Source organism: Variovorax atrisoli 110B, assembly GCF_000382045.1.
GTDB lineage: Bacteria > Pseudomonadota > Gammaproteobacteria > Burkholderiales > Burkholderiaceae_C > Variovorax > Variovorax atrisoli.
On record NZ_KB907451.1, the window covers coordinates 335055 to 448047 of the forward strand.

Here is a 112993-nt window from a genome sequence, read left to right on the forward strand (position 1 = left end):
GGTTGTCGAGCGCGTGGAGCCGCTCGAGCGGCTGCGGATGTGGCGGCAGTGGAGTGTGTGCGTTGTTCATGAGGCCACTGTCGGGCCTCACGCAACGTCAGGGTCAAGCGCTGCGCGGGGCCGTCGCAGGGTTCATCGCACGCAGCAGGTAGTCACGCACCGCAGGCGTGGTGACGGCGGTGGCCTGCAGCACCGGCTCGGCGGCCATCGCCTGCATCAGCCGGGCGCCGATGCCGGGGTCGTGGTCGGTGAAGGCGTCGAACAGGCGCACCCATTCGCGCGCGATGGCCTGCACGGCTTCGTCTTCGGGCGGAACGCCGCGCGCCTGCAGGGCAGCGAGTTCGGCCGCGAGCCTGCGCCATTCGTCCTCGGGCGGCGGGCCCAGCCGCGCGAAGTCGTCGGTGCGCATGTGGCGCAAGAGCGCGGCCATGCGGATGCTGATGGCCTCGCCGATGTAGTCGACCAGCTCGGCGGACGGCCCGTCGTCGCGGCGCGCCACGGGTTCGCGGCGGTACATCTCGCCCCAGCGCGTGACGAGGTCGTAGTTGCCGTCCATCCACTGGCCCATCAGCGTCATCCAGCGCGCGGCCAGCGGCTGCACCTCCAGCGAATCGGCCGGCACGCCCCGCGCCATGAGCGCGGCCACCTCGGCCACCAGCGGCGGCCAGCGGTCGGCCACCTGCTTCCAGTTGGCCATGAGCGACCTGATCTCGGCGGGGCTGAAGTAGCGGCCGTAGGTGGTCATCTGCTCGAGCGTGGCGAGCCAGTCCTTCATGTCGGGCTGGGCGCCTTCGGCCAGGCGCTGCTCGAGCAGGCCGAGCCGCTCGCGCAGCGCGGTGGCCTGCGCGATCTGCTGGTCGAGCGATTCGATCTGCCGCGCGATGATCGCGGGCATCGCGCCGCCTTCCGCGTCGAGCACCGCGCCGATCTCGGCCAGCGGCAGGCCCAGCAGCCGCAGCGCCTGGATGGCGTGCAGGCGGGCGATGTCAGCCGCGTCGTAGAGGCGGTAGCCGGCCTCGGAGCGCGCCGAGGGCGCCAGCAGGCCGATGGCGTCGTAGTGGTGCAGCGTGCGCACCGTGAGGCCGGTGTGCCGGGCGAGTTCTCCGACCTTGAGCAGCACGGGTTGTCGCTCCTGCGGGGACTCAGCCGGCTTCGGAACCGGGCTCGGGCTCGGGCAGTTCCGGATCCTCCCAGCCGAGCAGTTCGGCCAGCCGCCGCACCACCCACGTGGCCTCGGCCGGCGACACGCCCGATTCGGGCGCGGCCAGTCCGGCGTGGATGCGGCGCAGGATCTCGCTTTCGACCGGCACCTCGGTGTGGTGCTGGATCTGCGCGTGGCCCACGAGATGGCTGGCGAGGTCCTCGCAGATCTCGTAGCGCTCGCGCACCACGCCGATGGGCTCGCTCAGGCGCTGGCGCGCGTCGGTGTAGACGGCGAAGAACGAGGGCGGGATGAGGATCTGGTTGTCTTCGGACATCGCGGGCCTGGGGAAAGTCTGGTGGCAGCGGCGGCCCCAATGACAAAACGCGCCCTGGGGCGCGTTCGTCGTGGCTCCTTCGGTGCTCTTTCAGGAAGCGTGGGGAGCCGGCGGGGGCAGAAGCCGGATCAGCCGCCCTTCTTGGCGCGCTTGCCGGGGTTCTTCTTGCTGCGCGTGGCGGTGCCGCGTTCGAGGCTGACCTTCTGGCCGCCACCGGAGCGCGGCGCGGTGTAGCCGGGCAGCGGCGTCGGCTTCGGGGTGGCAACGCGTTCGGCTTCGGTACGGAATGTCTTGGGCATGAAAAGCTCGGGTAAAAGTGAATGTTCGAACCTGCAATTAGGCCACATCGGGAATTTCACATGCCAATAACCGCAACGGCGGGTGGTGTCGGGCGCGCGCGTTTCGTTTCGGGCTCGCTGATGCGCCACGTCTGCGTGATGGCCGGCACGGGCGCCATCGGGCTGATCGCGGTGTTCGCGGTCGACCTCATCAACCTGTTCTACATCTCGCTGCTGGGCGAGAAGGAGATCGCCGCGGCGATCGGCTTCGCGGGCGTGGTGGGCTTCTTCCATGCGTCGCTTTGCATCGGGCTGACGATCGGCATCGCGGCGGTGGTGTCGCGGACCGTGGGCGCAGGGCGCGCCGAGGATGCGCGCCGCATCGCCACGTCGAGCCTCGTGCTGATGACGGCGCTGGCCGTGGTGGCGGGCACGGGCACCGCGTTCTTCCTGCATCCGGCGCTGCACGCGCTCGGCGCACAGGGCGAGACGGCGCGGCTCGCGCACCGCTATCTATCGGTGACGGTGCACACGCTGCCGCTGCTGGGCATCGGCATGGCGACCTCGGCGCTGCTGCGCTCCATCGGCGATGCGCGCCGCTCGATGACGGTGACGCTCGGCGGTGCCTTCGTGACGGCTGTGCTCGACCCGATCCTGATCTTCGGCTTCGGCCTGGGGCTCGACGGCGCGGCAATCAGCGCGGTGGTCTCGCGCATCGTGCTCGCGGCCATCGGCCTGCACGGCGTGATCGTGCGGCACCGCATGCTCGGGCGCTTCGAGCCGCACAAGCTCGCCGACGATGCGCGCGCGCTCGGCACGGTGGCGGCTCCGGCGGTGCTGACGAATCTTGCGACGCCGGTAGGCGCGGCCTTCGTCACGCATTCGGTCGCGCAGTTCGGGCCCTCGGCGGTCGCGGGCGCCGCCACCATCGACCGGCTGACGCCTGTGGCCTTCGGGCTGGTCTATGCGCTCAGCGGCGCGGTCGGGCCGATCCTTGCGCAGAACCTGGGTGCGGGGCAGTTCCGCCGCGTGCAGGAGGGGCTGCGCGACAGCCTGCTCTTCATGGTGGTGTCGGTGGCCGTGGCGTGGCTGGTGCTGGGGCTCGGGCAGGGCGCGATCATCCGGGCGTTCTCGGCCGACGGGCAGGCGGCGCAGCTGATCTCGCTCTTCTGCAGCTGGCTGGCCGCGAGCTTCTTCTTCGCGGGCGGGCTGTTCGTGGCGAACGCCTCGTTCAACAACCTCGGGCATCCGCTGCTGTCGACGGCGTTCAACTGGGGGCGCGCCACGCTGGGCACGATTCCGTTCGCCTGGTGGGGCTCGCACTACGGCGCGACCGGCGTGCTGATAGGCCAGGCGGTCGGCTCGTCGATCTTCGGCCTGCTGGCGGTGATCGTCGCGTTCCGGCTGGCCGCGAAGCTGGCGCGCCAGGAGCTGCCGGCGCCGGACGCCGTACCGGCCCCGGTGCTCGACGCGCCGGTGGCACCGACCTCGGCGCATGCGGAGGCCGCAGCTTTGAGCACGCCGCAATCGGTTCCGAAGGGCGCCGCATCTTCGTGAGGGCCGCCGCGCACGGCCGCCCGAAGCGGCCGGCCCGCCCCCGGTAGGGGGTGGAGAAGCGACACGAAGTGCGCGAAGCCTGGGGGCGAGTCCTAGATGAGCCGCACCTTGACCGACTTGCCCTTCACGCGCCCGGCGGAGAGCTTGCGCGCCGCCTCGGCCGCGATCGCACGGTCCACCGCCACATAGGTCGAGAACTCGTTGACGTTGATCTTGCCGACCTGCTCCTTCGCATAGCCGCATTCGCCGGTCAGCGCGCCCAGCACGTCGCCGGCGCGGATCTTCTCCTTGCGCCCGCCCACGATCTGCAGGGTGGCCATCGGCGGCTGCAGCGGCGCGCCCTTGCCCGGCGTGAGTTCGGCCAGCGGGTGCCATTCGGATTCGCGGCCCTGCAGCTGCTCGATCTTCCCGACGCTGCCCATCTCGTCCATGCTGGCCAGGTTCAGCGCCAGCCCTTCCGATGCGCCCTGCTGTCCCACGCGGCCGGTGCGGCCGACGCGGTGGATGTGCACTTCGGCATCGGGCGTCACGTCGACGTTGATCACCGCTTCGAGCTGCGCGATGTCGAGCCCGCGCGCCGCCACGTCGGTGGCCACCAGCACCGAGCAGCTGCGGTTGGCGAACTGCACCAGCACCTGGTCGCGCTCGCGCTGCTCCAGCTCGCCGAAGAGCGCCAGCGCGCTGAAGCCCTGCGCGCGCAGCACGTCGACCAGGTCGCGGCACTGCTGCTTGGTGTTGCAGAAGGCCAGCGTGCTGACGGGGCGGAAGTGGTCGAGCAGCAGGCTCACGGCGTGCAGGCGCTCGTGGTCTTCCACTTCGTACCAGCGCTGGCGGATCTTGCTGCCCTCGTGCTGCGATTGCACCGCGATCTGCTCGGGGCTCTTCATGAACTGCTCGGCGAGCTTCGCGATGCCTTCGGGATACGTGGCCGAGAACAGCAGCGTCTGGCGCTCCTTCGGGCACTGGCGCGCCACCTTCACGATGTCGTCGAAGAACCCCATGTCGAGCATGCGGTCGGCCTCGTCGAGCACCAGGGTGTTGAGCGCTTCCAGGTCCAGGTTCCCGCGCTCGAGGTGGTCCATGATGCGCCCCGGCGTGCCCACCACGATGTGCGCACCGTGCTCCAGGCTCGCGACCTGCCCGCGCAGCGCGACGCCGCCGCAGAGCGTGACCACCTTGATGTTCTCCTCGGCGCGCGCGAGGCGGCGGATCTCGAGCGTGACCTGGTCGGCCAGCTCGCGCGTCGGGCACAGCACCAGCGACTGCACCGCGAAGCGGCGCGGATTGAGGTTGGCCAGCAGCGCCAGGGCGAAGGCGGCGGTCTTGCCGCTGCCGGTCTTGGCCTGCGCGATCAGGTCCTTGCCGAGCAGCGCGCTCGGCAGCGAGGCTGCCTGGATCGGCGTCATCTGCGTGTAGCCGAGCTGCGTGAGGTTGGCCAGCATCCGGGGCGAGAGCGCCAGCGTGGAGAAGCCGTTGTTGCCGGCCGTGGAATCAGGGGTGGTCATGGTTCTAAGGCCGACAGACGCGCGAATGACAAAGGCCTTGCGGCGCCCCTGGGGAGCGTCGCAAGGCCTTGGGTCGGTGGCGTATCAGCGGCGGGGTGAGTTGTTGCCGGAACCGCCGGAGCCGGAGTTCGTCGGCGGGGGGCCGCGGCGCTCCAGGTGGCGGAAGGTGATGCGGCCCTTGGTCAGGTCGTAGGGCGAGAGCTCGAGCGAGACCTTGTCGCCGGCCAGGATGCGGATGTGGTGCTTGCGCATCTTGCCGCCGCTGTAGGCGATCAGCTGATGGCCGTTGTCCAGCGTGACGCGGTAGCGCGAGTCCGGCAGGACTTCGGTCACCGCGCCGTTCATTTCGATCAGTTCTTCCTTTGGCATCTGTGCTTACCTCTGAATCGTTCGTTCGATGTGTGTTGGAGATTGAATTGGTGTGATTGTTTCAGCCCGCGAACGGGAGCGCGAGACGGACGCGCGATTCGCTTCAACAGGAACGACGGCAGTGGTGGCCATCATGGGCGCCGGTCGGGCACTCCAACACACTGTGAACGCCGGCGTGCCGAGCGGGAGGCCGGAGAATCCGGAAAGCAGCGCAGCTCGCAGGCGGGATTGACGAAATTCTTCGTCGTGGTATCGAAACGAACCCGACATTATAGCTTGCGGGGCATGACAGTTGCTTGTCTTGAAGCAACGCTCCAAAGAAAAAGGCCCCGAAGGGCCGTGGTGCAAGCTCCATTTGCTATCAAAAACATAGCTTAGCCGAAGCGGAGCCGGGCACGCGCGCCCGGCGTGCGGCACGCAGCAGCAGCATCAGGCCGGCGAGCTGGCAGGCCGCCCCCACCCAGCCCACCGTGGCGACGCCGAACAGGTCGATCGCCATTCCGCCCAGTCCCGAGCCCGCAGCGATGCCCAGGTAGATCGCCGAGGCGTTGAGCGACAGCGTCATCGGCGCGCGCTCCGGCGCGAGCCGGATCAGCCGCACCGCCTGCGCCGGCCCGAAACCCCAGCCCGCGAAGCCCCAGAGCGCCGACAGCACCACGATCGCCGGCAGCGCCAGCCCGTGCGGCAGCATCTGTGCGGCGAACGACAGCCCGCCCAGGATCAGCACCAGCATCAGCGCGAAGCCCTGCGCCATGCGGTCGGCGCCGAAGCGGTCGGTGGCCCAGCCGCCGGCCGCGGTGCCGATGGCCGCCGCCACGCCGATGGCGAAGAACACCGCGCCCGTGCCTTCAGTGCCGAAGCCCAGCGTGTGCGAGAGGAAGAGCGCGATGTAGGTGTAGAAGCTGAAGCCGCCCGTGGCCCACAGCAGGCTGACCAGCAGCCCCGGCAGCACGCCCGGCTCGCGGGCCACGGCGAAGGCCGGCGTGCGCTTTTCCGCGGCAGGCGCCTGCGACAGATCGCGCGGCAGCCCCAGCGCGAGGCCCCAGGTCGCGAGCGCCGCCACCGCCGCGATCAGCAGGTAGGCCGTGCGCCAGCCGCCCCAGCCGGCGATCCATGCGCCCAGCGGCACGCCGAGTGCCACCGCCACCGTGCCGCCGCCGGTCACGATCGCCAGCGCACGGCCGCGCAGCGCGGGCGACACCATCACCGCCGCCACCGCGCTCGCCGTCGGCAGGAACACGCCGGCCACCAGCCCCAGTGCGACGCGCGCCAGCGCCAGCTGCACGAACCCGTGCGCCATCGATGCGGCCAGCGTCAGCCCCGAGAAGGCCGCGAGGCTCACCACCAGCAGCCGCCGGCGCCCGAAGCGCGCCAGCAGCGCCGCCATCAGCGGCGAGCCGATCGCATAGCTCAGCGCGAACAGCAGCACCAGCTGCCCGGCGCGCGCGGCGCTGATCCGCAGGTCCGCCGCCAGCACCGGCAGCAGGCCTGCGACCATGAAGCTCTCGGTGCCGATGGCGAATGCGCCCAGCGCGAGCCAGCCCAGGCTCAGCGGCAGGCGTTCGGCCGGCTGCGGCGAGGAGGAGGGGGAAGAAGAAAGAGCCGGGTTGTTCATGACGATGGACTCCGTGGCGAGTGTGTTCAGTGCCTCCAGAATAGGTTTGCAACTGGCTCTTCAAAAGAACCACAATTGGCGAAGTTCATGGAGCCACTTTTCGAACTCGCCATCCGCCTGCCGCCCGCCGGCTCGCGCGACCTGCTGCGCGAACTGCACCGCCAGTTGCGCGCAGCCATCGTCGATGGCCGCCTGCAGCCCGGCTCCCGGCTGCCCGCCACGCGAGTGCTGGCGCAGCGGCTGGGCGTTTCGCGCAACACCATGCTGGCGGCCTACGACCTACTGCTGGGCGAGGGCTACCTGCTCGCGCGGCCGGGCGCCGGCACCTACGTGGCCGACACGCTGCCGGTGTCCCGACGGCGCCTCGTCCCCAGGAGAGCCCAGGCCTCCGGCCGCGACCCCCGCCTCGTGCCCGCGAGCGTTCCCGGCGCCGATCTCGCCCCCACCCTGCAGCCGCCGCCCGCGCGTGACGACTTCCGCGTCGGCCTGCCCGACGTGAGCCTCTTTCCCTTCGACATCTGGCGCCGCCTGAGCGACCGCGCCCTGCGCCGCATCGCGCGCCAGACCGCCGACTACGCCGACCCGCAGGGCCAGCCCGCGCTGCGCGAGGCGATCGCCGGGCATGTGTCGTTCACCCGCGCGGTCGGTTGCACCGCCGACGACATCGTGGTCACGGCCGGCGCCCAGCAGGCCTTCGGGCTGCTCGCGCGCATCCTGGTGGTGCCGGGGCGCACGGTGGTCGCGGTGGAGCAGCTTTTCTACCCCTCCCTGCGCGAGGCCATGCTGGCGGCGGGCGCGAAGGTGGTGACCGTTCCCACCGACGCCGAGGGCCTGTGCGTGGACCGCATCCCGCCCGAGGCGCGCGTGGTCTGCGTGACGCCCTCGCACCAGTTCCCGACCGGCGTCGCGATGTCGCCGCAGCGCCGTGCGGCGCTGCTGGCCTTCGCGCGCGAGCGCAACGCCGTCGTCGTCGAGGACGACTACGACAGCGAATTCCGCTTCGCCGGCCGCCCGCTCGACGCCCTGCAGACGCTGGACCGTGCCGAGTCGGTCTTCTACGTCGGCACCTTCTCGAAGAGCCTCTTTCCCGCACTGCGGCTGGGCTTCGTGGTGGCGCCGCCCTGGGCCCGCGCGGCGCTGGTGCGATCGCGCGAACTGGCCGACTGGCACGGCCCGGTGCTCGGGCAGGAGGCGCTGGCGGCCTTCATTGCCGAAGGCCACCTCGCGCGCCACATCCGCAAGATGCGCAAGCTCTACGGCGCGCGGCGCAACGCCCTGCTCGACGCGCTGGCGCGCCACGGCGCGGGCCGGCTGGAAGTGATTCCCTCCAGCGCGGGCCTGCACCTGTCCGCCTGGCTGCATGGCGGAACGCGTGCCGACTCGGTGGTCGAGCGCGCCGCGGCGGCCGGCATCACGCTGCCGCCGCTGTCGCGCTTCGCGCTCGATCCGCTGGCGCCCGGCACGCCCAACGGGCTGGCCTTCGGCTACGGGCTGATCGGCGAAGCGCAGATCGACGGGGCGATCCGGCGGCTGGCCGGGCTGCTGTAGCTAGGGCCTGTTCACACTATGTCCGCGGCCCCGGAAATAGTGTGAACAGGCCCCTAGGCCCGGTCCAGCGGCAGCTGCGTGGTGAACTTGGTGGTCGACAGCACCACGTCGCTCGAATAGTTCTCCAGCTCCAGCGCGTCGCCCAGCTGCTCCTGCGCGAAGGCCTGGTACTCGGGCAGCGAGCGCGCGCAGATCACCAGCACGAAGTCGGTGTCGCCCGCCACGCAGTGGCACTGCAGCACCTGCGGCAGCGCGTGCACCTTGCGCTCGAAGGCCTGTATCGCCTCGCGCGTGGTGCTGCGCAGCGACACGCGCGAGATCACCAGCACCGGAAAGCCCACGCGCGCCGCGTCGAGGATCGCCACTTCCTCGCGGATCACGCCCGAGCGCCGCAGCCGCTGCACGCGCTTGAGGCAGGCCGAGGGCGAGAGGTTCACCCGCTCGGCCAGCGTCTGGTTCTGCAGGCCGGCGTCGGCCTGCAGCTCGGCGAGGATGCTCTGGTCGATGCGATCGAGATCGAGGGTGCCGGTCTTCATGGTGCCGCCAGTGTGGCGCAACGCCCGTGCAATCGGATGCGCTTTGGGGCCTGAACAACGACACCGGATTCTCCCGCCGCTGGCTACGCTGCCCGCATCCCCACGAAAAGGAGCATCCGATGGCAGAAGGCGCAACCTACGACCCGGCGGCCGCCAGGCACCTCGTGCGCTACGGCATGGGCCTGAGCCCGCACGTGATCGTCAAGGCGCGCGGCGCCACGCTGTGGGACCAGCACGGCCGCGAGATCCTCGACTTCACCTCCGGCCAGATGTGCGCCACCATCGGCCACAACCATCCGCGCATCGTCGCGGCCATCGAGAAGGCCTGCGAAGGCGCGCTGCACCTCTACAGCGGCTTCGTCGGCCCGGCCGTGCCCGCACTGGCGGGGCGGCTGGCGTCGATGCTGCCGCCGTCGCTGTCGAAGTCGCTCTTCCTTTCCACCGGCGGCGAGGCCAACGAGGCGGCGGTGCGCATGGCGCGGCTGACCACCGGCCGCTACGAGATCGTGGGCCTCAACGGCGGCTGGCACGGCGTGACCGGCGGCATCGCCTCGCTCACCTTCGCCGGCCGTCACCACGTCGACTACGGGCCGCGCAAGCCCGGCACCATGTCGATTCCGGCGCCCAACTGCTACCGCTGCCCGGTGCGCCACTGCCGCGACGCCTGCGACACCACCTGCCTCGACGTCGGATTCGACATGGTCGACGCGCAATCCAGCGGCTCGCTCGCGGCCTTCATCGCCGAGCCGGTGCTCAGCTCGGGCGGCGTGATCGTGCCGCCCAGGGGCTACTTCCCCAAGCTCAAGGAGAAGTGCCGCGAGCGCGGCATGCTGCTGATCCTCGACGAGGCGCAGACCGCCTTCGGCCGCATGGGCGCCAACTTCGCCTTCGAGCAGGCCGATGTGGTGCCCGACATCCTCACCGTGTCGAAGACGCTGGGCGGCGGCGTGGCCATCGGCGCGACGATCACCGGCGAGGCCATCGAGCAGGACTGCCACGACAAGGGCTTCGTGCACGTCACCTCGCACGTGTCCGACCCGCTGCCGGCCGAGGTCGCGCTGGCCGTGCTCGACGTGCTGGAGGAGGAAGGCCTCGCCCGCCGCGCCGCCGAGATGGGCAGGCGGCTGCGCGAGGGCCTGCAGACGCTGAAGGCCCGGCACGAGGTGATCGGCGACGTGCGCGGCCACGGCCTGCTGCAGGGCGTCGAACTCGTGAAGGACCGCGAGACCCGCGAGCCCGACGCCGAGCGCGGCCGCGCCATCACCGACGCCTGCATGGCGCGCGGCCTCAGCATGAACATCGTGTCCGTCGGCGGCATGGCGGCGGTGTGGCGCATCGCGCCGCCGCTGAACGTGAGCGAGGCCGAGATCGACCGCGGCCTCGAGATCCTCGACGACGCGATCCGGTCTACGTCCTAGTCTCTAGCCGATCCCCAGCATCCGCTTGTTCGCCGCCACGTCGGCCCCGCCTGCCGCGAAGTCGTCGAAGGCGCGGTCGGCCACGCGGATGATGTGGTCGGCGATGAACTTCGCGCCCTCGCGCGCGCCGTCTTCGGGGTGCTTGATGCAGCACTCCCACTCCAGCACCGCCCAGCCCGGGAAGTCGTACTGCGCCATCTTCGAGAAGATGGCCCTGAAGTCCACCTGCCCGTCGCCCAGCGAGCGGAAGCGCCCTGCCCGGTTGATCCAGCTCTGGAAGCCGCCGTACACGCCCTGCTTGCCGGTCGGGTTGAACTCGGCGTCCTTGACGTGGAAGATCTTGATGCGCTCGTGGTAGTGGTCGATGTAGGCCAGGTAGTCGAGCTGCTGCAGCATGAAGTGGCTCGGGTCGTACAGCAGGCAGGCGCGCGGATGGTTGTTGACGCGCTCCAGGAACATCTCGTAGCTCACGCCGTCGTGCAGGTCCTCGCCGGGGTGTATCTCGTAGCCCACGTCGACGCCGGCCGCGTCGAAGGCGTCGAGGATGGGCCGCCAGCGGCGCGCGAGTTCGTCGAAGGCCTCCTCGATGAGGCCCGGCGGGCGCGGCGGCCATGAGTAGAGATAGGGCCAGGCCAGCGCACCCGAGAAGGTCGCGTGCGCCGCGAGCCCGAGGTTGGCCGAGGCCTTCGCCGCGAGGTGCAGCTGCTCGACGGCCCACTGCTGGCGCCGCACCGGGTTGCCGCGCACCTCGGGCGCCGCGAAGCCGTCGAAGCCCGCGTCGTAGGCCGGGTGCACCGCCACCAGCTGGCCCTGCAGGTGGGTCGAGAGCTCCGTGATCTGCAGGCCGTGGCTCGCCAGCGTGCCCTTCACCTCCTCGCAGTAGGTCTTGCTCTCGGCTGCGCGCCGAAGGTCGAAGAGGCGGGCGTCCCAGCTCGGTATCTGCACGCCCTTGTAGCCCAGGCCGGCGGCCCAGCCGGCGATGCCGTCGAGCGTGTCGAAGGGGGCGGTGTCTCCCGCGAACTGGGCCAGGAATATGGCTGGGCCCTTGATGGTTTTCATCGGCTTGTCTTCCTTGTACGTTGGGGCAGCGTTGAAAGCATACTTGGCGTGTCGTCCGACCCCGTGCGAGAGGCCAACGAGCCAAAATGGACTTTCCTTTCCGCATCCCCCGTCCGGTTCGCACTGGCGACAGTCCTGCGATGACACAACCTGTTTCCGCCCGGCTCAAGATCGGCCTGTCGGCCTGCTTCTCGCATGCCGACCCGGCGCGTTCGCTCTTCACCAACAAGACGCTGCAGTACGTCGAGCAGTCGATCGCGCACTGGCTCATGTCCGCCGGCGCCATGGTCGTGATGGTGCCCTGCCCCACCGGCGAGACCGCGCGCGGCGACACCAAGCTGTCGCACTACGCCGAGTGGCTCGACGGCGTGGTGATGCACGGCGGGGCCGACGTCTGGCCCGGCAGCTACGGCGAGGTGCCGCTGAAGGACGCCTGGATCGGCGACCGCATCCGCGACCTCTACGACCTCGCGCTGGTCGAGGCCTTCGAGCAGGCCGGCAAGCCCATCTTCGGCGTCTGCCGGGGCCTGCAGCTCATCAACGTGGCCTTCGGCGGCACGCTCTACCAGGACATCGAGGAGCAGCACGGCCATCCCCAGACGCTGAAGCATCGCGACCCGGTGACCTACGACCAGAACTTCCACGACATCGAGATCGTCGAGGGCACGCGGCTTTCCAAGCTCTATCCGAAGATTCGCTCGGCGCGCGTCAACAGCATCCACCACCAGGGCATCAAGGGGCTCGCGCCGGGCTTCGAGATCGAGGCCTGGAGCCTGCCCGACCGCGTGCCCGAGGCCATCCGCCGGCTGCCCGACCGCGGCCGCAGCTACATCGCCGCGACCCAGTGGCACCCCGAGTTCCACAAGTACGGCAGCACCGAGACGGTGGACGACACGCCCATCCTGCACGACTTCCTCTGGGCCTGCGCCACCGCCAAGGTCGCGCCCAGGACCTCGCCGCGCTCCGGCCCCGGCAAGATCCGCGACCGCGCCGCGCGCGTGCTGCGGCAGGCGCTGCTGAGAAGGCGGGGCTAGGCGGACGCGAGCCTCGCCCAGGCGCCCAGGCGCTCAGCGCCAGGCGGCGCGCAGCAGCGCTGCCGGATCGGAAGTGCCGGCACTGATGCCCGTCACCGGCCCCCAGTCGGGATCGAAGCGGCTCGACAGGAAGGCGGCCGACTCCTCGGCGCTCGCATGCTCCAGCATCAGGCAGGCCTGCGCGGCCAGCACCAGGCGCTGGGTGAAGCGGCGGGCCTGCGGCTCCAGCTCCTGCGGCGGCAGCTGCGTCATGCGGCGCACGGACTGCAGCGCGTCGAGCACGCGGGGCTCGCCGGTGGCGACCTCCTGCAGCTGGTCGAGCACGAGATGCGCGTCGTCGGGATTGCGCGAGACGGCGCGCAGCACGTCGAGGCACATCACGTTGCCCGAGCCTTCCCAGATCGAGTTGACCGGCGCCTCGCGGAACAGCCGGCCCATCGGGCTCTCCTCGACGTAGCCGTTGCCGCCGAACACCTCCATCGCCTCGCCGGTGAAGGCCACCGCGCGCTTGCAGTTCCAGAACTTGGCCGCGGGCGTGAGCAGGCGGCGCCAGGCCGTGTCCAGCGGTGCCGCCGAGCCGAAGCGCGAGGCCAGCCCCATCGCCAGCAGCGTGGCGGCCTGCGATTCGAGCGCCATGTCGGCCAGCAGCGCGGTCATCACCGGCTGGTCGGCCAGCGCCTTGCCGAAGGCGTGGCGGTTGCGCGCGTAGTGCAGCGCCTGCGCGAAGCCCTGGCGCATGAAGCCGGCGCTGGCCAGCGCGCAGTCCAGCCGCGTCACGGTCGCCATCTCGATGATGGTCGGGATGCCCCGGCCCTCCTCGCCCACGAGCACGCCCCAGGCCTCCTTGAACTCGACCTCGCTGCTCGAGTTGGAGCGGTTGCCCACCTTGTCCTTCAGCCGCTGGATGTGCACCGCGTTCCTGCTTCCATCGGGCCGCCAGCGCGGCACGAAGAAGCACGAGGAGCCGTGCTCTTCGGTCTTGGCCAGCACCAGGTGGCCGTCGCACATCGGCGCCGAGAAGAACCACTTGTGGCCGGTGAGGAGGAATTCGCTTCCCCATGGACCACTCCCCGCCGGCACGGCGCGCGTGGTGTTGGTGCGCACGTCGCTGCCGCCCTGCTTCTCGGTCATGCCCATGCCGACGGTGATCGAGGTCTTGCCCTCGAGCGGAATGTCGCGCAGATCGTGCTCGTTCGACGCGAGCTTGTCGCGCAGCACGGCATGCAGCGCCGCGTTGCGGCGCACGACAGGGATGCAGGCCTTGGTCATGGTGGTCGGGCAGGTGGAGCCCGACTCGATCTGGCTGTGCATGTACAGCGACGCGCCGTAGCCCACCCAGGCCGAGGGCCGTTCGTCGAAGAACGGCAGGTTGGCGATGCCGTTGCGCCGGGCGATGGCCATCATCGTGTGCCAGGCCGGATGGAAGCGCACCTGGTCGATGCGCTCGCCCGTACGCGAGTGGGTGTGCAGCTCGGGCTCGTGGCGGTTGGCGTCCTCCGCGGCGCGCAGCGTGGCCTCGGCGCCGTACTCCGCGCCCTGGCGCACCAGTTCCTCGTCGCGCCAGGCCGCGCCGCCGCGTTCCACTGCGCCGCGCAGCGCGGGGTCGCTGGTGTAGACGTTGTAGTCCTTGAGTTCGGGGACCTGGTTGTCGGGATGGATGCCGGTGGTGGTCATGCGCGTCTGTCTCCTGAGTGTTCGTTCGGGTGCCGATGGATCAGGCGCCGGGGCTGCGTTCGCGCAGCACCAGCGTCTGGGTGGCGATGCCGATCGGGCCCTGCTCGTCGAAGAGGTGGGACACGACCAGGCCCGCGCCGCCGCCGTGCACCTCCGAGGCCGAGCGCAGGCCGATCCACTCTCCCTGCGGCACGCGGAAGAGGTTCATGCTCAGGTCGGCATTGGTGAACAGGTAGCGGTCGACCGGCAGCACCCAGCTCAGCCCGTTGCCGAAGTCGGCCGCCGCCGCGGCGCGCATCGCAGGCGAGGTGGTTGCGCCGTGCAGCAGAGGCACCGCGAGGCGGAACCATGCGGAACACGGACCGGGCCGGGTCGAGTCGCCCTCGGCGACGCGCGTTTCCATGGCCGTGCTGTAGAACGACTCGCCCTCGGGCAGGCCCGGGATGCGCACGTGCTGTGTGCAGTCGCGCGGCAGCGGCCGCAGCGGCTCCTGCGGCCAGCCCGGCAGGCCGGGCGGAAGCGCCAGCGACTGGCTTGCCAGCAGCAGCGCGTGCGCCCGTGCCACCAGCACCTCGCCCGCCAGCAGATCGATGCCCACGCGCACCGTGGAGCGCGCGGACTGCACCTGCGTGCGCGTGACGAGCGGTGCCAGCGGCACCGGCTTGACCAGTTCGAGCGTGAGCCGCGCCAGCTGCCAGCCAGGCCCCGGCGCAGCGCGCTCGGCCACGTGAACCAGCAGCGCGGCCGGTGCGCCGCCGTGCTGCGCACGCGGGTCCCAGGGGCCGCGCGACGACGGGCCGGGCAGCCATGCATCGTCGCCCTGTGCGGTGTAGACAGCTGGATGCGATTCGTCCCGGGTGCTCTCGTCTTGTGCCATTGCAGAATGCCGTTCGATGGGTCAGAAAATTCTAGGAACAACCCGCCCGCGAGGTGTTCGGGTTCGGCTGCGCTGATGGCGACCGCTCGCGCCCCGGCCGCCGCCCCCAGGCGCAAGCCGCGCCAGTCCCGTGCGCGCCACACCTCGCAGGCCCTGCAGGAGGCCTTTGTTCGGCTTTTGGTCGAGAAGGGCTACGCCGCCATCACCATCCGCGAGATCGTGTCGGTGGCCGGCACGGGGCTCGGCAGCTTCTACGAATACTTCGCGAGCAAGGAAGACCTGGCGCGCGTGTGCCTGCACCTGCGATCCAAGGCACTGCTGCTGGACATGCGCGCCGCCGTCGCCGCGCATGCGGGCCGGCCGCTAGCGGAAATCGTGGATGCGGTGATCGACGCGCAGCTGGAGGCGCATCGCGCGCAGCCCCTGGCCTGGGGCGCGCACTACCTGCTGGAGCGGCATCTCTCGGGCCCCGAGGCCTATCGCAAGATGTACGACCGCTTCGTGGCCGAATGGGTGGGCGTGCTCGACGCGGCCATCGACCTGTCGCCGGACTGCCAGAAGAAGGAAGTCGCCCGCGTGTGCCAGACCATCATCTACGGCCTGTTCGCGCACCTGCACATCGGCACGGGCGGGCGGCCCGACCTTCAGGCGCTGTCACGGCAGCTGCGTGCCGCACTGCACGGCTACCTGAAGGGCGTGGCCTGATCCGGGTCAGCGCGGGCTGCTGCTGTTCTTGTAGCCGCTGACGCTGGCGTCGATGGTGCCGAACACCGTGACGCCGCTGCCGCTGCTCGGCGTTGCGGCGGAGGAGCCAGCGTTGCCTGCGGAACCCGTGCCGGCGCAACCCGTGGCCAGCACGCCCATGGCGATCGCGAATGCGGCGGCGATGAAAGACGACTTCAACGGAATCTCCTGGGTGGTTGGATCGGAACCACTATAGGCCGGCCGCGCAAAGCGGCCTGTAACAGCACACCCGGCGCCGTCAGGGTTGTTGGCGCGGGTCGGTGGCCAGCAGCATCTCGACCATCGAGCGCAGGTGCCCCTGCAGCCGCGCCGCGCCGGCCTCGTCGAGCGCCAGCGTGGCCTCGTCCATGTAGAGCCTGCGGTTGATCTCGACCTGGATGCTGTGCCGGTTCGCGTCGGGCCTGCCCTGCCGGCGCACCAGTTCCACGCCCTTGTAGGGATGGTTGTAGTCCACGCTGTAGCCGAAGCCGCGGAGGTGTTCGCAGATCCTGCGCGACAGCGCCGGATTGGCCGTGCTGCCGTCGCGGTCGCCGATCACGAAGTCGGCATGCACCAGGCCCGGAAAGTCGGTCGCATGGCTGGCCGCGACGGCCGGCATCGAGTGGCAGTTGATGTGGATGCTGTAGCCGTGGCGCGCATGCGCCTCGTCCACCGCCTGCGCCACGGCGGCGTGGTACGGCCGCCAGCAGCTGTCGATGCGCTGGCGCACCTCTTCCACCGGAAGCAGTCGGTCGTAGATCGGCAGCCCGTCGTCGGTGAGCTTCCAGATCAGGCCCTTGCCCAGGCGCACCTTCGACAGCACGCGCGGGTCGGTGGAGACCGGGTCGGTCCACGTGCCTTCGAGCATGCTGGTGTCGATCTCGGTCGTGTCGCGGTTGGCGTCGAGGTAGCTGCGTGGAAAGTGCGCCTCGATCCATGCCGCGCCCAGTTCGGGCGCGAAGGCATAGAGCTTCTCGACGTGCGTGTCCTCGGCCCGGCGCAGCGTGGCCAGGTCGCGCACCGTGCGGAAGTCCTCGGGGTAGACGGTGCCGCTGTGCGGGGAGTCCAGCACCAGCGGCGTGTGCCCGGCGACGCTTGTCACCTGGGCGCGGGTTTGAATCAGTTTCAGGACAGGATGCATAGGCAGGCCGGGCTCAGTCCAATCGCACGCGTGCGAATTCGGCCACCTTCTTCATCTTGTCGATCTCGCTGGCGATCTGCCTGGTGAACTGCGCCGGCGTGGTGCCCGAGGCGTACAGGCCCTGCAGCGCAAGGCGATCGCGCACCGAGGCGTCCTTCAGCGCGGTGGCCACGGCCTGCTGCATGCGCAGCACCAGCTCGGCCGGCGTGCCTGCGGGCGCGACCATGCCGAACCACGACGGGTCGTTGTTGACCGGATAGCCCAGCTCCGCATAGGTGGGCACGTCGGGCAGCACGTCGAGGCGGCCGTTCCACGACACGGCCAGCGCCTTCAGCTTTCCCGCCTTCACGTGCGGCAGCGAGGAGGCCACCTGGTCGAAGTACACCGGCACCTCGCCCGCGAGCACGTCGTTGATGGCCGGGCCCGCACCGCGGTAGGGGATGTGCACCATCGAGGTTCCGGTGCTGCTCTTGAACAGCTCGCCCCACATGTGGCCGATGGTGCCGTTGCCCGGCGTGGCGTACGACACCTTGCCCGGGTTGGCCTTCAGGTACTTCACCAGCTCGGCGAAGCTGGCCACCGGCAGCTTCGTCGGGTTGATGACGATCACGCCCGGCGCCTTGACGATCTCGGTGACGGCGGCGAAGCCCTTGATCGGGTCGTAGGGCAGCTTCTGGTAGACGGCCGGGTTTACGCCGTGCGTGGACAGGGTGGCGATGCCGAAGGCCAGGCCGTCCGGCGTGGCGCGGGCCAGTTCGGCCATGCCGATGGAGCCGCCGGCGCCCGCGCGGTTGTCGATGACCACGGGCTGCTGGAGGATCTTGCCGAGGGGCTCGCCGAGCACGCGCGCCGTGATGTCGGTGGCGCCGCCGGGCGGGAAGGGCACGATCAGGCGGATCGGCTTGCCCTGGGCGAAGGATATTCCTGGCACGACAGATGCGGCGGCAAGGGTGGAAATGAAATGACGACGTAGCATGGGATTTTTCCGATGAATCAGGAGGTGACGGAGCGATTCGCTCCCATCACCTGAAGCAAAGGATAGACCAGCTAACATTCCAATCTGGAATGTTTTGATGGGCTTCCTTCCATGTCGCTTCGCCGTCTCAATCCGCCTATGAACCTGCTGCGCGCCTTCTCGACCGTGGTGCGCTTCGGCGGCGTCTCGCGCGCCGCCGAGGCGCTGCACCTCACGCAGGGCGCCGTCAGCAAGCAGGTGCAGGAACTCGAGCGCTGGATCGGCGCGCCGCTGTTCGAGCGCAGCCGCAAGCGCCTCGCGCTCACGCCGGCGGGCGAACGCTACGAGAAGGCGGTGCGCGCCACGCTGGCGCAACTGGAGGCGGCCACGCTGGAGCTCATCACGAGCGGCGATGGCGGTGGCGCGTTGCACCTCTCCGCCCTGCCCACCTTCGGCGCCAAGTGGCTGATTCCGCGGCTGCCCGATTTCCAGCGCGCGCATCCACAGATCACGCTGCATTTCGTGCCCTTCGTGCACGGCTACGACTTCGAGCGGCCGGAGCTCGACTGCGCCATTCTTTTCGGCGACGGCCATTGGCCCGGCGCCCGGTCGCACTACCTCGCGGGGCAGGATGTGGCGCTGATCGCGCCGCGAGCGGCGCAGGCCGAGGTGGCCATCCGCACGCCGCAGGACGTGGCGCGCTGCACGCTGCTGCGCCACGTCACGGTGCCGCAGTCGTGGCTGCACTGGAGCGAAACGCATGGGGTGCGCGGGCTCGACCCGCTGGCGGGTCCGCAGTTCGACCAGTTCCAGACCATGATTCGTGCGGTCATGGCCGGCATGGGCGTGGCGCTGGTGCCGCGCTGCCTGGTGCAGGACGAGATCGCCTCGGGGCTGGTGGACGAGCCGCTGCCCGGCGGCGGCTACCGCGGCAACGAGGGCTACTGGTTCTGCTACCCGGAAGGGCGCGGCCAGCTCGCCACGCTCGATCATTTCCGCAGCTGGCTGCTCGCGGAGGTGGACCGCGCCAAGGAGGCGCCGGCCCCCCTGCCCGCCCCTGGCTGAAGCGCCCGGCGGGACGCTACTCGGGCTTGGCGCCCGAGGCCTTCACCGCCGCGCCCCAGACACCGATCTCGCTCGCCACGAAGCGGTCGAACTCGGCCGGCGTGGTCGGTGCGGGCTCGGCGCCGCGCTCGCGGATGAAGCGGGCCATCTGCTCGCTCTTGAGGATGTCGGTCACCTCATGGTTGAGGCGCTCGACGATCTCGCCCGGCGTGCCGCGCGGCGCCATCAGGCCGAGCCAGCCGACGGCCTCGAAGTTCTTCGTGCCCGCCACGCCGCTCTCGCGCACGGTGGGCACGTCGGGCAGCTGCGAGGAGCGCGTGGCCGAGGTCACGGCCAGCGGCACCGCGCGGCCCGACTTGATGTGCGGCAGCGCGGCCGTCACCGAGTCGATCATCAGCGGCACCTGGTTGCCCAGGAAATCCGACTGCGCCGGGCCGCTGCCCCGGTACGGAATGTGCGTGACGAACACATGCGCCGCCGTCTTGTACATCTCGCCCGACAGGTGCTGCGTGCCGCCGATGCCGGCGCTCGCGTAGCTCAGCCGGCCGGGTTCGGCCTTGGCGCGCGCGGTGAGCTCAGCCAGGGTGCGGATGCCGCTTTCGGGCGTGGCCAGGAACACCAGCGGGACCTTGGCGACGAGCGAGATGCCGACCAGATCCTTGCGCGGATCGAAGCCCGGCTTCGCGTAGAGCGTCTGGTTCACCGCCATCGCGCTGCCTGCCACCACCAGCGTGTAGCCGTCGGGCTGCGAGCGCACCACGAACTCGGTGCCGATGTTGCTGCCGGCGCCGGCCTTGTTGTCGACCACCACCGGCTGCCCCAGCCGCTTGCCGAGCTGCTCGGCCAGGGCGCGGGCGAAGATGTCTGTGGCCTGCCCGGGCGGGAACGGCACCACCAGCTTGACCGGCTTGTCGGGCCACGCGGCGGCCTGCGCCGGGCCGGTGCCGCCGAGCAGCACCGCCGCAGCCATCGCGAGGCTTGCGCCGAAGCGTCTGCGCCGCATGGCTCAGGGCGCCGAGAGGTGCTTGCCCACGATGCCCGCGAGCTCGAACATCGTCACCTGGTCCTTGCCGAACACGGGCTTGAGCTTGGCGTCGGCGTTGATCGCGCGCTTGTCCTTCGCGTCCTGCAGGCCGTTGGCCTTGATGTAGTCCCACAGCTTCTTGACCACCTCGGTGCGCGCGACCGGCTCGTTGCCGATCACCGCCGCCAGCGCGTCGCTGGGCTTCAGGCCCGCGCCGGGCTTGCGCGGCGCGGCGGCCTTCTTCGCGGCCGGTGCCTTCTTGGCGGCGGGCGTCTTCTTCGCCGCTGCCGTCTTCTTGGCTGCAGGGGTCTTGCCGGCGAAGGTCTTGCGCGGCGGGAACTTGGCTGCACCCTCGCGCGGCGCGAACTCGAAGGTCACCTTGCCCTCTTCCGCATTCCAGGTCAGGAAGGCCTTGAAGGGGCGGCGCGTGCGCATGCTCACGAACTTGTCGAGCAGGTCGGTCTTGCCGGTGGCCAGCAGCTTCTCCATCTGCGCGCGCTCCACCGGCTGCTGCAGGATGATCTTGCCGGTCTTGAAGGTGCAGCTCGGCGTGGGCTGCGCATTGGTCGGCACCGACTTCTCGCAGACGTAGTTGCTGCCGTGCTCGAACACCGGTGCGCCGCATACCGGGCAGGGGCCCACGGTGTCCTGATCGCTGAAGTCGACGATCTCGCCGCTTTCCTCGTTCTTGTCGTCGCCGAAGTCGAACTCCAGCTTCCAGTTCTTCGCCTCCTCGTCGTACTTGATGACGATCTCGGAGGTGAAGGGCCAGCCGGCCTTGGAGCGGAAGCCTTCCAGCGGACCGATGTGCTTGTCGCGCAGCAGCGCCTCGGCCTCTTCCACCTCGAAGGTGCGCCCGGCCGGCGACTTGCCGAACGAGAAGCCGCAGGCGTCCTCGCCCGTGCCGCTCTTGCCGGTGCAGGCGTAGCGGCGGTAGTTCTCGCGCACGATGCCGCCGCAGTTGGGGCACGGCGTGCGCAGGGTGGCGTAGTCGCCCGGCACGGTGTCGCGGTCGTATTCCTTGGCCTTCTTGACGATGTGCTGCGTCATCTCGGCGATCTCGCGCATGAAGGCGTCGCGGCTGAGCGAGCCCTTCTCCATCTGCGCGAGCTTGTATTCCCACTCGCCGGTCAGCTCGGCCTTGGAGAGTTCCTCCACGCCCAGGCCGCGCAGCAGCGTCATGAGCTGGAAGGCCTTGGCCGTGGGGATCAGCTCGCGGCCTTCGCGCAGGATGTACTTCTCGGCGATCAGCCCTTCGATGGTGGCCGCGCGCGTGGCCGGCGTGCCGAGGCCCTTCTCCTGCATGGCCTCGCGCAGCTCGTCGTCGTCGATGGTCTTGCCCGCGCCTTCCATGGCGCCGAGCAGCGTGGCTTCGGAGTAGCGTGCCGGCGGGCGCGTCTTCAGGCCCTTGATGTCGGCCGCGAGGGTCTTGACGATCTCGCCCGGCTTCACCGGCACGAGGCGCTTGCCGTCCTTGTCGTCTTCCTTCTCGTCGTCCTGCGCTTCCTTGCCGTAGATGGCGAGCCAGCCCGGCTTCACCAGCACCTTGCCGTCGGTGCGGAAGGCGTACTTCCTGCCGCCCTGTTCCACCGTGCTGATGCGCGTGGTGACCTGGTACTCGGCGCTCGGGAAGAACACCGAGAGGAAACGCCGCACCACGAAGTCGTAGAGCTTCTGCTCGGCCTCGCTCAGGCCGCTGGGCGCCTGCAGCGTCGGGATGATCGCGAAGTGGTCCGACACCTTCGCGTTGTCGAAGATGCGCTTGTTGGGCTTCACGTAGGAGCCGTCGATCGCCTGCTGGGCGAAGGGCGCGAGGTGCTTCATGCCGCTGTTGGCGAGCATGCCCATCGTCTGCTTGACCACGGGAAGATAGTCTTCCGGCAGCGCGCGCGAATCGGTACGCGGATAGGTCAGCGCCTTGTGGCGCTCGTACAGGCTCTGCGCCAGCGCCAGCGTGGTCTTGGCGCTGAAGCCGAAGCGGCTGTTGGCCTCGCGCTGCAGCGAGGTCAGGTCGAACAGCAGCGGCGAGGCCTGCGTGGTGGGCTTGCTCTCTTCCGTGACGGTGGCGGGCTTGCCGCGCGCGGCGTCGGCGATGGCGCGGGCTTCCTGTTCGTTCCACACGCGGTCGGCGCGCTGCTCGGGGTCGGGCTCGCCGTTGGGCAGCAGCGGGGCGCTGGCCTTCTTCCAGTCGGGGTTGAACCACTTGCCGGAGTACTCGCCGGCCTCGGCGCCGAAGGTGCCGTGGATCTCCCAGTAGTCGCGCGAGACGAACTTGCGGATCTGCTCCTCGCGCTCCACCACCACCGACAGCGTGGGCGTCTGCACGCGCCCCACGGTCGTGAGGAAGAAGCCGCCGTCGCGCGAATTGAAGGCCGTCATCGCACGCGTGCCGTTGATGCCCACCAGCCAGTCGGCCTCCGAGCGCGAACGCGCGGCGTCGGCCAGGCCCTGCATCTGCTTCTCGGTGCGCAGGGAGTCGAAGCCGTCGCGGATGGCCTGCGGTGTCATCGACTGCAGCCACAGCCGCTTCACCGGCTTGTTCAGCCCCGACTTGCCGCCCGCGTACTGCTCGATGAGCCTGAAGATCAGCTCGCCCTCGCGCCCCGCGTCGCATGCGTTGATGAGCTGCGTGACGTCCTTGCGCTTGGCCTGCTTGACCACCGCGTTCAGGCGCGTCTTGGTCTTGTCGACGGGCTTCAGGTCGAAGTGCGGCGGGATCACCGGCAGGTTGGCGAAGCTCCACTTGCCGCGCTTGACGTCGAATTCCTCGGGCGCCTGGATTTCGACCAGGTGACCGACAGCGCTGGTCACGACATAGCTGTCGTTCTCGAAATGCTCGTCATGTTTGTCGAATTTGCCGGCCACCGGCGTGAGAGCGCGGACGATGTCCTGCGCCACCGACGGCTTTTCTGCGATTACCAACGTCTTTGTCATCTAAGGGCTCTCTATACTCTGCGGCTTCCCGCGTGCGCACGCGCACACGCGCATGTGTGCATATTCAAACTAACAGACTTCGGCGATGCCTTCCAAATCCCCACTTCCGGCCGGTCGTGATTCGCAGGCCACCGCGCTCCCCGAGGCGGATGCGAAGTCCGCCAAGGATCGCTCCACCGGCCGCCGCATCCAGATGCGGCGCTCCGCCGTCCACGGCAACGGCGTTTTCGCCGTGCAGGACCTGGCCGAAGGCGAGACGCTGATCGAATACAAGGGCGAAGTCATCAGCTGGAAGGAGGCGCTGCGCCGCCATCCGCACGACCCGAGCCAGCCGAACCACACCTTCTACTTCCACATCGACGACGGCCGCGTGATCGACGGCAACGTCAAGGGCAACGATGCACGCTGGATCAACCACTCGTGCGAGCCGAACTGCGAAGCCGACGAGGTCGACGGGCGCGTTTATATCAAGGCGCTGCGCAACATCGCAGCCGGCGAAGAGCTCAACTACGACTACGGCCTGATCATCGACGAGCCGTACACGCCGAAGCTGCTCGCCGAATTTCCGTGCTGGTGCGGCTCGGAGCAGTGCCGCGGCACGCTGCTGACACCGAAGGATGAGGACGAAGAAAAGAAAAAGAAGAAGAAGGCGAAGAAAAAGGCTGAAAAGAAGGCCGAGAAGAAGGCCGAAAGGAAAAAGGCCGAGAAAAAGGAAGCCAGGAAGGCCGAGAAGAAGGCCGACGCCAAGGCTGAAAAGAAATCGGCGAAGAAAGCCAGGTCCGCCAGGGACTGACGGCGATGAACGACAGCAGCACCGCCGACTGGTTCCAGGACCGGATCGCCGCGGCGGTCGCGCCGCTGCTGCCTGGCTTCGCGGTCGAGGCCGTGGCGGAAATCGACTCCACCAACACCGAATTGATGCGCCGCGCGCGTGCCGGCCGCGTCGAGCCCGTGCTCCTCGTGGCCGAGCGCCAGACGGCCGGGCGCGGCCGCCTCGGGCGCCCCTGGCAGAGCGGCGCGCAGCAGGATGCGGCCGCCTCGCTGACCTTCTCGCTCGGCATGCCGCTGGCGCCCGCCGACTGGTCGGGCCTGTCGCTGGCCGTCGGCGTGGCGGTGGCCGAGGGGCTCGATCCCTCGGGCGCGCACAAGGTCGGCCTCAAGTGGCCCAACGACATCTGGGTCGACGACCGCAAGCTGGTCGGCATCCTCATCGAGACCGCCCTGCCCTCCGACGGCGGGCCGGCCGCGTCGCGCTATGTGGTGATCGGCATCGGCATCAACATCGGCGCGCGCGAGGGCGACGGCATGCGCACGCCGCCGGCATGGCTGCACCAGTGGCGCCCCGGTGCCACCGCGGCCGAGGTGCTGGCCGATCTGGCCGGGCCGCTGGTGCGGACGGTGCTCGACTTCGAGGCGCGGGGCTTCGCGCCCTTTGCCGAGCGCTTCGCCGCGCGCGACGTGCTGCGCGGACGCGAGGTGATGCTCAGCGACGGCACTGCCGGCCTGTGCGAAGGCGTGGCCTGGGGCGGCGAGCTGCAGGTACGCACCGACGCGGGCCTGCAGCTGATCTCCAGCGACGAAGTGAGCGTGCGCCCTCGCGGCATGGCCTTCTGATTCTGATCTTCACCACCATGAAGCTGCGCCTGCTCCTCGTCGTGCTGCTGCTGGCCAACGCCGGCTACTTCCTCTGGACACGCGGCGACCTCGCGGGCTTCGGCCTCGCGCCGGCCTCCCTCGCGGAGCGCGAGCCGCAGCGCATGGCGCGGCAGATCCACCCCGAGTGGTTGCAGATCCGCAAGGAATCGGCGAAGCCTGCTGCGCCGGCGCCGTAGACGGTTTCCGGGCGCGCCTCAGGAGGGCTGCTCGGCTTCGAAGCGCACGGTGAACAGCGCCCCTGGCGGGTGCTTGCCCGGATGCGCGTCCTCCAGCTTCACCTGCGCGCGGTGCTGGTTCGCGATCTCCAGAACGATCGGCAGGCCCAGCCCCGAGCCGTCGGCCTCGTTGCCGAGCACGCGGTAGAAGGGCTCGAACACCAGCTCGCGGTCGGCCTCGGCGATGCCCGGGCCGTTGTCCTCCACCTGCAGCAGCAGCACGTGGCCGAAGGGATCGGCCAGTACGCGCACGGTGATCAGGCCGGGGCGCTCGGGCGTCGAGGGCGTGTAGTTGATGGCGTTGTCGACGAGGTTGCGCACCAGCTCCTTCAGCAGCGTGGGATTGCCGTCGAACACCACGCCCGGCTGGCCGGGCTCCACGCCGTCGTAGCCCAGGTCGATGCGCTTCTCGATCGCGCGCGGCACAGCCTCGCGCACCACCTCGATGGTCAGCTTCGCGAGGTCGCAGGGCTGGTGGTGCGTATGGGCGCTGTTGCCCTCGGCGCGCGCCAGCGACAGCAGCTGGTTCACCGTGTGCGTCGCGCGCTTGCTCGCGCGGCCGATCTGCTTGAGCGACTGCTTCAGCTCGTCGGCGTTCGCGCCCTCGCGCTGCGCCAGGTCGGCCTGCATGCGCAGGCCCGCCAGCGGCGTCTTCAGCTGGTGCGCCGCGTCGGCCAGGAAGCGCTTCTGCGTGCCGATGGAGTCGTTGAGCTTGTCCAGCAGCTCGTTCACCGACGACACCAGCGGCACCACCTCCAGCGGCACCGAGGACTCATCCAGCGGGCTCAGGTCGCCGGGGCGCCGCTCGCGGATGCGCGCCTCCACCACCGACAGCGGCTTGATGCCGCGCACCAGCGCCAGCCAGATCAGGAGCACCGCCAGCGGCAGGATCGCGAACTGCGGCAGCAGCACGCCCTTGATGATCTCCGCCGCCAGCACCGACTGCTTCTCGCGCGTCTCGGCCAGCTGCAGCAGCGTGGGCGGCACGTCGTCGGCACCGCTGGCGATCCACATCGAAGCGACGCGCACCGGCTGGCCGTGCACGTCGCTGTTGTGCAGGAACACCTGTCCGGGGGGCAGCGGCTCGTCGAGGCCGGGCTGCGGGATGTCGCGCTCGCCGCTGAGCAGGTTGTCGTAGCCGTCGAGCAGCTGGTAGTAGACGTGGCCAGCCTCGTCGGCGCGCAGGATCTCGCGCGCCGACTGCGACAGCACGAACTGCACGTGCCCCTCCTTCACCGTCACCAGCTCGGCCAGCACCTTCACGTTGTGCTCCAGCGCGCGGTCGAAGGGCGCGTTGGCGATGCCCTGCGCCACCAGCCAGGTGACGCCGATGCTCACCGGCACCAGCAGCAGCAGCGGCGTGAGCATCCAGTCGAGGATCTCGCCGAACAGGGAGCGCTGCGCGCGCTGGAAAAGCTTCACTTGGTTCGCTCCCGGGCAGCGCGCACCGCGTGCCTCTGCGCCGCCGTCTTTCCGAGGGCGATGCCTGCGGGCCGGCAGAGCCGGTTCCGCGGCATTTCCCGCATGTCAGGGCGCATCAGGGCTGGATCTTCTCGAGGCAGTAGCCCAGCCCGCGAACGGTCGCGATGCGCACCGGGCCCTTCTCGATCTTCTTGCGCAGGCGGTGGATGTAGACCTCGATGGCGTTGAGGCTCACTTCCTCGCCCCATTCGCACAGGCGGTCGACGAGCTGGTCCTTGCTCACCAGCCGGCCGGCGCGCTGCAGCAGCACTTCGAGCAGGCCGAGTTCGCGCGCCGAGAGCTCGATCATCTTGCCGTCGATGGTGGCCACGCGGCCGGCCTGGTCGTACACCAGCGGGCCGTGGCGGATCGTGTTGCTGGTGGCGCCCATGCCGCGCCGGGTGAGGGCGCGCACGCGCGCCTCGAGCTCCTGCAGGCTGAAGGGCTTGGCCATGTAGTCGTCGGCGCCGTGGTCCAGGCCCTTGACCCGCTCCTCCACGCTGTCGGCGGCGGTGAGCACCAGCACCGGCAGCTGCGAGCCGCGTGCGCGCAGCCGCTTGAGGATCTCGATGCCGTGCAGGCTGGGCAGCCCGAGGTCGAGGATCAGCAGGTCGAACTCGTCATGGGTCATGAGCGCGGTGTCGGCCTGCGAGCCGTTGGCCACGTGGTCGACTGCCGCGCCCGAGGTGCGCAGGCTGCGCAGCAGGGCATCGGCCAGCACCTGGTCGTCTTCGGCAATCAGAATCCGCATGCGCCACCTCCGGCCTGTTTCAGGTGTCGGGCGCCACGCCGGCGCCGTTCACATTTGTCTCTTTGCCGGAGTCTAGCCCGCCGTATAGGCTTCGAGTCCGATGGTTACCACGGTGGCGATCTCGTCGCCCACGCTGCTTCGGAACTCCTTCTCGGCCTGCGTGACGGCGCCGCGGAAGGCGTCCAGCCAGGCCAGCCCGTCGGCGGTGAAGAGCACGCGCCGCGCCCGTGCGTCCAGCGGATCGGGCCCGCGCGTGACCAGCCCCCAGGCCTCGCACTGGTCGACCAGCGCGCCCATCGCCTGCTTGGTCATGCCGGCGCGCTCGGCCAGCTCTGTGAGGCGCGAGCCCTCGCGCGACAGGTGCCGTGTGATGTGGATGTGCGCCGCGCTCACCTGCGCGCGCGCCGCGAGGTTCGACAGGGCCAGCGGCACGTCGACGTCGTGCGCCATCAGCTCCAGCACGCGCTCGTCGAAGCGGCGCATGGCGTGGCCGAGCAGGCGGCCGAGGTGGGTCTGGCGCCAGGCGTCCTGGTCGGCTGGGAAGGGGGCATCGGCCATGGCTTGAAATGGTAAAGCAAACTGACCAAAAAACAGGTTTACGCCGCAGGATCAGCCTCTACACTACTGTTCAAGCATCCAGCCTGTAGTTAAACGCAGATGGGTGGAGTCACACACAAGCCATTGATCTTCAAGGAGTTTTTCAAATGGACGCAGTAGTCAAGGGTTCGAGCATCGGCGCCAACAGCGAGAAGGCCAAGGCCCTGCAGGCCGCGCTGGCCCAGATCGAAAAGCAGTTCGGCAAGGGCACCATCATGCGGCTCGGCGAGGGCGAGGTGCTGGAGGACATCCAGGTCGTCTCCACCGGCTCCCTGGGCCTGGACATCGCGCTGGGCGTCGGCGGCCTGCCGCGCGGCCGCGTCATCGAGATCTACGGCCCTGAATCCTCGGGCAAGACCACGCTCACGCTGCAGGTCATCGCCGCCATGCAGAAGCAGGCCGGCACCTGCGCCTTCGTCGACGCCGAACACGCCCTCGACGTGCAGTACGCCCAGAAGCTCGGCGTCAACCTGTCCGACCTGCTGATCAGCCAGCCCGACACCGGCGAGCAGGCCCTCGAGATCGTCGACTCGCTGGTGCGCTCGGGCGCTGTGGACCTGATCGTGGTCGACTCGGTCGCCGCGCTCACGCCCAAGGCCGAAATCGAAGGCGAGATGGGCGACTCGCTGCCCGGCCTGCAGGCCCGCCTGATGAGCCAGGCGCTGCGCAAGCTCACCGCCACGATCAAGAAGACCAACTGCATGGTCATCTTCATCAACCAGATCCGCATGAAGATCGGCGTGATGTTCGGCTCGCCCGAGACCACCACCGGCGGCAACGCGCTGAAGTTCTACGCCTCGGTGCGCCTGGACATCCGCCGCATCGGCACCATCAAGAAGGGCGACGAGGCCATCGGCAACGAGACCAAGGTGAAGGTGGTGAAGAACAAGGTCTCGCCTCCGTTCAAGACGGCCGAGTTCGACATCCTGTTCGGCGAGGGCATCAGCCGCGAGGGCGAGATCATCGACATGGGCGTGAACGCCAAGATCATCGACAAGTCGGGCGCCTGGTACGCCTACAACGGCGAGAAGATCGGCCAGGGCCGCGACAACGCCCGCGAGTTCCTGCGCGAGAACCCCTCGCTGTCGCGCGAGATCGAGAACAAGGTGCGCGAGTCGCTGGGCGTGCCGCTGCTGGCCGCCGATGCCGAGGACGCGCCCGAGAAGCCGCAGAAGGCTTCCAAGGCCGACAAGGCGGACAAGGGCGAGTAAGTTCGAGCAAGGACAGGCGCGGCCCCGCGGGGCCGCGATCGCCCCCCGCATGGCATTCGAAGCTCCTTCACTCAAGGGCCGCGCGCTGCGCCTCCTGAGCCAGCGCGAGCATTCGCGTGCGGAGCTGGAGCGCAAGCTGGCAAGGCACGAGGAAGAGCCCGGCACGCTGGCGAAGGCGCTCGACGAGCTGGCCGCCAAGGACTTCATCAGCGAGCCGCGCGTGGTGGCCTCGGTGCTTCACCAGCGCGCGGCGACTTCCGGGGCCCTGCGCGTGAGGCAGGAGCTGCAGGCCAGGGGCATCGCGCCCGAGGCCATCGCCGAGGCGGTGGCGGGCCTGCAGGAAACCGAGGTCGAGCGCGCCGCCGCCCTGTGGCGCCGCCGCTTCGACGCTCCGCCTGCCGATGCGAAGGAGCGGGCGAAGCAGATGCGATTCCTGATGGCGCGCGGCTTCTCGGGCGCCGTCGTCTCCAAGGTGCTCAGGAGCGATTTCGATGAAGCAGCAGACGAGTGAAGGCGCCGCGGCGCAATCCCGCGTCATCACCCAGCGCGTCGCCTGCGAATGGCGCCGCGCCTACGTGCTGGCGGCCGACCCGAAGCGCCTGCCCGAATGGGCCAGCGGCCTTGCGAAGAGCGCACTGGTGCCGCACGGCGACCACTGGATAGTGCGCACGCCCGAAAGCGGCGAGGCTCGCATGCGCTTTGCCGCGCGCAACGATCTCGGCGTGCTCGACCACTGGGTGGCGCCCGAAGGCGTGCCCGAGGTCTACCTGCCGTTCCGCGTGATCGGCGTCGCGCCGGACGCCTGCGAGCTTCAGTTCACGCTGTTGCGCCAGCCGCACATGGACGATGCGGCCTTCGAGCGCGACGCGCAGTGGATCGCCCGCGACCTGCGCACCTTGCGCGACCTGCTCGAGGCGGGCTGACGGGACGGACTGGCCGGGCGGCGGCTTCAGCCGGCTTCGGGGGCGTCGTCGAGCGAAGGCGCTTCGCTCTTGTGCGCGGCGATGTCGCGCACGTTCTTCTGCACGGCCACCGCGCCGAACAGGCTCAGCAGGAAGGCCATCGCGTAGAAGCCCTTCTCGCTGGCCGCCAGCGTGGCGTTGAAGAGGCCGATGGCCAGCAGCGCCACCGACAGCAGCAGCGAGATCCAGCACAGGCCGTAGTAGATGCCGGTGACCGAGATGCCCTCGAGGCGGTCGCGCACCGTCTTCTGCAGCGACACGGCGGAGAAGAGGCCATACATCAGCACGGTGAAGTAGTAGCCCTTCTCGTTGAGTTGCATGGCTGCGTTCCACAGCCCGATCAGGTAGACGATGGCGCCGATGAACAGCGCTGCCCAGGAAGCGGCGACGAATGCCGCGGTCGGTTTCTGGAATCGGACGGCCATGGGATTCTCCTCGTATGGTTTGCGCGCGATTATGGTGGAGCGGCGCCGATGGCATGATCCCCGTCAATAACAACGGAGGAGTCTTTCCACATGTCGTCATCCGACCCCGCGGCCCAGCAGCCGTCGCTCGTGCGCACCGGTGCCAAGGCCGGGCTGTCCTTCGCCGGTTCCGTGATCAAGGGCGCCCTTCTCGGCGTGTTTCTGGGCGGCGGCGTTTTCTTCTTCTACCTGAGCCAGTTGCAGGGCCCGGGCAACGTCGCCGCGCGCGCGGGCGGCGTTGGTGCCGCCCTGGCGCTCATCACCTCGCCGCCGCTGCTGGTGGCGCTCCTGCTGCTGTTCTTCGTGGTCGTCTACGTGGCGCTGGGTGTGCAGCAAGGGCGTGCGCGCGCGATGCAGCACCTGGTCCAGGCGCGCGGCGAGGCGGTGTCGCAGCGGCTCGGCGGCGCCATCGCGGGCCGCATCGAGGCCATGCCGATGGCGCATGGCGCCTTGCACCGGGCGGCCGACTGGCTGTCGGTCGATGCGCTGAGCAAGCAGCTCGCGCCGGTGCTGGGCGAGGGCAGGGCGGTGCGCACGATCGTGGCCTTCGTGATCGGCAGGCTGCCGCTGAGCGAGATGCTGGCCGAATGGCAGCAAAGCCGCGATGAGAACGCAAATGCGCCGGTGGCGGGCGAGGGCGGTGTCGCGGCGCAGGATCCGGCGCTGCGCGCGCTGCTCACGCGCCGCATCCACGAGGCGCTCCAGGACATGGCGGAGCCCTCGCGCATGCCGCTGTACATCGCGCTGGGCGCTCACGCGGCCCTGCTGGGCGTGGGGCTCTGGCTCGTGAAATGAGCGGCGGGCGGGCTGTTTGCCCGCCGTGCCGCTGAAGCCCGTGAAAGGGGGCTCAGAGCCCCAGCATCAGCTTCAGGTTCTGCACCGCGGCGCCGCTGGCGCCCTTGCCGAGGTTGTCGAGGCGGGCGATCACCACGGCGTGGCGATGGTCCTCGTTCGGGAACACGCGGATCTCGAGGTTGTTGGTGTCGTTGAGCGCGAGCGCCTCGAGCTTGCCGTCTTCGGTCGGCGGAAGCACCTTCACGAACTTCTCGGGCGTGTTGCTGCGCGCGTAGTGCGCGGCCAGCGCGTCCTGCAGGTCGCCGGCCTTGGGCTTGCCGGGCAGCAGGTCGAGGTGCAGGGGCAGCTGCACCAGCATGCCCTGCTTGAAGTTGCCCACCGACGGGATGAACACGGGCCGGCGGGTGAGGCCGGTGTAGGCCATGATTTCGGGGATGTGCTTGTGCTTGAGGCCCAGCGCGTAGATCTCGAAGGCGGGCGCTTCGCCCGTCTCGTAGGCCTCGATCATGGTGCGGCCGCCGCCCGAGTAGCCGCTCACGGAAGGCAGCGAGATGGGGAAGTTGGCCGGCAGGATGCCCGCGTCGACCAGCGGGCGGACCATGGCGATCGCGCCCGTGGCGTAGCAGCCGGGGTTGCCGACGCGCTCGGCCTTGGCCACGGCCTGCCAGTGACCCTCGGTGAGTTCGGGGAAGCCGAACACCCAGCCCGGGGCGATGCGGTGCGCCGTGGAGGCGTCGATGATCTTGGGCTTGGCGCCGGGCAGCTGGTCGATCAGCGCGACCGATTCGCGAGCGGCGTCGTCGTGCAGGCACAGCACCACCAGGTCGACGCCGGCCATCAGCTCGCGCTTGGCGTTGGCGTCCTTTCGCAGCTCGGGGGCGATGCTCACGAGTTCGACCTGCGGCATCGCCTGCAGACGTTCGCGGATCTGGAGGCCGGTGGTGCCGGCTTCGCCGTCGATGAAAACCTTGGCCATGATGGAATTGCCCCTGGGTAGCTGGTGGAGGAAGTACGGGAAGTACGTATTGCCCGCAACCACACTCTCAGTATTGGTGCGGCGCACCATGATACAGTCCGCGGTTGTTCGCCGCCCCCAGCCGTCAGGCTGCCGTCGCCCGCGGACAACAGAGCATAGACCCTCTCCAGCCCAGATCTCCCGATTTCTCAACTTCCTCCTTCCGAGAGACATCCCTCATGAAGATTCACGAGTACCAAGGCAAGGAAATCCTTGCCAAGTTCGGCGTGCCGGTGCCGCGCGGCATCCCGGCCTACACGGTCCAGGAGGCGGTTGAAGCCGCCCAGAAGCTTGGTGGCCCGGTCTGGGTCGTCAAGGCCCAGATCCACGCGGGTGGCCGCGGCAAGGGCGGCGGCGTCAAGGTCGCCAAGTCCATCGAGGACGTCAAGAAGCTCGCCGGCGAGATCCTGGGCATGCAGCTCAAGACCCACCAGACCGGCCCCGAAGGCCAGAAGGTCCGCCGCCTGTACATCGAGGACGGCGCCGACATCCAGAAGGAATACTACGTCTCGGCCGTGACCGACCGCGCCACCCAGAAGGTGGCCTTCATCGCTTCCAGCGAAGGCGGCATGGACATCGAGGAAGTGGCCCACTCCTCGCCCGAGAAGATCATCACCGTGTTCGCCGACCCGGCCCAGGGCCTGACCGACGAACAGGCCAAGCAGATCGCCGACGGCATCGGCATCCCGGCCGACTCCACCGCCCAGGCCGTGGACATCTTCAAGAAGCTGTACACCTGCTACATGGAGACGGACGCCTCGCTGGTCGAGATCAACCCGCTCAACCGTGACAGCAAGGGCAACATCATCGCCCTGGACGCCAAGTTCAACTTCGACAGCAACGCGCTGTTCCGCCACCCCGAGATCGTCGCCCTGCGCGACCTCGACGAGGAAGACGCGGCCGAAGTGGAAGCTTCGAAGTTCGACCTCGCCTACATCTCGCTGGACGGCAACATCGGCTGCCTGGTGAACGGTGCCGGCCTGGCCATGGCCACCATGGACACCATCAAGCTGTTCGGCGGCGAGCCGGCCAACTTCCTGGACGTGGGCGGCGGCGCCACCCCCGAGAAGGTCACCGAGGCCTTCAAGATCATGCTGAAGAACAAGAACGTGGAAGCCATCCTGGTGAACATCTTCGGCGGCATCATGAAGTGCGACACCATCGCCACCGGCGTGATCGCAGCCTGCAAGGCCGTGAACCTGCAAGTGCCGCTGGTCGTGCGCATGAAGGGCACCAACGAAGTCGAAGGCAAGAAGCTGCTGGCCGAATCGGGCCTGCCGATCATCAGCGCCGACACCATGGCGGAAGCGGCCCAGAAGGTCGTGGCAGCAGTCAAGAAGGCCTAAGGAACAAGTCATGTCGATCTACATCAACAAAGACACCAAAGTCATCACGCAGGGCATCACCGGCAAGACCGGCCAGTTCCACACCGAGAAGTGCCAGGAATACGCGAACGGCAAGAACGCCTTCGTGGCCGGCGTGAACCCGAAGAAGGCCGGCGAGTCGATCTTCAACATCCCGATCTTCGGCTCGGTCAAGGAAGCCTCCCAGCAGACGGGCGCCACCGTGTCGGTGATCTACGTGCCGCCGGCAGGCGCCGCGGCCGCCATCTGGGAAGCCGTTGAAGCCGACCTCGACATGGCGATCTGCATCACCGAAGGCATCCCGGTTCGCGACATGCTCGAAGTGCGCAACAAGATGAAGGCCAAGGAAGCCGCCGGCGGCAAGAAGACGCTGCTGCTGGGCCCGAACTGCCCCGGCCTGATCACGCCCGACGAGATCAAGATCGGCATCATGCCCGGCCACATCCACCGCAAGGGCCGCATCGGCGTGGTCTCGCGCTCCGGCACGCTGACCTACGAAGCCGTGGCTCAGCTGACCGAGATCGGCCTGGGCCAGTCCTCGGCTGTCGGCATCGGCGGCGATCCGATCAACGGCCTGAAGCACATCGACGTGATGAAGGCCTTCAACGACGATCCGGACACCGACGCCGTGATCATGATCGGCGAGATCGGCGGCCCCGACGAGGCCGACGCTGCCCGCTGGTGCAAGGACAACATGAAGAAGCCGGTCGTCGGCTTCATCGCCGGTGTCACTGCGCCTCCCGGCAAGCGCATGGGCCACGCCGGCGCGCTGATCTCCGGCGGCGCCGACACGGCCGAAGCCAAGCTGTCCATCATGGAAGAATGCGGCTTCACCGTGACGCGCAACTTCTCGGAACTGGCCAAGCTGCTCAAGGCCAAGCTGTAAAGAGACGGCTCCGCGACACCGGCCGCAGAGCCGGGTCATGAGAGGACCACGCAGAAACAAGAAAGCGCCCGCACTGGCTTGCGGGCGCTTTTTTCAATAAAACACAGTGGGATCAGAGACATGGAATTTCTTCAAAGCACCGATTTCTGGATAGGTCTGCTCAAGATCATCTGGATCAACATCATCCTGTCGGGCGACAACGCGGTGGTGATCGCCATGGCGGCGCGCTCGCTGCCGCCCGCGCAGCAGCAAAAGGCCGTGCTCTTCGGCTCGGGTGCGGCCGTGGTGCTGCGGATCGTGCTCACGGTGGTGGCGGCCAAGCTGCTCGCCCTGCCTTACCTGCAGATCATCGGCGGCATGCTGCTGCTGTGGATCGGCCTGCAGCTGCTGAGCGAGGACGACGACGGCGAGGGCGAGTCCAAGGAATACGGCAGCATGATGGCGGCCGTGCGCACCATCCTGCTGGCCGACCTGGTGATGAGCCTGGACAACGTGATCGCCGTGGCGGCCGCGGCACAGGGCAGCATGGTGCTGCTGATTCTTGGCCTGGCGATCAGTATTCCCTTGGTGATTTTCGGCAGCACGCTCATGATCAAGCTCATGGAACGTTTCCCGATCATCGTCATGCTGGGCGCCGCCCTGATCGGCTGGGTCGGCGGCGAGACCATCGCCCAGGACGCCATCCTGCGCGACACGCTGGCAGCCAACCCCTGGTTGCACTACGCGGCTGCGGCTGCCGGTGCGGTGTTCGTCGTGGCCGTCGGCCGCCTCATGCAGCGGCGTGCGCACGCCGCTGCGCAGCACTGAGTCCAAGAGAAAGCGGCGCTGACAGACCATGGCGAGTGTCGGCGTCTCCCTTTTTTCCACCCGCCCTTCGCTGACCTGGGAGTTCGCCTCCCTGACCGACGTCGGGCGGATGCGCGCTCACAACGAAGACGCGGTGCACATCGATCCCGCCCTGGGCCTGGCCCTGCTGGCCGACGGCATGGGCGGCTACAAGGGCGGCGAGGTGGCCAGCGCCATGGCCGTCTCGCTGCTGCACGCCAGCTTCGGCCGCTGGTTCGCCCACGCGGGAATGCAGGCGCCGGCCCGCGTGGTCAGGCGGGCCCTGCAGGCGGCCACTGACGAGGCCAACAGCGCGATCCTGCACGAAGGCACCACCAACCCCGAACTGCAAGGCATGGGGACGACCCTGGTCCTGGCGGCGTTCCGGCCGCAACGGGTAGTGGTCGGTCACATCGGCGATTCGCGCTGCTACCGCCTGCGCAACGGCAAGCTGGAGCTGCTCACCCGCGACCATTCCCTGCGCCAGCAGCAGCTGGACGCAGGCGCCATCACGGCCGAGGAGGCGCTGAATTCCCCCACCCGCAACCTCGTGACGCGCGCCGTCGGGGTCGAGGCCCAAGTCTTGCTGGAAATGCATGAGCACAGCGCAAGACCGGGCGATCTCTATATGCTTTGCTCCGACGGGCTCAGCGAGATGGTTTCCGATGAGCAGCTTTTCACGCTTCTAGAACACGATGTCGGGCTTCAGAAAAAAGCATCACTTTTGGTTGCAATTGCCAATGACAATGGCGGACGGGACAACATCTCCGTCGTCCTGGCCAGGGCGAGCGTCGCGGAAACGCCGCGCTAGGGCCGCTGGCAGGTTCCGCGGGCAGCAAGGCAGTCTGCCCGCCATCGTCATTCATGCTTTGGATTCGGGGAGTCGGCAATGCCGAAGATGATCATTTCGGTCGATGGCGTTGTCATCGGGCAGGTGGCGCTCGCCAAGGAGCGCACGACGCTGGGACGCCGTGCCTACAACGACATCGTGATCGACAATCTGGCGGTCAGCGGCGAGCACGCCGTGCTGCACATGACTGGCGGCGAAGTTGAAATTGAAGATCTCAACAGCACCAACGGCACCTACGTCAACGCGCTCGCCGTCCAGCGGCAGGCGCTCAAGGACAACGATGTCATCGAGGTCGGAGGCTGCCGCATCCACTTCCGCGCCCGCAGCAACCTCGACACCGGCGCCGGCTCCATCCGCACGGCCTCGGGCGAGTACCCGTCGGGCGCCATGCCGCTGTCTTCGGCGCCCACGGAGTCCGGCGCGCTGGTCGAACTCGGCATTCCGGTGCTGCGCGTGCTCTCCGGCGTCAACGAAGGACAGGACGTCGCGCTGCAGAAGGTCGTCACCACCGTCGGCAAGCCCGGCGTCGCGGTGGCCGTGGTCACGCGGCGGCGCCAGGGTTACGTGGCCGCCGGCGTCGAAGGCAACGTCACGCTCAATGGACTGCAGCTGGGGTCGGAGGCCGTCGCGCTGCAGGAGCGCGACGTGCTCGAGCTGGGCAATGCCACGCGCATGCAGTTCGTGCGCATCTGAGCCGCTCCCGTTTCTGGCTCTCCAGGGGCCGGCCTTCACGGACCGCATGCCGTGAGAGAAGAACTGCGGCGGCACTGGCCGCGCATCGTCATCACGCTGCTGCCGGTGCTGTTCGCGCTGGCGCACGCCACGGGCGCCTGGCGGCTGACCGCGCTGGAGCGCCTCGACCAGCTGATCTACGACATCCGCCTGCGCGCCACCATGCCGGGCACGCCCGACGCACGGGTGGTGATCGTCGATGTCGACGACGCCAGCCTCGCGCGCCAGGGCCAGTGGCCGTGGCCGCGCGACAGGATCGCGGCCCTGACCACCGAGCTGTTCGACCGCCAGCAGGCGGCCGTGCTGGGCTTCGACGTCATGTTCCTGGAGCCCGACCGCAGCTCGGGCCTCGACAGGCTGCGGCAGCTCGCGAGCGGCCCCCTGGCCAGAACGCCGGGCCTGGCCGCCGAGATCGAGCGGCTCGCGCCCTCGCTCGACCATGACGCCACGCTTGCCGCCGCGCTGAGCGGCCGGCGGGTGGCGCTGGGCTACTACTTCACGCGCACCGAGCCGCCGAGCGCGAAGGGACAGCTGCCCGCGGCGCCCCTGCTTCCGGCCGGTGCCTTCCCCCAGGGCGCTGCCTACGCCACGGGCTGGAACGGCTTCGGCGCCAGCCTGCCGGAGCTTGCGAAGGCGGCACCCGTCGCGGGCTTCCTGAACACCCTGGTCGACATCAACGGCGACGGCGTCATCCGCAGCGTGCCGCTCATCGCCCGCTACGACGGCGACAAGGCACAGCCGGGCTACTACGAATCGCTGGGGCTTGCGGTGTACCGGCTCGCGAACGGATCGCCGCCGGTGCAACCCACCTTCGCGCCCGGCGGCGGAAGCACGCCCCAGCTCGAATCGCTGAGGGTGGGGCGGCTGCGCATCCCGGTCGACGCCACCGGCAGCATGCAGGTGCCGTTCCGCGGCCAGGGCGGTGCGGACGGCGGATCGTTCCGCTACGTGCCCGCCGCCGACGTGCTCGAAGGACGCCTCGCCCCCGGCGAGCTGAAGGACAAGATCGTGCTCGTGGGCGCCACCGCCCCCGGGCTGCAGGACCTGCGCGCCACGCCCGCCGAGGCCGCGTTCCCGGGCGTGGAGGTGCACGCGAACATCGTTTCGGCGCTGCTCGAGCGGCGCCTGCTCAGCGTGCCCGACTACGCCCCTGGCTACGAGGTGCTGCTCGTCGTGCTGACGGGGCTCCTGCTCGCCTTCGGGATGTCGCTGCTGTCCGCGCCGCGCGCCATGCTGCTGGCCGTCGGCGCGATGACGGCGCTGATCGGGATGAACGTATGGCTCTACACGGGCTACAGCCTCGTGCTGCCGCTCGGCTCGGCGCTGGCGATGGCGGCCCTGGCGTTCGCGTTCAACATGAGCTGGGGCTACTTCTTCGAGTCGCGCGCCCGGCGCGGCCTCGTGCGGCTCTTCGGCACCTACGTGCCGCCCCAACTCGTCGACGAGATGATGGCGCAGCCCGACCGCTACAGCATGCGCGCCGAGAGCAAGCCCATGACCGTGATGTTCTGCGACATGCGCGACTTCACGCGCCTGTCGGAGCAGATGGCGCCGGCCGAGCTGCAGGGCTTTCTCAACACCGTCTTCAGCCGGCTCACCGACGTGATCAGCGCCCACCGCGGCACCGTCGACAAGTACATGGGCGACTGCGTCATGGCCTTCTGGGGCGCACCCGTCGACACGCCGGACCACGCAACGCTCGCCGTGCGCGCCGCGCTCGACATGGCCGAAGCCGTGCACGACATCAACCGCATCCATCGGGCGAGCGGCCGGCCCGAGATCAGCGTGGGCATCGGCATCAACAGCGGGGTGATGAGCGTGGGCGACATGGGCTCGGCGGCGCGCCGCAGCTACACGGTGGTCGGCGATGCGGTCAACCTCGCATCGCGCCTCGAGGGCCTGAGCGGGCACTACGGCGTCGAAGTGGTCGCCAGCGGCGCAACGCGCGAACTCGCGCCGGGCTTCGTCTGGCAGGAGCTCGACAGCGTGCGGGTCAAGGGCAAAGCACAAGCCGTTTCCGTTTTTACGCCCCTCGCCGCGGGCACCCCCGAGGCGCTGCAGCAGGCGCAGCAGATGCTGGAACGATGGAGCGAAGTCCTCGCCGCATATCGCCGGCAGGACTGGGCCATGGGCCGAAACTTGCTGGCGCCCCTGCTCGCCGCGGATGCGAAAAAAGTCCTTTACCAGCTCTACGCCCAGCGTTTAGCCTCGATGGCGTTGCGACCGCAAGACCCGAACTGGGACGGCGCAACCCGGTTCGAGACCAAATGACGACAGACGCATCAAAGGGGTCTTTCACAATGCAGGTTCGTGTGCTGGGTTGCTCGGGCGCCATCGCCAAAGACTGCCGCACCACCTCGTTCCTGGTCGACACGGACCTGCTCGTCGATGCGGGCACGGGCGTCGGAGACCTCACGCTCGACGAGATGGTCGGCATCGACGACGTCGTGCTCACGCACAGCCACCTCGACCACATCGCCGCACTCCCCCTGATGGTCGACGCCGTCGGCGGCCGTCGCTCGCAGCCGCTGCGCGTGCATGCGCTCAGGGACACCATCGACGCGCTGCGCGTTCACATCTTCAACAACGTCATCTGGCCCGACTTCGAGAGCATTCCCAGCCCGCAGGCGCCGTTCGTGAGCTTCCATGACATCGCCGTGGGCCAGCAGCTGCCGCTGGGCAGCCGCGAGCCCAAGGTGGTCGAGGTGCTGCCCGCAGTCCATACCGTGCCGGCCTGCGGCTTCGCCGTGCGGCCGGCCGAGCGAAGCGCCCATTGGGTGTTCAGCGGCGACACCGAGCGCAACGCGCCCTTCTGGGAACGCGTGAACGAACTCGACGTGGCGATGCTGGTCATCGAAACCGCATTCAGCAGCCGCGAGCAGGCGCTGGCGGAGCGCAGCCTGCACCTGTCGCCCCCGCTTCTGGCGAGCGAACTGGCCCATATTGCGCCGGGCAGGCAGTACCCGATCTACATCACCCACACCAAGCCCGCCGAAACCGACGAGATCATGAGCCAGATCGAAGCCCTGGTGGTCGAGCAGGCGGCAGGCATGGCGCAACGGGACATTCGCTGGCTGAAGGTGGATGGCGTCCTGACTTTCTGACCACCGGTCAGTGACGCGTTGGCATGACAAATTTGTCACCACGTGTAGCATCTTGAGGCAAGTTGTGTCACATGGTGTAACTCCAATGTGGTCAGAGGTGACACGTCCGGTACGGGAAAGGGCCCCTTGGCGGGTGGCACAGATGCTGCGGAAGGTACCTCGCTCCGGGCAGGTTCCCGGGCGTAACAACCAACCTACCTGGAGTTAGTTCAAATGAACCGTCGTACTCTCGCCCGCCGCGCTCAGGCCGGCTTTACCCTTATCGAACTGATGATCGTTGTGGCGATCATTGGTATCTTGGCTGCTATTGCGATTCCGCAGTACCAGACCTATGTCGCGAAGTCGCAGGTGGCTCGTGCTATGGGTGAAACCAGCAGCTTGAAGACCAATGTTGAAACTTGTCTTCTCGAAGGCCGTAACGTTCCGAATTCGAATATTCCTGCAGCCACTCAGCAAGCAGCGACGGATTGCAATCTCCAAGCTACAGCTTCTTCCATTTTGACCGGCGCCGCTCAAGGCAATGGCAGTGCCGCTCCCACGGGCACCGGTTATCCAATCGTTACTTTTGGAACCCCTTCTACGATCGTCGCTACTTTCGGCAGCGGTGCTGCTACCGCTCTTACGACGAACGGCTCGAACACCCTGACTTGGTCGCGTGATGCTGATGGCACGTGGACTTGCGCCTCGACGGTGAACGATAAGTACCGCGCCAAGGGGTGCTGATTCATCTGCCCACAAGCGAGGCCGCCTTCGGGCGGCCTTTTCATTGGTGGAAAGTATGCTGGATCGGCATTGGTTTATCTGTGATCGCTGCCGTTATCAACAAGGTATTTGTAGCGCTCTCGCAGCCCTAATATCAGACTATGTATTGTTCAGTGCGTAATGAAAGAGGTTGGAGCCATCTAGATATGTACTTGCTGCATGCGAAGGTCGAGGATCGGAGATCCGGCTGCTCCCGGTAAATGCGATCGTGATGGCTACATATTAGGCTTGCGGCTACGCAGCCCCCTTGATCGCCGCAATCTGGTCAATGCTCGGGACTAGTGTTTCGCCAACGATCTTGCCTACCCGTCATTCCACCAACGATCGTGGCGACTTTCGGACACCTTGCTGGGGTCCTTAAAGTAATCCGGTCCGGCACTATTGCATAGACGCGCGACCTGAACGACTCTCGGGCCTGTAAAACGTCATCGAAAGGCCCATATCGGCACCATGCGCACGAGTTCAAGATTCAGCCGTGCCGGGATATCCGCAGTGGCGTCGTCGGTCAGCATGATGCGGGCAAAAAGTACATTGTCGACCAATCTATTTCAGCTGTGGCTGGCTCACCAGCGGGGTGGGTTGAGCACCGAGAAGGCGGAAGCATCGGGTATCGCGGAGCAAGAAGCTAGGCTCGCCACTCGAGCCCGAGGTGGCAACCTGCTATGGAAATAGGCTTTACCAAAAGCCGGGCCTGTGTGTGGCGAGCGACCAACGAGTGCTGATCGATCGCCACTGATCGAAACCTACACAATCCGACAGCGGTGTGAGTGACCGAGCTTGTACCTAGCACCGTATGTGCGTTGTAGGGAACGGGTTGGGCGTGTCGATGAGTTCGCCCCGGCAACCCGTACCAAAAATGTGCAGGCCGAGAGCCTCACAAAAACGCTCAAGGTCGAGGCCATCTATAAAGGCGGCTATGAAACATCTTCGCCGATGTCGCGGCTCGAGTCCGAGATTCCTGGAGAGATCTACAACGCCAAACGCCTGCAATCTGCGCTTGGCTATCGGTCACTGCACGAATTTGAAATTTGCCCGGTCCAGCAAGCGGCTTTAATCTGAATTTCCGGTGGTCCAGCCTCAGGGACTCATTCCTATCGGCTGCTGAAAGTTCAATGGCACTCCGGGCGCTGGCAAGCAGCGATCCTCTAGAGAGATTTTTGCTGTCTCTACGCGAAGCTGCCGGATGAACGGTTTCTCGGCAAAGCGACTACCGCTCAATCAATCGTCGGCACCTCCCGCCAATTCAACAGACGCAGCCCCGTCCCCTTGCCGAAGTCGATCGGCGGCTGATTCACTTCACCCCTCACATTGCCCGCGATGCCCTGCATCCGGCCATTGTTGTTGATGATCTGGATGTCGGTGATCGCACTGGTGTAGCCGACATAGGCAGCTCCTGTCGTCAGCGCCGTCGTGCCAGACCCATAGTTCACCGCATAAATCCGGCTCTGTCCCGAAGGGCTGCATGCGTCGCCGGTCGTCATCAGGCTGGAGAACACCACGACGCCGTTGAAAGACGTGGCACCGAGCGTCACGCGCCATGTGGTTCCCGACGTTGCGTCGCTACCCAGATCGAGGTACCAGCCCAGCTTCGTTCCCAGGCTGAACACCGTTTTGCCCGTGAGGTTGTCCTCGATCAGGGCGGCCAGGTCGTTGCGCGTGATCGCAGCGGTTCTGCCGCTGTCGAAGCCTGTGGCTGTGCCGTCGATGATGGCGTAGAACGATTGGCCTGCCTTCGAATTGATGTCCACGGTGTCGAGCAGCTGACCGGTGCCGAAGAGCACGTAGCGCTTCTTGCTCTTGGGGTCGATCTCCACCAGCGGCTGCGTCGTGATCGGCTGGGCGCCGCTGGCATCGGCCAAGGTGGCCAGCTTCAGGGGGGCGGGGTAGGCCGCAGTGCTGCCCTTCGCTGCTGTCACGTCGAAACGCCAGAGTTGCCCGTTCAAGTCTCCTGCGTAGAGCGCATCGGCGGTGCCATCCGTGAAGTCGGTGATGTAGGCGGTCAGCTGTGCCAGGCCCGCCGCCGAGGTGCCGGTCTGCACCTTCTCGAGCAGTGCGCCGGTCTTGGGGTTGACGAAGTACACATAGCCGAACCCGTCGGCGTTGTTGTAGCCGGAAGTGAAGACCACGACCCATCCGTACTTCTTGGTCTTCAACACCACCGGCGTGCCGAAGCTGTAGCCCAGCGTGTTGCCCACGCCAGTGGTTGCGTTGGAAAACTCCCAGAGAACCTTGGACTTGATGTTGTCCTCGCTCGTCATGCTCGCGGGATCGGTGATGTCGATGGCATAGAAGCCTTTGCCGCCCTTTCCGAGACCGCCGATCAGAACGGTGTGCCAATCCGAGTTGTTGCCTGTTGGCGTCGTGGTGAAGACGCCGCCGGCGGTATTGAAGTCGATGTCGAAGGCCTTGGGCGACGCGTCGACGTAGTAGTGGTGCTGGTAGTCGGGGTTGCCGAGTTGACGCAGGCCATCGAGCGTGGGTGTAGCCGGACTGCTGGGGCCCGAGAACAGAATGCTCGGCACATAGGCGAACAACTCGTTGCCCGCGCCTGTTCCGGTCAGGGCGCCATTGAACGCGTGCAGCATGCCGTCGTTGGCACCCGCGTAGACGATGGTCGGACGCGAGGCGTAGTCGGTCTTGAACTTCGCATAGCCCGGGTTGACCGTATTCGAGAACTGACTCGAAGGTGGACCGACTGGCGTGACCTTCGCGTTCACGATGTCGCCGAGGAGCAGCGCGCGACGGCGGTAGGGCTTGGTGTCGTCAGTGGTCGTCTTCTCCTTGCTTCGATCGCCGCGCAGGTAGTTCAGGAAGTCGCCGCTGTCGTCGCCCGTCGCCCAAGGCGTGTCGAGGGCGGTGGATTGCGCCGCAGTCAGGTTGGCCTTGCGGAAGGGCACGCCCGCGGTGCCGCTCCAAGTGAGCACCCGGCGCGCGGTATCCCAGCCGGTGCCGGCCAGCTGGCTTTCCAGAGTGCTCGAGCTGTTCCACATCTCCGTGAGCGTCGGTACGCCGTTGGGGAACGTGAGCTGGCTGCCAGAAAGCACGCCCGTCCACCCGTTCGAGTCGTACTGCGACGCGTAAGACGCCGCGCCTGCGGCCGATACCTGCGGGCTCGACAGCGAGAACGACGTGGTGAACGACTTGATCGCGTTGGCGATGCTCGCAAAGGCCTTGGTCAAGCCGTCCACCATCGAGTCGGGCCGTCCGGCCGTGAAGTAGTTGTCCGGCCTCGGCTGGGTGGTGCCGCCGTTGCGGTTGTCGGTAAGCATGTCGCCGCTCGTGGACCACCATGTCTGCGGAATGGTGTCGCTGAAGGTGTACGGGTCGAACGTGCTTTGCATGTTGGTGGGAATCTTGAGACCACCGAACTTCGCAGCCAGGTAGAACTGATTGTTCGCCTGGAATGCCTGTTCGAGCACGTCGACCCAGTAAGTCTGAACGGTCTGCTTGCCGATAGTGCTCGGCGTCTTCGGGTCGTCAGGCCGGATGTCCTTGGTGTTCGCGTCGTAGGCGAGGCCAGCCATGAGTGCCGAGTTGTTGCTGCAGCAGCCGTTCGAGATGTTGGTGCGCGTGCCCAGATCGTTTCCCATCCCTTGCAGTTGGCCGACCTTGTTCGTTGCCGTGACCGCATTGACAGTAGTGTCTGCAGTGACTTTCGCCGGCATTGCTGGTTCGTTGGCTGTGTTCGTATTGCCCGGAACGTTTTTGTCGGCGTGGGTGTAGATGTCGCCGATGCCCAGGACGAAGTTGCGCTGGCACGAATACTGGATCGGATCGTCCCAATTCGTGATGACTGGAAACCCGTCCAGGCGTTTTGCAATGGTGGCTGTGTCGGTAGTGTTTAGGTTGCTCCATTCCGGCACGTTGCCCAGGTTGCGGTAGTAGCGAAGCGCCGCGTAGTAGAGCTCGCTCACTGGGTCGTTCGACTTGTAACTGCCAGGAATGAGCTGACCGAACTTGTTGAGGTAATTGATCACGCCGCTATCGGCAATGGTCACGGTTTTGGTGCTCGTTGCAGTGGCATCTTTCGGGTCGGGGTTCTGAATGAACACGCCCGTGTTTTCATCCCATTCCTTGTTTGCATTCGTGGTATCCGGAAATCCGGGTACCGGCTGCATCGGGCCCACGAACTTCTGCCGCGCGCGCATCACGCCGCCATCGCGGCCGTTGCCATCTTCGTTGAGGTAACCGAACGCGCTGAAGCGCATGCGCCGCGCGTATTGCTGGATCAGGCCCTCGGGCTTCCAGTTATTGCCGTATTGGACGCAGTTGCTTTCGACGCCGCCGGGAGCGGCAGGATTGCAAACCCTGTTGCGCATCGTGTAGTCGTTGGTGACCGCCCCGCCGATATCGCTGGTAAAGGTGCTGAAGTCCTTATCTTTGGGCTTCTTCCACAAGAACTGCATCACCGCGCCGCCGGCGTTCTCGTAGTACTCGATCTTGACGTCGAAGCTTTGACCTGCGGTCAGGGAAACCGTGGCGTCGTAGTTGGTGGCGCCCTGATCGATCCATTTGTCGACGACCAACTGGCCGGAAATCCACAGGCGCACGCCATCGTCGGCCCGCACGCGGAACGTATAGCTGCCTGCGGAGGGCGCAGTGAAAGTACCCGTGAAACGCGCCGCGAAGTTGTCTGCGCCGACGCCGGTCACCGGCGCGCCGTTGCCCCAATCGTGATCTACGGTGTCTTGGGCCACGGTGACGGTTGGCGTGCCGGTCAGCGTCTTGTTGGCGTTGTTGTAGTACTCGCCCTTCAGTGACGCGCCGGATGCCGTGATGCGCATCGCGTACTTGCGGCCGTTGACCGAGATTCCGAGGCTCGTCGAGGTGCTGAATGGCGTGGCACCCGGGATCTCCGCTGCAGGGAGATTGCGGTCGTCGAACAGGCCTTGCCCCGCGTGATAGCCTTTTTCCAGGATGGTGTCGGTCGTCGTGTCCACCACGCGCCTGCCACCCGTCATGGCCCATCGGAACGGATCGATGGTTGCAGTGGCTGCCCAGTTCAGGAAGTTGCCGCTCCACTTGGTGCCGTCGCACTTGTGATTGGTGGCGACGGCTGTCGGGTTGAAGAAGCTCTTGTCGCCCGTGTTGGTTTCGTTGGCTGTAGTGTCCACAACGTACGAATAGCACTTGTTGGGGTCGAAGTAGCCGAGAAAGGTGCTGGTGCTGGCATATGCCGCGGTGTGCGCCGTGCGAGAGGCCGTCGGCCATTCCACAGACAGCGTCAGCGCCAGGTTGCCGGGCACGTTCGAGGTAGCGAAGACAGGCTGGTCGGCGAGGCTGGCTGCGTCGGCTGGCGTGTGAATGCCGAACAGTGCGCCGGCCAGCGCAACCGCGCCGGCCACGCGCGTGGCAAGGATCGAGATGTTGTTCATGGTTCTTTCGCGATGCGTTATTCGGGCTTCGTGAAGGAGGACTGCAGAAAGACCTGCGTGTCGCGAGGACCGTCTACGCGCACGCTCAATCGATAGACCAGTGCCTTGGGCGGAGGCGGGCGCCCCGACTCCTGGACACTGCCGCCGCGCACGTCGGTGGTCGCGGGGGCATACACGCACGTGCTCTTGCTGGAGGCGCCGCTGGTGTTGCAGAGCCGTTCGATGAGGTAGAAGATCTTTACGGAGTCGGCAGTCCGCACGATGGTGTCGGCTGCCTTCGCCTGGTAGAGACTGTCCTTCAGCAGCGCCAGCGGGATGCCACGGTCATTGGTGGCGAGGCTGACCGCACTGTAGTTCGACGCCTTCACGTCGTTGTAGTCGGCGCCAACGGCAGACAAGGCGCCGGTGTTGAACAACGCCAGGGCCTTGACCGCCGCCTGCTCTCCCTGATTGATGAGGTCGCGTTTGAAAGCAAGGTTGCCGGCACTGGAGAGGGTCGTGTTCATCGAGCGCATCACGGCAACGCCGCCCGCGAGCAGGATGACAAGGACGATCAGGCAGATCAGCAGCACGACGCCGCGTTCGCGGCGCTGCCTGCGCAAGGAAGTAATCATGATTTGGGCAGCAGAAGGATGTTGCGCAGGGGAATGGTGAATTCGACGACGCGATAGCGATAGCGGCGGTCGTCGCCGGTCAACGTGACGGCGTCGCGCTGGAGGCCCGTGTCGCTGAACATTGCGGGGATGGTCAGTGAGACAAGATCGCGTTCGAGCGTGGCACTGCGCAGGATCAGGCCCACGCGGACGGCAACCACCTGCCTGCTGAGGCTTCCGTCCAGCATCATGGTCTTGACGTCGAAGCCGGTGGCATCAGGCGCTTTCCACGAATCGATGATGCCGTCCTTGTTGGTGTCCAGCCCGTAGAGTGCGTGCAGTTCCATGACACCGTCGGCCAGGGTCTGGATGGTGTCGGTGCCGTCGCTGCGCAGCAGGTCATAACTGACCAGCGTGTTGTTCGGTCCGATGCCGAAAAGCTGGAACTGCACGTTGTTGGCCGTGTTGCTGCCCAGCGGCGTGAAGTACGCCGTGCCGCTGGCAGCAAGCGACGCCAGTGTCGTGCCCACGCCTGCCGTGTAGTACTTGCCGTTGAGCGTGACGAGTTCGTTGTTCGCGCTGTCGGCGAAGGCCGAGTCAACCTGTTCGAGCAGGCAGTCCGTGGTGCCTACCTGGCTGACCAGCGCGATGTCGTTCGCTTTCAACTGAACGGTGTTGTCCAGGCGAATGATCTTCGGGTCGGTGCCCGCAGAGATGATCGGGCGCGGCACGTCCCCGGCCGCAGCATTCCCGCCCATCATCAGCAGCACGTCGGACTTGCCGTCGGAGGATTGGCCCTTGCCTATCAGCAGTGGCGCGATGCGCAAATCTGCGACGCCTGCCGCGTCGGTCAGGAACTTCTCGAATGGCACCGGAAAGACGGTGGTGCGCGGCAGGATCGCCGTGTTGTTCTGCTTGGCCTGCAGCTTGCACCCGAAGACGCCCAGATCCCATGACTGGGTGAAGCCTGAGCCGGCGCTGCGACCGGCGCGGTCAAGCAGATAGGCTGCGTACGAACCCGATTGGTTGATGTCGTTGACCGACGTCGTCGTGCGCTTGGTGGACTCTCCGAAGATCACGGTGCTGGTGATCGCCAATGTCACCACCAGCGCGATGACCATCGCGACCAGCAACTCTATAAGTGTGAGGCCACGTTCCCGCAAGGCAGGCCGAACTTGTCGAGCGCTCATTGGGGCAACTCCACGTGGGTTGTGAGTTTGCTGCTCGTGCTTTGCGACGGGGCTTGCCAGGTGATCGTCACGTTAGCGGACTTCGCCGTGGCGGCGACGTCGACTTGACCATCCCCGTTGGGGAGGCCTCCTGACTTCGGATCATTGACTCGGGCCTTCCAGGCAGCCAGTGCAGTAGCAGGCACGGTCGTCGATTGGTTGAGCCACATCAGCGCGACCACTTCGTTTGCGAGCAGCGCCGCGCGATTACGGTCCTCGGCATCCACCGAGAAGCTGACGGCCCGGGCCTGCAGGCCGATCAGGCCCAGCAGGCCCAATGAAAAGAGCAGCACCGACACAAGTACCTCGAGCAATGCAACGCCGGCCTGCGCGCGGTGCGGATGAGTTGTTTCGCGAAGCTTTTTCATGGCGAAGCGCAGCCGTCGGGCTGGGAAGCGGAGAGAGTTCTGGCCGGGTCGCACATGCGGACTTGCCCGCCCACTGCTACGGTGACGCGCAGAGGCCGGTCGCCTGTCTTGGTGTCGCTCATCGCGATGTCGTACCGAGCGGCCTCGGCCCTGCACCTTGCCCCTGTAGGGCCTGGCGTATCGTTCTGCACGAGGCGGCCGATCGAGCTGAAGCAGAGCGCCGTTGCAGCGTTCGATGACGTCTGGGGGCCCGTGATCGCCACGTTCGAGCCGACATTGAGAAGGATTCCCCCTTCCACGAATGTTGCGGTCGTATCGGAGTCCGTCGGCACGACTGTGCTGATCGCCCAGTTGCTGCCGTTGACTTTGGTTGTGTAGGTGTTGGTGGTGGGACTGTTGTCGGTCAGGGAGAAAATTACTTGTCGATTGCGCCGGGTAGCCTCGGTCTGTGCTTGCCGCAAGGCGTTCTGCAGCGAATCGCTGACCGTCCGAATCTTGTTGTTGCGCACCCAGCCGAGCATTGAGGGCGTGGCCAGGGCTGCCAGCAGCGCCATGATTGCCACGACCACGATCATCTCGACGAGAGTGAAGCCCTCCGACCGGGCCGGGGAACGGGGGCCTATTACGACGAGGGGCATGCTTGGCCCTTTTTGACGATCCAGGCAGTCGTGCAGCTTGTGGTCCAACCCGACCAAGTGCTAGGCATACCCGTTGTAGCTTGGACGTTCTTCTCAGTGATCGTGTAGACGGCCCCGTTGGCTGGCCCGCTTCCGGTTGCAACGAGCGTGAACGTCGTATCGGTCGGTGCGATGGTTGCGCAACTGATTACGAAGTTTCCAAACGTGCGCTGGCTTGCGGCTACTCCGGCATCGCAAGGCGGCATGATGGTGGCACTGACCTTCGTATACGTGCGGTTGTCCTGAAAGTACCTCTCCATGTTCGCCCGCATGGTCGCCAGCCCATTTGTGGCATCCACCACGTACCCTCGCCGCACGTAGTCCTGGTAGCTCGGAATGGCGATAGCCGCCAGCACGCCGATGATCACCACCGTGATCATGATTTCGATCAGCGTGAAGCCGTGCGCTCGGGAACTGCCGATCCGGCCGCGGGCAGGTTGCTGTTTCATCGGAAGACGCCTTTCAGCCCCGGCCGGCAGAACCGGAAACGGGTTGGAAACAATTGAACATATTTGTTAGATCGTGTCTTCAAATGTTTACTTTTACAAAGCCTCTTGTCTGCCGCCGATGACCACTCGTCGGCCATGCAGCCCCGCAGAATGGGCAAGATGCCCCCGATTGCGGTGCCCATTGCCTCCATTCAGCCTGTTTGCAAGATGCTTGGCTTGACCCGAACAGCGCTGGTTGCGTTAACTTTTGTTTGTCCTTGGGTTGGCGGGCCATCAGCCAGTGCCTGGCAGTTGCTGGTTTCCTGGGCATGTATGGCGGGACTGCTGTTGATCGGCCCCGTTGGCTCGCCTGCCTTGCGGGTCTGGGTGTGGCTCGGCCTCGGCGGGGTCCTCGTTGCGCTTTCCGGATCGGGAGGGCCGGCGGCATGGGGCGGCGCCTGCCTCGCAATTGCCGGCATCGCTGCAGCCGCGAGCGTGGGCAGTGCGTCGGCGCGCGACGGCGGAGGCGTTCCGCTGCTGTTGGCCAGGGGAGTGCTTGCCGCCGGACTCATCAGCGCCGTTCTGGGTTTGCTCCAGTACTACGGGCTTGCCGAACCACTTGTGCCTTGGACGACTGCTCCGGCACTGGGGCAGGCCTACGGAAACCTCCGCCAGCGAAACCAGTTCGCGACCCTGATCAGCATGGCCTGGTGTGCAGCCCTATGGCTCCATGCCACCAACGACGCGTTGAACGTCCGGCGGCGCCTGATGGCGGCCGCCGGGCTCCTGCTGGTCGCGGCGGCGGCGTCGACCTCGCGCACCGGTCTGCTGCAACTGCTGTCGATCATCGCGGTGGCGACTTTCATCGCTATGCGGGAGAGGCGAGGCGCGCCGCGGGGCAGCGCTACCACCTATCGCCTGCCGAGTCCGAAGTGGCTGCTCGCCACCATCCCCCTCTACTTCGCCATCGCCTGGCTCCTCCCCCAATTGGCCGGCGGCGGCGAAGGCGCAGTCGAAAGCATGCTCCAACGCCTGCACACAGGCGCCCCCCAGGACCACAGCCGCCTGATCCTGTGGCGCAACGTGCTCACGCTGATCGCCCAGCACCCTTGGACCGGCTGGGGGTGGGGCGAACTCAGCTTCGCCCACTACAGCACCCGGTACGACGGCGCCCGCTTCGTCGAGATCCTCGACAACGCCCACAACCTCCCGCTGCACCTGGCGGTGGAACTGGGCATTCCCGCCGCCGTGCTGATCTGTGGCGGCTTTCTCTGGATGGTGATTGCCGCGCGACCCTGGCGCGAACGGGATCCCGCCCGCCTGATGGCCTGGGGCATGCTGGGAGCGATCGTGCTGCACAGCCTGCTCGAGTATCCGCTCTGGTATGGCCCGTTCCAGCTGGTGTTTGGCCTGTGCCTCGGCATGCTCTGGCCCGGCAAGGGGCGTTCTGCGATATCCGCGATATGGCCTGCGCTGTCGTCGCTGGCAGCGGTCGCGATGCTGGCGATCGTGGGGCTCGCGGGCTGGGACTACATCCGCGTCAGCCAGATCTATCTGCCTCCTGACGAACGGCGCCCGGCTTACAAGGAAGACACGCTCGCCAAGGTGCGTGGAACCTGGCTGTTCACGCGCCAGGCCGAGTTCGCGGAGTTGACGCTGGTCGCCGTGACACCCGCCAACGCCGCCGAAATGCACTCGCTCGCGCAGCGGGTGATCCATTTCTCGCCGGAGCCGCGCGTCATCATCAAGCTGATCGAGAGCGCCCGGCTGCTCGGGCGCGACGCTGAAGCGAGGGCGCAGGCGGAGCGTTTCAGCGAGGTCTATCCGCAGGAATTCGCCCGCTGGCTGAAAGAAGCCGATCGCGACCCGGCACAGCTGCCGCCGCCGCAGTAGAGCAACAGAAGTGGATCGGCAGGCCGCTCGTGCGAGCTGGCCATTGGCATCGAGCGCGAGCGCCCGGCTTCGCGGTACGAGCGTGACTTTTTCTACGGCCTTCGCCCGCATGAGCTCCAGTCGTCGAACGGTCGCGCGCGGCTGACAAGCGGCATCTTTAATACTTTCAAACTCATTTAGCATCGAAAAACACATATAGACACAAGCGTTGCGAGGGAGGACTCCAACCATGCTCATGAAGCGCAAGGCGTTTCATTCCAGCGGCTTCACGCTCATCGAACTCGTCGTCGTCGTCACGATGATGGGCATCCTGCTTTCGCTGGCCGTGCCCAGCTTCGTCGCGATGCAGAGGAGCTCTGCTGCCGCGACGCTCGGCAACGAATTCGCCATGGCCATCGGCTTCGCGCGCTCCGAGGCGATCGCAACGAACAAGTGCGTCACCGTCTGCGCTCCCGCGGACATCACGGTCGCGGATCCGGTCTGTACCCAAAGAGGGCGCGAATGGAGCGGCGGCTGGATCGTCTTCTCCAATCCCAAGTGCGACAGCGTCGCGACCGATGACACTGCGCGGCTGCTGAAGTTCTACATCGGCAGGACGGGCGGCCCCACGCTGACCGCGCCCACCGGCAAGGTCGCGACACTGCGGTTCGATGCGCGAGGCCGATCGAGTCTTGCCGGACAGCAGGTGCTGGATCTCGCGCCCGCAGGCGGCTCCGCCACCAAGGTCATGTGCCTGGACATGATGGGACGCGCCCGCGTCGGCAACGTCGGCGGCATCAGCTGCAACGACAGCAACCAGAACTAGGCGGGGGACGGATGATGTTTCGCGCTCGTCAATCGGGTGTGGCGCTGATCGAGGCGCTGGTCGCTCTCCTGGTTTTTTCGCTCGGGCTGGTTGCCATCGCGAGCCTGCTGGCCGTCGCGCTGAAGTACCAGACCGGCAATGAGGCCCGGCTGAACGTCTCGGCCGTGATCGACGACCTGTCCGAGAGGATCCGCGTCAACGCGCCCGGAGCGAATGGATATTCGGGTGTCGTCGCAGGTGTCGGCGTGGAGGGCAAGGGTTATCTGCTGACCGACGCCTATTCGGAGCAGGTCGCCGAGGTGGCCACCGAACCGGCGAAGGATTGCGCGAGCGCTGTCTGCACACCGGCGGAGCTGGCCGTCTTCGACCTTGCCCGCTGGAAGAACATCCTGCGCGCCGCGTTGCCGGGGGGCGCCGGCTACGTCACCGGGGATGTCCGCGCCGGGTTCGACGTCAGCGTCATGTGGTTCGACAAAGGCGCTGTAGATGAGAAGGGCGACGCCCTGGAGCAGGCCGCTTGCACCAGGAAGAAGGAGGACCTGCAAACGGGCTCCGCACGTTTTTGCTGCCCCGAGGGAGCGAAGGCACCGGCTGGCGTGCGCTGCTATACCGCGAGGGTCCTTCCATGAAAAGCCGTGCTTGCAGGTCGCGCGGCCTCACGCTGGTCGAACTGCTGGTAGCCATCGTGATCGGGCTGCTGCTCGTTGCCGCGGCGGGCTACCTGTTCATCTCGACGACACGGGCCTCAAGGGCCATCGACGCCAGCGCGCAGCAGCAGGAGGCCGCGAGCGTCGTGCTGGACATCATCGGCCGCGACCTGAAGAACGCGGGCTTCTATCCCGCCAGCTTTCCCGTCTCCAGCGAATCCCCGAGGTTCCAGGGCGCTTACTCGAACATCGTCTCGGCCTCGGCCCACGCCTTCGACCAGGGCATCTTCGGATGCAGCTCGGGGCTGTTCGACGTGGAGAAGGGTACTTGCCCTGCAGTCAAGGACGGAGAGCCCGATTCGCTCGTCGTCAACTACTTCTCTGCCGACAACTTCGAGACCGAAGGCGTGGGCACGAGAAAGGACTGCCTGCGCCAGGACGTGGAGCTCGCCGAGTTCGGTGGAACGAAGTACAACGAAGCTCGCGCTGGCAGCGGTGCGAAAGGCACGGGCACCGTCGCGCTGCCGCTGTTCATCAGCAACGTCTACGGCCTCGGCGCGAGCTACACCTATCAGCAGGACGGCCGGTCCATCTCGACGCGCAGCTTCCGCTGCGCCGGCAACGGACCCAACACCAAGCCTTATCAGCCCATCGTGCCGGGCGTCACCCAGCTGAGGTTCCGCTACGGCGTCTCCGAGGCCAATACGCTCGAAGCGCCTGCGCGTTTCTTCACGGCAACGGAAGTCAACCGTCTTTCGGTCGCCACCATCAACGGGGAGAGCAAGACGGGATGGCAGCGCGTCGTCGCCGTCCAGGTGTGCGTGATGACCAGGACGCTCGACGCCTCCGTGAGGCAGACATCCGGCGGAAGCTATGTGGACTGCGACGGCACCTCCGTCTCGTTCACCGATTCGGATCGCGCCGTCTACAAGCAGCAGACCCGCATCTTCGGCGTCCGCAACAACCTCACGAGGACATTTTGAAGATCCCGCGCTACCCTGCCGCCGAACGCGGACTCGCCATGGTCGTGGTGCTGGTGTTCATCCTGATCCTGTCGGGCGTTGCCGCCTTCGCCGTGCGGCGCGTGATGTTCGGCGAGCACGTCGCGCGCAATGTGCTCGACATGGAGGTCGCCAGGCAGGCGGCAGAGGCTGCCCTGCGCGATGCGGAGCGAGACATCTCCCTTGCAGCCGACGTGGAGGGCGCAGCCTGCGCACGTGGCGACGACCGTCCTATCAATTCGGCCTACGGCGAGCCGAACTTCGGCACCGACTGCCCGCGTGGCCAGTGCCGCTTCGGCGACCAAAGCCCCGCGGCCTATTACGCAGCCAGCAACTCCAAGTCGAAGACCAATCCCGAGCCCTGGTGGCCGGCGGCCATGGGCGGTGTCGGCTGGAAGGCGTCTCCGCCCTCGACCTGCAATTTCACCGGCGCGGTGCCGCTCGGCACCTTCACCGGCACGCCTGGAGTCACTGGCGTGTCGCGCCAGCCCGAGTATCTCATCGAGTACATGCAGCGCGGGGACGACATCTATTTCAGGAATACCGCCCGCGGCTGGGGGCTCGATCCGAACACCGAAGTCGTGCTGCAAAGCTACTTCAAGCGAAGCTGAAAAATGAAATCATCGATCCCGAAGCTGGTTGCGATGCTGGCACTGGTTGGCGCCGCCGCTTCCAATGCCCAGATCCAGGCGATTCCGCCCAATGTGAATCCGGACCCCAACCTCCCGATGGTGGTGCTGAACGTGTCCAAGGACTACAGCATGTTCAGCCGCGCCTACACCGACTACGAAGACCTGAACTTCGACGGCAGCATCGATTATTTCTTCCTGCCCCATTTCAAGTACTACGGCTACTTCGATCCCACGAAGTGCTACAGCTACAGCACGCAAAGCGGCAATTTCGTTCCGAACAAATTGGCCGACAGGGAAACGGTCAACGGAGATCCTGCGGGCTCGCAAAGGTATTACTGCGCCGGCGCATCCGCGACCACATCCAGCCTCTGGAGCGGCAATTTCCTGAACTGGGCCACCATGTCCCGGATGGATGTGCTGCGCAAGATCCTCTACGGCGGCTTGCGTTCCACCGACGAGGCCGGCTCGCCGGGCAGACCCGGCAAGACCGTGCTCGAAATGGCATTCGTGCCTCGCAACAGCCAAGCCTATGCGAAATACTACAACGGCCGCGACTTGATCCGCCTCACGCCGTTCTCCTATGCGAGCGGACTGACCCTGTGCCGGCGTCATGAAAATCCCGGAAGCGGCGATACGCAGGAGTCGCAGGTATCCACTTTGAGGCCCGTGATTCGTGCGGCCGAAGGCAACTACATCCTCTGGAACATGACGGAAGTCCTGAGCTGCAACTGGAGCAACGAGCAACGATATGGGTGGCAGCCGTCGACCGTGCAGTTCATGACCGACAACTATGTGGGAGCTGGCGGCGCATCGGCCCACAACGGCAGGTTACCTTCAAGGGCCGACGAATACCTGGCCCGCGTCGAGGTCTGCAAGAAGGACCTCATCGGGGAAGAGCGCTGCAAGCAGTATCCGAACTCGAACCTGAAACCCATCGGCCTGCTCAATGAATTCGGCGAAAGCAGTAATTACGGCCAGAGCCCGGCCAAGGCCGAGTTCGCGATGTTTCTCGGTTCCTTCGACACCAATCTGGATGGCGGCGTGCTTCGAAAGAACATGTCGGAGATCAACGACGAGATCGATGCGCAGACCGGCGTGTTCAAGGTTTTTTCCAACGCCAACGACCGCGGCATCATCTATTCGCTGAACCGGCTGAGGCCGTTCGGGTACAACCCCTCAGAGGGAAAGTACTGGGCGGGAAACGGCCCGGACAACTGCAACTCCGTAAGCATCAAAAATGGAAAGTGCCCGTCATGGGGCAATCCGATCGGCGAAATTCTCCTGGAGGGGCTGCGTTACTACGCCCACCCCGAAACAAAGGCTCTCTACAGTGGCGGAGAGAAGGACAGTGCTCTCGGCCTGCCGTCTCCCTCCTGGATAGATCCACTCACGTCGAATCCGGTCTACGCGGCTTCCGGAAAGTCGCGCGAGTCGCTCTATGGCAAGAACATCTGCCGCCCGCTCAACATGGTCACCGTCTCCAGCGGCGTGGGAACCTTCGATGGAGACAAGATGGGTGCTTTCAACGAACGCGCTTCAGGCATCGGCGCACCGCATAGCGCCGCCTATTACACGGACCTCATCGGCAACTCCGAGCATGAAGGCATTTCGGGCACGACCCGCCTGGCGGGCTCCAACGGCACGGACGTCAACGGCATCTGCACCGGCAAGCTCATCGGCAACCTGAGCCTCGTGGCGGGCCTGTGCCCCGAGGCGCCGAACATGCGGGGCACCTATCTTGGCGCGGGCGCCGCCTACTACGCGCATGTGAACCGCATTCGCTCCAACCTGACCGTGCCCGTGGACGCCAACGCCAACGTGTTGAAGGTCCGGCAGTACGCGGTGACGATGTCGGGTGGGTCGGCGTCCATCCGCATTCCGGTTCCGGGGTCCAATCCAAGCAAATACGTCTTCATCACCCCCGCCAGCATTGATTGGAGCGGTACACCCCCTCTCCCGGGCAACATGGTGGACTTCAAGGTCCTGAGGCGCGCGGCGAACGGCGAATCGGGAACCTTTCTCGTGCTCTGGCAGCACCAGGCGCTCGGCGAAGACCAGGACCAGGACATGCTCGGCTCGATCCGATACGAGACCGATGCGAGCACCACGCCGCCCACGCTGCGCATCTTCACGCAGACCCTGGAGTCGAACACCGGGCATGCCAAGCCCTTTGCCTTCGGCTACACCGTGGTGGGCAGCGACAAGGACGGGAGCCACTTCCACAGCGGCATCAACAACTATGCCTCCGGAGAGTCGAATGTCGTCTACGCTTCCTCCAGCGAGCAGGCCGCGCCCAGGCACACGGAAGACAAGTGCTATCTGAACGACGACGGGACAACACCGCCCGACTGGCGTTACGACAAGGCCCCGCGCCTGTGCGTGAAGATCGGCGACGTATTCGTCAAGGGCGAGACCCGGCTCGACTACAAGATGATCGGCTCAGGCGACGTAGCGATCCAGGACCCCCTCTGGTACGTTGCCAAGTACGGCGGCTTCAAGGACTCCGAGAAGAATCCGACCGGATTCCCCGACGCCGTCTCCAAGTGGGACGTCAAGCGTGCCGACGGCGCCGCCTGCGGGGCTGCCGGCCAGCCCAACTGCAGCGACGGCATTCCTGACAACTACTTCCTCGCCCGGCGCCCGGACCTGCTCGAGGAATCGCTGCGGCAGGTCTTCGCGGACATCACCGGGAATTCGAACTCCGCCCCGGCCGTGTCGCGTCCCGACCTGCGCGCCGGCGACTACAAGTACGTCGCGAACTTCTCGGCCTCCGACCTGCACGGCGAGTTGCTGTCGTACCGGCTGGATTCGGCAGGCAATTTCGGCAGCACGCCCTCCGCGAGGGGGCAGGTCAACCTCACGAACGCGACGACGCGCGAGATCATCACGAACCTCGGTACCACCGGCGTGCCGTTCACCTATGCAGGCCTGAACGTCTCCGCGGGCGCTGCATACCTGGCCGGCCTCAATGCATCGACGAGCGTGCAGCAGGACATCATCGGCTACCTGCGCGGCACCCGCACCAGGGAGAAGCTGTACGGCGGCACCTTCCGCGACCGGAATTCGGATTCGATCATGGGCGGCGTGGTCAATTCCAACCCCTGGCTCCAGGACCGGCCCGCGGCCAATTTCTTCGGCTCCGTCTTCGAGGGCTACGGCACCTTCAAGACCGCACAGAAGTCGCGCGCCAAGCTGGTCTGGGTGGGCGCCGCGGACGGCATGCTCCACGCCTTCACCGCCGATACGCTGATGCCGGTGATGTCCTATGTGCCGCAGGCGCTCTCCTCGCGCCTCAGGGAGTTGCCGGACGCCACCATCACCGAGTTGCGCGCCTATGCGGACGGGTCTCCCTTCACCGCGGACGTGAAGACTGCCGCCGAGACCAACCCGTGGAAGACCTACCTCTTCTCCAGCCTCGGGCGTGGCGCGAAGGCGATCTTCGCGCTCGACGTGACGTCGCCTGGGGCGCTGACCGAGGCGAATGCCGCCAGCATCTACAAGTGGCAATTCACTGCCGCGGACGATGCCGATCTCGGCTACGTGATCTCCGAGGGCGGGGTGCATCCGGCAAGCAATCAGGCCGCGCAGGTCGCCAGGATGGCCAACGGCAAGTTCGCCGTGCTCTTCGGCAACGGCGTGTCGAGCACGTCGGGCAAGACCGTGCTCTACATCCTCTTCATCGACGGGCCGAGCTCCGCCGGAAAGTGGGTCGACAACACCCACTACAAGCGCATCGAGGTCGGCACGGCGGGCGGCGGCGGACTGATGCAGCCCACCTGGCTCGATATCAACGACGACGGCATCGCCGACGCGATCTATGCGGGCGATCTCAAGGGCAACATGTGGAAGTTCGACGTCTCCAGCACCGATGTGACGGACTGGAAGGAGGCCTACGGCAAACCGCTGTACGCGGCGCTGGACGCTTCGAGCAAGACGCTGCCGATCACGACTGCGCCGGTGCTGCGCTTTCATCCCCACGGCGGCCAGGTCGTGGTGTTCGGCACGGGGCAGTCGATCTTTTCCGGCGACTTCCCCGACACGGTACGGCAGCACCGCATCTTCGGAATCTGGGACAAGCCGGGCTATGCCGCCGCCCCCGGCGCCATTCCCTCGGGCGTCACCGATCTCCAGCAGCGCACGTGGGGCCTCGACACGGCGAAGGCCGAGGCGATCGTCCAGAGCGCCACCGATGCCATCGACTGGAGCAGCAAGAAGGGCTGGTATGTGAATATTCCAACGTCGTTGTCTTCGGGCATGGTGCTGGGCAATCCGAAGGCCGTGGGCAAGGACGTCAACATTCCCATCGTCTACAAGAAGGCAACGCAGGGCGTCGTGTGCGCCGACACCGGAGTGGGCGCGGACGTGCAGGTGAACGGTGTCGCGGGCGTCTCCATGACGCCGAATCTCTTCGGCATTGCCGGCGCTGCCGGTGCGGTGATCGGCATCGTCGGCCTCGACCAGCGCTTCGCCATTCCCGAGGACTCGACCGCCCGCTGCACCGCGGGCCTGTCCTGCGCCCGGATCGTCGGGCCGAACTCGGACGTCACGATGAAGAGGAACACCACCCAGTCGCGGATCTTCTGGCGCGAGATCCCCGGCCTGAAGACCACCGTGGAGAAGCACCGATGAGCGCGGCGCGCAAACGTGCGGGAGGCTTCACGCTGGTCGAGGTGATGATCACGGTGGTCATCATCGCGATCCTCAGCGCCATCGCCTACCCGAGCTACAAGGAGCAGATCGCCAAGGGCAAGCGCGCGCAGGTGAAGGCCTCGCTCTCCCAGGCCCAGCAGTGGCTGGAGCGGCACTACAGCGAGAACTACAGCTACGCGAAGACGGCGGGCGGAGCAGACATCAACGCGGACGGCGGGATCTTCAAGACACAGTTCGGCACTTCACCGTTGCCGGGCGAAGGGGCTGCCAACTACACCATCGCGCTGACACCCAACGACACGGGCACCGGCTACAGCCTGAAGGCGACCCGCACGGGTTCGATGAGCGGAGACCGTTGCGGCGACTATGTCGTCACCCACACCGGACGGAAATCGGTCGAGAACTACACGGGCTTCGATGCGGCGCTCGCGGCTGCGAGCGAATGCTGGAACTGAGCCGCGGTTCCCGGGTTCCTGAGAAGGCGGGCTACCCCGCCACCCAGCTGCCCGACTTGCCCCCATGCTTCTCCAGCACATGCACGTCGGTGATCCGCATGCCACGGTCCACCGCCTTGCACATGTCGTAGATCGTCAGCAGCGCTACCTGCACGGCGGTCAGCGCCTCCATCTCCACCCCTGTAGGCCCGACGGTCTCCACGGTCGCCGTGCAGACCACCTGGGGCGCGCTTCCTGCGTCGGCCAGCGCGAACGCCACCGCAACCCGGGTGAGAGCCAGCGGGTGGCACAGCGGAATCAGGTCGCTGGTCTTCTTGGCCGCCTGGATGCCCGCGATGCGCGCGATGCCCAGCACGTCGCCCTTCTTCGCGGTGCCGGACTCGATCAGCGCGAGCGTCGCCGCCTGCATCTCGATGCGGCCGGTGGCGACGGCCACGCGGTGGGTGGCGGGCTTGGCGGCCACGTCGACCATATGGGCCTGGCCCTGGGCGTCAAAATGGGTGAGGGTGCTCATGGGTGAACGATCGGGTTGGACGTGCATCATACGAGCCCGAGCCATTGACGAGGAACGCCGCGCTTGACTCCCCAACGCCACTCCCGGAACCAGCGGACGCCCGCCCTGCGGTCGTTGTGCGCTAGTGTTTTGATAGCTTCCCAGGTGCTGCTGCCGGTGCCCGCGCTCGCGCAGATCCAGCAGGTGCTGCCCGGCATGGGCGACGGCGGCGAGATGACCGCCAGCGCCGAGCGCCACCTGGGCGACCAGATCGCCCGCGAGCTGTACCGCGACACCGACTACATCGACGACCCGGTGATCGCCGCCTACGTGCAGGACATCTGGCAGCGCCTGCTGGCCGCCGCCCGCGCGCGCGGCGAGCTCACGCCCGAGCTCGACGAGCGCTTCGCCTGGACGATCCTGCTGGGCCGCGACCGCAACATCAACGCCTTCGCGCTGCCGGGCGGCTATCTCGGGCTCAACCTCGGGCTGGTGGCCGTGGTCGGCAGCCGCGACGAGCTGGCCACGGTGCTCGGGCACGAGCTCTCGCACGTCACGCAGCGCCACATCTCGCGGATCATGACCCGGCAGGGCCGGCAGATGCCGCTGATGATCGCTGGCCTGATTCTCGGGATGATCGCGGCCGGCAAGAGCCGCAATGCCGACGCCGGCCAGGCCATGATCATGGGCAGCCAGGCGATGTTCGCGCAGAACCAGCTCAACTTCTCGCGCGACATGGAACGCGAGGCCGACCGCATCGGCTTCGGCGTGATGACGCAGGCCGGCTTCGCGCCGCAGGGCGCGGCGACGATGTTCGAGAAGCTGCAGTACGCCTCGCGCCTCAACGACAACGGCTCCTACCCCTACCTGCGCAGCCACCCGCTGACCACGGAGCGCATCTCCGACATGCAGGGCCGCTTCCAGTTCAACATGGACACGGTGCCGCCGCAGCCGCTGGCCATGGACCACGCGATGATCGCCGCACGCGCCCGCGTGCTGACGCGCCCGGGCGTCGACGTGCTGCGGCTCTGGATCGACTCTGCCTCCAGCGGCGAATTCGCCAAGAGCTCACCGGCCCAGCAGGCCGGCACGCTGTACGCGGCGGCGCTGTCGGCGAAGGAAATCCGCGACTACAAGGCCGCGCGCGCACTGGCCGAGCGCCTGACCGTCCGCGTGGCCGACGACCCTGCAGCGGCCAGGCAGGCGCGCTGGCTCAGCGCCGAGATCGAGCTTGCCGCCGGCGCGGCGCCCAAGGCTGCAGCCCTGCTCGATGCGAAGTCGAAGGATCGGCCCGAGATGCTGCTCGCCGCCGAGGCCGCCGCCGCCATGCGCCAGCCGGCACCGATGATCCAGGTGCTGCGCGACTGGGTGGCCACCAATCCGCGCGACGCGACCGCATGGCGCACGCTCAGCAGCCTCTATGGCGCGCAGAACGACACGCTGCGCGCGGTGCGTGCCGACGCGGAGGCGAACGTGGCGATCCTCGACTACCCGGCGGCGCGTGACCGCTTCAAGGCGGCGCAGGAGATCATCCGCCAGTCGAAGGTGGTCGACCACTACGAGGCGTCGATCATCGACACCCGCGCCCGCGCGGTCGATGTGCTGGTGAAGGAGCAGGCGGCGGAGCCGCCGCTCAAGTAGCAGCAGCCGGCGGGCGCGCTCAGCGCCTGGAGAGCAGCCCGCCCAGCGCCGACTCGATCAGCAGCCCCAGCAGCGAGTACAGCAGCGAGCCGATCAGCGCGGCCAGGAAGCCGTTGACGTGGAAGCCGCCCAGCAGGCCCGAGGCGGCCCAGAAGAGCAGCGCGTTGATGATGAAGAGGAAGAGCCCGAGCGTGACGATGGTGACGGGCAGGGTCAGGATCACCAGCACCGGCCGCACGACCATGTTGAGCAGGCCGATCACCGCGGCCGCGATGAGCGCGGAGCCGAAGCTGTTGACCTGGACGCCGCTGTAGAGGTATGCGACCGCCAGCAGCGCCACGGCGCTGAGCAGCCATTTGAGGATGATGCGCATGGGGGCAGGATACCCCAGGGCCCGCAAAAGACAACGAGCCCCGGCACCTTTCGGCGCCGGGGCTCGCAGGGAATCGAGCTTCAGTCCTGCGGCCTTATTCGGCCAGTTCGTTCGCCAGCACGAGCAGTGCGCCCATGCCCATCACCGCGCCAGGGAAGGCCCAGCCCGACTGCTGAGGCGGCGTCTGGTCCGGCGTCACCGGCTCCAGGTCGACGCCAACCTTCGGGCGGCGCGCATCGACCACGTGAGTGGCCGAATGCTCGCGCTTGAGCTGCGCGGTGAGCTCGGCCAGCGGGCCCTTGGCCAGCACCGGCGTCACCTGGCCGCCATTGCGCTCCAGCAGCGGCGTCATCTGCGCCTGCACCTTGCTGAACCACTTGGCGCGCCAGTTCTCGCGCGCGCTGTGGCTCACCCACTTGCTGATGCGATGCGTCATTCGCGGAGCGCAGGCCACGAGCACCCAATGGCGCGCCACGACGCTGTTCGCGTCCGGCGCCAGTTCGGCGAACTGCTCGCAGGCGTAGGTGGCGTCGTCGACGTAAAGAATGATCTTTTCCATGGCGTGCTCCTTCAGGTAGTTAGAGTGACAGAGACAGTGTTGGTCAGGAAGTTCGTGGCGGGGCCGCGGTCGCCGGCGTTCAGCCGGTCGTCACCGCCGGTTCCTCGTGCTTGTTGCGGGCATGGCGCGCGGCCACCCACTTGCCGACCACCAGCACCAGCAGTGCACCGATGACGCCGGCTGCGTACTTGATCACGTCGGTCTGCGGCACCTTCGGCACCCAGGTCCAGGCGGCGGTGTTGGCGAGCGCCGGGTCGGAGACGGCCATCGTGCCGGCGATCCAGCCCAGCAGCATGCCGCCGGCCGTGATGATCATCGGGAAGCGGTCCATCAGCTTGATGACCAGTTGGCTGCCCCAGACGATGATCGGGATGCTCACGAGCAGGCCGAATATCACGAGCGGCATCTGGTGGCTGTCGCCGGCGCCTTGTGCGGCGCCCGCGATGGCGATCACGTTGTCGACGCTCATCACGAGGTCGGCGACGATCACGGTCTTGACGGCACCCCACAGCTTGTCGCTGCCGGTGATGTTGCCGTGCCCGTCGTCATGCTCGGGAGCCAGCAGCTTGATGCCGATCCACACCAGAAGGATCGCGCCCACCAGTTTCAGGAACGGGATCGCCAGCAGGGTCAGCGCGAAGAAGATCAGGATCACGCGCAGCGCGATCGCGCCCGCGGTACCCCACAGGATGCCTTGCGTGCGCTGGGCCGGCGGGAGTTTGCGGCAGGCCAGCGCGATCACCACGGCGTTGTCGCCGCCCAGCAGGATGTCGATCATGATGATCTGACCGACTGCGACCCAGAACTCCGGGGTCATGAACATTTCCATAGGTTTCCTCTTTGTCTGCGCGCCCCTGCCTCTCCCTTCAGGGGCGACGACGGAAGGCGCATGGCTATGCGTTTCGATTCATCCCGTGCAGGGCGAGTCGAAAGCGAGGAATGAAGGCCGGGGGACACCGGGGACTTGCGAACGCTTCGACCAAACCTGCACAGGTTCAAATCGAAGGTCTTGCTCGACAGCGCGCGCAAGAACCCGCGCGTACGTTGCCCGACAGGCCGGAAGTGTTTTGCTTCGTATTGACGACCTGACGATTCGCGCTACCGTGGCCGGCAGCGGTCGGGAGCTACTCCCCTTCGTGCGGCGGATTAGAGCATCGAAGCTCTTGGCGGCGCAATCGAAAGTTTTCAGGAATTCAAAGAGAACGGCTTTGGAATGCCCATGGATAAAGGGTTTGAAGCTCTTCTTTTCATAGCGACCATGTCCCTTCGACGCTTCGGGACATTGCCGGACTATGATCGCCGTCCGCTGCTTTTTCACGCTCCATGGCCGCCATACACATCACCGACATCGAGGCCGCCATCAACTACTGGCGCGAGAAGACGCCGTCGCCCGACGGCGTCACGCTGGGCCCTGAATTGCGGGCGCTGGCCGAGGTCTACGCGCTCATGGTCTTCCATCACGAGGACGAGGTCGACGAGGTCGGCTTTCCGGCCAAGGCCTGGGCCGCCTGGATGGCCTGGTACGACAGCACGCCCGACACCCCCTGCATCGCGATCTGCTCCACCAGCCAGGGCGACGACGAATGCAAGGGCTGCGGCCGAACCTTCGACGAAGTGCAGTTCTGGCCCGGCATGTCGCCCGTCGAGAAGCGCGCCACATGGCGCCGCATCACGATGGAAGACTCGGCCTGGCGCTTCAACCGCTATGCCGAGCGCGCACGCGAGGCCGAACGCGAGCCATCGTCGCCGCCGCCATCGGCCGACGAGCCCGAGTTCGATCCCGACGACGAGAAGAACTGGGCCCCCTGACCATGCGCCGTCTTGCGCAAGCGCCCAACCTCGCGATCGCGACCGTGTGGGCGCACGCCTTGCGCGAGGAGGGCGTGGCCGCCACCGTGCAGCGCGAGTTCCTCGGCGCGGTGATGGGCCAGCTGCCGCCCGACCAGTGCCTGCCCGAGATCTGGATCGACGACGAGAGCCAGTTCGATCTCGCCAAACGTCTGCTGCACGAACTGCAGCACCGCCCGCAGCGCAGCTGGCGCTGCGTGTGCGGCGAGCAGATCGAAGGCGGCTTCGAGCAGTGCTGGCAGTGCGGCCAGATGATGCCGGCCGTCTAGAAACAACGAGCATGGCGCCTTCGCGAAACATCGCGGAGCCGGCTTCGCCGGGCCGCAGGTGTTGCCCCCGGTAGGGAGTTGGCGAAGCGCACGAAGTGCGCGCAGCCTAAGGGCGAGCCCTATTTCCAGCGCAGCAGTTCGATGTCGACGCTGTTGGCGCCGTCGCCCAGCGTCAGCGTGTTCTCCTGGATCGTCGCCTGCAGCTGCATGCTGCGCTGCGCCAGCGCGGCCAAGGCCTGCGAGGCGCTGGTCGGCACGCGGTACACCTTGAGGTTCTGCGGCCGCGTGAGCTTGTTCTCGATGCCGCGCCACCAGATCTCGGCCGCGTGGTTGAAGGCGTAGACGATCACCTCGTCGGCCTTGTTGCAGGCCTTGATGATGGGCTTGTCTTCAGGCTGTCCGACCTCGATCCAGAGCTTGACCTCGCCCGTGAAGTCGCGAAGCCACACGTCGGGTTCCTCGACGTTCGACAGGCCGGCGCCGAAGGCCAGCGTGCCGTCGCCGTTGCACACGTCCTGCAGCTGGTGCGCGTTGAGCGCGAGCGCCACGAGCCTGATCATCATCCGCTCGTCGGTCTCGCTGGGGTGGCGCGCCAGGGTCAGCGCGTGGTCGGCGTAGTAGCCGTGGTCGATGTCGGCCACCGCGAGGGTGGCCTTGAAGATGGTGGATTTGAGGGCCATGGGTGCGCGAGTTTAGGCGGCAGGCGCCCCGGGGATGCGAAAGAAACAGCCGCCCGAGGGCGGCTGTCGGCGTGAAGGCGCGAACGCCTCCTAGATCCGGCTGGCGAGCTCCGCGGCCTTGCCCACGTAGCTGGCCGGCGTCATGGCCAGCAGGCGGGCCTTCTCGGCCTCGGGGATGTCCAGCGAGCGGATCAGCCCGTGCAGCGCCTCGGCCGTCACGGTCTTGCCGCGGGTCACTTCCTTGAGCTGCTCGTAGGCGCCCTGCACGCCGAAGCGGCGCATCACCGTCTGGATCGGCTCGGCCAGCACTTCCCACGAGGCGTCGAGGTCGGCGGCCAGCGCCTCGTCGTTGAGCTCGAGCTTGCCCAGGCCGGTGGCCAGGCTCGCGTAGGCCAGCGTGGCGTAGCCGAAGCCCACGCCGATGTTGCGCAGCACCGTGCTGTCGGTCAGGTCGCGCTGCCAGCGGCTGATGGGCAGCTTCTCGCTTAGGTGGCGCAGCACCGCGTTGGCCAGGCCCAGGTTGCCTTCGGCGTTCTCGAAGTCGATCGGGTTGACCTTGTGCGGCATCGTCGAGGAGCCGATCTCGCCCTTCTTCAGTCGCTGCTTGAAGTAGCCCAGGCTCACGTAGCCCCAGATGTCGCGCGAGAAGTCGATCAGGATGGTGTTGGCGCGCGCCACCGCGTCGAACAGCTCGGCCATGTAGTCGTGCGGCTCGATCTGGATGCTGTAGGGCTGGAAGCTCAGGCCCAGGCCCAGCGGTGCGGGCGTCTCGACGACCTTGCGGCTGAAGGCTTCCCAGTCGAAGTCGGGCCAGGCGGCCAGGTGGGCGTTGTAGTTGCCGACAGCGCCGTTCATCTTGCCCAGCAGCTTCACCGTGGCGATCTGCTCGCGCGCCTTCGACAGGCGCACCGCCACGTTGGCGATCTCCTTGCCGACCGTGGTCGGGCTGGCGGTCTGGCCATGCGTGCGCGAGAGCATCGACACGCCGGCGAACTGGTGCGCCATCTCGCGCAGCTTGGCGATCAGGCCGTCGAGGGCCGGCAGCACCACCTTGTCGCGCGCAGCCTGGATCTGCAGGGCATGGCTGGTGTTGTTGATGTCCTCGCTGGTGCAGGCGAAGTGCACGAACTCGGCGGCTGCGAGCAGTTCGGGACGGGCCTCGAACTTCGACTTGATCCAGTACTCGACCGCCTTCACGTCGTGGTTGGTGGTCTTCTCGATCTCCTTGATGGCCAGCGCGTCGGCCTCGGAGAAGTGGGTGACCAGGCCCATCAGGTACTTGCGCGCGCCGCCGGTCAGCGGCTTGAATTCGGCGAAACCGCAGTCGGACAGCGCAATGAACCACGCCACCTCGACTTGCACGCGCCGGTGCATATAGCCCTGCTCGCTCATCAGCGGACGCAGCGCCGCGAGTTTGGCCGCGTAGCGGCCGTCAAGGGGGGAAAGGGCGGAAACGGTGGAAAAGCTCATGCCTCAATTTTAGGCGGGCGCCGCGCGAAGGGCCCGGGGGAGCGCTTCCGGGGCGTTTGGGGAGACGATCCGCAGGGGATCGGGCCTCTGGTTTTCCCGTTCACCTAAAATGACTATTACCAAACGTCATCAATGCATAGGGAGAGAGCCTTCATGAAACTGATCGGATCCGCCGCCAGCCCCTACGTGCGCAAGGTGCGCGTGGTGCTGGCCGAGAAGCGGCTCGATTACCAGTTCGTGATCGAAGACGTCTGGGCTGCCGACACCACCATCTCCAGCTCCAACCCGCTGGGCAAGGTCCCCTGCCTGATCATGGAAGGCGGCGAGGCGATGTTCGATTCCCGCGTGATCGTCGAGTACCTGGACACCCTGTCGCCCGTGGGCAAGCTGATTCCGCAGCAGGGCCGCGAGCGCGCCGAGGTCAAGACCTGGGAGGCGCTGGCCGACGGCGTCATGGACGCCGGCGTGCTCTGGCGCCTGGAAGCCACCTGGTCCGGCCGCGCCGACGGCGAGCGCAGCGCCGCCTGGATCGAGCGCCAGCGCGCCAAGGTCGAGGGTGGGATCTCAGCCATGGCCAAGGGCCTGGGCGACAAGCCCTTCTGCAGCGGCATCCACCTGAGCCTGTCGGACATCGCCGTGGGCTGCACGCTGGGCTGGCTGGACTTGCGCTTCCCCGAGATCGACTGGCGCAAGGACAACGCCAACCTCGCGAAGCTGTTCGACAAGCTGATGCTGCGTCCGAGCTTCATCGACACCAAGCCCTGAGCGGGCGTCGGCGAAACGCAAGAAAAAGGAAGGCGCCCCAGGGCGCCTTTTTCTTTGTCCTTCAAGGCCTGCGCAGCGTGTACTGCACCACGTCGATGTTCGCCTGCGAGAACGCCGCCTCGCAGTAGGCGAGATAGAACTCCCAGATGCGCATGAAGCGCTCGTCGAAGCCCAGCTGCAGCACGCTTGCGCGCCGGGCCAGGAAGCTCTCGCGCCAGCGGCGCAGCGTTTCGGCGTAGTCGGCGCCGAAGCCGAACTCGTCCACCACCTCCAGTCCCGCCGCCTCCGCTTCCAGCCGGAACTCGCGCGGACAGGGCAGGCAGCCGCCCGGGAAGATGTACTGCTGGATGAAGTCGGTCGAGCCGATGTAGCGGTCGAAGAGCGCGTCGTCGATCACGATGCTCTGCACGCAGGCGCGGCCGCCCGGCTTGAGCAGGCGGGCCAGGGCGCGGAAGTACTCCGGCCAGTAGGCGCGGCCCACGGCTTCCACCATCTCGATGGAGCAGATCGCGTCGAAGGGGGCGTCGTCGATGTCGCGGTAGTCCTGCAGCCGCAGGTCGGCGGCGAGCCCGGCGGTGCGCTGCCGGGCGTAGGTGAGCTGCTCGGTCGACAGGGTCACGCCCGTCACCGAGGCGCCGATGTCGAAGGCAGCCATCTCGGCCAGCGCGCCCCAGCCGCAGCCGATCTCCAGCACCCGGTCGCCGGGCTTCGCGTGCACCGCCTCGAGCGCGCGGCGAACCTTCGCGCGCTGCGCCTCCGGCATGGGCTTCGACAGGTCGCCCTCGAACCAGGCCGACGAGTAGTTCATCGTCTCGTCGAGCCACAGCGCGTAGAACGCATTGCCCAGGTCGTAGTGCGCGTGGATGTTGCGCGAGCTGCCGGCCTTGCTGTTGCGGTTCAGCAGGTGCCGCAGGCGGTAGAGCAGGCGCCCGGCCCAGCTGCCGTACACCACGTCTTCGATGGCGCGGCGGTTGGCGATGAAAAGCCGGAGGAGCTCGGTGAGGTCGGGCGTGCTCCAGTCGCCTGCGATGTAGCTTTCGGCGAAGCCGATGTCGCCCGACTTGAGCGCAGCCTTGCAGACGTTCCAGTTGCGCAGCGTGATCGAGGCCGAGGGGCCCGAGCCGGCCGCGGCGCCGAAGTGCCGCAGCGAATCGTCAGGCAGCCTCACCGTGAGCGAGCCGCAGGACAGCCGCTGGAGCAGGCCGAGCACCGTGCGGGCCGCGGCGGGCGGGGTCCGGGATCGTCCGAAGGAGGGGGAGGGAGCGGTGCGCGCGAATCCCGGCAGGGGCATGGCGTCCGCGCAGGACATGCCGGGAGCTTCGCAGTGGGTTCGTCCAAGAACCGGATGGAGGTCGTCGTTTTCGGCCATGACCCGATTACGCGCAGCGGCGCAAACCGGATTCAGGGAGAACGATCGGGAGGGGCCCATCGGACCTGGGTTCGCGTGCGGCGCGACCCGGTCCGGCCCGAATACAAAAATGCTGCGAGGCGCCCCGACGCGAAGGAGGGAGGGAGGGAGGAGGAGAAGAATCGCCTCGGGATTTCGACCAGACGGCAAGCGCCCGGAAGACCTCGCAACATGAAAACCGCGGGGCAGCGACTCGAAAGTCAGTCACTGCCCACGCGATTTAGGAGCGCGGTATCGGCGGCACGGTTCCCGTCCGGTTTGTAAACGTTTGTTCCCGGTGGGGCAGCACGGAAATCGACCGGTCGGTAAAAGTTGCCGACGGTCAGTTCGGTCCGAGCTGCTTCTCGATGACGTTCACGAACCCGTTCTCGTCCGGCGCCGTCATGCTCGACCACGCCTGCACGACCTTGCCGTCGCGCCCGATCAGGTACTTGTAGAAATTCCACTTCGGCGTGGTTCCCGAGGCCTGCGCCAGCTGCCTGAACAGCGGATTCGCGTCCGTGCCGCGCACCGACGACTTCGCGAACATCGGGAATTTCACGCCGAAGGTGCTTTCGCAGAATTCGGCGATCTCCTTGTTGGAGCCCGACTCCTGGGCGAAATCGTTCGACGGGAAGCCCAGGACCACCAGGCCGCGGGAGCGGTACTTCATGTCCAGCGCTTCCAGGCCCTTGTACTGGGGAGTGAAGCCGCAGAAGCTGGCCGTGTTGACCACGAGGACCACCTTGCCGGAGTACTGGCACAGGGATTGGGGTTTTTCGTCCTGCAGCCGCGGGAACGTGTGCTGAAGGATCACCGGGCATCCTGCGGGCTCCGCGGCGGCGGGCGCTGCAGGGGGGGTCTGGGCCTGCGCCGCAAGGGGCGAAACCAGGCTCGCCACGAGGGAAACCGCAGGGGCGCAGCGCCACAACATCGACAATCGGAAGGGGGTTCGCATGGCGGCTCCTGATTCAAAAATGGGAATGCGCATCCATGCTGCAAGGACGCGCGTATCCGCATCATCGCGCGTCTGTCATGGGCGCGCCAAACGGGCCGATTAAAATCGACGGCCTTAGAAAGATATAGATGCTCTATCCGGAACTCTTCAGACAACTCGAATCCGTCCGCTGGGACATGGACAAGGACATCCCGTGGCAGTCGTTCGACGCCTCCTTGCTGTCGGAAGAGCAGGCGCAGACCATCAAGATGAATGCCATCACCGAGTGGGCGGCACTGCCGGCCACCGAGATGTTCCTGCGCGACAACCGCCACGATAGCGATTTTTCCGCTTTCATGTCCATCTGGTTCTTCGAGGAGCAGAAGCATTCCCTCGTGCTGATGGAGTATCTGAAGCGCTTCAGCCCCAAGCACGCCCCCACCGAGGAAGAGCTGCACGAGGTGCGCTTCGACTTCGACCCGGCCCCGCCGCTCGAAACCCTCATGCTGCATTTCTGCGGCGAGATCCGGCTCAACCACTGGTACCGCCGTGCCGCCCAGTGGCACACCGAGCCGGTCATCAAGCACATCTACACCACGCTGAGCCAGGACGAAGCCCGCCACGGCGGCGCCTACCTGCGCTACATGAAGCGCGCGCTGGAGAAGTTCGGCGACGAGGCCCGTGCCGCCTTCACCAAGGTCGGCGTCCTGATGGCCAGCGCCCGCCGCACGGCGCAGGCCCTGCACCCGACCAACCTGCACGTCAGCAAGGCGCACTTCCCGCGCGACACCGTGCAAAGCCGCATGCCCGATCCCGACTGGCTGGAGCACTGGCTCGACAAGCAGATCAAGTTCGACGCCGTCTGGGAAACCAAGGTCGGCGAGCGCATCCTGCACAACCTGAGCCTGCTGATGAACCGCAGCTTCAAGACGGTGCAGGAGCTGAACCGCTACCGCAAGGAACTGGCAGCCACCCTCGGCCCCAAGCCCGAGTACCAGGGCGCGTAACTGTTGCTCGCCCCCGGGCTGCACGACATTTGGTGCCGCTTCGCCAACCCCCTACCGGGGGCGGCCGTGCGCGACGGCCCTCCCTAAAACTCCACCTGTTGGTGAGAGGGCGTCACAAACCGGGGACGCCAGCCGTCTAGCCCGCATGGACGACGCAACCCTCACCTTCGACCGCCACCGCCCTCGCCTGCAGGGCATCGCCTACCGCATGCTGGGTTCCGTGGCCGAGGCGGAAGAGGTCGTGCAGGACGCCTGGCTGCGCTGGCATGAAGCCGCCAGGGACACCCTCGACAGCTCCGAAGCCTGGCTTGTGACCGTGGTCACGCGCCTGTCGATCGACCGGCTGCGTGCCGCCAAGGTCCAGCGCGAGCACTACATCGGCGCCTGGATGCCCGAGCCCACGCTGACCGGCGAGCACGATTCGCCCGCCACGCCCGAACAGCTGCTCGAGCGCGCCGACAACATCTCCGTCGCCTTCCTCGCCGTGCTGGAACGCCTCGCGCCCGAGGCCCGCGCCGCCTTCCTGCTGCGCGAGGTGTTCGATGCCGACTACGACGAGATCGCCCTCACCCTCGGCAAGACCGAAGCCGCATGCCGCCAGCTCGTGCACCGCGCCAGGCTCCAGGTGCAGGAAGGGCGTCCGCGCTTCTCCGTGCCGCGCGAGACCCACGAGCGCCTGTTGCGCGCCTTCGCCGACGCCGCCTCGCGCGGCAGCCTGCAGGAGCTGAAGGCGCTGATGGCCGAGGACGTCGAGCTCATCGGCGACGGCGGCGGCAAGGTGCAGACCTTCAGCAAGATCCTGCGCGGCAGTCAGCGCCTCGCGCAGCTGTACTTCTCGCTGTGGCGCCGCCTGGGGCCGGCGGTGCGCATGGAGCTTGTCGACATCAACGGCGAGCCCGGCATGCTGCGCTTTCTCGACGGCGAGCTCGAATCGGCCCAGACCTTCGAGATCGAGAACGACCTCATCGTGCGCATCCGCGCGCAGCGCAACCCCGACAAGCTCGCACGCATCGCGCAGATCTATTCCTCGAAATAGTTCGCGCGGCTGTCACAGGGCGCCCGGCCCGCCCGTCTTCAGTGGGTAAGCAGATCGATTCCATCGCAACCCACTGGAGAAACCGAACCATGAACACCACCGCACGCCTGAACTGGTTCAAGCTGGTCCCGAAGTCCTTCGAGGCCATCCTCGGCGTCAACGCCACCATCGAGTCGAGCACGCTCGGCAAGGTGCTGGTCGACTACGTCTACGCCCGCGTCTCGCAGATCAACGACTGCGCCTACTGCCTCGACATGCACGTGCGCGACCTGCGCAAGCAGGGCGAGGAATGGCAGCGCATCAACAGCCTCGCCACCTGGCGCGAGGTGGGCTTCTTCAACGAGCGCGAGCGCGCGGCGCTGGCCTGGGCCGAATCGCTCACGCGGCTGGCCGACCGCTACGACGCGCGCGACGCCGAATTCGCGGCGCTCAAGGCCAACTTCAGCGACCTGGAGATTGCCGAGCTGTCGGTGGCGATCGCGCAGATCAACACCTGGAACCGCCTGAACGTCGCCAGCGGCATTCCGGTAGCGGTCAAGCCGCTGCTCTGACCACAAGGCGGAGGCGCGCACGCGCCTACCTGCGCTCGACCACCATCGGCGAGATGTGCAGGTTCTCGCGCAGCTGGCCGACCACCTCGCCGGCCGCGTTGCGCGAGGCAAATGGCCCGGCCTGCAGCCGATGCGTGCCGGCTTCGCTGAACACGCGCAGCTGCGACGCCAGCGACGGCACGCCGCGCGCGGCCTGGTTCAGCAGGCTCTCGGCACCGTCCCGCTCGCGGAATGCGCCCAGCTGCACCCAGAAGCCGGGAAGTGCCGCGGCGGGCCGCTGAGCGACGTCGGCGGGCGGCGTAGAGGGCCGCGCAGAGGGCGGAGCCGCTGCCGCCTGCAGCGGCGGCAGCTCGTTGACCACGATGGCCTGCCGGCCCGGCGGAATGGATGGCGGCGATTGCGCCGATTCCGGCTCCGCCCCCGTCCCCGGCGGCAGGGCCGCAGCCATCGGCGTCTGCGGAACGACGGGCATCGTCGATGCGGGCTGCGGCGCGTCGCCGCCGGCCATCGCCACCGGCGCTACCCATTCGGCCGGCACGCGCACTTGCTGTTGCTGCTGCTGTGGCAGCGCCGCGCTCGCCACGCGCACCGGCGCCGTCCGCACCGGCGGGGGCGTTTCGGCGGCGGCATACGCCGTTCCCGAATCGCGCCGCCATGCGCCGGTGCGGATGTCCTCGTTCGTGATCCGCTCGATCTCCACCGGCGCCACGCCGCGAAGCAGGTCGAGCTTGAGCGCGGCCGTGTAGCTCAGGTCGATGACGCGGCCGTCCACGAACGGGCCGCGATCGTTCACGCGCACGATCACCTCGCGCCCGTTGGCCGGGTTGCGCACGCGCACGTAACTCGGCAGCGGCAGCGTCTTGTGCGCGGCCGTCATGGCGTACATGTCGTAGGGCTCGCCGCTGGACGTGGACGCCGCATGGAACTTGCGCCCGTACCACGAGGCCAGCCCCGATTCGCGGAACGGCCGGTCGTCGGTGATCGGCACATAGCCGCGGCCCAGCACCGTGTAGGGCTTGCTGGTGCCGCCCAGGCTGCGGATCGGCTCGACGCGGGGTTCGGCGTCGGGCACGTTGGCGAGGTCGGGCGGAATGTTGGTCCCGGGGCCATCGCGGCCGCTGGCCACGCCGCCCCCGCTGCGCGGACCGCTGGCGCAGCCCGCAAGAAGAACGGCGACGGCTACCGCGCACGCCGCCAGTGCGGTCGTGGCCGGGGAACGGGCTCCCTCAGCCAAATACGGCCTTCCACAGCGCCAGCATGGCATCGCGCTCGGCCGCCAGCGCGGGCGGCGTGACCTGCGTAGGTTCCTCGTTGAGGCGCGCGCGGTGCTGCACGCGGCGCAGCTCGCGGTAGGCGCGCGCCGCGCTGCGGCCCACGCCGTCGGGCAGCAGGCCGGCCAGTTCGGCACGCAGCAGGAGGGCGATGTTGCCCACGTTCGGAATCAGCTCGGGATGGTCGGCCGAAGACGACAGCACCAGGAACTGCACCGCGAACTCGGCATCGACCATGCCGCCGGGGCTGTGCTTCACGTCGAAGCGGTCGGGCTTCACCGGCCGCGCGCTGCGCAGCTTGTTGCGCATCGCGATGATCTCGGCCTTCAGCGCCTCGCGGTCGCGCGGCGCCACGAGCACCGCCTCGCGCACCTGGTCGAATCGCGCGCCCAGCTCGGCGCCGTGGTCCTCGCTGCCGAGCACGAAGCGGGCGCGCGTCATGGCCTGGTGCTCCCAGGTCCACGCGGTGTTGCTGCCGCGGCCGAGCTGGTACTTCTCGTAGGCCTCGAAGCTGGTGGTCAGCAGGCCGGAGTTGCCGTTGGGCCGCAGGGCGGTGTCGATCTCGAACAGGTCGCCCTCGCGGGTCTTCACCGTGAGCCAGTTGATGAGCTTGCGCACGTAGGCCGCATAGACCTCGCCGGCGCGCTCGTCGTCGTCGTCGTAGACGAACACGATGTCGAGGTCGCTGCCGTAGCCCAGCTCCTTACCGCCGAGCTTGCCGTAGCCGATGATCGCGAACTGCGGCACCTCGCGGTGCCGGTTGCGCACGTGCGGCCAGCACCAGCGGGCGGTCACGCGCAGCGTGGCGTCGGCCAGCGCGCTGAGGTCGTCGGCCACCTGCTCGACGGTGAGCCGGCCGTCCACGTCGCGCGCCAGCGTGCGGAACACCTCGGCGTGGTGCGCGTGGCGCAGCAGGTTCAGCAGCCGCTCCTCGTCGGCCTCGCCGGTGCGGGTGAGCGATGCGTGGCGCGCGTCGAGCTCGCGCTCGAACTCGGCGGCGACGAAGCGGCCCGAGAGCATCTCGTCGCTCGCGAGCTCGTCGATCACGCCGGGGTGCTGCATCAGGTAGCGTGCGGGCCACTTGGCCGCGCCCAGCAGGCGCAGCAGGCGTTCCTGCACGGCGGGGCGCTCGACCAGGAGCGCCAGGTAGCTCTCGCGGCGCATCAGCGGCTCGATCCAGTCGGCCCAGCGCATGGCGGCGTCGACGTGGCGCGGGGTCTGGCCCGCGCCGTCGCCGTCGGGCTCCTTGAGCCACTGGCCGGTGCGCTGCACCAGCTGGCGCAGGCGCGCGCGGGTTTCCTCGCGCAGCGCCAGCACGCGGGGCTGCTCGCACCAGTCGCGGATGCGCTCGGCGAACATGGGGGGCAGGTCGCCGAGCAGGTCGGCCAGGTCGGCGGGGGCGGCGGTCTTCTTGCCGCTGCACTTGCCGTTGCAGGGCTTCTCGCCGCCGAGCAGCTTGTCGAACTCCTGCGCGACGAACTCGCGGTGCGTGTCGAGCTGCTCGAGGAAGGGGCAGCAGCTCGCGTAGCCCATGCTCTGGGCGATCCAGCGCAGGTCGTCGTCGGATACCGGCAGCACGTGGGTCTGCTGGTCGTCGAGGTACTGGATGCGGTGCTCGACGCGGCGCAGGAACTCGTAGGCCGCGGCCAGCGCGTCGGCCGTCTCCTGCGGCATGAGGTTGGCGCGAGCCAGGCGCTGCAGCGCGTCGAGCGTGGGCCGCGTGCGCAGCTCGGGGAACTGCCCGCCGCGCACCACCTGCAGCAGCTGCACGGTGAACTCGATCTCGCGGATGCCGCCGCGCGAGAGCTTCACGTCGTTGGCACGCTCGGGGCGCCCGGCGCTGCGGCGTGCCGACTGCTCGCGGATCTGCCGGTGCAGCACGCGCAGCGAATCGAACACGCTGTAGTCGAGGTAGCGTCGGAACACGAAGGGCAGCACCGCGCCGCGCAGGCCCTGGGCCTGGCCCGCGAGCACGACGTCGCGCGGCGCGACCACGCGGCTCTTCATCCAGGCGAAGCGCTCCCACTCGCGGCCCTGCACCTGGAAATACTCTTCCAGCGCATCGAGCGAGACCACGCTCGGGCCCGAGTTGCCGTTGGGCCGCAGCGCCAGGTCGACGCGGAACACGAAGCCGTGCTCGGTGGTGTCGCCCACCAGCGCGTAGATGCGCTTCACGGCGCGCGCGAAGTATTCCTGGTTGGACAGGCGGCCGCGCCCGTCGGCGTCGCCCTGGGTCTCGCCGTCGACGTCGTAGAGGTAGATCAGGTCGATGTCGCTCGACACGTTGAGCTCGCGCGCGCCGAGCTTGCCCATGCCCACGATCCAGAGCTGCGCGCGCTGCCCCTCGGGCCCCATCGGGGCGCCGTGCGTGGCGTCGAGTTCGCGGCAGGCCTCGCGGCAAGCGATGTCCAGCGCCAGTTCGGCCAGCTCGGTGACGGCGGTGGTCACCACGGCCAGCGGTGCCTGCTCGTCGCAATCAAGAGTTACAAGCCTCTCCATCACCAGCTGCCGCACAATGCGCAGAGCGTCGCCGACGCCGTCCCCGCGCTGGCGCAGTGCCTCGTAGGCCACCGCCATCGATTCGCGCCGCGGCGCGCCCGGGGGAAGCAATGCAAGCTCGGCGGCATACCTGCGGCGCAGGCGCTGCACGAACCTCGAATACGAAGAGAAGGCGCCCTGCGGCGCCGGAGAACTGGGAGAAATGGTGTCTGGCAACTGGTTCACACCGATGCTGGTTTCCGCGGAACCCGTCTGAAAGCTGGCGGTCATAATTCCGGACACAGCGCGATCCTCAATGAACGACACGGCGTCTTCCCCTTCACGTCTGCTCAAAATCACCGCTGTGACGGCGCGCTGGCTGCTCGGTCTCTTGATCGCTGCATGGCTTCTGCTGGCGCTGTCAGTCGTTGTCCTACACGCGTGGATTGTGCCGCGAATCGGCGATTTCCGTGACGCGCTCGAGGCGCAGGCTAGCAAGGCCATCGGCGTGCCGGTGCGCATCGGATCGATCACCGCCCGCTCCGAAGGGCTTTTCCCGGCCTTCGAATTGCGCGACGTGGTGCTGCAGGACGTGGACAAGCGGGAGGCCCTTCGCCTCGCACGCGTGGTGGCCAGCGTGTCGCCGCGCTCGCTGTGGCGGCTCAATTTCGAACAGCTCTACATCGAGCGCCCGCAGCTCGACGTGCGCCGCGACCGTCAGGGAAAACTCCATGTGGCTGGTTTGCACATGGACACCGACACGACCGGAGAAACCCGCGGTGCCGACTGGTTTTTCGCGCAGCGCGAGCTGGTCATCGAAGGCGGCACCGTGCGCTGGACCGACGAGCAGCGCCAGGCAGAGCCCCTGCTGCTGACCGACGTGCGCTTCGTCGCGCGCAACAGCGCCCGGCGCCACGGCCTGCGCCTGGACGCCACGCCGCCGGCCGGCTGGGGCGAGCGCTTCACGCTGCGCGGCCAGTTCCGCCAGCCGCTGCTGTCGATCCGCACCGGCCACTGGCAGACCTGGGACGGCCAGCTGTACGCCGACCTGCCCTACATCGACGTCACCCGGCTCGGCCAGTACATCTCGCTCGATGCGCGCATCCGCGAGGGCAACGGTGCGCTGCGTCTGTGGGCCGACGTGGACGACGGCCAGGTCGTCGGAGGCGCGGTCGACCTGGGGCTCGACAAGGTCGACGTCTCGCTCGACAAGGGCCTGCAGCCGCTGGTGCTGCGCGCGGTCACCGGCCGCCTTTCCGGCCAGCTCACCGAGGAGACGCTGGAGTTCTCCACCACCGCCTTGCAGTTCGATACCGCCGACGGCATGCGCTGGCCCGGCGGCAACCTGTGGCTTCAGCACACGCCCGCCAGGGGCCGCACGCCCGAGCACGGCGCGCTGCGCGCCGACCGGCTCGACCTGGCCGCGCTCGCCCTCATCGCCGACCGGCTGCCGCTGGGCGACGCCACCCACCGCCTGCTCGACAGCTACGGGCCGCGCGGCCTGGTCGAGCACGTCGACCTGAACTGGCAGGGCTCGCTGGGCGCACCCACCCGCTACCAGGCCAAGGGCCGGGTCAGCGGGCTGCGCATCGCCTCGCAGCCGGCGCCGACCGACGCCGCGGCGGGGCCTTCGCAGCAGACCCCGGCGGCTCCGGTCGCGATACCCACCGCGGCGACCACGACCGTCTCCACCACGGCCGCCACCGCTGCAGCCGCTGCCACCGCCGCAGCCCCGCACCAGACCCACGACGCCGGCACCCCCGGCCTGAGCGGCGCCACCATCGACTTCGACGCCACCCACACCGGCGGCACCGCCACGCTCGCCATCGCGCAAGGCACGCTTGAATTCCCCGGCGTGTTCGAGGAGCCCGTCATTCCCGTCGACCGGCTCTCCACGCAGCTGCAATGGAAGCTCGACAGCGGCAATGGCAGCGCGCAGCTGCAGGTGTCGAAGCTCAGCTTCGCCAACACCGACGCGGAAGGCGAGGCCCAGGCCAGCTGGCGCACCAGCGATCCGGCCGTCTCGGGCGGCAAGTCGCGCTTTCCGGGCGTGCTCGACCTGCAGGGCAAGCTCACCCGCGCCGACGGCACGCGCGTGTTCCGCTACCTGCCGACGGGCATCCCCCAGCACACGCGCGACTACGTGCGCGAGGCCGTCACCAAGGGCATCGCGAGCAGCGTCGACTTCCGCGTGCGCGGCGACCTGCACGACATGCCCTTCAAGGACCCGAAGCAGGGCGACTTCCGCATCGCCGCCAAGGTGTCTGACGTCAACTACGCCTACGCGCCGCCCTCGATCACCAACGCAACGCCTTCGCGCAACGGCACCCCGGCGCGCGTCTGGCCGGCGCTCACCGGCCTGTCGGGCGAGCTGGTGTTCGAGCGCGACAGCATGCTGGTGCGCAACGCGCGCGGCCGCCTCGCAGGCACCACCGGCGTCGAGGTGACCAGGGGCGAGGCGCAGATCCCGGAGCTTTCGCACCATGCGCAGGTGCTGCGCGTCGACGTGCAGGCCAAGGGGTCGCTGGGCGAGGTGCTGCGTGCGGGGGCGCCGCTGGCCGGCACCGAGCCGGGCGGCATCGGCGAGATCATGCAGGCCGCGCGCGCCACCGGTTCGGCCGACTACAAGCTGCACCTCGAACTGCCGCTGGAGGCCATGGACAACGCCAAGGTGCAGGCCAGCGTGGCACTGGCCGACAACGAGCTGCAGGTGGTGCCGGCGGCGCCGTCGTTCACGCAGGCCAGGGGCACGGTCAACTTCACCGAGACCGGCTTCTCGCTGGCCGGCGTGCAGGCGAAGCTGCTGGGCGGCGACATCCGCGTCGAAGGGCGCGGGCGCTTCAGCGGCCCCAACCGTGAGGTCGCGCTGAAGGCGCAGGGCACGGCCACCGCCGATGGACTGCGCGGCGCGCGCGAGGTCGACTGGCTCGCGCGACTCGCGAAGAAGGCGACCGGCAGCACGCCCTACACAGCCACCTTCTCGGTGCGCGACGGTGCGCCCGAGTTCTCGTTCGCCAGCAGCCTGCAGGGCCTGGCGCTGCAGCTGCCGCCGCCGCTCGTGAAGACGGCCGAGGAGCAGATGCCCCTGCGCATCGAGAAGAAGGTGCTCGCGCGCGACACCTCGAAACAGGGGGCCGCCGCGGCCACGCAGGACCAGATCTCGCTCGACCTCGGCCGCGTCGGCGCCGTCCAGTACGTGCGCGAGCTCGTGGGCAGCGAGGCGCGCGTGCTGCGCGGCAGCATCGGCGTGGGCCTCGCGCCGGGCGAGACGGCGAGCCTGCCCGACAAGGGCGTGTTCGCGAACATCAACGTCGCCAAGCTCGACACGGCGGCCTGGGAAGCGCTGCTGGGCGAGGCGACGAGCACAGGCACAGGCGCCAACGCGGCCACCGGCACCAACGCCGGCGCCGGCGCCGATGCCCCCGAGCGCCCCGACGATCCGGCGATGGCCTACCTGCCCACGCGCATCGCGGTGCGCGCGCAGCAGCTCGGCGTCGCGGGACGCACGCTGCACAACGTGGTGCTCGGCGGCACGCGCGATGGAAACCTCTGGCGCGCCAACATCGACGCCAGCGAGCTCAGCGGCTATGCCGAATACCGCCACGCGCAGGCCGGGCGCCTCTATGCGCGCCTCGCGCGGCTGAAGATCGCGCCCTCCGAGGCCACGCAGGTCGAGACCCTGCTCGACGAGCAGCCCGGCAACCTGCCGGCGCTGGACATCGTCGTCGACGACTTCGAATTGCTGGGCAAGCGCCTGGGCCGCGCCGAGATCGACGCGGTCAACCGCGGCGGCGCCGGCCGCGAATGGCTGCTCAACAAGCTGACCTTCACCATGCCCGAGGCCAGCTTCGTGGCGAAGGGGACCTGGGCGGCGGGGGCTGGAGCTCCGGCGGGCCAGCGCCGCACCGCCATGACCTTCAGGCTCGACATCGCCGACGCCGGCGAGCTGCTCACGCGCTTCGGCATGCCCGGCGTGCTGCGGCGCGGGCGCGGAAGGATGGAGGGCGACGTCAACTGGCGCGGCTCGCCGTTCTCGCTCGACTACCCGAGCCTGGGCGGGCAGCTGCAGCTCGACGTGGAGCAGGGCCAGTTCCTCAAGGCCGACCCGGGGCTGGCCAAGCTGCTGGGCGTGCTGAGCCTGCAGGCGCTGCCGCGCCGCCTCACGCTGGACTTCCGCGACGTGTTCAGCGAGGGCTTCGCCTTCGACTTCATCCGCGGCGACGCGAAGATCAGCAAGGGCATCGCCAGCACCAACAACCTGCAGATGAAGGGCGTCAACGCCGCCGCGCTGATGGACGGCTCGGCCGACATCGTGCGCGAGACGCAGAACCTGCGCGTGGTGGTGGTGCCCGAGATCAACGCCGGCACCGCCGCGCTGGTCGCCACCGCCATCAACCCGGCAGTCGGCCTGGGCACCTTTCTTGCACAGTGGGTGCTGAGCAAGCCGCTCGCGGCGGCGGCCACGCAGGAGTTCCACATCGAGGGCACCTGGGCCGACCCCAAAATAGCGAAGGTGCCCCGCACCCTGCAGCTTCTGCCGCAGACCATTCCCGGCGCGCCCGGTCTGCCGCCGACCTCGCGGACCGCGGACGACGGCAAGAAAACGGAGACCAAGCAATGAGAGTCGCAGCCATCCAGATGGTGTCGGCCATCGCCCGCGAAGCCAACCTCGCGCGCGCCCACGACCTGCTCGCGCAGGCCGCCGCCGGCGGCGCCGAGCTCGCGGTGCTGCCCGAATATTTCTGCATGATGGGCGCGCGCGACACCGACAAGCTGGCCTTGCGCGAGACGGCGGGCGCGGGCATGGTGCAGGGCTTCCTGGCCGACGCGGCGCGCGAGTTCGGGCTGTGGATCGTCGGCGGCACGCTGCCCGTCGAGAGCACCGACGCAGAGCACGTGTTCAACAGCTCGCTGGCCTTCTCGCCCGACGGGCGCTGCGTGGCGCGCTACGACAAGATCCATCTCTTCTTCTTCGACAACGGCACCGAGCGCTACGACGAGCGCCGCGTCATCGCGCCCGGCGCGAAGCCGGTGGTGTTCGAGCTGCCCTCGCGCGACGGTCACCGCTGGCGCGTGGGCATGAGCGTCTGCTACGACCTGCGCTTTCCCGAGCTGTACCGCGCGCTCGCGAAGCAGGGCGCCGACCTGCTGCTGGTGCCCAGCGCCTTCACGCGCACCACCGGCGCCGCGCACTGGGAGGTGCTGCTGCGCGCCCGCGCCATCGAGAACCTGGCCTGGGTGGTCGCGCCCGCGCAGGGCGGCACGCACGAGAACGGCCGCCAGACCTGGGGCCAGTCGCTGGTCGTCGATCCCTGGGGCACGGTGGTGGCGCAGCAGGCCAGCGACGAAGGCGTGGTGCTGTTCGACATCGACGCGGCCAAGGTGCAGAGCACGCGCACGCAGCTGCCCGTGCTCTCGCACAGCGTTCTCTAGATGACTCCCGGGCCTGCCCGCTTCGTGAGGCCGCCGACCCCCTTCGAGGGGGCAACACCGGCGGCCCGCCAAAGCCGGTTCCGCGGAACTCTCGGATTCACCCCCAGGCTTCGCGCACTTCGTGTCGCTGCGCCAACCCCCTTCGAGGGGGCAACACCGACGGCCCGGCGAAGCCGGTTCCGCGGTGTTCCTGGAACAAGCCGCGTACCTTGCGTGCGGCGGTGGTGCCGGCATGTCTGATGCGCTGCTGACCGTTGCACCGCAGCGATGGGCGCTGCTGGCCTATGCGCGGCTGCGCTCGCTGTGGCAGCGCTGGTTCCTGTGGCTGTTGCTGGCGGTGCTGGTGTCGGTGCTGCTGGTCACGGTGGTGTGGCTCGCGGGCCGGCACGAAGTGGAGCAGGTGCAGGCCGCGCTCGACCGCGACACCGCCGACGCGGTCGCCGACCTGCGCAGCGGCTTCCAGCGCAATGCGCAGAGCCTGCGCGCCACGCAGGCGCCCGGCGCCGATCCCGCCAGGTGGCCGGAGGTGGCTGCCGCGCTGCTGCGCGAGCACCGCGAGTGGCTGCGGCTCGAATGGCGCGATTCGGCGCTGCGCCCGCTGCAGGCCGTCAATACGCCCTACCGCATGCGCGTGCTCGACGAGGACACGCGCGGCCCCGACCAGTCCGACGTGTCGCTGGCCTGCGCCGCGGCGCGCAAGCTGGGCGCGTCGGCCTATTCGCCGAGCCACTACGTGCCCATCGCGGGCGGCGGCGGCATCGAGGTGATGGAGCTGTGCGTGCCGATCGACGCGGGCGGCTACTTGGTGGCGAGCTATTCGCTGCGCGACGCGCTGATCGAGCTGGTCGGCCCCACGCTCACGCGCGGCCAGGAGGTGGCCTTCACCGAGGCCGACGGCACGCGGCTGGTGGCGCTGGGCAGCTCGCGGCGCACCGGCACGCGGGTGTTCACCTCGCAGCAGCTCATCGACCTGCCGGGCACCTCGCTGATGCTGCGCGTGGACGGCTGGCGCGCGGCGCCCGACCTGTTCCCGAACATGCTCACGGCGCTGGTCACGGCGATCTCCATCGCACTGGTGTCGGTGCTGGTGCTGCTCGCGCGCGACACGCGCCGCCGCCTGCGCGCCGAGCGCGACCTGGCCGACGCGCTGGCCTTCCGCAAGGCGATGGAGGACTCCGTCATCACCGGCCTGCGCGCGCGCGACCTGCGCGGCCGCATCACCTACGTCAACCCGGCCTTCTGCGAGATGGTGGGCTTCAGCCCCGAGGAGCTCATGGCGGACAACGCCGAGGCACCCTACTGGCCCACCGAGCTGGCGCACGAGTACCAGCAGCGGCAGGCGCGGCGACTCGCGGGCGGCATGCCGCCGCGCGAGGGCTTCGAGTCGGTCTTCATGCGCAAGGACGGCACGCGCTTTCCGGTGCTGATCTTCGAGGCGCCGCTGATCAACGCGCACAAGGTGCAGACCGGCTGGATGAGCGCGTTCATCGACGTGAGCGAGCAGCGCCGCATCGAGGAACTCTCGCGCGCCAGCCAGGAGCGCCTGCAGGCCAGCGCGCGGCTGGCCACCGTGGGCGAGATGGCCTCGCTGCTGAGCCACGAACTCACCCAGCCGCTGGCCGCCATCGCCAGCTATGCGAGCGGCTCGCTCAACCTGCTGGGCCCCGACGCCAAGGGCGACCAGGGCGAGGTGGCGATGGCGGTGAAGCGCATCGCCGAGCAGGCCGACCGCGCCGGGCAGGTGATCCGCAGCGTGCACGACTTCGTGCGCCGCCGCGACCGCACGCGCGAGGCCGTCGCGCCGCAGGCGCTCATCGACGCGGTGCTGCCGCTGGTGCGGCTGCAGGCGCGCAAGCTGGGCGTGATCATCGAGGTGGTGCTGGAAGACCGCCTGCCCGCGGTCATGTGCGACCGCACTCTGGTCGAGCAGGTGCTGCTGAATCTCGCGCGCAACGCGATGCAGGCCATGGACAGCCCCGACAACATCGGCAGCCGCGTGCTGCGGCTGCGAGTGGCGCGCGCCGCCGCGATGGGCGCCGCGGGCCAGGAAGACGGCCGGCGCTGGATCGAGTTCTCCGTGGCCGACCTCGGCAGCGGCATCACCGAGGAGGTCGCCGAGCGGCTCTTCACGCCCTTCTTCACCACGCGCGCCGACGGCATGGGGCTCGGCCTGAGCCTGTGCCGCACCGTGGTCGAGCAGCACGGCGGGGCGCTCCTGTTCGAACCCAACAAGCCGCGCGGAACCGTGTTCAGGTTCACGCTGCCAAGTACATGATCCACCCCCAGGCTTCGCGCACTTCGTGTCGCTGCGCCAACCCCCTCGAAGGGGGCGGCGCCAGCGGCCCGGCGAAGCCGGTTCCGCGGTGCCCTCGAAGGGCCCGCGCCTGTTTTTGGATTGAATTGATATGCAACCGCTGATCGACGGCTTGATCTTCATCGTGGACGACGACGCCAGCGTGCGCGAGGCGCTGGCCTGGCTGCTGCGCTCGCGGCGCCTGGCCAGCGAGCACTTCGCGAGCGCGGAGGCGTTCGAGCAGTTTCTCGACCAGGGCCCGCTGCCGCAGCAGCCGCTGTGCCTGCTGCTGGATGTGCGCATGCCCGGCACCAGCGGGCTGGTGCTGTTCGACCGCATCGTAGAGCGCGGGCTGCTGCCCGCGATGCCGGTGATCTTCCTGACCGGCCATGCCGACGTGCCGACGGCCGTCGACGCGGTCAAGCGCGGCGCCTTCGACTTCTGCGAGAAGCCCTTCTCCGACAACGCGCTGGTCGACCGCATCGAGCATGCGCTGAGCGCGTCGCAGCAGGCACTGGAAGTGCAGCGCGCACGCCGGGGCCTGGCCGAGCGCATCGGCGAGCTGACCGATCGTGAGCGCGACGTGATGCGGCTGGTGGTCGAGGGCCTGCCGAACAAGCTCATCGCCGACCAGCTCGCGATCAGCGTGCGCACGGTGGAGGTCCACCGCGCGCGCGTGTTCGACAAGATGGAAGTGAAGTCGGCCGTCGAGTTGGCCAACCGTCTGCGCGAACTCTAGCCCCCTGATTCTTCGCGGAACACCGCGGAACCGGCTTTGCCGGGCCGCAGGTGTTGCCCCCTGAGAGGGGGAAGGCGCGCGCGACATGCAGTGCGCGAAGCCTGGGGTCAGCTCAGGACCACCGCGGAACCGGCTTCGCCGGGCCGCAGGCGGTGCCCCCTGAAAGGGGGGTGGCGAAGCGACACGAAGTGCGCGAAGCCTGGGGGTTAGGCCTTCTCCGCCACGAAGATCTCGACGCGGCGGTTCTGTGCGCGGCCTGCGGCCGTGTTGTTGTCCACCAGCGGTTCGCGCGAGCCGCGGCCGTCGGTGGTGATGGCGGTGGTCGAGACGCCGCGGCTCACGAGGTGGTTGCGCACGCTGTCGGCGCGGCTCACCGAGAGGCGCTCGTTGCCTTCCTCGCTGCCGGTGTTGTCGGTGTGGCCCACCACGCGCACGCTGGCGGCGGTGGCGCTCTTCAGGCCTTCGGCGACCTTGTCGAGCACCTGCGCGAGGTTGCGCTTGACGTTGGCGCGGCCGGTGTCGAACGACATCTCGTTGGGGATCACCAGGTGGAGCTGGTTGTCGGCGGTCTGCTCGATCACCACGCCCGTTCCCTTGGTCGAGGTCTCGAGGTCGCTCTTCAGCGTGGCCAGGCGGGCCGTCCAGCTGTTGGCCGGTGCGGCTGCGGGCGCGGCTGCAGGCGCGGGTGCCGGCGGGGGAGCCGACTGCGATGCGCAGCCCGCGATGAACAGCAACGCGGCGGCTGCCGCACTCGAAACAACGAACTTCCTCATGAGATTCCCTCTTAATGGACCAATGGAACGGTTATGGCGGGAACCGGCCTTTCAGCGCGGCCGGTTTCCCTCTCGTGCGCCGGCGCTCGCTCAGCCTCGCGGCCCGCGCTCGCCCACGTAGATTTCGACGCGGCGGTTCTGTGCCCTGCCCGCGTCGCTATTGTTGTCGGCGATCGGCTCGTGCGAACCGCGGCCTTCGATGCGGAAGATCGCTGCGTTCACGCCGCGCGCCACGAGGTAGTCGCGGGTGCTGGCTGCGCGGTCGACCGACAGGGGGTTGTTGATGGCGTCCGAACCGGTGCTGTCGGTGTGGCCGATGATGCGCACCTCGGCGTTCGGGTTGCCGCGCAGGCCGCTGGCGAACTGGTCGAGCACCGGCGCGAAGTTGGGCTTGATGTTGGAGCGGCCCACGTCGAACGACACGTCGCTCGGGATCTGCAGCTTCAGCTCGTTGTTGGGCGTCTGGGTCACGGCCACGCCGGTGCCCTGGGTGGCGGCTTCCATCTGGCGCTTCTGGTTCTCCATGCGCTGCGACCACAGGTAGCCGCCGAGCGCGCCGGCTGCCGCGCCGACAACCGCACCCGTGCCGATGGCCCCGCGGTTTCCGCCGGTGGCCGAGCCGATGGCGGCTCCGCCCAGCGCGCCGATGCCGGCGCCGATGCCGGTGTTGCGCTGCGTGTCGGTCATGCCGCCGGCACAGCCCGAGAGGACGAGCGCGGCGGCGGTGGTGGCGAGTACGAACTTTTTCATGGCGTTCCCTTTCGAGGTTGATTGAAGCGAGCGACAGCTTAGCCTTCGGGGAGTGCGTGATGGTACGGGCTCAAAGCCCTACGGAAAATAAGAAAAGTTTCGTCATCGCGCATGAATGCTGCGATGATTGCTACCAAAGTAATAGCAATGGGGTGGTTGTCCGACAGTGCTGAGCGGCCCGGGACTTCAGGAGCAATTCACGCTTCGGGCGGGCGCTTTGCCTGGTCGGTGCCGCGGCCGGCCCCCGGCTCGTCGTCGTCATCGTGCAATTCACCCTTGTTGCGGCCGGAAAACATGGTCCACCAGATGATCAGAATGAACACCAGTCCCGCGGCGAGGGCTTCAAGCAGAATCAAACCCATGAGAAATGGACTCCAGTGGCTGGTCGGGATTGCGATCGTAGCAACGCTCGCCGCCTGCTCCACCGGCCCGCGCACGCCCGAGGCCCCCATCCGCCCCCCCGTCAGCCAGCCGCGCGACCTCGGTCCGCTCACCGGTTCGCTCGCGCATCCCAAGAGCCGCTGGGTGCCCGTCGGCTGGAGCGAGCTCCCCGGCTTCGGCGAAGACCCGCTGCACGAGGCTTGGATCGCACTGCTGGCGAACTGCACCCGCCCCAACGCCGCCTTCGCGCCGCTGTGCCGCGACGTGCGCCAGCTGACCATCGCCACCCCCGAAGAGCAGCGCCAGTGGATGACAGAGCGGCTGCAGCCCTATCGCGTGGAAGCGCTCAACGGCCAGAGCGAAGGCAAGCTCACCAGCTACTACGAGCCGGTGTACGAGGCCTCGCGCGTGCCCACCGCCACCTTCAACGTGCCGATCTACCAGGCGCCCGACGGCCTCGTGCCGCGCCGCCCCTGGTACACGCGCCAGGAGATCGAGACCCTGCCCGAGGCGCAGGCCGCATTGCGCGGGCGTGAGATCGCATGGATGGCCGACCCCATCGACGCGCTGATGCTGCACATCCAGGGCTCGGGGCGGCTGCGCATCACCGAGGCCAACGGATGGCAGCACACCGTTCGCGTCGCCTTCTCGGCCACCAACGAGCAGCCTTACCGCAGCGTGCAGCAGTGGCTCGTCAGCCAGGGCGTGGCCAAGGTCGGCAAGTGGCCGGATGACACCAAGGCCTGGGCCGCGCAGAACCCGCAGCGCGTGACGCAGATGATGTGGAGCAACCCGCGCTACGTGTTCTTCCGCGAAGAGACCATGAGCGAGGTCGATGCCGCCTTCGGCCCGCGGGGCGCGCAGGGCGTGCCGCTCACGGCCGGCCGCTCCATCGCGGTCGACCGCGAGAGCATTCCCTACGGCACGCCGGTGTGGCTGGCATCCAGCGGACCGGCGGCGCAGCTGCAGAAGCTGGTGGTGGCGCAGGACACCGGCAGCGCCATCCTCGGCGCCGTGCGCGCCGACTACTTTGCCGGCACTGGTGCCGATGCGGGCCGCCTCGCGGCGAGCATGAACCAGCCGCTGAGGCTGTGGGCCCTGTGGCCGCGGCAGCTGCCCGCTCCTTGAGCCGGGGAGCGCCGATCCGGACGAGGCTTCGGTGAAGGGTTTCCGAAAAAGACCCGGCATAACCTGACCGGAAGCTGATCAATTCACGGAGTCGTCATACGAAGTGCCTAACTTCGCGGGCTGGTTTTTCCCCAACCCACGAAGAAAGACATTGCGCATGACCGCAAACACCCGCTCCGACGATCGCCCGGTCGAAATCGAAGACATCGGCACCAACACCACGTCGAATCCCTCGTTCAACGACCTGATCGCCGCCCGACTGAGCCGCCGCCGCCTGTTCGGCCTGGGCGTCGGCACGGCCGGCACCGCGCTGCTGCAGGCCTGCGGCGGTGGTGGCGGCGGCGGCACCGCCTTCCCGGTGCTGCCTCCGGCACCTGCACCGGCTCCCGCTCCGGCGCCTGCCCCCACGCCGGCACCCAGCCCCGCCCCGATGAAGCTCGGCTTCAATGCCGTTGCCAAGAGCCTCGCCGACGTGGTCACCGTGCCGGCCGGCTACACCGCCAGCGTGCTGTACCGCCTGGGCGATCCGATCGCCTCGGGTGTCGCCGCGTACCAGAACAACGGCAATGACGACGCCACCACGTACGACCGCCGCGCAGGCGACCACCACGACGGCATGACCTATTTCGGCATGAACGCGTCGAACAAGTGGGATGCCACCGGCGCATCGCGCGGCCTGCTCGTGATGAACCACGAGGCCATCACGCCGCTGTTCCTGCACCCCACCGGCCAGACCATCGTCAGCGGCGCGCGCACTGTCGCCGACGAAGTGCTGCGCGAGTTCTACCTGCACGGCGTGAGCGTGATCGAGGTCAACAAGAGCGGCAGCACCTGGAGCTACAAGCAGGACTCGAGCTTCAACCGCCGCGTCCACACGCTCACCGAGATGGCCTTCTCGGGCCCCGCCGCCAAGACCGGCTACCTGAAGACCAAGTACTCGACCGACGGCAGCAAGACCCGCGGCACGGTCAACAACTGCGCCAACGGCACCACGCCGTGGGGCACGTACCTCACCTGCGAGGAGAACTGGGCCGGCTACTTCCGCCGCATCGCCGTCAACGACGATGCCAACCGCACGGCCAAGGAACTGGCTTCCTTCAGCCGCTATGGCGTGGCCGGCACCGGCCGCGAACTCTGGGCCACCGTCACGCCCGACACCGCCGACAACCTGTACGGGCGCTGGAACACCGAGGTCGTCGCCACGAGCGGCACCGCTGTCGACGACTACCGCAACGGCGCGAACACCTATGGCTGGGTGGTCGAGATCGACCCGTTCAACCCCTCCAGCACGCCCAAGAAGCGCACCGCGCTCGGCCGCTTCGGCCACGAAGGCGCCTGCCTGGGCCCGGTCGTGGTCGGCAAGCCGCTGGTCTGGTACATGGGCGACGACTCGCGCAACGAGTACATCTACAAGTTCGTGTCGACCAAGAACTGGGACGCTGCCGACATCGGCGGCGGCACGGCCGCCGGCGACAAGTACATGGACGACGGCAAGCTCTACGTCGCGAAGTTCAAGGCCGACGGCACGGGCGACTGGCTCGAGCTGAAGCTGGGCGTCAACAACATCACCGCCGGCTACTCCGCATACGCATTCGCCGACGCGGCCGACGTGCTGATCAACGCCCGCCACGCAGCCGATGCGGCCGGCGCCACCAGGATGGACCGCCCCGAATGGACGGCCGTCAATCCGAAGACCGGCGAGGTCTACGTCACGCTGACCAACACCAATTCGAGCTCGCGTCCGATCGGCAAGACCGACGCCGCCAACCCGCGCTTCTACAACGACAAGACCACCGCCGGGAAGGACCAGAAGGGCAACCCGAACGGCCACATCGTGCGCTTTGCCGATACCAACGGCGACCCGACCTCCGCCACCTTCAAGTGGGACGTGTACCTCTTCGGCGCGCGTTCCACCGCGTCGGCCGATGTCAACCTCTCGCAGCTCGGTGCCGACAACGACTTCTCCAGCCCCGACGGCATGTGGTTCAGCCAGGCGGCGCCCGGCCTGCTGTGGCTGGAGACCGATGATGGCGCCTACACCGACGTGACCAACTGCATGCTGCTGGCGGCCCTGCCGGGCAAGGTCGGCGACGGCGGCGCGAAGACCATCACCAACGTCGACGGCTCCACCACCGCCACGCAGGCCACCTTCGTCGGCAAGGCTCCGGGCACCGACGGACTGCGCCGCTTCCTGGTCGGCCCCATCGACTGCGAGATCACCGGCATCGCCGAATCCGGCGACGGCCGCGCGCTGTTCGTGAACATCCAGCACCCGGGCGAGACCACGGCCAGCACGAACATCTCGGATCCGACGAAGTTCCTCAGCCACTGGCCGGAAGGCGGCAATGCCCGCCCGCGCTCGGCAACCATCGTGATCACCAAGAACGACGGCGGCCTGATCGGCCTCTGATCGACCTGGATCGGATTCCCCTGTCCGGCGGGGGCACCGCGGAACCGGCTTCGCCGGGCCGCAGGTGTCGCCCCCGGCAAGGGGGGTGGCGCAGCGACACGAAGTGCGCGAAGCCTGGGGGTGTGCCTATTTCGGCAACGGCAGCGCCGTCTTGTATCTCACCTGCTTCAGCGCAAAGCTGGAGCGGATCTTCTCGATCCCCGGAATCGGCGTGAGCTGTTCCAGGATGAATTTCTCCAGCGCCGCCATGTCCGCCACCGCGATGCGGATCAGGTAGTCGCTGTCGCCCGTCATGAGGTAGCACTCCATCACTTCGTCGTGCTCGGCGATGCGCTGCTCGAAGTCCGCGAGTGACTGCTTGCTCTGCGTCGTGAGGCTGATCGAGATGAACACGTTGAGCCCGAGGCCCAGGGCCTTGGCGCTTGCGAGCGCGACATAGCGGTCGATCACGCCGCTGGCCTCGAGCACCTTCACGCGCGAGAGGCAGGGCGATGGCGACAGGTGCACGCGCCGCGCCAGCTCCACGTTCGACAGCGCGCCGTCGCGCTGAAGCTCGTCCAGAATGCGCAGGTCGATGGCGTCGAGTTGCATGAAATGCCGTGCAGATTGAATATCGCAGAATTTTATGCTGCGAGGCCTGCATGGGCTTGGCGCTGCCGGTAGCTAATTTTCCGGACTGCGGCCTAAAGTGCTGCCATGAACGCCCCGATTTCGCCCGACCAGATGCGCGCCCTGCTGCTGGATGAAGCGCAGCTCTCGCACGATCCCGACCCCGCCGAGACCGCCGAGTGGCGCGACGCCTTCGTGGCGCTGGCGCAGACGCAGGGGCCGCAGCGCGCCAGGCAGATGCTGGCCGAGCTGGCCCGCCTCGCACGGCAGCAGCGCATCGGATGGCAGCCCGAACTCGCCACGCCGTACGTCAACACCATCGCGGTGGAAGACCAGCCGCCGTTCCCGGGCGACCTCGCCATCGAGGAAAAGCTCGCCTCGCTGATGCGCTGGAACGCGCTCGCGATGGTGGCAAAGGCCAACCAGGCGTACGGCGAACTTGGCGGCCACATCGCCAGCTATGCGAGCGCGGCCGACCTGTTCGAGACCGGCTTCAACCATTTCTTCCATGCGCGCAGCGAGCACCATCGCGGCGACCTCGTGTTCTTCCAGCCGCACAGCGCCCCCGGCGTCTATGCCCGCGCATACCTCGAAGGCCGCCTGAGCGAGGAAGACCTGAAGCACTACCGCCAGGAACTCACCGCGCCCGCCTTCGTCGACGGCAGCGGCGCGCGCGGCCTGTGCAGCTATCCGCATCCGTACCTGATGCCGGACTTCTGGCAGTTCCCGACCGGCTCGATGGGCATCGGCCCCATCAGCTCGATCTACCACGCGCGCTTCATGCGCTACCTCACGCACCGCAACCTGCTGAACTGCGAGGGCCGAAAGGTGTGGGGCGTGTTCGGCGACGGCGAGATGGACGAGCCCGAGTCGATGAGCGCCTTGACGCTCGCCGCGCGCGAGAAGCTCGACAACCTCGTGTGGGTGGTCAACTGCAACCTGCAGCGCCTCGACGGCCCGGTGCGCGGCAATGGCCGCATCATCGACGAGCTCGAGAAGCTCTTCGCCGGCGCGGGATGGAACGTCGTCAAGCTGATCTGGGGCAGCGACTGGGACGGGCTCTTCGCCCAGGACGTCAGCGGCGCGCTGGCGCGCGTGTTCGCCAACACCGTCGACGGCCAGATGCAGACCTTCGCCGCCAAGGACGGCCGCTTCAACCGCGATAACTTCTTCGGCCAGAACCCCGAGCTCGCGCGGCTGGCCGAAGGCATGACCGACGAGCAGATCGACCGCCTGAAGCGCGGCGGCCACGATCTCGTGAAGATTCATGCCGCCTACGCCGCCGCCGCGGCGCACCGCGGCCAGCCCACCGTGATCCTCGCCCATACCAAGAAGGGCTACGGCATGGGCAGCGCCGCGCAGGGCAAGATGACCACGCACTCGCACAAGAAGATGGGCGACGTGGACCTCATCGAGTTCCGCGACCGCTTCAACCTGCCGCTGACCGACGCGCAGGCCACCGCGATGGACTTCTACCGCCCCGCCGAGGACAGCGCCGAGATGCGCTACCTGCGCCAGCACCGCGAGTCGCTCGGCGGCGCCATGCCGCGCCGCGAGACTGCCTGCGAGGTGGTCGCCAAGCCCGACATCGCGAGCTACGCGCAGTTCGCCACTGTTGCCGGCGGCAAGGAGATGAGCACCACCATGGCCTTCGTGCGCATGTTGGGCAACCTCATGAAGGACAAGGCCCTCGGCCCGCGCATCGTGCCCATCGTGGCCGACGAGGCGCGCACCTTCGGCATGGCCAACCTGTTCAAGCAGGTCGGCATCTATTCGAGCGTGGGCCAGCGCTATGCGCCGGAGGACATCGGCTCGGTGCTGAGCTACCGCGAGGCCACCGATGGGCAGATCCTGGAAGAGGGCATCAGTGAGGCCGGCGCCATCGCCAGCTGGACGGCCGCGGCCACCAGCTACAGCGTGCACGGGCTGGCGATGCTGCCCTTCTACATCTACTACTCGATGTTCGGCTTCCAGCGCGTGGGCGACGCGATCTGGGCCGCGGCCGACCAGCGTGCGCGCGGCTTCCTGCTGGGCGCCACGTCGGGCCGCACAACCCTCGGCGGCGAGGGGCTGCAGCACCAGGACGGAAGCAGCCACCTCGTGGCCGCGACCATCCCCAACTGCAAGGCCTACGACCCGGCCTTCGCGGGCGAGATGGCGGTGATCGTCGACGCGGGCATCCGCGAGATGATGGTCGAGCAGCAGGACGTGTTCTATTACGTCACGCTCATGAACGAGAACTACGCGCAGCCCGACGTGCCGGCCGGCGCGGAAGGCGACATCCTGCGCGGCTGCTATCGCTTCGGCACTTACGCGCCGGCATCGGGCAAGGCGAAGAAGAAGGTCACGCTGATGGGCTCGGGCGCGATCCTCACCGAGGTCGTGAAGGCCGCGCAGCTGCTGGCCGACGAAGGCATCGAGGCCGAGGTGTTCAGCGTCACGAGCTGGAGCGAGCTCGCGCGCGATGGTCTGGCCTGCGAGCAGCGCGAACTGGCGGGCGAAGAAGCCGGCGTGCCCTTCGTCGCGCAGCAGCTCGGCAAGGGCGGCAGCAAGACACCGATCATCGCCGCCACCGACTACGTGCGCGCAGTGCCCGAGAGCGTCCGCGCCTTCCTGCCCGAGGGCCGCCGCTACATCACGCTGGGCACCGACGGTTTTGGCCGCAGCGACACGCGCGCTGCGCTGCGCGGCTTCTTCGGGGTCGATGCGCAGAGCATCGCGAAGGCCGCACGCCACGCGCTGGGCTGAATTCCTGCGGTCTCCGCGACGGGGCGGGCCCTGCGTTAGAGTCGCAGGCCCCACCCCCTTCGCACCCATGACCGCCCGCTTCCAGTCCATCGCCCCCGCCGTCCGCCTGGCCGACCGGGTGGCCGATGCGCTTGCGGCCGAGGTGCGCAGCGGGCGGCTCTCCGAAGGCGACCGGCTGCCGACCGAGACTGCGCTGGCCGAGCAGTTCGGCGTGAGCCGCACGGTGGTGCGCGAGGCGGTGTCGCGGCTGAAGTCGCTGGGGCTGCTCGATTCGCGGCAGGGCAGCGGCGTCTACGTGCGCGCTGCCGGCGTCGAGCCGCTGCGCTTCGAGATGCCGCACGTGGCCTCGCGCGAGGCGGTGATCCAGATGGTCGAGCTGCGTCGCGCGCTCGAAGCCGAGGTGGCCGCGCTGGCCGCAGAGCGGCGCACCGAGGAGGAGATGCAGCGCATCCGCGACGCCATCGCCGCATTGCACGCGGCGGTCGAGGCGGGCGGCAACGGGGCGGACGAGGACGTGCTCTTCCACCGCGCCATTGCCGAGGCGGCCCGCAACCCCTTCCTGATCGGCACGCTGCAGTACCTGCGGCAGTTCCTGCACGGCGCCACCCGCGTCACGCGCGCCAACGAGGCGCGCCGCGCCGATTTCGCGCGCGAGGTGGCGCAGGAGCATGCGCGCATCGTGGAGGCGATCGAGGCCGGCGACCCGCTGCGCGCGCGCGAAGCCGCCAAGAGCCACATGGACAACGCGATCCGCCGCATCGAGCAGGCCGATCCGGTGTTCTGGCAGCAGGAGGGCGAGCAGCTCGCCCGTCCGCTGGTCGAAGGCTGGCCCGCCGGCGGCTGAGCCGACACACAAAGACACCACAAAGTCGCCGGAAGGTGAGTTTTCCGAGGGTTTACCCGGGTCGGCCAGCAAAACCTAGATTTGTATGATGACCTGACAAATCATCAGAGACACAGCTTTTCATGACTTCCTCGACCCTCCAGGCCGGCGCCATGTCGCCCGCCGCCGCCGACGCCGCGCTCGAAAAGCGCGCCTATTCCAAGGTGTTCTGGCGCCTCGTGCCCTTCCTGATGCTCTGCTACGTGATCGCGTACCTCGACCGCGTGAACGTCGGCTTCGCCAAGCTGCAGATGGGCCAGGACCTGGGCTTCAGCGAAACCGTGTTCGGCCTGGGCGCCGGCATCTTCTTCCTGGGCTACTTCCTGTTCGAGGTGCCGAGCAACCTGCTGCTCAACCGCGTGGGCGCGCGCATCTGGATCGCGCGGATCATGATCACCTGGGGCCTGCTCTCGGCCTGCTTCATGTTCGTGAAGACGCCCACCAGCTTCTACATCCTGCGCTTCCTGCTCGGGCTGGCCGAGGCGGGCTTCTATCCGGGCGTGATCCTCTATCTCACGCACTGGTACCCGGCGCACCGGCGCGCGCGGATCATCGCGGTGTTCATGTCGGCGATTCCCGTGGCGGGCATCTTCGGCAACCCGCTGTCGGGCTGGATCATGGACAGCTTCCACGGCGTGTCGGCCATGAGCGGCTGGCAGTGGATGTTCCTCATCGAGGCCATCCCCGCCGTGCTGATCGGCCTGATGGTGCTCTTCTACCTGGACAACGGCATCGCCCAGGCGCGCTGGCTGAACGCCGAGGAAAAGGCGCTGCTGCAGCGCGAGGTGGCGAGCGACGCCGTCCACGGCGCCAAGGGCCCGCACTCGGTGGCCGGCGTGTTCCGCGATGCGCGCATCTGGTGGATGGCCTTCATCTACTTCGCGTTCGTGATGGGCCAGTACGCGCTGACCTTCTGGCTGCCGACGCTGGTCAAGGCCACCGGCGTGCAGGGCAACCTGAACATCGGCCTGCTCAGCGCCATTCCCTTCCTCTGCGCCATCGTCGCGATGAACCTCTTCGGCCGCAGCGCCGACCGGCGCCAGGAGCGCCGCTGGCACCTGATCGTGCCGGCCATGATGGGCGCCGTGGGCTTCACCGTCGCCGCCTCGTATACGCAGAATACCGCTGTGTCGCTGGCGTTCCTCTCGCTCGCCGCCGCCGGCGTGCTGACCTGCGCGCCGCTCTTCTGGTCGCTGCCCACCGCCTTCCTGACGGGCACGGCGGCCGCCGCGGGCATCGCCGCCATCAACTCGGTGGGCAACCTCGCGGGCTTCGTGAGCCCCTACCTCATCGGCTACCTGAAGGACCTCACGGGCAGCACGCAGATCGGCATGTACGTGCTGGCCGGCGCGCTGGTGCTCGGCGCCATCGCCGTGTGGTTCACGCCCAAGCAACTCGTCAACCGCTAGATGAAGTACACCCTCAGGCTTCGCGCACTGCGTGTCGCTGCGCCCACCCCCTCGCCGGGGGCGACACCCGCGGCCCGGCAAGGCCGGTTCCGCGGTGGTTCCCCAATGGGGCGCGTCGCACCGGGCGGCCGGCCTTGCAACTGAAGGAAGCAACGCAATGAATCAAGAAAAGACTCCCGCCACCACCTCCGCCGCAACCCCCGTCGTCGGCCTCGTGGGCCTGGGCGCCATGGGCGCCGGCATGGCGCAGTCGCTGCGCCGCGCGGGCCATGCGCCGCATGTGTTCGACGTGCGCCGCGAGGCTGCCGAAGCCTTCGCGCGCGATGGCGGCACGGCCTGCGCCACGCTGGCCGAGCTCGGCGCGCAGTGCGACATCGTGGTCAGCGTGGTGGTGAACGCCGCGCAGACCGAGTCGGTGCTGTTCGGCGACGGCACCTCGCCCGGCTGCGCGGCGTCGATGAAGCCCGGCAGCCTGTTCGTGATGTGCTCCACCGTCGATCCGAACTGGTCGGTGGCGCTCGAGGCGCGTCTCGAAAAGCTCGGCATCCTCTACCTCGACGCGCCCATCTCCGGCGGCGCCGCCAAGGCCGCGAGCGGCCAGATGACGATGATGACCGCCGGCACGCCCGCCGCCTACGAGCGCGCCGGTGCGGTGCTCGACGCCATGGCCGCCAAGGTCTACCGCCTGGGCGACAAGGCCGGAGCCGGCAGCAAGGTGAAGATCATCAACCAGCTGCTGGCCGGCGTGCACATCGCGGTGGCGGCCGAGGCCATGGCGCTGGGCCTGCGCGAGGGCGTGGACCCGGCGGCGCTGTACGAGGTCATCACCCACAGCGCTGGCAACAGCTGGATGTTCGAGAACCGCATGGCGCACGTGCTCGCCGGCGACTACACGCCGCTGTCGGCCGTGGACATCTTCGTGAAGGACCTGGGCCTGGTGCTCGACGTGGCGCGCGCGAGCAAGTTTCCGCTGCCGCTGTCGTCCACCGCGCACCAGATGTTCATGCAGGCCTCGACCGCCGGCTATGCGCGCGAGGACGACAGCGCCGTCATCAAGATCTTCCCCGGCATCGAGGTGCCGGCGCCGAAGGGGAATGCGTCGTGAGCGAGCCGGCGCTCAAGTTCGTCGACACGCCGCTGCTGCGCATCGGCTACGAGGAATGGAATCCCGCGGGCAAGGCCACCGCGGTGCTGGTGCACGGCTGGCCCGACAGCCCGCGCTGCTGGCACGGCGTGGCCGAGCGGCTCGTCGAAGCCGGCTGGCGCGTGCTGCTGCCCGCCCTGCGGGGCTTCGCGCCGACGACCTTCCTGCATGCCGACACGCCGCGCAGCGGACAGCTCTCGGCGCTGGGCCGCGACCTGCTCGACTTCATCGACGCGCTCGGCCTGCAGCAGCCCGCGCTGGTCGGCCACGACTGGGGCGCGCGTGCCGTGGCCAATGCCTGCGGGCTGCGGCCCGGCGCCGCCAGCGCGCTCGTGCTGATGTCGGTCGGCTACGGCACCAACGCGCCCGACCAGCCGATGCCGCTCGCGCAGGCGCGCAACTACTGGTACCACTGGTACATGGCCACGCCGCGCGGCGAACGCACGGTGCATGACGACCGCATCGCCTTCACGCGGATGATGTGGGACACCTGGGCGCCGGCCGGCTGGTACGAGCCTGCCGAGTTCGAGGCCACCGCCACCGCCTTCGAGGGCGACGACTGGGCGCGCGTGGTGGTGCATTCGTACCGCCATCGCTGGGGCCATGCGCCGGGCGACCCGCACTACGCGGCCGACGACGCCGCGCTCAACCCCGCGCCCGTGCTGCCGGTGCCCACGCTGGTGCTGCACGGCGCGGCCGATTCCTGCAATCATCCCGACACCTCGGCCGGCAAGGAACGCTTCTTCAGCGGTCGCTACCGCCGCGAGCTGCTCGACGGCGTGGGCCACTTCCCGCAGCGTGAGGCGCCGCAGGCTGTGGCCGACGCGCTGCTGCGCTTCCTGCCCGCGCTCTAGAACGAACACGAAAGACAAGACGACCATGAACATCCTCATCACCGGCGGCTGCGGCTTCCTGGGCGCCCGCCTCGCACGCACGCTGCTCTCGGGCGGCAGCCTTGCACTGGCCGGGTCGGCCGCGCAGCCCGTCTCGCGCATCACCCTGGCCGACCGCGTGCCGCCGCCTGCCGACCTGGCGGCCGATGCGCGTGTGCAGTTCGTGCAGGGCGACCTGTTGGAGCAGCTCGCGAACGGCGCGCTGCCCATCGCCGACACGCAGCTCGTCTTCCACCTGGCCGCCGCCGTGAGCGGCGAGTGCGAGGCCGACTTCGACCTCGGCATGCGCAGCAACCTCGACGCCACGCGCGGCCTGCTCGAAGCGGCGCGGCGCGCGGGCCATGCGCCGGTGTTCGTGTTCTCCAGCTCGGTCGCGGTGTTCGGCGATTCGCCCGAGCAGCGACTGCCCGCCGTCATCGAGGACACCACGCTTCCGACGCCGCAGAACAGCTACGGCATCCAGAAGTTCATCGGCGAGCAGCTGGTGGCCGACTTCACGCGCAAGGGCTTCGTGCAGGGCCGCAACGTACGGCTGATGACCGTGTCCGTGCGCCCCGGCCGACCCAACGGCGCGGCCTCGAGCTTCCTGAGCGGCATGCTGCGCGAGCCGCTGGCCGGCGAACGCGCACGCTGCCCCGTGTCGCCCGACACGCCCGTCGCGCTGGCCTCGCCCGGCAACACCGTCGCGGGCATCGTGCGCGCGGCCACCGCCAGCGCCGCCGAATGGGGCGCGCGCACGGCGGTCAACCTGCCGGCGCTGACCACCACCGTGCGCGAGATGGCGCAGGCGCTCGAACGCATCGCGGGCAAGGAGGCCACCGGCCTGATCGACTGGGAGCCCGACGCCGCCATCGCGAAGATCGTGACCAGCTGGCCCAGCCGCATCCACGCCGCGCGCGCCGAGGCGCTGGGCCTGAAGTCCGACGCCAGCTTCGACGCGATCCTGCGCGACTACGTGCGCGAGAACGCGCAGGCCGTGAAGCTTGCGCTGAAGGACTGAACGCCATGTCCAAGCTCGTGCTCGGCTGCATCGCCGACGATTTCACCGGCGCCACCGACCTCGCCAACAACCTCGTGCGTGCCGGCATGCGCGTGGTGCAGGCCATCGGCGTGCCCGAAGGCCCGCTCGATGCCGACGTGGATGCGGTGGTGGTCGCGCTCAAGTCGCGCACCATCGCGCCGGCCGAGGCCATCGCGCAGTCGCTCGAAGCCTGGCGCTGGCTGCAGTCGCAGGGGGCGAAGCAGATCTACTTCAAGTACTGCTCCACCTTCGACAGCACGCCGCAAGGCAACATCGGTCCCGTGGCCGAGGCGCTGATGGACGCGATGGGATGCGACTTCACCATCGCCACGCCCGCCTTCCCCGACAACAAGCGCACCGTGTTCAAGGGCTACCTGTTCGCGGGCGACGTGCTGCTCAACGAGAGCGGCATGCAGAACCATCCGCTCACGCCGATGACCGACCCGAACCTCGTGCGCGTGCTGCAGGCGCAGTGCACGCGCAAGGTGGAGCTCGTCGACTACGCGGTGGTGGCGCGCGGTGCGGCCGCCATCGAGGAGCGCATCGCACAGCTCAAGGCCGAGGGCGTCTCCATCGCCATCGTCGACGCGGTGTCGAACGACGACCTGCTGCGCATGGGCCCGGCGCTCGCGAAGATGCCGCTGGTCACCGCGGGCTCGGGCGTGGCCATCGGCCTGCCGGCCAACTTCGGCCTCGCGCCCTCGTCGCAGGCGAGCGAGCTGCCCAGGGCCGGCGGCAAGTCGGCGGTGGTCTCGGGCAGCTGCTCGCTGGCCACCAACCGGCAGGTGCTCGATTTCATCCAGCGCGGCGGCGCGGCACTGGCCATCGATCCGCTGCGCATCGCGGCCGGCGTCGACGTCGCTGCCGAGGCGCTGGCGTGGGCCGCTCCGCTGATCGACAAGGGTCCCGTGCTCGTCTACTCGACCGCCGAGGCCGGCGCCGTGAAGTCGGTGCAGGGCCGCCTGGGCGTGGAAGAGGCCGGTGCGATGGTCGAGCGCACGATTGCCGCCATCGCGCGCGGCCTGGTCGAGCGCGGCGTGCACCGGCTGGTGGTGGCCGGCGGCGAGACCTCGGGCGCCTGCGTGCAGGCGCTGGGCATCGCGCAGATGCAGATCGGCCCGCAGATCGACCCAGGCGTGCCGTGGTGCCATGCGCGCTCCGAAGCCGCACCCGAGGCCGGCCTGCACATCGCGCTGAAGTCGGGCAACTTCGGCAGCGACGATTTCTTCACCAAGGCATTTACAGTGCTCGCATGACCGAGAGCATGACTGCAGAGAACCAGGCCCGCGAGGAGATCTGCCGCGTCGGCCGCAGCCTGTTCGAGCGCGGCTATGTGCACGCCACGGCCGGCAACATCAGCGTGCGCCTGGACGACGGCGGCTTCCTCATCACGCCCACCGACGCCTGCCTCGGCTTCCTCGACCCGGCGCGGCTCGCACGGCTCGACGCGCAGGGCCGGCAGACCGGCGGCGACCGCGCCAGCAAGACCATCGCGCTGCACACGCGCATCTACGCTGCCGCGCGCGCGTTCGATGCGAACACCGCCTGCGTGATCCACACCCACAGCACGCACTGCGTGGCGCTCACGCTGCAGGCTCCCGGCGACGAACTGCTGCCCGCGCTCACGCCCTACTTCGTGATGAAGGTCGGCCATGTGCCGGTCATTGCGTACCACCGGCCGGGCGCGCCCGAAGCGGCCGAGCAGGTGGCGCAGGCCATCGGGCGCTTCGGCGCCGCCGGCACGCCGATCCGCGCCGTGATGCTCGCGCGCCTGGGCCCCAACGTGTGGCACGACACGCCCGCCGCCGCCATGGCCGTCCTCGAGGAGCTCGAGGAAACCGCAAGACTCCAGCAGCTCGCCCAGGCCGCCAAGCCCGAGCCGCTCGATGCCGACCAGATCGATGAACTGCGCCGCACCTTCGGTGCGCGCTGGTAGTAAAAACACCCCATGCCCCAATTCGCCGCCAACCTCTCGATGCTCTACCCGGAGCTCGCCTTCCTCGATCGCTTCGACGCCGCCGCGAAGGACGGCTTCAAGGCCGTGGAATACCTCTTCCCCTACGACTTCACCAAGGAAGAAATCGTCGCCAGGCTCGAGCACAACGGCCTGCAGCAGGTGCTGTTCAACGGCCCGCCGGGCGACTGGAACGGCGGCGAGCGCGGCTTGGCCTGCCTGCCGGGGCGCGAGGCCGAATTCCGCGAAGGCATCGCCAAGGCCATCGACTACGCCGTGGCGCTCGACTGCCCGCGCATCCACGTCATGGCCGGCCTCGTGCCCGCCGGACAGCAGCGCGACGCGCTGCAGCCCGTCTACATCGACAACCTGCGCTGGGCCGCTGCCGAGGCCGCCAAGGCAGGCCGCGACGTGCTGATCGAGCCGATCAACACGCGCGACATCCCGGGCTTCTTCCTCAACCGGCAGGACCATGCGCACGAGATCGTCGAGACGGTGGGCGCACCCAACCTCAAGGTGCAGATGGACCTCTACCACTGCCAGATCGTCGAGGGCGACGTGGCGATGAAGATCCGCAAGTACCTGCCGACCGGCCGCGTCGGCCACATCCAGATCGCGGGCGTGCCCGATCGCAACGAACCCGACATCGGCGAGCAGAACTACCCGTACCTCTTCGACGTGCTCGACGAGGTGTCGGCGCAGTGCGGCTGGCAGGGCTGGGTCGGCTGCGAGTACCGGCCGAAGCGCGGCGCGGAGCCCGGCGGCACCTCGGCCGGCCTGGGCTGGCTGCGCGACTGGCGGCAGCGGCACGCATGAAGCTCGAAGCGCTGCGCATCCCGGCGCCGCTGCGTGGCTTCGCGGCGGGCGATGCACAGCTGTTCGACATCGTGCTGGCCGGCGACAAGGTCGCTTCCATCACGCCCAGCGCGCAGCAGCAGCATGCGAAAGGCACGCTGCTGAGCGCACTGGTCGAGGCCCATGCGCACATCGACAAGAACTACACCGTGCAGGATGTGGGCGCCGCGCAGGGCAACCTGTTCGTCGCGATCGAGCGCATGAACCGCCATCGCGAGAGCTGGACCGGCGAGTCGCTGCGCCTGCGCATGGAGCGCGCGCTTCGCGATGCCTGGCTGTCGGGCACGCGCGCGCTGCGCACGCACCTCGACTGGGTGCAGCCCGAGCCGCCGGCCGCGCTGGCGGTGTTCGAGGCGCTGCGCGAGGAATGGCGCGGCCGCATCGAGCTGCAGTTCGTATCGCTCACGCCGCTCGACCTGTTCGCCGACATCGACGCCGGCGAGCGCATCGCGCGCGAGGTGAAGCGCGCGGGCGGCGTGCTCGGCGCATTCGTCTACCGCAACGAGGGCATCGTCCACAAGCTGGGTCGCGTGTTCGACCTTGCGCAGCAGCATGGCCTGGCGCTGGACTTCCACGTCGACGAAGGCCTGGACATCGAGGCCACTGGCCTGCGCAGCATCGCCCAGCTGGTGCGTGCGCGTGACTTCGGGCAGGGCGTGGTCTGCGGCCATGCCTGCTCGCTGTCGGTGCAGGAAGACGCCGTGGCCGCCGAAACGCTCGCGCTGTGCGCCGGCGCCGGCATCCACCTCGTCGCGCTGCCCACCACCAACCTCTACCTGCAGGGCGCATGGGACCGCACGCCGGTGCAGCGCGGCATCACGCGCATCCGCGAGGCGGCGGCACGGGGCTTGCGTGCGAGCCTGGCGACCGACAACGTGCAGGACGCCTTCTATCCCTACGGCAGCTACGACCTGCTGGAGACCTTCGGCCTCGGCGTGCAGGCGGCGCACCTCGCGCCGGCCGACGACTGGCTCGACACCATCACCGTGAGCCCAGCGAAGGCGCTGGGGCTCGCGTGGGACGGGCGCATCGCACCGGGCTGCCCGGCCGACCTGCTGGTGCTGTCGGCCACCGGGGAACATGAACTGATCGGCCCGCGCGGACGGCAACGCACCGTCATCCGCGCCGGCCAACGACTGGAGAGCAACGAGCAATGAGCATGGGCAAGCCGATGGCCAACTACGCGGCCGCCAAGCGCGTGGGCGATTTCGTCTTCATGAGCGGCGTGGTCGCCGTCGATCCGGCCACGCGCCGCGCGGTGGCCGGCTACGACGCCATTCCGGAAGAAGCGCGCACCGCGCTGCAGGGCGTGGGCTACGCCACCGGACAGATGTCGGTGGACGTCTTCGAGGCGCCCATCGTCGCGCAGAGCTGGTTCGTGCTCGAGCGCATCCGCCAGATCGCGGCCGAGCACGGCGGCACGATGGAAGACGTGGTGAAGCTGGTGCAGTACTTCCGCCACCTGCCGCACTACGCCTTTTACAACCGCGTGCGCGGCCTGTTCTATCCGGGCGAGCCGCCGGTCAGCACGGTGGTGGAGGTGTCGCGCTTCCTGCCGGGCGACGAGGTGCTGGTGGAAGTCGAGGCGACCATGTACCTGCCGGAATAGGTACTCCCCCAGGCTTGCCCACTTCGTGTGGCCGCCAACCCCCTCGCCGGGGGCAACACCTGCGGCCCGGCAGAGCCGGTTCCGCGGTGTTCCGCGAAAAGTCTCGCCCTACCTGACGCCCGCGCCCTTCAAAAGGAACTCCGTCACCTGCTCGATGAGGTAGCGCCGGTCCTTGTCGTCGCCCTGCTGCGCGGTGTCGCGGAAGTAGGCGGCCTGCGTGGCGTGGTCGGCGTAGAACTGCGTCACGGCCCAGATGTGGAACAGCACCAGCATCGGGTCGGCCTTGTCCATCAGGCCCTGGTTCATCCAGTTCTGGATGACGGCGGCAGCCTGTTCGGTGCGCTGCTTGCTCGTTGCCATCATGTCGTTGATGACCGGCGCGCCGCGCATCATCTCGGCCGTGAAGATGCGCGAGCGCAGCGGGTGCTCGAACGAGAACATCATCTTGCGCCGGATCAGGTCGCCCAGCACCCTGCGCGGGCCGAAGGCCTCGTCGCTGAAGCCGAACACCACGATCCAGTCGTTGAGGATGTCCTGCAGCACCTGGCGGTACAGCGCCTCCTTGCTGTCGATGTAGTAGTGCAGCTGCGCCTTCGAAAGCCCCGCCTTGTCGGCGATCGCCTGCGTCGACGCGCCGGCCAGGCCCTCGCTCGCGAACACCTCGATGGCGGCCTGGTTGATGAGGGCCAGCACCTGCGTGTACTTGCGCGAGCGCCCGCGCGTGGCGGGAGCCTCGCCGTCGTTCTCCTGGGTGATGGCGGAAGCCGCGGCGGAGGAGGCAGACGCACGCGCGCTCACAGCTGCAGTTCCAGTTCCAGCCCCTTGGCGCGCGAGCAGCACAGTGCCACCTTGTGGCGGCGCTCGCTGCCGGTCAGGCAGAAGTCGCGGTGCTCGGCGCCTTCGCCATCGCCCTCGACCACGCAGGTGCCGCACAGGCCCTGCTGGCACGACACCGGGATGTCGATGCCGACCTCGTGAAGCGCGTCGACGGCGGTCTGGTCCGCCGCCACCGGCACCGTGATGCCGCGCTTGGCGAGCTTCAGCGTGAAGGGCAGGCCGGCGGCCGCGCCGGCATCGGTGGGCGCGGCGAAGTATTCGGCGTGCAATGCGTCTTCCGGCCAGTGCGCGGCGGCGTCGCGCACCGCCTGCATGAAGCCGCCGGGGCCGCACACATACAGGTGCGTGCCGGGTGCGCGCTGGGCCAGCAGCGAACGCAGGTCGATGCGCTGCGATGCGTCGCCCTGGTCGAGGTGCAGCCGCAGGTGCGGTGCCAGCGACGGCGCGCGCAGCGCATCGGCGAAGGCCAGGTGCTCCTCGCTGCGCGCGAAAACGCACAGCGTGAAGGCGGCGCCGCGCCCGGCCAGCGCCTGCGCCATCGCCAGCAGCGGCGTCATGCCGATGCCGCCGGCCAGCAGCAGGTGGTGCGCGGCCTCCTCGCGCAGCGGGAAGGTGTTGCGCGGCGCGCTGATCGGCAGCAGGTCGCCCTCGCGCACGCGCTCGTGCATCGAGGCCGAGCCGCCGCGGCTGGAAAGCTCGCGCTTCACGCCGATCACGTAGCGCCGCGCGCTGGCCGACGACGGCGCCCGCGCCAGCGAATACTGGCGCGAGAAGCCGCCGGGCATGTGCACGTCGATGTGCGCGCCGGCCTCGTACGAGGGCAGCGGCCGGCCCCACGGGTGGGCCAGCTCGAAGGCCAGGATTTCCGGCGTCTGGCGCGAGATGCGTTCGACGCGGACGGTGAGCGTGCGTTCGAGGCTCATGGTTTCGTGTCTCCCTCTGGAGTCTGTGGCTCTTCTGCTAGATGCTGCTCAGCTTGCGCGAGACGCGTTCGATGAAATGGGTGCGGTCGTTCGCGGTGACGGCGTTCATGTCGTGCAGCTGCAGCCAGGTCACCTTGCAGCGCCACGCGAAGAGCGCGCGCAGCGCCCGCGTGAAGAGGCGCCGGCCCGGATCGCCGATGACCATCACGAACCAGCGCGGCGAGCCGCCGGTGGTCACCACCGTGAGCCGCCTGATGTGGCGCATGCCCGACTTCGCGAGCTGTCCCTTGCGTTCCGCCGGCAGGAAGGCCACGCCAGGCAGCCAGACCCGCTCCAGCCAGCCCTTGAGCATCGACGGCGGCCCGTGGAACCAGGTGGGAAACACGAACACCAGGTGCTCGGCCCACAGCAGCGCTTCGACGTGGGGTTTCACACGTTCGCGGATCAGGTCGGGATTGTCGAGGTAGGCGATGCGCTCTTCGCATGTCAGCGTGGGGTCGAAGCCCTCGGCATAGAGGTCGATGGCCTTGACGGGATGTCGCGGCGAGAGCGCCTCGAGGGCGGTGCGGTAGAGCGCGTGGTTGAAGCTGTCAGGGTTCGGATGGCAATGGACGACGAGCGTTTTCATGGTTGAGGGCCGGTTCGCTCGGCGGTTGTCGGCCGCCGGCGAGACGGGGTCAGAGCCCAGGGGGTGAAGGGCCGCGCGGTGCCTTATGGCAACCCAGGCGCCGGCATCTGACCCCGGCGCAAGCCCCGCGCGGCCCGCGGGAAAAATGCGTTCTTCGCAGGGGCCTTACTTGCCCGTGAGCTTCTTGCGAACGTCGATGCCGACGCCCTTGTTCACGAACTGCGTGGTGACCACCTTCGACAGGTCGACCTCGCCGGGCTTGTACAGGCCGGCCTTGACCATCTTGTCGTAGAAGTCCTTCACGCGGGCCTCGTCCATCGCGCCGATGCCCTTGGTGAGCGATTCGCCGCTGTCGACGATGCCCATCTTCTTCATCAGCTCGATGGAGCCCTGCGAGGACGCCACGGGCGAGTCGGGGTTGATCTTGGCGATCATCTCGTTGGCGGCCTTGTTGTCGCCGTAGAGGTAGTTGTTCCAGCCGATGATCGAGGCCTCGATGAACTTGCGCACCGTCTCGGGCTTGGTCTTGACCATGTCGGCGCGCGTCTCGATGGTGGTCGAGTAGGTCGAGAAGCCGTTGTCGGCCAGCAGCTGCACCACCGGGTCGAAGCCGGCCTGCGCCTTGATCGACAGCGGCTCCGAGATGGCGTAGCCCTGCTGGATGGACTTCTTGTCGGCCAGGAAGGGGCCGACGTTGAAGGTGTAGGGCTTGAGCTGAGAGTCCTTGAAGCCGTGCTCCGACTTCATCCACTGCCAGAAGCTGAACTGGCCGTCCTTGCCGATGAAGGCCACCGGCGCCTTGGTCATGTCCTTGAAGGTGTCGAAGCCCTGGCCCGGGTGGGCGAACATGGCCTGCGGGTCCTTCTGGAAGAAGGCCGCCACCACCACGGTGGGCACGCCGTTCTTCACGTTGTCGAAGGACTGCAGCAGGTTGCCGGTCATCAGGAAGTCGACCTTGCCGGCCGGCAGCATCGGCCTGTTGTTGACCATCGGGCCGCCCTGCTGGATGTCGACGTCGAGGCCGTACTTCTTGTAGGTGCCGTCCACCAGCGCCTGGTAGAAGCCGCCGTGGCCGGCCTGCGCCTTCCAGTTGGTGGCGAACACCACTTTTTCCTGCGCCTGCACGGCGAAGGCGGCGCCCGCGAGGGCCAGACCCAGAACGAGCGGGCGGAGGGTGAATGCGGGGATGCGCATGGGAACGTGCTCCTGTGGAGGTTTCGTTGAAAAGAAAGGGATGCGCAGACTAAGGCTTTTCAGCGTTCGATGGCCATGTCGGCGCGCCACCCGCGTGTTTTTCCGGGGTTCATCAGGCCCATCGGGTCGCTGCGCTTCTTGAACTCGATCTGCTTCGTGTCGATGGTCTTCATGCCGCCGTCCTCGATGGTGACGACGTGCGGGTTGAAGATCACGCAGCCGCCCTGCGACTCGATCTCGCGGATCACCTCGTACTGGTGGGCCTTGCCCTTCCAGCGCACCAGCAGGATGCCGAAGGTGCCGCATTCGCCGTTGGCGCGCGCGAAGTCCTGGTGCTGCAGCACGTCGTCGCCGAAGATCTCAAGGTGCCGCTCGACCACGGCCGGGTCGAAGGGTTGTGCGTAGGCCACCTGCAGGTAGGTCCAGCCGCGGTCGGCCTTCAGCGCCTGCAGCGTCGTGTGGTTGAAGGCGCACTCGTAGGCGGGAGGCAGCCCGTCGGCGAGCAGCTCGGCCTCGGTACCCGCCACCGAGATGGTGCCGCCCTGCGCATCGGCGAGCGCGCGGAACTCGGCCATCGATTCGGGCGAGACCATCGCGAACACCGCGTGCCGGTCGGCCGGGAAGCGGTCGCGCATGGCCGTGTAGTAGGGCGAGAAGCGCGCCTCCACCGTCGACAGCAGGAAGATGTCGAGCGAAGGCGCCTGCGCGGCGATGCCGAAGTCGAGCGCGCCGCGGTAGGTGCCGAAGAGCACCGTGCAGTGCACCCAGTCGACGGCAGGGCTCAGCGCCACTTCCACGTCGAGGATCACGCCGTTGGTGCCGTAGGCGTGGTGCACCTGCTGGATCTCGTCGCCGTGCAGCTCGATGACGCGCGGCTCGCGCTCCACCGTCATCACGCGCGCGCGCAGCAGGTTGCCGGGGTCGCGCAGGATGCCGTGGCGGAACGAGCCTATGCCGCCGAAGCCGCCCGCGATGAAGCCGCCGATGGAGGCCACGTGCCAGGTCGAGGGCCACATGCGCAGCGCCTGCCCGGTCTCGCGCGCGGCGAGGTCGATGTCGTGCATGCGCGCGCCGGCCTCCACGCGGATGCTGCCCTCGCGGATGTCGAGCACGCGGCACATCTGCGTCACGTCGAGCACGATGCCGCCTTCCAGCGGCACGCACTGGCCGTAGTTGCCGGTGCCGCCCGCGCGCACCGTGAGCGGCAGCTTCCACTTCGCGGCCACGGCCGCGGCCTGGCGCACGTCGTCCTCGGTGCCGACCTTCACCACCAGGTCGGCCACGCAGCCCGCGAGCTGCTCGGTGAGGATGGGGCTGTACCAGTAGAAGTCCTTCGACAGCTGCTTGCGCTGGCCGGGCGCGGTGATCACGTTGAGGCCGCGCAGTTCCTCGCGCACGGCGTTCCAGTCGACGTTTGCAGGGGAAACGTGTTCGGAGTTCATCGACGCTCCGTCAAGGGGGACTCTTCGCAAGGGAACACCGCGGAACCGGCTTTGCCGGGCTCCAGGTGTTGCCCCCGGCAGGGGGTTGGCAAAGCGACACGAAGTGCGCGCAGCCTGGGGGCGAGCCAACTATCTTTCACGGCGCATCTCGCTTTCGTGCCAGTGGCCCAGGACCAGGCGCGACAGGGCCGCGAACACGATGAAGATCACGATGCCCAGCAACGACACGAGCAGCAGCGCCGCGAACATCATCGGGATCTCGGTGCGGAAGCTCGATTCGAGGATGCGCGAGGCCAGCCCCGTCTCCTTGCCCGCCGTGCCGGCCGTGAATTCGGCCACCACCGCACCGATCAGGCTCAGGCCGCCCGCGATCTTCAGGCCCGCCATGAAGTAGGGCAGCGCGCTCGGCGCCAGCAGGTAGCGGAAGGTCTGCCAGGGCGAGGCCTTGTAGAGCTGGAACAGGTCGCGCAGGTTGCTGTCGGCGCTCTTCAGCCCGATGACGGTGTTCGACAGGATCGGGAAGAAGGCCACGATCCACGCGCACAGCAGGAGCGCCGCCGTGGTGCTCGACACGTAGATCAGGATCAGCGGCGCGATCGCGATGATCGGCGTGACCTGCAGGATCACCGCGATGGGGAACAGGCCGATCTCCACCCACTTGAAGAGCGCGAAGGCGATCGCCAGCAGCACGCCGCCCACGATGGCAGCGACCAGCGCCAGCAGCGTGAGCTTCACCGTGAACCACAGCGCGCTGGACAGCGATTCCCAGTTGTCGAACAGCGTGCGGATGATGAGCGAGGGCGCAGGCAGGATGTAGTGCGGGATGTTGTTGGCGCGCACGGTCCATTCCCACGCCAGCAGCAGCAGGGCGACGATGGCCGCGGGCACCGCGATGCGCAGCATCGACTCGCGCCGGCGCAGCCGGTCCTCGTGCGCGCGCAGCGAAGCCTCGGAGGGCGCGGCGTCGGCTTCCGCGAGAGGGGCGGCCGCGTGGGTCTCAGTGATCGATGTCGAGGCCATGCAGGGCTCCATGCAGCGATTGCGACACCGCGGTGCAGTGCGCGTTGTAGCGGGTCGAGGTGCGGAAGTCTTCGCCGCGCGGATACGGCTCGTCGATGCGGATCTCGTCGATCACGCGGCCGGGCCGCGCGGCCATCACCACGATGCGGTTCGACAGATACACCGACTCGTACACGCTGTGCGTGACGAACACCACCGAGAAGCGGTGCTCGCGCCAGATGGCCAGCAGGTCGTTGTTGAGCTTGATGCGCGTCATCTCGTCGAGCGCGGCGAACGGCTCGTCCATCAGCAGCAGGCGCGGGTGCGTGACCAGTGCACGGGCGATCGACACCCGCATCTTCATGCCGCCGGAAAGCTCGCGCGGGTACACGTCGGCGAAGCGCGAGAGGCCGACCATCTCCAGCGCCTGCTTCACCACCGGCGCCGCCGCGTCGCGGCCGGTGCCGGCCAGCTTCAGCGGCAGCCAGACGTTGTCGAACACCTTCGCCCAGGGCATGAGCGTGGGCTCCTGGAACACGAAGCCCAGGTCGCGGTCGGTCTTGCCGTTCTTGCCGTTCTTGCTGTTGCCGGCGGCGGCACCGCCCCAGTGCATGTCGCCCGAACTGATGCGCGTGAGCCCCGCGATGAGGCGCAGCGCCGTGCTCTTGCCGCAGCCCGAGGGGCCGAGGAAGCTGATGAAGTCGTGCTCGCCGATGTCGAGCGACATGCCCTGCAGCGCGAGCGTGCCGTTGGCGAAGCGCTTGCTGACGTTGCGCAGGCTGACCAGCGGCGCGCCGGCGGCGGCGGTGGTGGCTTCCGTGCTCATTTCCAGGCCGGCTCGTTGGCGAGGCGCGAGAGCGGGAAGCGGTCGACCTCCTGCAGCAGCTCGACGAAGCGGCGGCCCACGTGGTCGAGCACGGCCGCGCCCTTCTCGGCGGTCGCGCGCGTGGCGTCGCCGGCGGCGCCTGCGGGGTTGATGTCGTGCATCTGCCAGCCGAGCTTGCCGCTGGGCGTGATCGAGAGGAACCTGTTCTCCGCGGCCAGCTGCTCGGTCATCGAGCTGAAGTTCCGGAACTGGTCGCGGCGCACGTAGTCGGGCGTGAGGTGCAGCATCACCGAGCTCTCGAGGTCGCCCGCGTGGATGCCGTGCCTGCCCTCGTGCGCGGTGAACAGGCCCTCGGGCAGGCCCAGGGTGTACCAGTTGGCGGCCACGACCATCATGCCGTGCTCCTCGCGCAGGTCGCGCGCGACGATGTCCATCACGCTCATCTGGCCGCCGTGGCTGTTGTAGAGCACCAGCTTGCGCACGCCGGCTTTCGCGACGCAGGCGCCGATGTCCTTCCACATCGAGATCAGCGTGTTCGCCGACACGGTGAGCGTGCCCGGGTAGCGCGAGTGCTCGTTGCTCTTGCCGTAGGGCACGGTGGGCAGGAAGAGCACCGGCAGGTCGTCGGGCAGGTGCGGCAGCGTGGCGCGCACCATGCCGTCGATGGTGGCGGTGTCGGTCGACATCGGCAGGTGCGGGCCGTGCTGCTCGGTGGCGCCCACCGGCAGCACGGCAATGAGCCGTTCGCGGTCGAGGCGGGAGAACTCTTCGCTGGTCAGGTCGGACCAGAAGCGGCTGCGCAGGGGAGGCGGATTCATCGCGGGTGTACCTCGTGGCGCCTGGTGTGGCGGTGGCTTAAATTATCCATGCGGTCAAAAAAGAGCGGATATACGTGGATACCCGGCGATTTTCCTCATGCAAGCCGCGTGCCATCAAATTCATCCGAACGGTCAAAAAATGACCGTGCGCGGTCAGGCCGCCGCGGCGTTCACCAGCGCAGGCGCATCCCGATCTGCCCCTGCCAGCCCGTCTGCTGGGTGTTGCCCACGGCGCTGGTGTAGGCCAGGCCGCCGTAGACCGCCACCTTCCGGTCGAGCTGCCCCACGATGCCGCCGCCCGCCTCGAGCGCGCCGGAGTTGCGGCGGTTGACGACCTGGTCTGCAGGCCCGAGGTAGATCGCGTTGCTGCCGCTGAAGGTGTGCCACAGGTTGAGCTTGAGGTACGGCTTCCACACGCCGCCGCCGGCCTCGAAGCGGCCTTCGAGCCGCGCGCCCAGCCGGCCGGTGACGGCGTTGTCGCGCTGGAAGCGCACGGATGAGATGCCGTCGTCGAAGCTGTCGAGCGAGCTGCGCTGCCAGATCAGCTGCACCTGCGGCTGCAGCGTGATGCTGTCGCTCAGCGGCAGCGGGTAGCCGGCCTCGATCGACGCGGTCACGCTGGTGCCGTGGGGACTGCCCCCGCGCCCCAGCGTGGAGCGCGCGTCGGCCTTGTAGCGGGTGGCCAGCAGCACGGCGTCGCTGTACCAGCCGCTGCTCGCTATGCGGGTCCAGTAGGCGCCCAGGCTGTACCCCTCGACGGTGATGCGGCCGGCCGCTTCGTTGGTGGCACCGTCGGCGATGCCGCTCGCGTTGCCGCTGGCGCGCGTGTAGCCGCCCAGTACGCCGACGCGATGCCGGCCGCCCGATGCGTCGGTGGTGGCCAGGAAGTCGTGGCCCAGCTGCAGGCCGCTGACGCTCCCGTCGAACTGCGGATTCGCGTCGCCGCGCAGGCGCTGGCGCGTGCTCTCGCCGAAAACGCGCCCCCAGGAGGCCTGGCGGCCTTCGCCCGCGGTGCCGCCTGCATCGTCGGCGAGCAACTGCTGGTCGCCCTGCCGGTCGTGGAAGGTGCCCAGCTGCGCCAGCCCGAGGCGGCGCACCGCGATCGGCAGCGCGCTGTACAGCGGAATCTCGGGGCGGTAGAGCTTGACCTGCTCCACCGGCATCGGCGTGCCCGAGGCCTCGGCCTCCTCCAGTGCCTCTTCCAGCGAGCCCACCACCTCGCCGCCGACCAGGTAGCCGTTGTTGCGCAGGTACCAGTTGTAGGGCGCATTGCCCGTCGCGCCGCCGCGGAACAGCCGGTATCTGTAGGCGCCGGCTTCCACCGCCTGGGCGAGCGAGAAGGCGTTGTCGGCCGTTGTCGCGCCGTTCACGGCCTGCACCACCAGGATGCCGTCGGCCAGCGTGGGCGCGCCCAGGCCGCCGCGGTTCACGACGCGGATGGGAGTGCTGCCGGTGGCCGCGCCGCCATCGATCACCAGCCTGTCGGAAGGCGAGTTGTCGCCCGCCAGCACGGTGTTGACCTGCATCAGCGCGCCGCTGCCGCCGAAGTAGTTGCCGCGCACGGTGAAGGCGCCGAAGTTCGTGCCGTCGTTCGGCCCGGGCAGCAGCGTGCCCTGGTTGGTGACGTTGCCGGCGAAGGTGCCCGTGCCGGCCACCGTGGCGCCGGGCAGCACGGTGATGACCGGGCTCGTGAGCGTGGCCGGAAGGGTGAAGCGCCCGGACTCCACTCGCACCGAGTCGGAGAAGCTCGCGTCGGTCAGCCACGACCACGCGGTGCCGCGCATCGTGAGGTTCTGGAAGTTGCGGAACGCGTTGTCGACTGTGCCGCTGCCTTCGAGGAAAGCCAGCGGTCTTGCCGATGCCGCCGTCGGCTGCGCCGCGAATGACCGAGCCCGTTTGCAGGATCAGCGTGCCGAGGCCGAGCGCGCCCATGTAGATCGCGTCGGTGTTGTCGGCGCCGCCGTGTCCCTCGATGGTGCCGGCGTTGACCAGCGTGTCGTTGCCGTTCTGGCCGCGATAGCCGTAGCCGTTGGCGCTCGACAGCGTGGCGCCGGCGCGGTTCTCCACGCGCGAGAAGAAGCTCGTGCCCAGCGTGTTCGCATGCACCGCGTCGGCGCCGCCCGAGGGCGAGTTGGCGCCGGTGGTGGCGATGCTGCCGGTGTTCACCAGCAGGTTGGCCACGAGGTTGCCGCCCTGCAGGTAGACGCCCTTGGCCGAGTTGCCGCTGGTCGAGATGCTGCCGTTGTTGAAGACCGTGTTGCCCGGACCCAGCGTCGAGATGCCGTGCGAGCTGCCGCCCGTGGTGGAGATGCTGCCGTTGTTGGTGATGAGCGTGC

Annotated in this window: 104 protein-coding genes (1 of these 104 running past the window's edge); 54 read left to right on the forward strand and 50 right to left on the reverse strand. The window is 68.0% G+C overall.

Annotated features, from left to right (window positions below):
• The 4 genes from G369_RS0109620 to G369_RS39060 form a co-directional block, all read right to left on the reverse strand.
• Positions 1 to 70, reverse strand: the 5' end (the start) of a protein-coding gene (locus tag G369_RS0109620) for an acyltransferase family protein (RefSeq protein ID WP_019653787.1). It extends 1169 nt beyond the left edge of the window; the window shows 70 of its 1239 coding nt (coding positions 1-70); the start codon lies at positions 68 to 70; the stop codon falls past the left edge of the window.
• A 33-nt stretch (positions 71 to 103) separates the two neighbouring features.
• Entirely contained in the window at positions 104 to 1120 is a 1017-nt protein-coding gene (locus tag G369_RS0109625; protein WP_019653788.1) for a MerR family transcriptional regulator, read from the reverse strand.
• Positions 1121 to 1142: 22 nt separating this feature from the next.
• Positions 1143 to 1478, reverse strand: a complete 336-nt coding sequence (locus G369_RS0109630) for a hypothetical protein (protein ID WP_019653789.1) — start codon at positions 1476 to 1478, stop codon at positions 1143 to 1145.
• Between the two features lie 128 nt (positions 1479 to 1606).
• Complete coding sequence (locus tag G369_RS39060; RefSeq protein WP_019653790.1) at positions 1607 to 1777, reverse strand: hypothetical protein; 171 nt, start codon at positions 1775 to 1777, stop codon at positions 1607 to 1609.
• A gap of 60 nt (positions 1778 to 1837) precedes the next feature.
• Between G369_RS39060 and G369_RS0109640 the strand changes: the two genes are divergently transcribed.
• The gene (locus G369_RS0109640) at positions 1838 to 3313 is read left to right on the forward strand and encodes an MATE family efflux transporter (RefSeq protein ID WP_019653791.1); all 1476 of its coding nucleotides are present in this window, start codon (positions 1838 to 1840) and stop codon (positions 3311 to 3313) included.
• Between the two features lie 92 nt (positions 3314 to 3405).
• Here G369_RS0109640 and dbpA read toward each other — a convergent pair whose 3' ends face one another.
• The 3 genes from dbpA to G369_RS0109655 all read right to left on the reverse strand — a co-directional run bounded on the left by dbpA (position 3406) and on the right by G369_RS0109655 (position 6802).
• Positions 3406 to 4818: an ATP-dependent RNA helicase DbpA gene (gene dbpA, locus G369_RS0109645; protein WP_019653792.1), complete on the reverse strand. Its 1413-nt coding sequence runs from the start codon at positions 4816 to 4818 to the stop codon at positions 3406 to 3408.
• Between the two features lie 84 nt (positions 4819 to 4902).
• Positions 4903 to 5187, reverse strand: a complete 285-nt coding sequence (infA, locus tag G369_RS0109650) for a translation initiation factor IF-1 (protein ID WP_019653793.1) — start codon at positions 5185 to 5187, stop codon at positions 4903 to 4905.
• Positions 5188 to 5548: 361 nt separating this feature from the next.
• Entirely contained in the window at positions 5549 to 6802 is a 1254-nt protein-coding gene (locus tag G369_RS0109655) for an MFS transporter (protein ID WP_019653794.1), read from the reverse strand.
• An 87-nt stretch (positions 6803 to 6889) separates the two neighbouring features.
• Here G369_RS0109655 and pdxR point away from each other — a divergent pair, with 87 nt between their 5' ends.
• Entirely contained in the window at positions 6890 to 8350 is a 1461-nt protein-coding gene (pdxR, locus tag G369_RS0109660) for a MocR-like pyridoxine biosynthesis transcription factor PdxR (protein WP_038114363.1), read from the forward strand.
• 53 nt (positions 8351 to 8403) lie between these two features.
• Here the strand turns inward: pdxR and G369_RS0109665 are convergent, their stop codons facing one another.
• Positions 8404 to 8886: an Lrp/AsnC family transcriptional regulator gene (locus G369_RS0109665; RefSeq protein WP_020723017.1), complete on the reverse strand. Its 483-nt coding sequence runs from the start codon at positions 8884 to 8886 to the stop codon at positions 8404 to 8406.
• A gap of 119 nt (positions 8887 to 9005) precedes the next feature.
• On the opposite strand from G369_RS0109665, the gene G369_RS0109670 reads away from it, so the two are divergent.
• Positions 9006 to 10304, forward strand: a complete 1299-nt coding sequence (locus G369_RS0109670; protein WP_019653797.1) for an aspartate aminotransferase family protein — start codon at positions 9006 to 9008, stop codon at positions 10302 to 10304.
• Positions 10305 to 10307: 3 nt separating this feature from the next.
• Here the strand turns inward: G369_RS0109670 and G369_RS0109675 are convergent, their stop codons facing one another.
• Positions 10308 to 11363, reverse strand: a complete 1056-nt coding sequence (locus G369_RS0109675) for a sugar phosphate isomerase/epimerase family protein (RefSeq protein WP_019653798.1) — start codon at positions 11361 to 11363, stop codon at positions 10308 to 10310.
• A gap of 140 nt (positions 11364 to 11503) precedes the next feature.
• Here G369_RS0109675 and G369_RS0109680 point away from each other — a divergent pair, with 140 nt between their 5' ends.
• A complete protein-coding gene (locus G369_RS0109680) occupies positions 11504 to 12397 on the forward strand; it encodes a gamma-glutamyl-gamma-aminobutyrate hydrolase family protein (RefSeq protein ID WP_019653799.1) in 894 nt (297 codons plus the stop codon).
• 33 nt (positions 12398 to 12430) lie between these two features.
• Here G369_RS0109680 and G369_RS0109685 read toward each other — a convergent pair whose 3' ends face one another.
• Both G369_RS0109685 and G369_RS35595 read right to left on the reverse strand, forming a co-directional pair.
• Positions 12431 to 14071: an acyl-CoA dehydrogenase family protein gene (locus tag G369_RS0109685; protein ID WP_019653800.1), complete on the reverse strand. Its 1641-nt coding sequence runs from the start codon at positions 14069 to 14071 to the stop codon at positions 12431 to 12433.
• Positions 14072 to 14111: 40 nt separating this feature from the next.
• Complete coding sequence (locus tag G369_RS35595) at positions 14112 to 14948, reverse strand: thioesterase family protein (protein WP_019653801.1); 837 nt, start codon at positions 14946 to 14948, stop codon at positions 14112 to 14114.
• A 75-nt stretch (positions 14949 to 15023) separates the two neighbouring features.
• On the opposite strand from G369_RS35595, the gene G369_RS0109695 reads away from it, so the two are divergent.
• Positions 15024 to 15653, forward strand: a complete 630-nt coding sequence (locus tag G369_RS0109695) for a TetR/AcrR family transcriptional regulator (protein ID WP_051127558.1) — start codon at positions 15024 to 15026, stop codon at positions 15651 to 15653.
• A 6-nt stretch (positions 15654 to 15659) separates the two neighbouring features.
• On the opposite strand, the gene G369_RS0109700 is transcribed toward G369_RS0109695, so the two are convergent.
• The 3 genes from G369_RS0109700 to G369_RS0109710 form a co-directional block, all read right to left on the reverse strand.
• Positions 15660 to 15851: a hypothetical protein gene (locus tag G369_RS0109700; protein WP_019653803.1), complete on the reverse strand. Its 192-nt coding sequence runs from the start codon at positions 15849 to 15851 to the stop codon at positions 15660 to 15662.
• 79 nt (positions 15852 to 15930) lie between these two features.
• Positions 15931 to 16812 carry an N-formylglutamate amidohydrolase gene (locus G369_RS0109705; RefSeq protein ID WP_019653804.1) on the reverse strand — a complete coding sequence of 294 codons (882 nt, stop codon included), beginning with the start codon at positions 16810 to 16812 and terminating at the stop codon, positions 15931 to 15933.
• A 13-nt stretch (positions 16813 to 16825) separates the two neighbouring features.
• Positions 16826 to 17788, reverse strand: coding sequence for a tripartite tricarboxylate transporter substrate binding protein BugE (locus G369_RS0109710; RefSeq protein WP_019653805.1), 963 nt, complete (start codon positions 17786 to 17788; stop codon positions 16826 to 16828).
• A gap of 111 nt (positions 17789 to 17899) precedes the next feature.
• Between G369_RS0109710 and G369_RS0109715 the strand changes: the two genes are divergently transcribed.
• The gene (locus tag G369_RS0109715; protein ID WP_019653806.1) at positions 17900 to 18832 is read left to right on the forward strand and encodes a LysR substrate-binding domain-containing protein; all 933 of its coding nucleotides are present in this window, start codon (positions 17900 to 17902) and stop codon (positions 18830 to 18832) included.
• Positions 18833 to 18848: 16 nt separating this feature from the next.
• Here the strand turns inward: G369_RS0109715 and G369_RS0109720 are convergent, their stop codons facing one another.
• Together G369_RS0109720 and G369_RS0109725 are read right to left on the reverse strand one after the other, a co-directional pair.
• A complete protein-coding gene (locus G369_RS0109720) occupies positions 18849 to 19835 on the reverse strand; it encodes a Bug family tripartite tricarboxylate transporter substrate binding protein (RefSeq protein WP_019653807.1) in 987 nt (328 codons plus the stop codon).
• A 3-nt stretch (positions 19836 to 19838) separates the two neighbouring features.
• Positions 19839 to 22790, reverse strand: coding sequence for a DNA topoisomerase III (locus G369_RS0109725; protein WP_019653808.1), 2952 nt, complete (start codon positions 22788 to 22790; stop codon positions 19839 to 19841).
• 85 nt (positions 22791 to 22875) lie between these two features.
• Between G369_RS0109725 and G369_RS0109730 the strand changes: the two genes are divergently transcribed.
• From G369_RS0109730 to G369_RS0109740, 3 genes are read left to right on the forward strand one after another with little or no spacing between them, the layout of a single operon-like run.
• On the forward strand, positions 22876 to 23583 hold the full coding sequence (locus tag G369_RS0109730) for an SET domain-containing protein (protein ID WP_019653809.1): 708 nt from the start codon (positions 22876 to 22878) through the stop codon (positions 23581 to 23583).
• Between the two features lie 5 nt (positions 23584 to 23588).
• Complete coding sequence (locus G369_RS0109735) at positions 23589 to 24404, forward strand: biotin--[acetyl-CoA-carboxylase] ligase (protein ID WP_019653810.1); 816 nt, start codon at positions 23589 to 23591, stop codon at positions 24402 to 24404.
• A 17-nt stretch (positions 24405 to 24421) separates the two neighbouring features.
• A complete protein-coding gene (locus tag G369_RS0109740; RefSeq protein ID WP_019653811.1) occupies positions 24422 to 24622 on the forward strand; it encodes a hypothetical protein in 201 nt (66 codons plus the stop codon).
• Positions 24623 to 24640: 18 nt separating this feature from the next.
• On the opposite strand, the gene G369_RS0109745 is transcribed toward G369_RS0109740, so the two are convergent.
• The 3 genes from G369_RS0109745 to G369_RS0109755 form a co-directional block, all read right to left on the reverse strand.
• Positions 24641 to 26083 carry a sensor histidine kinase gene (locus G369_RS0109745; RefSeq protein WP_019653812.1) on the reverse strand — a complete coding sequence of 481 codons (1443 nt, stop codon included), beginning with the start codon at positions 26081 to 26083 and terminating at the stop codon, positions 24641 to 24643.
• Between the two features lie 115 nt (positions 26084 to 26198).
• Positions 26199 to 26873, reverse strand: a complete 675-nt coding sequence (locus G369_RS0109750) for a response regulator transcription factor (protein ID WP_019653813.1) — start codon at positions 26871 to 26873, stop codon at positions 26199 to 26201.
• Positions 26874 to 26945: 72 nt separating this feature from the next.
• Entirely contained in the window at positions 26946 to 27431 is a 486-nt protein-coding gene (locus tag G369_RS0109755) for a MarR family winged helix-turn-helix transcriptional regulator (protein WP_019653814.1), read from the reverse strand.
• Between the two features lie 146 nt (positions 27432 to 27577).
• On the opposite strand from G369_RS0109755, the gene recA reads away from it, so the two are divergent.
• From recA to G369_RS0109770, 3 genes are read left to right on the forward strand one after another with little or no spacing between them, the layout of a single operon-like run.
• On the forward strand, positions 27578 to 28681 hold the full coding sequence (gene recA / locus G369_RS0109760) for a recombinase RecA (protein ID WP_019653815.1): 1104 nt from the start codon (positions 27578 to 27580) through the stop codon (positions 28679 to 28681).
• Positions 28682 to 28730: 49 nt separating this feature from the next.
• On the forward strand, positions 28731 to 29192 hold the full coding sequence (gene recX, locus G369_RS0109765; protein WP_019653816.1) for a recombination regulator RecX: 462 nt from the start codon (positions 28731 to 28733) through the stop codon (positions 29190 to 29192).
• Positions 29173 to 29604, forward strand: coding sequence for a hypothetical protein (locus G369_RS0109770; RefSeq protein ID WP_019653817.1), 432 nt, complete (start codon positions 29173 to 29175; stop codon positions 29602 to 29604). Before recX ends, G369_RS0109770 begins: the two co-directional genes overlap by 20 nt.
• Positions 29605 to 29630: 26 nt before the next feature.
• Here the strand turns inward: G369_RS0109770 and yiaA are convergent, their stop codons facing one another.
• Positions 29631 to 30068, reverse strand: coding sequence for an inner membrane protein YiaA (yiaA, locus tag G369_RS0109775; protein ID WP_019653818.1), 438 nt, complete (start codon positions 30066 to 30068; stop codon positions 29631 to 29633).
• Positions 30069 to 30158: 90 nt separating this feature from the next.
• Between yiaA and G369_RS0109780 the strand changes: the two genes are divergently transcribed.
• Positions 30159 to 30902, forward strand: coding sequence for a hypothetical protein (locus G369_RS0109780; protein WP_019653819.1), 744 nt, complete (start codon positions 30159 to 30161; stop codon positions 30900 to 30902).
• A gap of 52 nt (positions 30903 to 30954) precedes the next feature.
• On the opposite strand, the gene argC is transcribed toward G369_RS0109780, so the two are convergent.
• Complete coding sequence (gene argC / locus G369_RS0109785; protein ID WP_019653820.1) at positions 30955 to 31878, reverse strand: N-acetyl-gamma-glutamyl-phosphate reductase; 924 nt, start codon at positions 31876 to 31878, stop codon at positions 30955 to 30957.
• A 218-nt stretch (positions 31879 to 32096) separates the two neighbouring features.
• Here argC and sucC point away from each other — a divergent pair, with 218 nt between their 5' ends.
• The 9 genes from sucC to G369_RS38525 all read left to right on the forward strand — a co-directional run bounded on the left by sucC (position 32097) and on the right by G369_RS38525 (position 41499).
• Positions 32097 to 33263, forward strand: coding sequence for an ADP-forming succinate--CoA ligase subunit beta (sucC, locus tag G369_RS0109790; protein WP_019653821.1), 1167 nt, complete (start codon positions 32097 to 32099; stop codon positions 33261 to 33263).
• A 10-nt stretch (positions 33264 to 33273) separates the two neighbouring features.
• Positions 33274 to 34167 (forward strand): succinate--CoA ligase subunit alpha, encoded by an 894-nt coding sequence (sucD, locus tag G369_RS0109795; protein WP_019653822.1) that lies wholly within the window; start codon positions 33274 to 33276, stop codon positions 34165 to 34167.
• Positions 34168 to 34287: 120 nt separating this feature from the next.
• Positions 34288 to 34974, forward strand: a complete 687-nt coding sequence (locus G369_RS0109800; protein WP_019653823.1) for a TerC family protein — start codon at positions 34288 to 34290, stop codon at positions 34972 to 34974.
• 28 nt (positions 34975 to 35002) lie between these two features.
• Positions 35003 to 35803, forward strand: coding sequence for a Stp1/IreP family PP2C-type Ser/Thr phosphatase (locus tag G369_RS0109805; RefSeq protein WP_019653824.1), 801 nt, complete (start codon positions 35003 to 35005; stop codon positions 35801 to 35803).
• A gap of 78 nt (positions 35804 to 35881) precedes the next feature.
• Positions 35882 to 36535: an FHA domain-containing protein gene (locus tag G369_RS0109810; protein ID WP_019653825.1), complete on the forward strand. Its 654-nt coding sequence runs from the start codon at positions 35882 to 35884 to the stop codon at positions 36533 to 36535.
• Between the two features lie 51 nt (positions 36536 to 36586).
• The gene (locus G369_RS0109815) at positions 36587 to 38845 is read left to right on the forward strand and encodes a CHASE2 domain-containing protein (RefSeq protein ID WP_019653826.1); all 2259 of its coding nucleotides are present in this window, start codon (positions 36587 to 36589) and stop codon (positions 38843 to 38845) included.
• Positions 38846 to 38874: 29 nt separating this feature from the next.
• Entirely contained in the window at positions 38875 to 39678 is an 804-nt protein-coding gene (locus G369_RS0109820; RefSeq protein ID WP_019653827.1) for a 3',5'-cyclic-nucleotide phosphodiesterase, read from the forward strand.
• A gap of 213 nt (positions 39679 to 39891) precedes the next feature.
• Positions 39892 to 40401, forward strand: coding sequence for a pilin (locus G369_RS37505; RefSeq protein ID WP_038114255.1), 510 nt, complete (start codon positions 39892 to 39894; stop codon positions 40399 to 40401).
• An 816-nt stretch (positions 40402 to 41217) separates the two neighbouring features.
• Complete coding sequence (locus G369_RS38525; RefSeq protein WP_157773675.1) at positions 41218 to 41499, forward strand: hypothetical protein; 282 nt, start codon at positions 41218 to 41220, stop codon at positions 41497 to 41499.
• Between the two features lie 155 nt (positions 41500 to 41654).
• Here the strand turns inward: G369_RS38525 and G369_RS0109830 are convergent, their stop codons facing one another.
• Genes G369_RS0109830 through G369_RS0109855 form a run of 6 tightly spaced genes read right to left on the reverse strand, consistent with a single transcriptional unit; the run spans position 41655 to position 49131 of the window.
• On the reverse strand, positions 41655 to 45815 hold the full coding sequence (locus G369_RS0109830; protein WP_019653828.1) for a PilC/PilY family type IV pilus protein: 4161 nt from the start codon (positions 45813 to 45815) through the stop codon (positions 41655 to 41657).
• A 17-nt stretch (positions 45816 to 45832) separates the two neighbouring features.
• Positions 45833 to 46429 (reverse strand): pilus assembly PilX family protein, encoded by a 597-nt coding sequence (locus G369_RS0109835; RefSeq protein ID WP_038114257.1) that lies wholly within the window; start codon positions 46427 to 46429, stop codon positions 45833 to 45835.
• Positions 46426 to 47598: a PilW family protein gene (locus G369_RS0109840; protein WP_080647826.1), complete on the reverse strand. Its 1173-nt coding sequence runs from the start codon at positions 47596 to 47598 to the stop codon at positions 46426 to 46428. Before G369_RS0109840 ends, G369_RS0109835 begins: the two co-directional genes overlap by 4 nt.
• A complete protein-coding gene (locus tag G369_RS0109845) occupies positions 47595 to 48005 on the reverse strand; it encodes a hypothetical protein (protein ID WP_019653831.1) in 411 nt (136 codons plus the stop codon). Before G369_RS0109845 ends, G369_RS0109840 begins: the two co-directional genes overlap by 4 nt.
• Positions 48002 to 48643 carry a pilus assembly FimT family protein gene (locus tag G369_RS37060; RefSeq protein WP_019653832.1) on the reverse strand — a complete coding sequence of 214 codons (642 nt, stop codon included), beginning with the start codon at positions 48641 to 48643 and terminating at the stop codon, positions 48002 to 48004. The genes G369_RS0109845 and G369_RS37060 overlap by 4 nt, the downstream gene beginning before the upstream one ends.
• Positions 48628 to 49131, reverse strand: coding sequence for a type IV pilin protein (locus tag G369_RS0109855; RefSeq protein WP_019653833.1), 504 nt, complete (start codon positions 49129 to 49131; stop codon positions 48628 to 48630). Before G369_RS0109855 ends, G369_RS37060 begins: the two co-directional genes overlap by 16 nt.
• Positions 49132 to 49281: 150 nt before the next feature.
• Between G369_RS0109855 and G369_RS35605 the strand changes: the two genes are divergently transcribed.
• The 7 genes from G369_RS35605 (at position 49282) to G369_RS0109890 (ending at position 59193) form a co-directional block, all read left to right on the forward strand.
• On the forward strand, positions 49282 to 51003 hold the full coding sequence (locus G369_RS35605; RefSeq protein ID WP_244164300.1) for a PglL family O-oligosaccharyltransferase: 1722 nt from the start codon (positions 49282 to 49284) through the stop codon (positions 51001 to 51003).
• Between the two features lie 229 nt (positions 51004 to 51232).
• The gene (locus G369_RS37065) at positions 51233 to 51808 is read left to right on the forward strand and encodes a GspH/FimT family pseudopilin (protein WP_019653835.1); all 576 of its coding nucleotides are present in this window, start codon (positions 51233 to 51235) and stop codon (positions 51806 to 51808) included.
• An 11-nt stretch (positions 51809 to 51819) separates the two neighbouring features.
• Positions 51820 to 52437: a type IV pilus modification protein PilV gene (pilV, locus tag G369_RS0109870; protein WP_020723019.1), complete on the forward strand. Its 618-nt coding sequence runs from the start codon at positions 51820 to 51822 to the stop codon at positions 52435 to 52437.
• Positions 52434 to 53438, forward strand: a complete 1005-nt coding sequence (locus G369_RS0109875; RefSeq protein WP_019653837.1) for a PilW family protein — start codon at positions 52434 to 52436, stop codon at positions 53436 to 53438. Before pilV ends, G369_RS0109875 begins: the two co-directional genes overlap by 4 nt.
• Positions 53435 to 54067 carry a pilus assembly PilX family protein gene (locus tag G369_RS0109880; RefSeq protein ID WP_019653838.1) on the forward strand — a complete coding sequence of 211 codons (633 nt, stop codon included), beginning with the start codon at positions 53435 to 53437 and terminating at the stop codon, positions 54065 to 54067. The genes G369_RS0109875 and G369_RS0109880 overlap by 4 nt, the downstream gene beginning before the upstream one ends.
• A 150-nt stretch (positions 54068 to 54217) precedes the next feature.
• Positions 54218 to 58717 (forward strand): pilus assembly protein, encoded by a 4500-nt coding sequence (locus G369_RS0109885; protein WP_502266756.1) that lies wholly within the window; start codon positions 54218 to 54220, stop codon positions 58715 to 58717.
• Positions 58714 to 59193, forward strand: a complete 480-nt coding sequence (locus tag G369_RS0109890) for a type IV pilin protein (RefSeq protein ID WP_019653840.1) — start codon at positions 58714 to 58716, stop codon at positions 59191 to 59193. The genes G369_RS0109885 and G369_RS0109890 overlap by 4 nt, the downstream gene beginning before the upstream one ends.
• A gap of 31 nt (positions 59194 to 59224) precedes the next feature.
• Here G369_RS0109890 and moaC read toward each other — a convergent pair whose 3' ends face one another.
• The gene (moaC, locus tag G369_RS0109895; RefSeq protein ID WP_019653841.1) at positions 59225 to 59707 is read right to left on the reverse strand and encodes a cyclic pyranopterin monophosphate synthase MoaC; all 483 of its coding nucleotides are present in this window, start codon (positions 59705 to 59707) and stop codon (positions 59225 to 59227) included.
• Positions 59708 to 59812: 105 nt separating this feature from the next.
• On the opposite strand from moaC, the gene G369_RS0109900 reads away from it, so the two are divergent.
• Positions 59813 to 61327, forward strand: coding sequence for a M48 family metalloprotease (locus tag G369_RS0109900; RefSeq protein ID WP_051127565.1), 1515 nt, complete (start codon positions 59813 to 59815; stop codon positions 61325 to 61327).
• Between the two features lie 19 nt (positions 61328 to 61346).
• On the opposite strand, the gene G369_RS0109905 is transcribed toward G369_RS0109900, so the two are convergent.
• The 3 genes from G369_RS0109905 to G369_RS0109915 all read right to left on the reverse strand — a co-directional run bounded on the left by G369_RS0109905 (position 61347) and on the right by G369_RS0109915 (position 63088).
• Entirely contained in the window at positions 61347 to 61700 is a 354-nt protein-coding gene (locus G369_RS0109905; RefSeq protein ID WP_019653843.1) for a phage holin family protein, read from the reverse strand.
• 94 nt (positions 61701 to 61794) lie between these two features.
• Positions 61795 to 62259, reverse strand: coding sequence for a hypothetical protein (locus G369_RS0109910; protein ID WP_019653844.1), 465 nt, complete (start codon positions 62257 to 62259; stop codon positions 61795 to 61797).
• A 79-nt stretch (positions 62260 to 62338) separates the two neighbouring features.
• A complete protein-coding gene (locus G369_RS0109915) occupies positions 62339 to 63088 on the reverse strand; it encodes a TerC family protein (protein ID WP_019653845.1) in 750 nt (249 codons plus the stop codon).
• A gap of 494 nt (positions 63089 to 63582) precedes the next feature.
• Here G369_RS0109915 and G369_RS0109920 point away from each other — a divergent pair, with 494 nt between their 5' ends.
• Together G369_RS0109920 and G369_RS0109925 are read left to right on the forward strand one after the other, a co-directional pair.
• Positions 63583 to 64068, forward strand: coding sequence for a DUF3717 domain-containing protein (locus G369_RS0109920; RefSeq protein ID WP_026346302.1), 486 nt, complete (start codon positions 63583 to 63585; stop codon positions 64066 to 64068).
• Positions 64069 to 64070: 2 nt separating this feature from the next.
• Positions 64071 to 64376, forward strand: a complete 306-nt coding sequence (locus tag G369_RS0109925; RefSeq protein WP_019653846.1) for a putative signal transducing protein — start codon at positions 64071 to 64073, stop codon at positions 64374 to 64376.
• Between the two features lie 119 nt (positions 64377 to 64495).
• Here G369_RS0109925 and G369_RS0109930 read toward each other — a convergent pair whose 3' ends face one another.
• Together G369_RS0109930 and purB are read right to left on the reverse strand one after the other, a co-directional pair.
• Positions 64496 to 65056, reverse strand: a complete 561-nt coding sequence (locus G369_RS0109930) for a YaeQ family protein (RefSeq protein WP_019653847.1) — start codon at positions 65054 to 65056, stop codon at positions 64496 to 64498.
• A gap of 90 nt (positions 65057 to 65146) precedes the next feature.
• On the reverse strand, positions 65147 to 66526 hold the full coding sequence (gene purB, locus G369_RS0109935; RefSeq protein ID WP_019653848.1) for an adenylosuccinate lyase: 1380 nt from the start codon (positions 66524 to 66526) through the stop codon (positions 65147 to 65149).
• A 153-nt stretch (positions 66527 to 66679) separates the two neighbouring features.
• On the opposite strand from purB, the gene G369_RS0109940 reads away from it, so the two are divergent.
• Positions 66680 to 67291 (forward strand): glutathione S-transferase N-terminal domain-containing protein, encoded by a 612-nt coding sequence (locus G369_RS0109940; RefSeq protein WP_019653849.1) that lies wholly within the window; start codon positions 66680 to 66682, stop codon positions 67289 to 67291.
• 61 nt (positions 67292 to 67352) lie between these two features.
• On the opposite strand, the gene G369_RS0109945 is transcribed toward G369_RS0109940, so the two are convergent.
• Both G369_RS0109945 and G369_RS0109950 read right to left on the reverse strand, forming a co-directional pair.
• Positions 67353 to 68600 (reverse strand): class I SAM-dependent methyltransferase, encoded by a 1248-nt coding sequence (locus G369_RS0109945; RefSeq protein ID WP_019653850.1) that lies wholly within the window; start codon positions 68598 to 68600, stop codon positions 67353 to 67355.
• Positions 68601 to 69021: 421 nt separating this feature from the next.
• Entirely contained in the window at positions 69022 to 69636 is a 615-nt protein-coding gene (locus tag G369_RS0109950) for a glutathione peroxidase (protein ID WP_019653851.1), read from the reverse strand.
• 128 nt (positions 69637 to 69764) lie between these two features.
• On the opposite strand from G369_RS0109950, the gene G369_RS0109955 reads away from it, so the two are divergent.
• The 3 genes from G369_RS0109955 (at position 69765) to G369_RS0109965 (ending at position 72209) form a co-directional block, all read left to right on the forward strand.
• Complete coding sequence (locus G369_RS0109955; protein ID WP_019653852.1) at positions 69765 to 70622, forward strand: ferritin family protein; 858 nt, start codon at positions 69765 to 69767, stop codon at positions 70620 to 70622.
• 145 nt (positions 70623 to 70767) lie between these two features.
• Positions 70768 to 71658: an RNA polymerase sigma-70 factor gene (locus G369_RS0109960; RefSeq protein ID WP_019653853.1), complete on the forward strand. Its 891-nt coding sequence runs from the start codon at positions 70768 to 70770 to the stop codon at positions 71656 to 71658.
• A gap of 89 nt (positions 71659 to 71747) precedes the next feature.
• The gene (locus G369_RS0109965) at positions 71748 to 72209 is read left to right on the forward strand and encodes a carboxymuconolactone decarboxylase family protein (protein WP_019653854.1); all 462 of its coding nucleotides are present in this window, start codon (positions 71748 to 71750) and stop codon (positions 72207 to 72209) included.
• Positions 72210 to 72234: 25 nt separating this feature from the next.
• Here the strand turns inward: G369_RS0109965 and G369_RS0109970 are convergent, their stop codons facing one another.
• Complete coding sequence (locus G369_RS0109970) at positions 72235 to 73443, reverse strand: septal ring lytic transglycosylase RlpA family protein (protein WP_019653855.1); 1209 nt, start codon at positions 73441 to 73443, stop codon at positions 72235 to 72237.
• Positions 73436 to 76249: a bifunctional [glutamate--ammonia ligase]-adenylyl-L-tyrosine phosphorylase/[glutamate--ammonia-ligase] adenylyltransferase gene (glnE, locus tag G369_RS0109975; RefSeq protein WP_019653856.1), complete on the reverse strand. Its 2814-nt coding sequence runs from the start codon at positions 76247 to 76249 to the stop codon at positions 73436 to 73438. The genes G369_RS0109970 and glnE overlap by 8 nt, the downstream gene beginning before the upstream one ends.
• Before the next feature lie 25 nt (positions 76250 to 76274).
• Between glnE and G369_RS0109980 the strand changes: the two genes are divergently transcribed.
• The 4 genes from G369_RS0109980 to G369_RS0109995 all read left to right on the forward strand — a co-directional run bounded on the left by G369_RS0109980 (position 76275) and on the right by G369_RS0109995 (position 84423).
• The gene (locus G369_RS0109980; RefSeq protein ID WP_019653857.1) at positions 76275 to 80579 is read left to right on the forward strand and encodes a YhdP family protein; all 4305 of its coding nucleotides are present in this window, start codon (positions 76275 to 76277) and stop codon (positions 80577 to 80579) included.
• On the forward strand, positions 80576 to 81391 hold the full coding sequence (locus G369_RS0109985) for a carbon-nitrogen hydrolase family protein (RefSeq protein WP_019653858.1): 816 nt from the start codon (positions 80576 to 80578) through the stop codon (positions 81389 to 81391). Before G369_RS0109980 ends, G369_RS0109985 begins: the two co-directional genes overlap by 4 nt.
• A 232-nt stretch (positions 81392 to 81623) precedes the next feature.
• Positions 81624 to 83666 (forward strand): ATP-binding protein, encoded by a 2043-nt coding sequence (locus tag G369_RS0109990; RefSeq protein WP_019653859.1) that lies wholly within the window; start codon positions 81624 to 81626, stop codon positions 83664 to 83666.
• Positions 83667 to 83796: 130 nt separating this feature from the next.
• Positions 83797 to 84423: a response regulator transcription factor gene (locus G369_RS0109995; RefSeq protein ID WP_019653860.1), complete on the forward strand. Its 627-nt coding sequence runs from the start codon at positions 83797 to 83799 to the stop codon at positions 84421 to 84423.
• Between the two features lie 206 nt (positions 84424 to 84629).
• On the opposite strand, the gene G369_RS0110000 is transcribed toward G369_RS0109995, so the two are convergent.
• From G369_RS0110000 to G369_RS39070, 3 genes are all read right to left on the reverse strand, one after another.
• Positions 84630 to 85196: an OmpA family protein gene (locus G369_RS0110000; protein ID WP_019653861.1), complete on the reverse strand. Its 567-nt coding sequence runs from the start codon at positions 85194 to 85196 to the stop codon at positions 84630 to 84632.
• A 90-nt stretch (positions 85197 to 85286) separates the two neighbouring features.
• A complete protein-coding gene (locus G369_RS0110005) occupies positions 85287 to 85946 on the reverse strand; it encodes a YiaD family glycine zipper/OmpA-like lipoprotein (protein ID WP_019653862.1) in 660 nt (219 codons plus the stop codon).
• Positions 85947 to 86143: 197 nt separating this feature from the next.
• Positions 86144 to 86308, reverse strand: a complete 165-nt coding sequence (locus tag G369_RS39070) for a hypothetical protein (protein WP_019653863.1) — start codon at positions 86306 to 86308, stop codon at positions 86144 to 86146.
• Between G369_RS39070 and mltA the strand changes: the two genes are divergently transcribed.
• Together mltA and G369_RS0110020 are read left to right on the forward strand one after the other, a co-directional pair.
• Entirely contained in the window at positions 86307 to 87455 is a 1149-nt protein-coding gene (gene mltA / locus G369_RS0110015) for a murein transglycosylase A (RefSeq protein WP_019653864.1), read from the forward strand. The two genes, G369_RS39070 and mltA, sit on opposite strands and share 2 nt — an antisense overlap.
• A 157-nt stretch (positions 87456 to 87612) precedes the next feature.
• Positions 87613 to 89865, forward strand: coding sequence for a PhoX family protein (locus G369_RS0110020; RefSeq protein ID WP_019653865.1), 2253 nt, complete (start codon positions 87613 to 87615; stop codon positions 89863 to 89865).
• 126 nt (positions 89866 to 89991) lie between these two features.
• Here the strand turns inward: G369_RS0110020 and G369_RS0110025 are convergent, their stop codons facing one another.
• Positions 89992 to 90456, reverse strand: a complete 465-nt coding sequence (locus tag G369_RS0110025) for an Lrp/AsnC family transcriptional regulator (protein ID WP_019653866.1) — start codon at positions 90454 to 90456, stop codon at positions 89992 to 89994.
• A 105-nt stretch (positions 90457 to 90561) separates the two neighbouring features.
• Here G369_RS0110025 and mdeB point away from each other — a divergent pair, with 105 nt between their 5' ends.
• The 11 genes from mdeB to G369_RS0110080 all read left to right on the forward strand — a co-directional run bounded on the left by mdeB (position 90562) and on the right by G369_RS0110080 (position 102990).
• Positions 90562 to 93222, forward strand: a complete 2661-nt coding sequence (gene mdeB / locus G369_RS0110030; protein WP_019653867.1) for an alpha-ketoglutarate dehydrogenase — start codon at positions 90562 to 90564, stop codon at positions 93220 to 93222.
• Between the two features lie 67 nt (positions 93223 to 93289).
• The gene (locus tag G369_RS0110035; RefSeq protein WP_019653868.1) at positions 93290 to 94066 is read left to right on the forward strand and encodes a FadR/GntR family transcriptional regulator; all 777 of its coding nucleotides are present in this window, start codon (positions 93290 to 93292) and stop codon (positions 94064 to 94066) included.
• Positions 94067 to 94188: 122 nt separating this feature from the next.
• Entirely contained in the window at positions 94189 to 95514 is a 1326-nt protein-coding gene (locus G369_RS0110040; RefSeq protein WP_019653869.1) for an MFS transporter, read from the forward strand.
• 157 nt (positions 95515 to 95671) lie between these two features.
• Positions 95672 to 96619, forward strand: a complete 948-nt coding sequence (gene ltnD, locus G369_RS0110045) for an L-threonate dehydrogenase (RefSeq protein WP_019653870.1) — start codon at positions 95672 to 95674, stop codon at positions 96617 to 96619.
• The gene (locus G369_RS0110050) at positions 96616 to 97512 is read left to right on the forward strand and encodes an alpha/beta fold hydrolase (protein WP_019653871.1); all 897 of its coding nucleotides are present in this window, start codon (positions 96616 to 96618) and stop codon (positions 97510 to 97512) included. Before ltnD ends, G369_RS0110050 begins: the two co-directional genes overlap by 4 nt.
• 25 nt (positions 97513 to 97537) lie before the next feature.
• The gene (gene denD, locus G369_RS0110055) at positions 97538 to 98551 is read left to right on the forward strand and encodes a D-erythronate dehydrogenase (protein ID WP_019653872.1); all 1014 of its coding nucleotides are present in this window, start codon (positions 97538 to 97540) and stop codon (positions 98549 to 98551) included.
• Positions 98552 to 98556: 5 nt separating this feature from the next.
• On the forward strand, positions 98557 to 99828 hold the full coding sequence (gene otnK, locus G369_RS0110060) for a 3-oxo-tetronate kinase (protein WP_019653873.1): 1272 nt from the start codon (positions 98557 to 98559) through the stop codon (positions 99826 to 99828).
• 8 nt (positions 99829 to 99836) lie between these two features.
• Positions 99837 to 100508 carry a class II aldolase/adducin family protein gene (locus tag G369_RS0110065; RefSeq protein WP_038114379.1) on the forward strand — a complete coding sequence of 224 codons (672 nt, stop codon included), beginning with the start codon at positions 99837 to 99839 and terminating at the stop codon, positions 100506 to 100508.
• 12 nt (positions 100509 to 100520) lie between these two features.
• Positions 100521 to 101342 carry a 2-oxo-tetronate isomerase gene (gene otnI, locus G369_RS0110070; protein ID WP_019653875.1) on the forward strand — a complete coding sequence of 274 codons (822 nt, stop codon included), beginning with the start codon at positions 100521 to 100523 and terminating at the stop codon, positions 101340 to 101342.
• Complete coding sequence (locus G369_RS0110075) at positions 101339 to 102538, forward strand: amidohydrolase family protein (RefSeq protein WP_019653876.1); 1200 nt, start codon at positions 101339 to 101341, stop codon at positions 102536 to 102538. Before otnI ends, G369_RS0110075 begins: the two co-directional genes overlap by 4 nt.
• Positions 102535 to 102990, forward strand: coding sequence for a RidA family protein (locus tag G369_RS0110080; RefSeq protein WP_019653877.1), 456 nt, complete (start codon positions 102535 to 102537; stop codon positions 102988 to 102990). Before G369_RS0110075 ends, G369_RS0110080 begins: the two co-directional genes overlap by 4 nt.
• Positions 102991 to 103098: 108 nt before the next feature.
• On the opposite strand, the gene G369_RS0110085 is transcribed toward G369_RS0110080, so the two are convergent.
• From G369_RS0110085 to G369_RS39385, 9 genes are all read right to left on the reverse strand, one after another.
• Positions 103099 to 103788 (reverse strand): TetR family transcriptional regulator C-terminal domain-containing protein, encoded by a 690-nt coding sequence (locus tag G369_RS0110085; protein WP_019653878.1) that lies wholly within the window; start codon positions 103786 to 103788, stop codon positions 103099 to 103101.
• Positions 103785 to 104750: a PDR/VanB family oxidoreductase gene (locus tag G369_RS0110090; protein WP_019653879.1), complete on the reverse strand. Its 966-nt coding sequence runs from the start codon at positions 104748 to 104750 to the stop codon at positions 103785 to 103787. The genes G369_RS0110085 and G369_RS0110090 overlap by 4 nt, the downstream gene beginning before the upstream one ends.
• Before the next feature lie 37 nt (positions 104751 to 104787).
• A complete protein-coding gene (locus G369_RS0110095; RefSeq protein ID WP_019653880.1) occupies positions 104788 to 105378 on the reverse strand; it encodes an NAD(P)H-dependent oxidoreductase in 591 nt (196 codons plus the stop codon).
• A 165-nt stretch (positions 105379 to 105543) separates the two neighbouring features.
• Positions 105544 to 106572: an ABC transporter substrate-binding protein gene (locus G369_RS0110100; protein ID WP_019653881.1), complete on the reverse strand. Its 1029-nt coding sequence runs from the start codon at positions 106570 to 106572 to the stop codon at positions 105544 to 105546.
• A 59-nt stretch (positions 106573 to 106631) separates the two neighbouring features.
• On the reverse strand, positions 106632 to 108014 hold the full coding sequence (locus tag G369_RS0110105) for an FAD-binding oxidoreductase (protein ID WP_019653882.1): 1383 nt from the start codon (positions 108012 to 108014) through the stop codon (positions 106632 to 106634).
• 129 nt (positions 108015 to 108143) lie between these two features.
• Positions 108144 to 109034: an ABC transporter permease gene (locus G369_RS0110110; protein ID WP_020723021.1), complete on the reverse strand. Its 891-nt coding sequence runs from the start codon at positions 109032 to 109034 to the stop codon at positions 108144 to 108146.
• A complete protein-coding gene (locus G369_RS0110115) occupies positions 109012 to 109839 on the reverse strand; it encodes an ABC transporter ATP-binding protein (protein ID WP_019653884.1) in 828 nt (275 codons plus the stop codon). Before G369_RS0110115 ends, G369_RS0110110 begins: the two co-directional genes overlap by 23 nt.
• Positions 109836 to 110657 (reverse strand): creatininase family protein, encoded by an 822-nt coding sequence (locus tag G369_RS0110120; RefSeq protein WP_019653885.1) that lies wholly within the window; start codon positions 110655 to 110657, stop codon positions 109836 to 109838. The genes G369_RS0110115 and G369_RS0110120 overlap by 4 nt, the downstream gene beginning before the upstream one ends.
• A gap of 170 nt (positions 110658 to 110827) precedes the next feature.
• Positions 110828 to 112441: an autotransporter family protein gene (locus G369_RS39385; protein ID WP_019653886.1), complete on the reverse strand. Its 1614-nt coding sequence runs from the start codon at positions 112439 to 112441 to the stop codon at positions 110828 to 110830.
• Between the two features lie 245 nt (positions 112442 to 112686).
• Between G369_RS39385 and G369_RS39390 the strand changes: the two genes are divergently transcribed.
• Entirely contained in the window at positions 112687 to 112860 is a 174-nt protein-coding gene (locus G369_RS39390) for a hypothetical protein (protein WP_019653887.1), read from the forward strand.
• Positions 112861 to 112993 lie beyond the last annotated feature (133 nt).

Bases quoted from the DNA above. Each gene is read 5' to 3' on its own strand.
- G369_RS0109630 (WP_019653789.1), bottom strand. From the start codon at position 1,478: ATGTCCGAAGACAACCAGATCCTCATCCCGCCCTCGTTCTTCGCCGTC.
- G369_RS39060 (WP_019653790.1), bottom strand. From the start codon at position 1,777: ATGCCCAAGACATTCCGTACCGAAGCCGAACGCGTTGCCACCCCGAAG.
- G369_RS0109640 (WP_019653791.1), top strand. From the start codon at position 1,838: ATGCCAATAACCGCAACGGCGGGTGGTGTCGGGCGCGCGCGTTTCGTT.
- dbpA (WP_019653792.1), bottom strand. From the start codon at position 4,818: ATGACCACCCCTGATTCCACGGCCGGCAACAACGGCTTCTCCACGCTG.
- infA (WP_019653793.1), bottom strand. From the start codon at position 5,187: ATGCCAAAGGAAGAACTGATCGAAATGAACGGCGCGGTGACCGAAGTC.
- G369_RS0109655 (WP_019653794.1), bottom strand. From the start codon at position 6,802: ATGAACAACCCGGCTCTTTCTTCTTCCCCCTCCTCCTCGCCGCAGCCG.
- pdxR (WP_038114363.1), top strand. From the start codon at position 6,890: ATGGAGCCACTTTTCGAACTCGCCATCCGCCTGCCGCCCGCCGGCTCG.
- G369_RS0109665 (WP_020723017.1), bottom strand. From the start codon at position 8,886: ATGAAGACCGGCACCCTCGATCTCGATCGCATCGACCAGAGCATCCTC.
- G369_RS0109670 (WP_019653797.1), top strand. From the start codon at position 9,006: ATGGCAGAAGGCGCAACCTACGACCCGGCGGCCGCCAGGCACCTCGTG.
- G369_RS0109675 (WP_019653798.1), bottom strand. From the start codon at position 11,363: ATGAAAACCATCAAGGGCCCAGCCATATTCCTGGCCCAGTTCGCGGGA.
- G369_RS0109680 (WP_019653799.1), top strand. From the start codon at position 11,504: ATGACACAACCTGTTTCCGCCCGGCTCAAGATCGGCCTGTCGGCCTGC.
- G369_RS0109685 (WP_019653800.1), bottom strand. From the start codon at position 14,071: ATGACCACCACCGGCATCCATCCCGACAACCAGGTCCCCGAACTCAAG.
- G369_RS35595 (WP_019653801.1), bottom strand. From the start codon at position 14,948: ATGGCACAAGACGAGAGCACCCGGGACGAATCGCATCCAGCTGTCTAC.
- G369_RS0109695 (WP_051127558.1), top strand. From the start codon at position 15,024: ATGGCGACCGCTCGCGCCCCGGCCGCCGCCCCCAGGCGCAAGCCGCGC.
- G369_RS0109705 (WP_019653804.1), bottom strand. From the start codon at position 16,812: ATGCATCCTGTCCTGAAACTGATTCAAACCCGCGCCCAGGTGACAAGC.
- G369_RS0109710 (WP_019653805.1), bottom strand. From the start codon at position 17,788: ATGCTACGTCGTCATTTCATTTCCACCCTTGCCGCCGCATCTGTCGTG.
- G369_RS0109715 (WP_019653806.1), top strand. From the start codon at position 17,900: ATGTCGCTTCGCCGTCTCAATCCGCCTATGAACCTGCTGCGCGCCTTC.
- G369_RS0109720 (WP_019653807.1), bottom strand. From the start codon at position 19,835: ATGCGGCGCAGACGCTTCGGCGCAAGCCTCGCGATGGCTGCGGCGGTG.
- G369_RS0109725 (WP_019653808.1), bottom strand. From the start codon at position 22,790: ATGACAAAGACGTTGGTAATCGCAGAAAAGCCGTCGGTGGCGCAGGAC.
- G369_RS0109730 (WP_019653809.1), top strand. From the start codon at position 22,876: ATGCCTTCCAAATCCCCACTTCCGGCCGGTCGTGATTCGCAGGCCACC.
- G369_RS0109735 (WP_019653810.1), top strand. From the start codon at position 23,589: ATGAACGACAGCAGCACCGCCGACTGGTTCCAGGACCGGATCGCCGCG.
- G369_RS0109740 (WP_019653811.1), top strand. From the start codon at position 24,422: ATGAAGCTGCGCCTGCTCCTCGTCGTGCTGCTGCTGGCCAACGCCGGC.
- G369_RS0109750 (WP_019653813.1), bottom strand. From the start codon at position 26,873: ATGCGGATTCTGATTGCCGAAGACGACCAGGTGCTGGCCGATGCCCTG.
- G369_RS0109755 (WP_019653814.1), bottom strand. From the start codon at position 27,431: ATGGCCGATGCCCCCTTCCCAGCCGACCAGGACGCCTGGCGCCAGACC.
- recA (WP_019653815.1), top strand. From the start codon at position 27,578: ATGGACGCAGTAGTCAAGGGTTCGAGCATCGGCGCCAACAGCGAGAAG.
- recX (WP_019653816.1), top strand. From the start codon at position 28,731: ATGGCATTCGAAGCTCCTTCACTCAAGGGCCGCGCGCTGCGCCTCCTG.
- G369_RS0109770 (WP_019653817.1), top strand. From the start codon at position 29,173: ATGAAGCAGCAGACGAGTGAAGGCGCCGCGGCGCAATCCCGCGTCATC.
- yiaA (WP_019653818.1), bottom strand. From the start codon at position 30,068: ATGGCCGTCCGATTCCAGAAACCGACCGCGGCATTCGTCGCCGCTTCC.
- G369_RS0109780 (WP_019653819.1), top strand. From the start codon at position 30,159: ATGTCGTCATCCGACCCCGCGGCCCAGCAGCCGTCGCTCGTGCGCACC.
- argC (WP_019653820.1), bottom strand. From the start codon at position 31,878: ATGGCCAAGGTTTTCATCGACGGCGAAGCCGGCACCACCGGCCTCCAG.
- sucC (WP_019653821.1), top strand. From the start codon at position 32,097: ATGAAGATTCACGAGTACCAAGGCAAGGAAATCCTTGCCAAGTTCGGC.
- sucD (WP_019653822.1), top strand. From the start codon at position 33,274: ATGTCGATCTACATCAACAAAGACACCAAAGTCATCACGCAGGGCATC.
- G369_RS0109800 (WP_019653823.1), top strand. From the start codon at position 34,288: ATGGAATTTCTTCAAAGCACCGATTTCTGGATAGGTCTGCTCAAGATC.
- G369_RS0109805 (WP_019653824.1), top strand. From the start codon at position 35,003: ATGGCGAGTGTCGGCGTCTCCCTTTTTTCCACCCGCCCTTCGCTGACC.
- G369_RS0109810 (WP_019653825.1), top strand. From the start codon at position 35,882: ATGCCGAAGATGATCATTTCGGTCGATGGCGTTGTCATCGGGCAGGTG.
- G369_RS0109820 (WP_019653827.1), top strand. From the start codon at position 38,875: ATGCAGGTTCGTGTGCTGGGTTGCTCGGGCGCCATCGCCAAAGACTGC.
- G369_RS37505 (WP_038114255.1), top strand. From the start codon at position 39,892: ATGAACCGTCGTACTCTCGCCCGCCGCGCTCAGGCCGGCTTTACCCTT.
- G369_RS0109830 (WP_019653828.1), bottom strand. From the start codon at position 45,815: ATGAACAACATCTCGATCCTTGCCACGCGCGTGGCCGGCGCGGTTGCG.
- G369_RS0109835 (WP_038114257.1), bottom strand. From the start codon at position 46,429: ATGATTACTTCCTTGCGCAGGCAGCGCCGCGAACGCGGCGTCGTGCTG.
- G369_RS0109840 (WP_080647826.1), bottom strand. From the start codon at position 47,598: ATGAGCGCTCGACAAGTTCGGCCTGCCTTGCGGGAACGTGGCCTCACA.
- G369_RS0109845 (WP_019653831.1), bottom strand. From the start codon at position 48,005: ATGAAAAAGCTTCGCGAAACAACTCATCCGCACCGCGCGCAGGCCGGC.
- G369_RS37060 (WP_019653832.1), bottom strand. From the start codon at position 48,643: ATGCCCCTCGTCGTAATAGGCCCCCGTTCCCCGGCCCGGTCGGAGGGC.
- G369_RS0109855 (WP_019653833.1), bottom strand. From the start codon at position 49,131: ATGAAACAGCAACCTGCCCGCGGCCGGATCGGCAGTTCCCGAGCGCAC.
- G369_RS35605 (WP_244164300.1), top strand. From the start codon at position 49,282: ATGGGCAAGATGCCCCCGATTGCGGTGCCCATTGCCTCCATTCAGCCT.
- G369_RS37065 (WP_019653835.1), top strand. From the start codon at position 51,233: ATGCTCATGAAGCGCAAGGCGTTTCATTCCAGCGGCTTCACGCTCATC.
- pilV (WP_020723019.1), top strand. From the start codon at position 51,820: ATGATGTTTCGCGCTCGTCAATCGGGTGTGGCGCTGATCGAGGCGCTG.
- G369_RS0109875 (WP_019653837.1), top strand. From the start codon at position 52,434: ATGAAAAGCCGTGCTTGCAGGTCGCGCGGCCTCACGCTGGTCGAACTG.
- G369_RS0109885 (WP_502266756.1), top strand. From the start codon at position 54,218: ATGTTCAGCCGCGCCTACACCGACTACGAAGACCTGAACTTCGACGGC.
- G369_RS0109890 (WP_019653840.1), top strand. From the start codon at position 58,714: ATGAGCGCGGCGCGCAAACGTGCGGGAGGCTTCACGCTGGTCGAGGTG.
- moaC (WP_019653841.1), bottom strand. From the start codon at position 59,707: ATGAGCACCCTCACCCATTTTGACGCCCAGGGCCAGGCCCATATGGTC.
- G369_RS0109905 (WP_019653843.1), bottom strand. From the start codon at position 61,700: ATGCGCATCATCCTCAAATGGCTGCTCAGCGCCGTGGCGCTGCTGGCG.
- G369_RS0109910 (WP_019653844.1), bottom strand. From the start codon at position 62,259: ATGGAAAAGATCATTCTTTACGTCGACGACGCCACCTACGCCTGCGAG.
- G369_RS0109915 (WP_019653845.1), bottom strand. From the start codon at position 63,088: ATGGAAATGTTCATGACCCCGGAGTTCTGGGTCGCAGTCGGTCAGATC.
- G369_RS0109920 (WP_026346302.1), top strand. From the start codon at position 63,583: ATGGCCGCCATACACATCACCGACATCGAGGCCGCCATCAACTACTGG.
- G369_RS0109925 (WP_019653846.1), top strand. From the start codon at position 64,071: ATGCGCCGTCTTGCGCAAGCGCCCAACCTCGCGATCGCGACCGTGTGG.
- G369_RS0109930 (WP_019653847.1), bottom strand. From the start codon at position 65,056: ATGGCCCTCAAATCCACCATCTTCAAGGCCACCCTCGCGGTGGCCGAC.
- purB (WP_019653848.1), bottom strand. From the start codon at position 66,526: ATGAGCTTTTCCACCGTTTCCGCCCTTTCCCCCCTTGACGGCCGCTAC.
- G369_RS0109940 (WP_019653849.1), top strand. From the start codon at position 66,680: ATGAAACTGATCGGATCCGCCGCCAGCCCCTACGTGCGCAAGGTGCGC.
- G369_RS0109945 (WP_019653850.1), bottom strand. From the start codon at position 68,600: ATGTCCTGCGCGGACGCCATGCCCCTGCCGGGATTCGCGCGCACCGCT.
- G369_RS0109950 (WP_019653851.1), bottom strand. From the start codon at position 69,636: ATGCGAACCCCCTTCCGATTGTCGATGTTGTGGCGCTGCGCCCCTGCG.
- G369_RS0109955 (WP_019653852.1), top strand. From the start codon at position 69,765: ATGCTCTATCCGGAACTCTTCAGACAACTCGAATCCGTCCGCTGGGAC.
- G369_RS0109960 (WP_019653853.1), top strand. From the start codon at position 70,768: ATGGACGACGCAACCCTCACCTTCGACCGCCACCGCCCTCGCCTGCAG.
- G369_RS0109965 (WP_019653854.1), top strand. From the start codon at position 71,748: ATGAACACCACCGCACGCCTGAACTGGTTCAAGCTGGTCCCGAAGTCC.
- glnE (WP_019653856.1), bottom strand. From the start codon at position 76,249: ATGACCGCCAGCTTTCAGACGGGTTCCGCGGAAACCAGCATCGGTGTG.
- G369_RS0109980 (WP_019653857.1), top strand. From the start codon at position 76,275: ATGAACGACACGGCGTCTTCCCCTTCACGTCTGCTCAAAATCACCGCT.
- G369_RS0109985 (WP_019653858.1), top strand. From the start codon at position 80,576: ATGAGAGTCGCAGCCATCCAGATGGTGTCGGCCATCGCCCGCGAAGCC.
- G369_RS0109990 (WP_019653859.1), top strand. From the start codon at position 81,624: ATGTCTGATGCGCTGCTGACCGTTGCACCGCAGCGATGGGCGCTGCTG.
- G369_RS0109995 (WP_019653860.1), top strand. From the start codon at position 83,797: ATGCAACCGCTGATCGACGGCTTGATCTTCATCGTGGACGACGACGCC.
- G369_RS0110000 (WP_019653861.1), bottom strand. From the start codon at position 85,196: ATGAGGAAGTTCGTTGTTTCGAGTGCGGCAGCCGCCGCGTTGCTGTTC.
- G369_RS0110005 (WP_019653862.1), bottom strand. From the start codon at position 85,946: ATGAAAAAGTTCGTACTCGCCACCACCGCCGCCGCGCTCGTCCTCTCG.
- mltA (WP_019653864.1), top strand. From the start codon at position 86,307: ATGAGAAATGGACTCCAGTGGCTGGTCGGGATTGCGATCGTAGCAACG.
- G369_RS39070 (WP_019653863.1), bottom strand. From the start codon at position 86,308: ATGGGTTTGATTCTGCTTGAAGCCCTCGCCGCGGGACTGGTGTTCATT.
- G369_RS0110020 (WP_019653865.1), top strand. From the start codon at position 87,613: ATGACCGCAAACACCCGCTCCGACGATCGCCCGGTCGAAATCGAAGAC.
- G369_RS0110025 (WP_019653866.1), bottom strand. From the start codon at position 90,456: ATGCAACTCGACGCCATCGACCTGCGCATTCTGGACGAGCTTCAGCGC.
- mdeB (WP_019653867.1), top strand. From the start codon at position 90,562: ATGAACGCCCCGATTTCGCCCGACCAGATGCGCGCCCTGCTGCTGGAT.
- G369_RS0110035 (WP_019653868.1), top strand. From the start codon at position 93,290: ATGACCGCCCGCTTCCAGTCCATCGCCCCCGCCGTCCGCCTGGCCGAC.
- G369_RS0110040 (WP_019653869.1), top strand. From the start codon at position 94,189: ATGACTTCCTCGACCCTCCAGGCCGGCGCCATGTCGCCCGCCGCCGCC.
- ltnD (WP_019653870.1), top strand. From the start codon at position 95,672: ATGAATCAAGAAAAGACTCCCGCCACCACCTCCGCCGCAACCCCCGTC.
- denD (WP_019653872.1), top strand. From the start codon at position 97,538: ATGAACATCCTCATCACCGGCGGCTGCGGCTTCCTGGGCGCCCGCCTC.
- otnK (WP_019653873.1), top strand. From the start codon at position 98,557: ATGTCCAAGCTCGTGCTCGGCTGCATCGCCGACGATTTCACCGGCGCC.
- G369_RS0110065 (WP_038114379.1), top strand. From the start codon at position 99,837: ATGACTGCAGAGAACCAGGCCCGCGAGGAGATCTGCCGCGTCGGCCGC.
- otnI (WP_019653875.1), top strand. From the start codon at position 100,521: ATGCCCCAATTCGCCGCCAACCTCTCGATGCTCTACCCGGAGCTCGCC.
- G369_RS0110075 (WP_019653876.1), top strand. From the start codon at position 101,339: ATGAAGCTCGAAGCGCTGCGCATCCCGGCGCCGCTGCGTGGCTTCGCG.
- G369_RS0110080 (WP_019653877.1), top strand. From the start codon at position 102,535: ATGAGCATGGGCAAGCCGATGGCCAACTACGCGGCCGCCAAGCGCGTG.
- G369_RS0110090 (WP_019653879.1), bottom strand. From the start codon at position 104,750: ATGAGCCTCGAACGCACGCTCACCGTCCGCGTCGAACGCATCTCGCGC.
- G369_RS0110095 (WP_019653880.1), bottom strand. From the start codon at position 105,378: ATGAAAACGCTCGTCGTCCATTGCCATCCGAACCCTGACAGCTTCAAC.
- G369_RS0110100 (WP_019653881.1), bottom strand. From the start codon at position 106,572: ATGCGCATCCCCGCATTCACCCTCCGCCCGCTCGTTCTGGGTCTGGCC.
- G369_RS0110105 (WP_019653882.1), bottom strand. From the start codon at position 108,014: ATGAACTCCGAACACGTTTCCCCTGCAAACGTCGACTGGAACGCCGTG.
- G369_RS0110110 (WP_020723021.1), bottom strand. From the start codon at position 109,034: ATGGCCTCGACATCGATCACTGAGACCCACGCGGCCGCCCCTCTCGCG.
- G369_RS0110115 (WP_019653884.1), bottom strand. From the start codon at position 109,839: ATGAGCACGGAAGCCACCACCGCCGCCGCCGGCGCGCCGCTGGTCAGC.
- G369_RS0110120 (WP_019653885.1), bottom strand. From the start codon at position 110,657: ATGAATCCGCCTCCCCTGCGCAGCCGCTTCTGGTCCGACCTGACCAGC.
- G369_RS39385 (WP_019653886.1), bottom strand. From the start codon at position 112,441: ATGCGCGGCACCGCGTGGTCGTGGCTGACCGACGCGAGCTTCTCCGAC.